This window comes from Acinetobacter sp. NEB149 (assembly GCF_012516415.1).
Taxonomy (GTDB): domain Bacteria; phylum Pseudomonadota; class Gammaproteobacteria; order Pseudomonadales; family Moraxellaceae; genus Acinetobacter; species Acinetobacter lwoffii_V.
Genome location: NZ_CP051208.1, coordinates 1,268,768 through 1,384,110, shown reverse-complemented (window position 1 = coordinate 1,384,110; position 115,343 = coordinate 1,268,768). Strand labels below are relative to the sequence as shown.

Annotated in this window: 109 protein-coding genes, 8 tRNA genes, 3 pseudogenes and 1 other annotated feature (2 of these 121 running past the window's edge); of the genes and pseudogenes, 43 read left to right on the top strand and 77 right to left on the bottom strand. The window is 43.6% G+C overall.

Translation table 11 applies throughout. The features are described 5' to 3' along the window. The 5 genes and pseudogenes from mutS to HGD77_RS06630 all read left to right on the top strand — a co-directional run. A pseudogene (mutS, locus tag HGD77_RS06650) lies at nt 1–2,518 on the top strand (DNA mismatch repair protein MutS); its annotated part reaches 104 nt to the left of the window's first position; the annotation flags it as partial. 55 nt (nt 2,519–2,573) lie between these two features. Continuing rightward, nucleotides 2,574–3,793, top strand: a protein-coding gene (locus HGD77_RS06645) for an IS3 family transposase (RefSeq protein WP_121980446.1) whose coding sequence is annotated in 2 segments (ribosomal slippage) — nt 2,574–2,850 and nt 2,850–3,793 — 1,221 coding nt in all. Because the reading frame shifts where the segments join, the coding sequence is not laid out codon by codon here. Beyond that, nucleotides 2,849–2,965 (top strand) — a sequence feature (AL1L pseudoknot). Its footprint overlaps the gene before it by 117 nt. A gap of 253 nt (nt 3,794–4,046) precedes the next feature. Further along, nucleotides 4,047–4,370 (top strand): ferredoxin FdxA, encoded by a 324-nt coding sequence (gene fdxA, locus HGD77_RS06640; protein WP_004279936.1) that lies wholly within the window; start codon nt 4,047–4,049, stop codon nt 4,368–4,370. Between the two features lie 137 nt (nt 4,371–4,507). Continuing rightward, nucleotides 4,508–5,227 carry a D-Ala-D-Ala carboxypeptidase family metallohydrolase gene (locus tag HGD77_RS06635; protein WP_004279938.1) on the top strand — a complete coding sequence of 240 codons (720 nt, stop codon included), beginning with the start codon at nt 4,508–4,510 and terminating at the stop codon, nt 5,225–5,227. A 132-nt stretch (nt 5,228–5,359) separates the two neighbouring features. After that, nucleotides 5,360–6,025: an O-methyltransferase gene (locus HGD77_RS06630; protein WP_004729865.1), complete on the top strand. Its 666-nt coding sequence runs from the start codon at nt 5,360–5,362 to the stop codon at nt 6,023–6,025. Between the two features lie 168 nt (nt 6,026–6,193). Here HGD77_RS06630 and HGD77_RS06625 read toward each other — a convergent pair whose 3' ends face one another. The 11 genes and pseudogenes from HGD77_RS06625 to HGD77_RS06575 all read right to left on the bottom strand — a co-directional run bounded on the left by HGD77_RS06625 (nt 6,194) and on the right by HGD77_RS06575 (nt 17,011). Further along, the gene (locus HGD77_RS06625; protein WP_004279943.1) at nt 6,194–7,036 is read right to left on the bottom strand and encodes a universal stress protein; all 843 of its coding nucleotides are present in this window, start codon (nt 7,034–7,036) and stop codon (nt 6,194–6,196) included. A gap of 193 nt (nt 7,037–7,229) precedes the next feature. Continuing rightward, the gene (locus HGD77_RS06620; RefSeq protein WP_005263090.1) at nt 7,230–7,847 is read right to left on the bottom strand and encodes an acyltransferase; all 618 of its coding nucleotides are present in this window, start codon (nt 7,845–7,847) and stop codon (nt 7,230–7,232) included. Further along, on the bottom strand, nt 7,840–8,439 hold the full coding sequence (locus HGD77_RS06615) for an IMPACT family protein (protein ID WP_005263092.1): 600 nt from the start codon (nt 8,437–8,439) through the stop codon (nt 7,840–7,842). The genes HGD77_RS06620 and HGD77_RS06615 overlap by 8 nt, the downstream gene beginning before the upstream one ends. Before the next feature lie 119 nt (nt 8,440–8,558). After that, on the bottom strand, nt 8,559–9,746 hold the full coding sequence (locus HGD77_RS06610) for an HlyD family efflux transporter periplasmic adaptor subunit (protein WP_168730759.1): 1,188 nt from the start codon (nt 9,744–9,746) through the stop codon (nt 8,559–8,561). Further along, nucleotides 9,743–11,866 (bottom strand): type I secretion system permease/ATPase, encoded by a 2,124-nt coding sequence (locus HGD77_RS06605; protein ID WP_168730758.1) that lies wholly within the window; start codon nt 11,864–11,866, stop codon nt 9,743–9,745. Before HGD77_RS06605 ends, HGD77_RS06610 begins: the two co-directional genes overlap by 4 nt. After that, nucleotides 11,863–13,329, bottom strand: a pseudogene (locus HGD77_RS06600) (TolC family outer membrane protein). Before HGD77_RS06600 ends, HGD77_RS06605 begins: the two are co-directional and overlap by 4 nt. A 220-nt stretch (nt 13,330–13,549) precedes the next feature. Further along, entirely contained in the window at nt 13,550–14,293 is a 744-nt protein-coding gene (gene lptB, locus HGD77_RS06595; RefSeq protein WP_005104345.1) for an LPS export ABC transporter ATP-binding protein, read from the bottom strand. Continuing rightward, complete coding sequence (lptA, locus tag HGD77_RS06590; RefSeq protein WP_004646679.1) at nt 14,293–14,859, bottom strand: lipopolysaccharide transport periplasmic protein LptA; 567 nt, start codon at nt 14,857–14,859, stop codon at nt 14,293–14,295. Before lptA ends, lptB begins: the two co-directional genes overlap by 1 nt. Further along, nucleotides 14,843–15,391 (bottom strand): LPS export ABC transporter periplasmic protein LptC, encoded by a 549-nt coding sequence (gene lptC, locus HGD77_RS06585; RefSeq protein ID WP_004729873.1) that lies wholly within the window; start codon nt 15,389–15,391, stop codon nt 14,843–14,845. Before lptC ends, lptA begins: the two co-directional genes overlap by 17 nt. Nucleotides 15,392–15,424: 33 nt before the next feature. Further along, nucleotides 15,425–15,964 (bottom strand): KdsC family phosphatase, encoded by a 540-nt coding sequence (locus tag HGD77_RS06580; protein ID WP_004279958.1) that lies wholly within the window; start codon nt 15,962–15,964, stop codon nt 15,425–15,427. A 3-nt stretch (nt 15,965–15,967) separates the two neighbouring features. Further along, on the bottom strand, nt 15,968–17,011 hold the full coding sequence (locus HGD77_RS06575; RefSeq protein ID WP_004279959.1) for a KpsF/GutQ family sugar-phosphate isomerase: 1,044 nt from the start codon (nt 17,009–17,011) through the stop codon (nt 15,968–15,970). Between the two features lie 432 nt (nt 17,012–17,443). Here HGD77_RS06575 and cysS point away from each other — a divergent pair, with 432 nt between their 5' ends. The 4 genes from cysS to HGD77_RS06555 all read left to right on the top strand — a co-directional run bounded on the left by cysS (nt 17,444) and on the right by HGD77_RS06555 (nt 21,054). Continuing rightward, nucleotides 17,444–18,865, top strand: a complete 1,422-nt coding sequence (gene cysS / locus HGD77_RS06570) for a cysteine--tRNA ligase (RefSeq protein ID WP_005263100.1) — start codon at nt 17,444–17,446, stop codon at nt 18,863–18,865. Between the two features lie 62 nt (nt 18,866–18,927). Further along, a tRNA-Gly gene (locus HGD77_RS06565) sits at nt 18,928–19,003 on the top strand. Nucleotides 19,004–19,194: 191 nt separating this feature from the next. Then, nucleotides 19,195–19,983, top strand: a complete 789-nt coding sequence (locus HGD77_RS06560; RefSeq protein WP_005263101.1) for a PaaX family transcriptional regulator C-terminal domain-containing protein — start codon at nt 19,195–19,197, stop codon at nt 19,981–19,983. 93 nt (nt 19,984–20,076) lie between these two features. Beyond that, on the top strand, nt 20,077–21,054 hold the full coding sequence (locus tag HGD77_RS06555) for a fatty acid desaturase family protein (protein WP_005263102.1): 978 nt from the start codon (nt 20,077–20,079) through the stop codon (nt 21,052–21,054). A gap of 31 nt (nt 21,055–21,085) precedes the next feature. Here the strand turns inward: HGD77_RS06555 and HGD77_RS06550 are convergent, their stop codons facing one another. Both HGD77_RS06550 and yfcF read right to left on the bottom strand, forming a co-directional pair. Continuing rightward, the gene (locus HGD77_RS06550; protein WP_005263103.1) at nt 21,086–22,027 is read right to left on the bottom strand and encodes a cation diffusion facilitator family transporter; all 942 of its coding nucleotides are present in this window, start codon (nt 22,025–22,027) and stop codon (nt 21,086–21,088) included. Between the two features lie 130 nt (nt 22,028–22,157). Beyond that, the gene (gene yfcF, locus HGD77_RS06545; protein WP_005263109.1) at nt 22,158–22,799 is read right to left on the bottom strand and encodes a glutathione transferase; all 642 of its coding nucleotides are present in this window, start codon (nt 22,797–22,799) and stop codon (nt 22,158–22,160) included. A 242-nt stretch (nt 22,800–23,041) separates the two neighbouring features. On the opposite strand from yfcF, the gene HGD77_RS06540 reads away from it, so the two are divergent. Together HGD77_RS06540 and HGD77_RS06535 are read left to right on the top strand one after the other, a co-directional pair. Continuing rightward, nucleotides 23,042–23,758 (top strand): glutamine amidotransferase, encoded by a 717-nt coding sequence (locus HGD77_RS06540; RefSeq protein WP_005263112.1) that lies wholly within the window; start codon nt 23,042–23,044, stop codon nt 23,756–23,758. Between the two features lie 123 nt (nt 23,759–23,881). Continuing rightward, nucleotides 23,882–25,033, top strand: a complete 1,152-nt coding sequence (locus tag HGD77_RS06535) for an IS4-like element ISAbe18 family transposase (protein WP_005261588.1) — start codon at nt 23,882–23,884, stop codon at nt 25,031–25,033. 51 nt (nt 25,034–25,084) lie between these two features. On the opposite strand, the gene HGD77_RS06530 is transcribed toward HGD77_RS06535, so the two are convergent. From HGD77_RS06530 to HGD77_RS06510, 5 genes are all read right to left on the bottom strand, one after another. After that, nucleotides 25,085–25,672: a YceI family protein gene (locus HGD77_RS06530; protein WP_004729881.1), complete on the bottom strand. Its 588-nt coding sequence runs from the start codon at nt 25,670–25,672 to the stop codon at nt 25,085–25,087. A 129-nt stretch (nt 25,673–25,801) separates the two neighbouring features. Next, on the bottom strand, nt 25,802–26,257 hold the full coding sequence (locus tag HGD77_RS06525; protein WP_004729882.1) for a GNAT family N-acetyltransferase: 456 nt from the start codon (nt 26,255–26,257) through the stop codon (nt 25,802–25,804). Between the two features lie 175 nt (nt 26,258–26,432). Then, entirely contained in the window at nt 26,433–26,648 is a 216-nt protein-coding gene (locus HGD77_RS06520; RefSeq protein ID WP_004729883.1) for a hypothetical protein, read from the bottom strand. Between the two features lie 134 nt (nt 26,649–26,782). Continuing rightward, entirely contained in the window at nt 26,783–28,771 is a 1,989-nt protein-coding gene (tkt, locus tag HGD77_RS06515; RefSeq protein WP_005263115.1) for a transketolase, read from the bottom strand. Nucleotides 28,772–29,216: 445 nt separating this feature from the next. Continuing rightward, entirely contained in the window at nt 29,217–29,600 is a 384-nt protein-coding gene (locus HGD77_RS06510) for a pilin (protein WP_005263117.1), read from the bottom strand. A gap of 473 nt (nt 29,601–30,073) precedes the next feature. Here HGD77_RS06510 and metK point away from each other — a divergent pair, with 473 nt between their 5' ends. From metK to HGD77_RS06495, 3 genes are all read left to right on the top strand, one after another. Beyond that, the gene (metK, locus tag HGD77_RS06505) at nt 30,074–31,240 is read left to right on the top strand and encodes a methionine adenosyltransferase (RefSeq protein ID WP_004729886.1); all 1,167 of its coding nucleotides are present in this window, start codon (nt 30,074–30,076) and stop codon (nt 31,238–31,240) included. 331 nt (nt 31,241–31,571) lie between these two features. Then, on the top strand, nt 31,572–31,916 hold the full coding sequence (locus HGD77_RS06500; protein WP_005104359.1) for a hypothetical protein: 345 nt from the start codon (nt 31,572–31,574) through the stop codon (nt 31,914–31,916). Between the two features lie 266 nt (nt 31,917–32,182). Further along, nucleotides 32,183–33,394, top strand: a complete 1,212-nt coding sequence (locus HGD77_RS06495; protein ID WP_005263127.1) for a YeeE/YedE family protein — start codon at nt 32,183–32,185, stop codon at nt 33,392–33,394. Nucleotides 33,395–33,447: 53 nt separating this feature from the next. Here HGD77_RS06495 and HGD77_RS06490 read toward each other — a convergent pair whose 3' ends face one another. From HGD77_RS06490 to HGD77_RS06480, 3 genes are all read right to left on the bottom strand, one after another. Beyond that, entirely contained in the window at nt 33,448–33,957 is a 510-nt protein-coding gene (locus HGD77_RS06490) for a hypothetical protein (protein ID WP_004646660.1), read from the bottom strand. Nucleotides 33,958–34,020: 63 nt separating this feature from the next. Next, nucleotides 34,021–34,800 (bottom strand): TIGR03915 family putative DNA repair protein, encoded by a 780-nt coding sequence (locus HGD77_RS06485; RefSeq protein WP_004279976.1) that lies wholly within the window; start codon nt 34,798–34,800, stop codon nt 34,021–34,023. Then, the gene (locus HGD77_RS06480; protein ID WP_005263130.1) at nt 34,800–36,059 is read right to left on the bottom strand and encodes a putative DNA modification/repair radical SAM protein; all 1,260 of its coding nucleotides are present in this window, start codon (nt 36,057–36,059) and stop codon (nt 34,800–34,802) included. Before HGD77_RS06480 ends, HGD77_RS06485 begins: the two co-directional genes overlap by 1 nt. Before the next feature lie 207 nt (nt 36,060–36,266). On the opposite strand from HGD77_RS06480, the gene HGD77_RS06475 reads away from it, so the two are divergent. Continuing rightward, nucleotides 36,267–37,310, top strand: coding sequence for an NAD(P)H-dependent flavin oxidoreductase (locus HGD77_RS06475; protein ID WP_005263131.1), 1,044 nt, complete (start codon nt 36,267–36,269; stop codon nt 37,308–37,310). Between the two features lie 55 nt (nt 37,311–37,365). Here the strand turns inward: HGD77_RS06475 and HGD77_RS06470 are convergent, their stop codons facing one another. Both HGD77_RS06470 and dusB read right to left on the bottom strand, forming a co-directional pair. Continuing rightward, nucleotides 37,366–38,043: a hypothetical protein gene (locus tag HGD77_RS06470; RefSeq protein WP_121979937.1), complete on the bottom strand. Its 678-nt coding sequence runs from the start codon at nt 38,041–38,043 to the stop codon at nt 37,366–37,368. Between the two features lie 249 nt (nt 38,044–38,292). Next, nucleotides 38,293–39,318, bottom strand: coding sequence for a tRNA dihydrouridine synthase DusB (dusB, locus tag HGD77_RS06465; protein ID WP_004279984.1), 1,026 nt, complete (start codon nt 39,316–39,318; stop codon nt 38,293–38,295). Nucleotides 39,319–39,398: 80 nt separating this feature from the next. Between dusB and HGD77_RS06460 the strand changes: the two genes are divergently transcribed. Both HGD77_RS06460 and HGD77_RS06455 read left to right on the top strand, forming a co-directional pair. Continuing rightward, entirely contained in the window at nt 39,399–40,607 is a 1,209-nt protein-coding gene (locus tag HGD77_RS06460) for a DUF1615 family protein (protein ID WP_121979936.1), read from the top strand. After that, the gene (locus HGD77_RS06455; RefSeq protein ID WP_004729896.1) at nt 40,574–41,227 is read left to right on the top strand and encodes an HAD-IB family hydrolase; all 654 of its coding nucleotides are present in this window, start codon (nt 40,574–40,576) and stop codon (nt 41,225–41,227) included. The genes HGD77_RS06460 and HGD77_RS06455 overlap by 34 nt, the downstream gene beginning before the upstream one ends. Before the next feature lie 193 nt (nt 41,228–41,420). Here the strand turns inward: HGD77_RS06455 and HGD77_RS06450 are convergent, their stop codons facing one another. Continuing rightward, complete coding sequence (locus HGD77_RS06450) at nt 41,421–42,515, bottom strand: fatty acid desaturase family protein (RefSeq protein ID WP_004646650.1); 1,095 nt, start codon at nt 42,513–42,515, stop codon at nt 41,421–41,423. A gap of 14 nt (nt 42,516–42,529) precedes the next feature. Beyond that, complete coding sequence (locus tag HGD77_RS06445) at nt 42,530–43,594, bottom strand: flavin reductase family protein (RefSeq protein ID WP_034439545.1); 1,065 nt, start codon at nt 43,592–43,594, stop codon at nt 42,530–42,532. Nucleotides 43,595–43,747: 153 nt separating this feature from the next. Between HGD77_RS06445 and fabR the strand changes: the two genes are divergently transcribed. Further along, nucleotides 43,748–44,428, top strand: a complete 681-nt coding sequence (gene fabR, locus HGD77_RS06440; protein ID WP_004729898.1) for an HTH-type transcriptional repressor FabR — start codon at nt 43,748–43,750, stop codon at nt 44,426–44,428. Nucleotides 44,429–44,490: 62 nt separating this feature from the next. Here the strand turns inward: fabR and HGD77_RS06435 are convergent, their stop codons facing one another. The 10 genes and pseudogenes from HGD77_RS06435 to HGD77_RS06390 form a co-directional block, all read right to left on the bottom strand. Beyond that, nucleotides 44,491–45,291 carry an alpha/beta fold hydrolase gene (locus HGD77_RS06435; RefSeq protein ID WP_004729899.1) on the bottom strand — a complete coding sequence of 267 codons (801 nt, stop codon included), beginning with the start codon at nt 45,289–45,291 and terminating at the stop codon, nt 44,491–44,493. A gap of 136 nt (nt 45,292–45,427) precedes the next feature. Further along, a complete protein-coding gene (locus HGD77_RS06430; protein ID WP_004729900.1) occupies nt 45,428–45,694 on the bottom strand; it encodes a PAAR domain-containing protein in 267 nt (88 codons plus the stop codon). A gap of 144 nt (nt 45,695–45,838) precedes the next feature. Beyond that, nucleotides 45,839–48,676: an RNA polymerase-associated protein RapA gene (rapA, locus tag HGD77_RS06425; RefSeq protein ID WP_121979934.1), complete on the bottom strand. Its 2,838-nt coding sequence runs from the start codon at nt 48,674–48,676 to the stop codon at nt 45,839–45,841. A 143-nt stretch (nt 48,677–48,819) separates the two neighbouring features. Next, a complete protein-coding gene (locus tag HGD77_RS06420; protein WP_004279998.1) occupies nt 48,820–49,464 on the bottom strand; it encodes an RluA family pseudouridine synthase in 645 nt (214 codons plus the stop codon). Between the two features lie 133 nt (nt 49,465–49,597). Beyond that, a complete protein-coding gene (locus HGD77_RS06415) occupies nt 49,598–50,305 on the bottom strand; it encodes a phosphopantetheine-binding protein (RefSeq protein ID WP_034439404.1) in 708 nt (235 codons plus the stop codon). Between the two features lie 123 nt (nt 50,306–50,428). Then, a pseudogene (locus tag HGD77_RS06410) lies at nt 50,429–50,668 on the bottom strand (GlcG/HbpS family heme-binding protein); the annotation flags it as partial. A gap of 122 nt (nt 50,669–50,790) precedes the next feature. Then, a complete protein-coding gene (locus HGD77_RS06405) occupies nt 50,791–52,023 on the bottom strand; it encodes a transposase (RefSeq protein WP_168730757.1) in 1,233 nt (410 codons plus the stop codon). Nucleotides 52,024–52,174: 151 nt separating this feature from the next. Next, a complete protein-coding gene (gene hemL / locus HGD77_RS06400) occupies nt 52,175–53,476 on the bottom strand; it encodes a glutamate-1-semialdehyde 2,1-aminomutase (RefSeq protein ID WP_004729908.1) in 1,302 nt (433 codons plus the stop codon). Between the two features lie 38 nt (nt 53,477–53,514). After that, nucleotides 53,515–54,135 (bottom strand): thiamine phosphate synthase, encoded by a 621-nt coding sequence (thiE, locus tag HGD77_RS06395; protein ID WP_004729909.1) that lies wholly within the window; start codon nt 54,133–54,135, stop codon nt 53,515–53,517. 780 nt (nt 54,136–54,915) lie between these two features. Next, nucleotides 54,916–55,299: a DUF962 domain-containing protein gene (locus HGD77_RS06390; RefSeq protein WP_005104473.1), complete on the bottom strand. Its 384-nt coding sequence runs from the start codon at nt 55,297–55,299 to the stop codon at nt 54,916–54,918. Between the two features lie 329 nt (nt 55,300–55,628). On the opposite strand from HGD77_RS06390, the gene HGD77_RS06385 reads away from it, so the two are divergent. Next, nucleotides 55,629–57,086, top strand: a complete 1,458-nt coding sequence (locus HGD77_RS06385) for a CYTH domain-containing protein (protein ID WP_004729913.1) — start codon at nt 55,629–55,631, stop codon at nt 57,084–57,086. A gap of 140 nt (nt 57,087–57,226) precedes the next feature. Next, the gene (locus HGD77_RS06380; RefSeq protein WP_004729914.1) at nt 57,227–58,681 is read left to right on the top strand and encodes a CYTH and CHAD domain-containing protein; all 1,455 of its coding nucleotides are present in this window, start codon (nt 57,227–57,229) and stop codon (nt 58,679–58,681) included. A 22-nt stretch (nt 58,682–58,703) separates the two neighbouring features. On the opposite strand, the gene HGD77_RS06375 is transcribed toward HGD77_RS06380, so the two are convergent. Continuing rightward, complete coding sequence (locus tag HGD77_RS06375) at nt 58,704–59,336, bottom strand: hypothetical protein (protein ID WP_004729916.1); 633 nt, start codon at nt 59,334–59,336, stop codon at nt 58,704–58,706. Nucleotides 59,337–59,447: 111 nt separating this feature from the next. On the opposite strand from HGD77_RS06375, the gene HGD77_RS06370 reads away from it, so the two are divergent. Then, nucleotides 59,448–59,849, top strand: coding sequence for a DUF3144 domain-containing protein (locus HGD77_RS06370; RefSeq protein WP_004280011.1), 402 nt, complete (start codon nt 59,448–59,450; stop codon nt 59,847–59,849). Nucleotides 59,850–59,966: 117 nt separating this feature from the next. Continuing rightward, nucleotides 59,967–61,031 (top strand): amidohydrolase family protein, encoded by a 1,065-nt coding sequence (locus tag HGD77_RS06365; RefSeq protein WP_004729918.1) that lies wholly within the window; start codon nt 59,967–59,969, stop codon nt 61,029–61,031. 333 nt (nt 61,032–61,364) lie between these two features. On the opposite strand, the gene HGD77_RS06360 is transcribed toward HGD77_RS06365, so the two are convergent. Then, entirely contained in the window at nt 61,365–64,136 is a 2,772-nt protein-coding gene (locus HGD77_RS06360; RefSeq protein ID WP_168730756.1) for a M16 family metallopeptidase, read from the bottom strand. Nucleotides 64,137–64,280: 144 nt separating this feature from the next. Next, the gene (locus HGD77_RS06355) at nt 64,281–65,102 is read right to left on the bottom strand and encodes a PhzF family phenazine biosynthesis protein (protein ID WP_004729921.1); all 822 of its coding nucleotides are present in this window, start codon (nt 65,100–65,102) and stop codon (nt 64,281–64,283) included. 119 nt (nt 65,103–65,221) lie between these two features. Here HGD77_RS06355 and HGD77_RS06350 point away from each other — a divergent pair, with 119 nt between their 5' ends. Next, nucleotides 65,222–65,809, top strand: coding sequence for a flavin reductase family protein (locus HGD77_RS06350; RefSeq protein WP_004729923.1), 588 nt, complete (start codon nt 65,222–65,224; stop codon nt 65,807–65,809). 117 nt (nt 65,810–65,926) lie between these two features. Beyond that, a complete protein-coding gene (gloB, locus tag HGD77_RS06345; RefSeq protein ID WP_168730755.1) occupies nt 65,927–66,661 on the top strand; it encodes a hydroxyacylglutathione hydrolase in 735 nt (244 codons plus the stop codon). A 429-nt stretch (nt 66,662–67,090) separates the two neighbouring features. On the opposite strand, the gene HGD77_RS17220 is transcribed toward gloB, so the two are convergent. The 3 genes from HGD77_RS17220 to HGD77_RS06335 form a co-directional block, all read right to left on the bottom strand. Continuing rightward, nucleotides 67,091–67,336 (bottom strand): hypothetical protein, encoded by a 246-nt coding sequence (locus HGD77_RS17220; protein WP_211100815.1) that lies wholly within the window; start codon nt 67,334–67,336, stop codon nt 67,091–67,093. After that, nucleotides 67,309–67,515 carry a hypothetical protein gene (locus HGD77_RS16900; RefSeq protein WP_211100814.1) on the bottom strand — a complete coding sequence of 69 codons (207 nt, stop codon included), beginning with the start codon at nt 67,513–67,515 and terminating at the stop codon, nt 67,309–67,311. The genes HGD77_RS17220 and HGD77_RS16900 overlap by 28 nt, the downstream gene beginning before the upstream one ends. 388 nt (nt 67,516–67,903) lie before the next feature. Continuing rightward, nucleotides 67,904–68,176, bottom strand: coding sequence for a hypothetical protein (locus tag HGD77_RS06335; RefSeq protein WP_004729928.1), 273 nt, complete (start codon nt 68,174–68,176; stop codon nt 67,904–67,906). 433 nt (nt 68,177–68,609) lie between these two features. On the opposite strand from HGD77_RS06335, the gene HGD77_RS06330 reads away from it, so the two are divergent. Further along, nucleotides 68,610–68,813, top strand: a complete 204-nt coding sequence (locus HGD77_RS06330) for a hypothetical protein (protein WP_004280022.1) — start codon at nt 68,610–68,612, stop codon at nt 68,811–68,813. 152 nt (nt 68,814–68,965) lie between these two features. Here HGD77_RS06330 and HGD77_RS06325 read toward each other — a convergent pair. From HGD77_RS06325 to HGD77_RS06285, 9 genes are all read right to left on the bottom strand, one after another. Further along, a tRNA-Leu gene (locus tag HGD77_RS06325) sits at nt 68,966–69,050 on the bottom strand. Nucleotides 69,051–69,089: 39 nt separating this feature from the next. Next, nucleotides 69,090–69,163 (bottom strand) — tRNA-Trp (locus tag HGD77_RS06320). Nucleotides 69,164–69,198: 35 nt separating this feature from the next. Then, nucleotides 69,199–69,283 (bottom strand) — tRNA-Leu (locus HGD77_RS06315). A gap of 380 nt (nt 69,284–69,663) precedes the next feature. Further along, nucleotides 69,664–69,749 (bottom strand) — tRNA-Leu (locus tag HGD77_RS06310). A 377-nt stretch (nt 69,750–70,126) separates the two neighbouring features. Continuing rightward, nucleotides 70,127–70,211: transfer RNA gene (locus tag HGD77_RS06305), tRNA-Leu, on the bottom strand. Between the two features lie 39 nt (nt 70,212–70,250). Beyond that, a tRNA-Trp gene (locus HGD77_RS06300) sits at nt 70,251–70,324 on the bottom strand. Between the two features lie 35 nt (nt 70,325–70,359). Next, nucleotides 70,360–70,444 (bottom strand) — tRNA-Leu (locus HGD77_RS06295). A 107-nt stretch (nt 70,445–70,551) separates the two neighbouring features. After that, the gene (locus HGD77_RS06290; RefSeq protein WP_004729931.1) at nt 70,552–71,373 is read right to left on the bottom strand and encodes a protein kinase domain-containing protein; all 822 of its coding nucleotides are present in this window, start codon (nt 71,371–71,373) and stop codon (nt 70,552–70,554) included. Then, nucleotides 71,360–72,871: a DUF3336 domain-containing protein gene (locus HGD77_RS06285; RefSeq protein ID WP_005262041.1), complete on the bottom strand. Its 1,512-nt coding sequence runs from the start codon at nt 72,869–72,871 to the stop codon at nt 71,360–71,362. The genes HGD77_RS06290 and HGD77_RS06285 overlap by 14 nt, the downstream gene beginning before the upstream one ends. Nucleotides 72,872–73,059: 188 nt before the next feature. Between HGD77_RS06285 and HGD77_RS06280 the strand changes: the two genes are divergently transcribed. Then, nucleotides 73,060–73,932: an ATP-binding protein gene (locus HGD77_RS06280; protein ID WP_004729934.1), complete on the top strand. Its 873-nt coding sequence runs from the start codon at nt 73,060–73,062 to the stop codon at nt 73,930–73,932. Beyond that, nucleotides 73,922–74,335: a DUF6176 family protein gene (locus HGD77_RS06275; RefSeq protein WP_004729935.1), complete on the top strand. Its 414-nt coding sequence runs from the start codon at nt 73,922–73,924 to the stop codon at nt 74,333–74,335. The genes HGD77_RS06280 and HGD77_RS06275 overlap by 11 nt, the downstream gene beginning before the upstream one ends. 97 nt (nt 74,336–74,432) lie before the next feature. Here the strand turns inward: HGD77_RS06275 and HGD77_RS06270 are convergent, their stop codons facing one another. The 6 genes from HGD77_RS06270 to tsaD all read right to left on the bottom strand — a co-directional run bounded on the left by HGD77_RS06270 (nt 74,433) and on the right by tsaD (nt 80,665). Continuing rightward, the gene (locus HGD77_RS06270; protein WP_034439156.1) at nt 74,433–75,476 is read right to left on the bottom strand and encodes a hypothetical protein; all 1,044 of its coding nucleotides are present in this window, start codon (nt 75,474–75,476) and stop codon (nt 74,433–74,435) included. A 322-nt stretch (nt 75,477–75,798) separates the two neighbouring features. After that, nucleotides 75,799–77,403, bottom strand: a complete 1,605-nt coding sequence (gene tnpC, locus HGD77_RS06265; protein WP_168730754.1) for an IS66 family transposase — start codon at nt 77,401–77,403, stop codon at nt 75,799–75,801. Nucleotides 77,404–77,477: 74 nt separating this feature from the next. Further along, nucleotides 77,478–77,813: an IS66 family insertion sequence element accessory protein TnpB gene (gene tnpB, locus HGD77_RS06260; RefSeq protein ID WP_004733288.1), complete on the bottom strand. Its 336-nt coding sequence runs from the start codon at nt 77,811–77,813 to the stop codon at nt 77,478–77,480. Next, entirely contained in the window at nt 77,810–78,193 is a 384-nt protein-coding gene (tnpA, locus tag HGD77_RS06255) for an IS66-like element accessory protein TnpA (protein WP_004646130.1), read from the bottom strand. The genes tnpB and tnpA overlap by 4 nt, the downstream gene beginning before the upstream one ends. A gap of 291 nt (nt 78,194–78,484) precedes the next feature. After that, a complete protein-coding gene (locus HGD77_RS06250) occupies nt 78,485–79,444 on the bottom strand; it encodes a sensor domain-containing diguanylate cyclase (RefSeq protein WP_004729940.1) in 960 nt (319 codons plus the stop codon). Between the two features lie 204 nt (nt 79,445–79,648). Beyond that, on the bottom strand, nt 79,649–80,665 hold the full coding sequence (tsaD, locus tag HGD77_RS06245; RefSeq protein WP_004729941.1) for a tRNA (adenosine(37)-N6)-threonylcarbamoyltransferase complex transferase subunit TsaD: 1,017 nt from the start codon (nt 80,663–80,665) through the stop codon (nt 79,649–79,651). Between the two features lie 146 nt (nt 80,666–80,811). On the opposite strand from tsaD, the gene rpsU reads away from it, so the two are divergent. Together rpsU and HGD77_RS06235 are read left to right on the top strand one after the other, a co-directional pair. Next, nucleotides 80,812–81,027, top strand: a complete 216-nt coding sequence (gene rpsU, locus HGD77_RS06240) for a 30S ribosomal protein S21 (protein ID WP_001136722.1) — start codon at nt 80,812–80,814, stop codon at nt 81,025–81,027. A 33-nt stretch (nt 81,028–81,060) separates the two neighbouring features. After that, nucleotides 81,061–81,507 carry a GatB/YqeY domain-containing protein gene (locus HGD77_RS06235; protein WP_004729943.1) on the top strand — a complete coding sequence of 149 codons (447 nt, stop codon included), beginning with the start codon at nt 81,061–81,063 and terminating at the stop codon, nt 81,505–81,507. A 70-nt stretch (nt 81,508–81,577) separates the two neighbouring features. On the opposite strand, the gene HGD77_RS06230 is transcribed toward HGD77_RS06235, so the two are convergent. From HGD77_RS06230 to HGD77_RS06170, 13 genes are all read right to left on the bottom strand, one after another. Continuing rightward, the gene (locus tag HGD77_RS06230; RefSeq protein ID WP_004729945.1) at nt 81,578–81,937 is read right to left on the bottom strand and encodes a hypothetical protein; all 360 of its coding nucleotides are present in this window, start codon (nt 81,935–81,937) and stop codon (nt 81,578–81,580) included. A gap of 109 nt (nt 81,938–82,046) precedes the next feature. Then, nucleotides 82,047–83,489 (bottom strand): M48 family metalloprotease, encoded by a 1,443-nt coding sequence (locus HGD77_RS06225; RefSeq protein ID WP_004729947.1) that lies wholly within the window; start codon nt 83,487–83,489, stop codon nt 82,047–82,049. 116 nt (nt 83,490–83,605) lie between these two features. After that, nucleotides 83,606–84,571, bottom strand: coding sequence for a 2-hydroxyacid dehydrogenase (locus tag HGD77_RS06220; RefSeq protein WP_005262046.1), 966 nt, complete (start codon nt 84,569–84,571; stop codon nt 83,606–83,608). Nucleotides 84,572–84,593: 22 nt separating this feature from the next. Next, entirely contained in the window at nt 84,594–85,238 is a 645-nt protein-coding gene (locus HGD77_RS06215) for a hypothetical protein (protein WP_004729953.1), read from the bottom strand. A 204-nt stretch (nt 85,239–85,442) separates the two neighbouring features. Next, a complete protein-coding gene (locus HGD77_RS06210; RefSeq protein ID WP_004729955.1) occupies nt 85,443–87,332 on the bottom strand; it encodes a M48 family metalloprotease in 1,890 nt (629 codons plus the stop codon). Between the two features lie 89 nt (nt 87,333–87,421). Then, complete coding sequence (gene purF / locus HGD77_RS06205; protein WP_004280083.1) at nt 87,422–88,957, bottom strand: amidophosphoribosyltransferase; 1,536 nt, start codon at nt 88,955–88,957, stop codon at nt 87,422–87,424. 24 nt (nt 88,958–88,981) lie between these two features. Then, nucleotides 88,982–89,563, bottom strand: a complete 582-nt coding sequence (locus HGD77_RS06200) for a CvpA family protein (RefSeq protein WP_004280084.1) — start codon at nt 89,561–89,563, stop codon at nt 88,982–88,984. A 5-nt stretch (nt 89,564–89,568) separates the two neighbouring features. Continuing rightward, nucleotides 89,569–90,570 carry a quinone-dependent dihydroorotate dehydrogenase gene (locus HGD77_RS06195; RefSeq protein WP_004280086.1) on the bottom strand — a complete coding sequence of 334 codons (1,002 nt, stop codon included), beginning with the start codon at nt 90,568–90,570 and terminating at the stop codon, nt 89,569–89,571. A 90-nt stretch (nt 90,571–90,660) separates the two neighbouring features. Next, nucleotides 90,661–91,140 carry a type II secretion system protein GspM gene (gene gspM / locus HGD77_RS06190; RefSeq protein ID WP_004280088.1) on the bottom strand — a complete coding sequence of 160 codons (480 nt, stop codon included), beginning with the start codon at nt 91,138–91,140 and terminating at the stop codon, nt 90,661–90,663. Then, nucleotides 91,140–92,279 carry a type II secretion system protein GspL gene (gspL, locus tag HGD77_RS06185; protein ID WP_004280090.1) on the bottom strand — a complete coding sequence of 380 codons (1,140 nt, stop codon included), beginning with the start codon at nt 92,277–92,279 and terminating at the stop codon, nt 91,140–91,142. Before gspL ends, gspM begins: the two co-directional genes overlap by 1 nt. A 30-nt stretch (nt 92,280–92,309) precedes the next feature. Beyond that, nucleotides 92,310–92,765 (bottom strand): phosphoglycerate mutase family protein, encoded by a 456-nt coding sequence (locus tag HGD77_RS06180; RefSeq protein ID WP_004280092.1) that lies wholly within the window; start codon nt 92,763–92,765, stop codon nt 92,310–92,312. Nucleotides 92,766–92,841: 76 nt separating this feature from the next. After that, on the bottom strand, nt 92,842–93,915 hold the full coding sequence (locus HGD77_RS06175; protein ID WP_004280094.1) for an NAD(P)H-dependent glycerol-3-phosphate dehydrogenase: 1,074 nt from the start codon (nt 93,913–93,915) through the stop codon (nt 92,842–92,844). A gap of 33 nt (nt 93,916–93,948) precedes the next feature. Continuing rightward, the gene (locus tag HGD77_RS06170; protein ID WP_004280095.1) at nt 93,949–94,530 is read right to left on the bottom strand and encodes a nitroreductase family protein; all 582 of its coding nucleotides are present in this window, start codon (nt 94,528–94,530) and stop codon (nt 93,949–93,951) included. A gap of 258 nt (nt 94,531–94,788) precedes the next feature. Here HGD77_RS06170 and HGD77_RS06165 point away from each other — a divergent pair, with 258 nt between their 5' ends. After that, on the top strand, nt 94,789–95,169 hold the full coding sequence (locus HGD77_RS06165) for a hypothetical protein (protein ID WP_005246748.1): 381 nt from the start codon (nt 94,789–94,791) through the stop codon (nt 95,167–95,169). Between the two features lie 61 nt (nt 95,170–95,230). Here HGD77_RS06165 and rhlB read toward each other — a convergent pair whose 3' ends face one another. Next, a complete protein-coding gene (gene rhlB / locus HGD77_RS06160) occupies nt 95,231–96,382 on the bottom strand; it encodes an ATP-dependent RNA helicase RhlB (RefSeq protein WP_004280098.1) in 1,152 nt (383 codons plus the stop codon). Between the two features lie 101 nt (nt 96,383–96,483). Beyond that, a complete protein-coding gene (locus tag HGD77_RS06155) occupies nt 96,484–96,699 on the bottom strand; it encodes a cold-shock protein (RefSeq protein WP_004280099.1) in 216 nt (71 codons plus the stop codon). Nucleotides 96,700–97,081: 382 nt separating this feature from the next. On the opposite strand from HGD77_RS06155, the gene HGD77_RS06150 reads away from it, so the two are divergent. The 5 genes from HGD77_RS06150 to HGD77_RS06130 all read left to right on the top strand — a co-directional run bounded on the left by HGD77_RS06150 (nt 97,082) and on the right by HGD77_RS06130 (nt 99,835). After that, complete coding sequence (locus HGD77_RS06150; RefSeq protein ID WP_004280100.1) at nt 97,082–97,315, top strand: sulfurtransferase TusA family protein; 234 nt, start codon at nt 97,082–97,084, stop codon at nt 97,313–97,315. A 135-nt stretch (nt 97,316–97,450) separates the two neighbouring features. Continuing rightward, nucleotides 97,451–98,320 (top strand): RNA polymerase sigma factor RpoH, encoded by an 870-nt coding sequence (gene rpoH / locus HGD77_RS06145; RefSeq protein WP_004280101.1) that lies wholly within the window; start codon nt 97,451–97,453, stop codon nt 98,318–98,320. Nucleotides 98,321–98,439: 119 nt separating this feature from the next. Next, nucleotides 98,440–98,805 carry a DUF423 domain-containing protein gene (locus HGD77_RS06140; protein ID WP_004280103.1) on the top strand — a complete coding sequence of 122 codons (366 nt, stop codon included), beginning with the start codon at nt 98,440–98,442 and terminating at the stop codon, nt 98,803–98,805. Nucleotides 98,806–98,840: 35 nt separating this feature from the next. After that, nucleotides 98,841–99,038, top strand: coding sequence for a sulfur carrier protein ThiS (thiS, locus tag HGD77_RS06135; RefSeq protein WP_004280105.1), 198 nt, complete (start codon nt 98,841–98,843; stop codon nt 99,036–99,038). A gap of 14 nt (nt 99,039–99,052) precedes the next feature. Then, nucleotides 99,053–99,835 carry a thiazole synthase gene (locus HGD77_RS06130; protein ID WP_004280106.1) on the top strand — a complete coding sequence of 261 codons (783 nt, stop codon included), beginning with the start codon at nt 99,053–99,055 and terminating at the stop codon, nt 99,833–99,835. 54 nt (nt 99,836–99,889) lie between these two features. Here the strand turns inward: HGD77_RS06130 and HGD77_RS06125 are convergent, their stop codons facing one another. Continuing rightward, nucleotides 99,890–100,501 carry a glutathione binding-like protein gene (locus tag HGD77_RS06125; RefSeq protein WP_004280108.1) on the bottom strand — a complete coding sequence of 204 codons (612 nt, stop codon included), beginning with the start codon at nt 100,499–100,501 and terminating at the stop codon, nt 99,890–99,892. Nucleotides 100,502–100,718: 217 nt separating this feature from the next. On the opposite strand from HGD77_RS06125, the gene HGD77_RS06120 reads away from it, so the two are divergent. Both HGD77_RS06120 and trmB read left to right on the top strand, forming a co-directional pair. Further along, entirely contained in the window at nt 100,719–102,164 is a 1,446-nt protein-coding gene (locus HGD77_RS06120; protein WP_004280109.1) for a SulP family inorganic anion transporter, read from the top strand. Between the two features lie 151 nt (nt 102,165–102,315). Next, nucleotides 102,316–103,032, top strand: coding sequence for a tRNA (guanosine(46)-N7)-methyltransferase TrmB (gene trmB, locus HGD77_RS06115; RefSeq protein WP_004280110.1), 717 nt, complete (start codon nt 102,316–102,318; stop codon nt 103,030–103,032). A 93-nt stretch (nt 103,033–103,125) separates the two neighbouring features. Here trmB and HGD77_RS06110 read toward each other — a convergent pair whose 3' ends face one another. From HGD77_RS06110 to HGD77_RS06090, 5 genes are all read right to left on the bottom strand, one after another. Beyond that, on the bottom strand, nt 103,126–103,902 hold the full coding sequence (locus HGD77_RS06110; protein ID WP_004280112.1) for a Rossmann-like and DUF2520 domain-containing protein: 777 nt from the start codon (nt 103,900–103,902) through the stop codon (nt 103,126–103,128). Between the two features lie 82 nt (nt 103,903–103,984). Next, nucleotides 103,985–104,782 (bottom strand): thioesterase family protein, encoded by a 798-nt coding sequence (locus HGD77_RS06105; RefSeq protein WP_004280113.1) that lies wholly within the window; start codon nt 104,780–104,782, stop codon nt 103,985–103,987. A gap of 62 nt (nt 104,783–104,844) precedes the next feature. Next, the gene (locus HGD77_RS06100; protein WP_004280114.1) at nt 104,845–105,513 is read right to left on the bottom strand and encodes a class I SAM-dependent methyltransferase; all 669 of its coding nucleotides are present in this window, start codon (nt 105,511–105,513) and stop codon (nt 104,845–104,847) included. A 308-nt stretch (nt 105,514–105,821) separates the two neighbouring features. Beyond that, nucleotides 105,822–107,510, bottom strand: coding sequence for an AMP-binding protein (locus HGD77_RS06095; RefSeq protein ID WP_004280116.1), 1,689 nt, complete (start codon nt 107,508–107,510; stop codon nt 105,822–105,824). Between the two features lie 98 nt (nt 107,511–107,608). Then, nucleotides 107,609–108,244 (bottom strand): TetR/AcrR family transcriptional regulator, encoded by a 636-nt coding sequence (locus HGD77_RS06090; protein ID WP_005251442.1) that lies wholly within the window; start codon nt 108,242–108,244, stop codon nt 107,609–107,611. Nucleotides 108,245–108,392: 148 nt separating this feature from the next. Between HGD77_RS06090 and HGD77_RS06085 the strand changes: the two genes are divergently transcribed. The 6 genes from HGD77_RS06085 to HGD77_RS06060 all read left to right on the top strand — a co-directional run. Next, nucleotides 108,393–109,565: an isovaleryl-CoA dehydrogenase gene (locus HGD77_RS06085; protein WP_004280119.1), complete on the top strand. Its 1,173-nt coding sequence runs from the start codon at nt 108,393–108,395 to the stop codon at nt 109,563–109,565. A gap of 35 nt (nt 109,566–109,600) precedes the next feature. Continuing rightward, nucleotides 109,601–111,202 carry a carboxyl transferase domain-containing protein gene (locus tag HGD77_RS06080; protein ID WP_121979737.1) on the top strand — a complete coding sequence of 534 codons (1,602 nt, stop codon included), beginning with the start codon at nt 109,601–109,603 and terminating at the stop codon, nt 111,200–111,202. A gap of 11 nt (nt 111,203–111,213) precedes the next feature. Next, entirely contained in the window at nt 111,214–112,008 is a 795-nt protein-coding gene (locus tag HGD77_RS06075) for an enoyl-CoA hydratase/isomerase family protein (protein ID WP_004280123.1), read from the top strand. 19 nt (nt 112,009–112,027) lie between these two features. Further along, the gene (locus HGD77_RS06070; RefSeq protein WP_004280124.1) at nt 112,028–114,022 is read left to right on the top strand and encodes an acetyl/propionyl/methylcrotonyl-CoA carboxylase subunit alpha; all 1,995 of its coding nucleotides are present in this window, start codon (nt 112,028–112,030) and stop codon (nt 114,020–114,022) included. After that, nucleotides 114,019–114,921, top strand: coding sequence for a hydroxymethylglutaryl-CoA lyase (locus tag HGD77_RS06065; RefSeq protein WP_005251439.1), 903 nt, complete (start codon nt 114,019–114,021; stop codon nt 114,919–114,921). The genes HGD77_RS06070 and HGD77_RS06065 overlap by 4 nt, the downstream gene beginning before the upstream one ends. Nucleotides 114,922–115,014: 93 nt before the next feature. Then, nucleotides 115,015–115,343, top strand: partial view of a CoA transferase subunit A gene (locus HGD77_RS06060; protein WP_005251436.1) — the beginning only. Its footprint extends 376 nt past the window's final position; only the first 329 of its 705 coding nucleotides appear in the window; its start codon is at nt 115,015–115,017; its stop codon lies beyond the right edge, outside the window.

Sequence of the window (115,343 nt, the reverse complement as noted above, 5' to 3'; positions counted from 1 at the left end):
TATGGGTGATTTTTATGAACTGTTCTTTGAAGATGCACACAAGGCAGCCAAGATTTTAGGCATTACCCTGACCCATCGTGGTAAAGCCAATGGTCAGCCAATTCCTATGGCGGGCGTGCCTTATCATGCAGCCGAGGGCTATCTGGCACGTCTGGTCAAAAAAGGCGAAACCGTGGTGATCTGCGAGCAGATCGGCGAGGTTACTGGCAAAGGACCGGTTGAGCGTGGTGTAGTTCGAATTATTACGCCGGGCACACTGACCGATGATGCCATGCTCGGTGCACATCAGAGCTCGAATCTGGTGGCTTTATGTATTCAGCAGAATCAGATCGGCATTGCACTTCTTGATCTCAGCGCCGGCCTATTTAAAGTCCAGCAGCAGGATTATGATCTTAACCAGCTCATGATTGAACTGGCGCGTTTGATGCCAAGCGAAATTCTGCTGGATGAAAGTATCACTGATCCGACATTGACCGAACAACTCAAACAGCAACTGGATATCTCGGTCACCAAACGTCCCGATGTCGACTTCAACCTGAACAATGCGCAAAAAACCTTATGCGACCAGTTTGCTGTCAGCACGCTTTCAGGTTTCGGCATTGATCATTTACCTTTGGCTAAAGCAGCGGCTGCGGCACTGATTCACTATGCAAAAGAAACCCAGAAAACTGCGTTACCGCATATCCGCACGATTCAGCTAGAACAAAGTTCAGATTTTATTGCTTTGGATCCGGTGACACGCCGTAATCTTGAACTGATTGAGCCTTTATTTGAACATGGGACATCCTTATTTCAACTGATCAATGACTGTCAGACTGCTATGGGTGGACGCTTGCTCAGTCGCACCCTGATGCAACCTTTACGCGATACCGCGCTGCTGGATGAGCGCCTGGATGCCATTCAAGCCTTGCTGCAAGGTTTCCACGAAGCACCTGTACGTCTGGTGCTTAAAGAGATTAGCGATATTGAACGCGTGCTGAGCCGTATTGCGCTTGGCAGTGCCCGCCCACGTGATCTGGTACAACTGCGTCAGGCCTGTGCGCAAATTCCATTTTTACGTCATGCCCTGCAACCGATTGTGAGTCAGCAACAGTCCACGCTCTTGGTGCAGCTCAATGAAGAACTCGGCGACTTCCATGGTTTGCATCAACGCCTGATGTCAGCCATTGTAGAAAATCCACCCGTCCTGCTGCGTGATGGTAATGTCATTGCAGAAGGTTTTGACAGTGAACTGGATGAACTGCGTCAGATTCGTGATCATGCCAGCCAGTTCCTGATTGATCTGGAAATCAAAGAGCGTGAACAAAGCGGCATTCCGGGACTGAAAATCGGCTATAACCGTGTTAGTGGCTATTATATTGAGTTAACCCGAGCACAAGCCGAACAGGCACCCGAGCATTATATCCGCAGGCAAACCCTGAAAAATGCCGAACGCTACATCACGCCTGAACTGAAAGCATTTGAAGACAAAGTCTTATCTAGCGAATCGCGTGCCTTGGCCCGTGAAAAAATGCTGTTTGAAATGCTGCTGGATGAACTGCGTCAGGATATCGGCAGTTTACAGATGATGAGCAGCGCCATTGCCCAGATTGATCTGATTGCTAATTTTGCCCATCAGGCGCGTTTACGCAACTGGTCGCGTCCAAAATTTAGCCCTGAAATCGGTGTAAGTATCACTGCTGGACGACATCCAGTGGTAGAAGCCCTCAGTAAATCGGCCTTTACTCCGAACGATACGCGACTGGATTTTTCCCATCGCATGGCCATCATTACCGGCCCCAACATGGGTGGTAAATCCACCTTTATGCGCCAGACTGCATTGATCGTGTTGCTGGCTTATTGTGGTGCCTATGTTCCAGCGCAAGCTGCAACTTTAGGTCCGGTTGACCGTGTCTTTACCCGTATTGGTTCTGCCGATGATTTATCGACCGGCAAATCAACCTTTATGGTGGAAATGACCGAAACCTCGCAAATCCTGCATCATGCCACCAGCCAGTCTTTGGTACTCATGGATGAAGTTGGCCGTGGAACCAGTACCTATGATGGCTTGTCTTTGGCTTGGGCCTGTGTGCTGGATCTGACCAAACGCATTCAATGTTTATGTCTATTTGCTACCCATTATTTCGAACTGACTGAACTGGATAAGGAAAGTGGCATTAATAACTACCATGTCACGGCCAAAGAGCTGAATGGTAATCTGATTTTATTGCATAAGGTGCAACATGGCCCGGCCAGTCAAAGTCATGGCTTGCAAGTCGCGAAATTGGCAGGCATTCCGGCTGCGGTGATTAAAGAAGCGCAAAACCGCTTAAAGATTCTGGAAAAACAGCATCAGGCCAAGCCACTGAGCCCGCAGCATGATCTGTTTGCAATGCCTGAAGTTATGGAGCCTATAGAACGTATCATCGAAATTGAAAAAGAATCGCCTGCACTGGACTTACTCGAAGATATTGATGTAGATAGTTTAACTCCGCGTGAAGCCTTGCAGCAGTTATATGCGCTCAAAGACCTGATCAAACAGCCTGAACCGTACCGGGTTTGTCGGAGAGTCAATATTCTGAGAGACTACCCCGATGACAAAATTAAAATATACCCCTGAAATCAGAGAAAGAGCGGTTCAATTATTGATTGAATCTGAAAAAGATTATCCTTCTACTTGGGCTGCAATCACAGCAATTGCGCCTAAGATTGGTTGTACTCCTGAAACACTTCGTGCCTGGCATCAAAAGCATTTAGATCAGCAAAATCCTATTAAAGTACAACAGATATCTGATCAAGAAAAAATGAAGCAAATGGAACGTGAAATTAAAGAATTAAAGCGTGCCAATGAAATTCTACGTAAAGCAGCCGCTTTTTTCGCCCAGGCGGAGCTCGACCGCCCACACAAATAATGGTGGATTTCATCCATAACAATAAAGACTTATATGGTGTTGATGCGATTTGTAGGATTTTACCGATCGCAGCTTCAACCTATTACCGGACTCTAGATCTCTGCGAAAATCCAGAACATCGAGCAAAGCGAGATTTACATGATGAGCATCATGCTGAACAAATTAAACGAATTTGGAAGGAAAGTTCAGGTCGATATGGTGTACGTAAAGTCTGGCAAAAACTGAAACGTGAAGGCTATATTATTGCACGCTGTACTGTTGCTCGATTAATGAAAAAGCTAGGTATACAAGGTGTTTGGCGAGGTAAGAACAAACAAACCACCCGTAGCCGAGATGACCAAAAACGAGCAGATGATTTAGTGAAACGTAATTTTAGTGCTGATCGACCTGACCAATTATGGGTCAGTGACTTTACGTATATTCAAACTCATTCAGGCTGGGTCTATACCGCCTTTATTATTGATGTGTTCTCACGAGCAATTGTTGGATGGAAAGTATCGACACGGATGAATACAGATATGGTGCTCGATGCATTAGAGCAAGCCTTGCACGATCGAGGCATGCCAAAGAATGTGATTCATCATTCCGATAGAGGTGTGCAATATCTTTCTATTCGCTATACCAATCGTTTAGAAGCAGCAAATTTACGAGCATCAGTCGGTACAACTGGTGATTCATACGATAATGCTCTGGCTGAAACGGTGAATGGCTTATACAAAACAGAGGTGATTGAATATTTAAAAGCAGATTGGCAAGGTTTAGCAGATGTACAACTTGCGACACTAAACTGGGTAGATTGGTTCAATAAAAAGCGTGTACACAGTGCACTGGGTTATGTATCGCCTTTTGAGTTTGAAGCAATGTACTATGATAAGATTAACCCGTTAGGTCAGGTGGCCTAACTTAAATAAAAAAGTCTCCGACAAACCCGGTACGGTTCAGCCAAGTTAATTCTCGGTCCTAGACCTCATCTGGCATAGGGTCGATGTCCTGAACATACCGATGAATGCTGTAATTCATCGGTATGCGACCTTTTTTCAAATTTAACAGCCCTATATATAACAAATATCAATAAAAGGAATTGTTAGTTCCCCCTGTTTTTGCCTAAAATACAGCATTCGTAATTAGAACCATATTTTTTAGGTAGCTGTCGCCATGACCTTCGTTGTCACTGAAAATTGTATTAAATGTAAATATCAAGACTGTGTTGAAGTTTGCCCTGTAGACTGTTTCTATGAAGGTCCTAACTTCCTTGTGATTAACCCGGACGAATGTATCGACTGTGCGTTATGCGAACCTGAATGCCCGGCAAATGCAATTTTCTCTGAAGACGAATTACCAGAAGGTCAGGAAGTCTTTATTGAACTGAATGCTGACCTGTCACAAAAATGGCCAAATATCACACAAATTGGTGACCAGCCAGCAGACCGTGAAGAATGGAATGGCAAAGCAGACAAATTACAATACCTTGAAAAGTAATTAGTTTAAACTTTAAAAGATCAGCAAATGCTGATCTTTTTTATACTCAACGCACACATTTCATTGCAATATTCTCCAAATTTCTCCCTATATTTAGTCTAAAATAGCGCTATTTTGTAAATATCTGATTTCTATAAATGAAGAACTTGTTAAAGGGATTATTGAGTCTTTGTATAATTCCTCTTGTTTTTGTGGGCTGTACCACGACCACAAAACAACCTGGACAGGCCACCACACCTGCTGGAAAACGGATTTACATTCCACAAGAACGTGTTCAATACGATCGTAAAGCCCACCCAAAAACTGTGCCTTATGTGTATACCCACTGGGTATCGGCACTGGATAATTTGTCACGCGTGCGTGAATATGAGGTTTTTCTGGAACGTCATGGGGTTGGCAATATCATTCCGAGTTTCGAATTGATGCGTACTGCACGTGATTGGGCCAAGTGTGGCCGTTCCCAATACATGATTCCAAGCCGTGAATTATGGGCCAATCAGATCCCAACTTTAAAAGTCTTTAAATATCTGGTTGCAGCCAATGTACTGACTGATTTTGAAGTCACATCAGTCTATCGTGACCTGCCTTTGAACCAGTGTGCCGGTGGTGCCAATTCTTCACGCCATCTTTACAACTCTGCGATCGATTTCCGGATTGGGCCTGAATATCCTCAGGCACAAGATTATAGCTATATTGAAAATACCAAGTTCAAATTGTGTCAGTTCTGGGTCCAGCATGGTCAAAGCCTAAATATGGGACTCGGCATGTATGCTTCTGGCCAAATCCACATCGATACCCAAGGTTATCGTACTTGGGGACCGAGTTTAGGCCGTAATTCTTCGATGTGTAATTACTAAGTCATGACAACCGCTCTACAAAGTTCATCCAGGACTTTTTAGAGCCTAAAAAATCAGCACCTATAGAACAATAAATTGCGCTCTGCCGCGAAAAGTTTAAAATGCACGCATCGCAATCGAGGTGCTAAGACTATGCAACAAATGTGGACAGACATTGATCACTACATTGATTCACATTTAATTCCTGAAGACCCCATTCTGAATCAAACTCTTGAGAATACCGCAGCGCACGGTTTTCCTGATCATCTGGCTGTAGCACCAAATCAAGGCATGTTGTTGCAGATGCTAATCCAGATGAACCAGTGTAAACGTGTACTGGAACTCGGCACATTTGCAGCATATAGCACCATGTGGCTGGCACGTGCCTTGCCTGATGATGGCTATATCCTGACGATTGAAGGACGTGATACCCATGCGGCAATGGGTCAGGAAAATATTGATCGCGCGCAGCTTAAACAGACCGTCGAACTGAAATGCGGCCGTGCAGCAGATGTGCTTAAAGCCCTGCCTGAAGATACGGAAGCTTTCGATTTCATCTTTATTGATGCAGACAAACAGAGTTATCCGGAATATCTGGAACTCAGTTTAAACCTGTCGCACTCAGGTACACTTATTTTTCTGGACAATGTGATTCGTGCTGGCGAAATCATTAACCCGGACAATAATAAACCAAGTATTGAAGGCATTCGTGACATGTTTAAAGCGCTTCAAAATCATCCACGTATCTTGTCATGCACTGCTTTACAAACGGTTGGCAGCAAAGGACATGATGGTTTTGCACTCGCGATTGTGAAATAAAACAAGAAGAACAAAAATCACCCAATGACATATTTACCATAAATAACATTAACTTATAAATATTAACCACAGAGTTATCCACAATATATGAGGATAACTCTGGTCATTTTTAAATCAAGCTGTAACAATTTACGATTAGACTTCGCGCTTGGCTATTATATGCAATTCTCACTTCGCAACCAGTAAAGGCACTTTTGAATTCCGGAAAATCGTGGTCGCAATACTGCCCAAAAAGAACTGGTGAATTTTACTGTGACTAAATGCACCCAACACGATCAGCTGAATTCCGAGTTCCTGCTGATAGGTCAAAATATTTTCTGCGACATCGCCATAGCGGTATTGTGGCACCACATCTAAACCAGCCTGATTTAAATATTGCAAAGGCTCATTCAGAATCTCAGCATGATCACCGATATATAACAAATGGCATTGCAATAAGCGCAGCAGATCACTTTCCGCAATCCGTTTCATCATCTTGATACAGGTCGGTGAATATTCATAGGCGAAAATAAATCGTGTCGGCGGCTTAAACTGTTCTCCGACCGTCATCACGGTACAATTGGCCCCACGAATAAAATTTTCCACATTGGTACCGATCGGTTTGTTTTTTTCAGCCGAGCGTTCACCAAGCAATCCAATCACCGCGATATCATCAGGCTGCAGGATCTGGAAGCTTTGCTCCAGAAAATCACCCTTTTCCTGAATATGTGTGGTTTGAATACCGTGTTCTGCCAGAATCCGCTCGGAAATGTGTTGCAGCAGGTTATTGCTATAATCCAGCGCAATTTCACTTTGTTTTTGTTCAAGCTCAGCCAGTTCTTTCAGTAACATGGCATTACTTTCAAAGCCAATCACTCCGCTGATTTCCCCCAGATGATAACTGGCCGGGTAATAATCCAAAACCTGTAACAGGACCAGTTCACGGCCAGTCTGTTTGGCAATCCATGCCGCCGCGTCAGCCAGCGCGTTTATACATGGTGATGAGTCGATGCAGGCGATGACACGTTTCATGTTTAGCCTCTCTTCTATTTATGATAAAAATTTCTTAGTTATTTTTAACTTAGCATAAGCATTCAAAAATGTGCAGCGAAATCTGTAAGGCTTGACTTGAAATATGTTAACTTTTATGTGAACAAATATAGATCAATATATCGAACCATCTGCTGAGTCAGGCTGTTGCATCAAGCACTTGACTTCCAAAAGCTTATTCACGATAGCGAATGAATTGGGCCGGATTACCGGCGACAATCGCACGCTTCTCGACATCCTTGGTCACCATACTGTTCATTCCCACCACGGCCTGATCTGCGATTTTAATTCCGTCCTTGATACCGACATGCGCACCGAGCCACACATCCCGACCAATCTCGATGCCTTGCGAACGTACTGGCTGCTGATAAATCGGCTGCTCCAAATCCATGCCATGATCAAAGGCATAAAGATGACAATAAGCGGCGATACGCACCTGATCATGCAGTTTAATCCCCACCCGACCGCCATCCAGAATACAGTGATGATTAATCGCCACTTCATTACCAATGTCCAGAGGGCCATGCAAGGTGCAATCTGCGGCAATAAAGGTATTATCACCAATAATGATTTTGCGTCCCGGCTCCGCGAAAATATGTGCAAGAGGTGAAATAAAACAGTTTTCACCAATCTCGACGGTTTCCATCTCCATCAGATAAGCCTGATAGTCCTTTTGCCACGCTTCTGCCCAACCGCGATTTTTAGGCTTTAAGGACCAGTACAGCCAAGGCATATAATTCAGGCGATGTTTATGCTGCTCACGATATTTCAGTAATGGATCTACGTCAGTCATCTGTCGCTTCTTCTATGATTTTGAGCTGTTCCCGGCCACGGGTCACATCTTGAATTTTTAGGGCAAAAGGTTGAATTTGATGTAACTGAAATAAGGCTCTGACCTGTACTCCTTCAGCTGTATATTCTTCCTGATAGTCAATCTGTTGCTGGTTCAACTCATATTGAAAGATGGCCCACTCATTGAATTGACAGGAAAATTGCACCTTTTTCTTTTCAATCAGTTCAATTTTTTCTGCTAACAACAAACATTGTCCAGCACAGCCGCCATAGGCACGTACCAAGCCCCCTGTTCCCAGCTTGATCCCGCCATACCAGCGATTGACCAGCACCAGCACATTGGTCAGCTCATTGCCTTCAATGGTTGCCAGAATCGGGCGTCCTGCAGTACCTGAAGGTTCACCATCATCATTAAAGCGTACCTGATGGCCAATTTTCCAGGCCCAGCATTGATGGGTGGTACTTGGATCGCGATAAGCCTCCAGAAAATCTTTGACGTCCTGCTCATTTTCAACAGGTGTGGCAAAGGCCTGAAAGCGGCTTTTTTTGATGTCTTCCTCAAAACTGACCAGGCTGGCAATGGTAAATGGCATAACTTCAGGCTTTAAACTCTCACTGCTGCAGTATACCCGCTTTGCACAGACAAATAAAAAGCCTCTCCACGGAGAGGCCTGATTTTGATCGATTGTTTTACTCAATTGCTTGGCAAATATTACCGTTCACGCAAGGCTTCTTTGGCTTTATTAAATGGCTTGATCAGATAATCCATCACGGTTTTTGAACCAGTACGAATATCCACGGTGGCCACCATCCCTGGAGTAATATTGAACTCCTGCCCGGCATTATTGCTGAGCTTGTCGCTATCGGTACGGATATACACCCAATAATAAAATTGATCCTGCTTGACTTCATCACGCAAGGTATCCGGTGAAATCATGGTTACTTTACCGCTTAGCCCGCCATAAATTGAATAATCATAGGCGCTAATTTTGACCAGCGCTTCCTGATCAGGGCGAATAAAGGCAATATCACGCGGCGAAATTCGAGCTTCAACCAGTAATTTTTCATCTAGTGGCACGATGGTCATTAACTTGCCATTTTGTGGAATCACGCCGCCCAGCGTCATCACATCAATCTCTTTGACCACACCGCGAACCGGTGATTTAAAAACAGTTCGGCTCAAAGTATCCGACTTGCCACGTACCACCTGTTGCTGAGTTTCCACATCGGTATTGGCTTTGGACAGCTCTTGCCGCGCATTTACATAATATTGATTACGGATATCATTCATCTGATTACGCAGGTCATTGGCTTCACGTTTTAGACGCAACACTTCAACTTCACTGGCTGCCCCTTTGGCGACCAAGGGAGCGGTCATTTCCAGTTCTTGCTGCACCAGTAACAAAGCCTGTTCCAGGCCTGCAACAGATTCTTGCAAATTGGCTCGACGCGACTGATACAGGGCCGTTTCTTCTTTAACCAATTTGGGGTATTTCAACACTTCTTCAGGAAAGACCAACGGTGCGCCGGTGACTTCCGCACGTAAACGGGCTGAAGTGGCACGTGATGACACCAGCAAGGATTCTGATTCACCGACGTTGGATTCAAAGCGGGTCGGATCAAGCTGGGCCAATACTTGCCCACGCTCGACAATCTCACCTTCTTTGACATTAAGTTTAGTCAAAATACCGCCATCCAGAGACTGAATCACCTGCTCTTTGGATGATGGAATTATTTTTCCAGTACCGGTAGATACTTCTTCCAATTTGAATAACCAGGCCCAGCTCAGCAATACCAATAGGCCAATGCCGATAATCCAGATGATGATACTTGATTTCGGTAAGGGCGGCTCCTGAAAGCTGACCTTGCTGGAACGTTTTAGTTGTTGTAGTTCACTCATGCACTTGCTCCCACAACCCGCTTATTACCACCTTGCGACTGATTCAGGATCTGATCCCTTGGTCCATCCATCACAATCCTGCCATCATTGACCACAATAATACGATCCACCAGTTCCAATACCGCACGGCGATGGGTCGCAACGATCATCGTACGATGGGTTAAATAACCTTTAAGATGATCAATCAACTGTTTTTCTGACACATCATCAATGGCAGCGGTCGGTTCATCCAGTAGCAAATTTTTTGGTTGACGGATCAATAACCGTGCCAATAACAAGGCTTGACGCTGCCCACCAGAAAAGCCGACACCACCCTCTAAAAGGATATGATCCAGTCCTTCTTTTTTCTCCTGTACAAATCCCAGTGCACCGGTAATTTGTAAGGCTTCCAGAATTTGCTGATCGGTGGCCAAAGGTGCACCCAAAGTCAGGTTTTCACGAATTGAACCATAAAATAACTGCGAGTTCTGATTTAGCAAACTCATATCACGCCGCACATCTGACGGATCAATCAGGGTCAGATCAATACCATCCAGCTTGACCTTGCCCTGTAACGGTGTCTGCATCCCAGACAAAAGCTGTAACAAGGTCGATTTTCCTGCACCATTACGGCCCAGAATCGCGATTTTCTCCCCCGGCTTGATTTCCAGCTTGGGAATCATCAAACTCGGTTTCGGATCATCATCGCCATATTTAAACACCACCCCGTTGAGCTCATAATGCCCATCCAGTGCCGGACGATGAATCAGGTGCGAATAATCCGGCTGATCCACTGGTTTTTTCATGAGTTCATCCAGACCAGCCTTGGCGACTTTAGCCTGTTGCAAGCGACCCAGTACACCCGTAATTTGTGAAATTGGTGCCAGCATGCGTGAAGATAGAATCGAACAGGCCACCAGTGCGCCTGTGGTCATGTCACCCTCCATCACCGCAAAGGCCCCGACTAAAACCACAATCGCAAAGGTCAGCCCCTGAATTTTTTGAGTCCAGGCGGTCATCAAGCCGACAATTTTACGTTGCTGTATGCTGACATCGGCTGATACTTCATTCATATGATTCCACTGATTCTGGAAACGCGTTTCAGCTCTTAACAGCTTGATGTCTTCAATTCCTTCTACAGCTTCTACCAGCAAGGCATTGCGGATGGCAGATTCGCGCATCCCCAACTGGGCCAGCTGTGCCAGTTTTTTCTGCGCCAGAATCCCTGGAAGAATCATTAAGGGCACAACGAGTAACATGACCCAGAACAGATTGCCACCGATCACCCAGAAGATGCCCAAGAACAGGAAGAAAAATGGCAGATCGGCAATGGCCGTAACTGTGGTTGAAGTCACCAGCTCGCGAATTTGTGAAATGAAGGTTCCTGTTGATTTGGAACGTTCATTGTTTTTAATCCGTAATGAATGACCAAACACCCGGTCAGAAATTTTTAAATCCGCACGTTTACCAATAATGTCTGACAGATAGATCCGCGAGACACGTAAAACAAACTCAAAAATCGCGGCGATCAGCACACCACCGGCCAACACCCATAACGTCGGAATGGACTGTGATGGAATGACACGGTCATAGACATTCATCGAGAAGACTATCGTGGCCAATGCTAGAATATTGGCAATTAAAGACGCAAACATCACATCGATATAACGCTTCCAGTCATTCAGGACAATTGACCAGAACCAGTTTTTCTCAAAGGGTTTGATATATTCATCCACCCGCGCATCTGGCACTGAAGATTCAGGACGCAGCACATAAAGATGCTTTATGCCAGTCTCTAAGTGTTCAACTGTAAAGCTTTGAGATAAACCTTCATCACCACTGAGCTGGATGCTGACATTGCCCTGTGTGTCGATGCGTTCGATCACGCCCACATCACCACTATCGAATTCAACCAGTAAAGGTAAACGCCATGAATTCAGCAGGCTGCGCTCAAATTTATTTTTACGGAGATTTAAACCCATCTGACGACTGACAATCTTGAGCATGTCATCGATGTCATGATGCTGATTCCAGTCCAGTTGCAGACGAATTCGCTCCTCAGAAGGCTCAATACGGTAATGCCGGGCAATATTTAAAACTGCCTGAAGCCAAGGTTGATAATTTATTATTGTAGTACTCATGGCTGAACTTCAAACCCCTGAATAGAAATGCTGTTAAGCGCGTAAATATCCCGTGTACGGCCCGTGACCTGAATGTACTGTACGATCGCCGAATAAATGTCATAGCGCGCCGCTTCAATTTCCTGCGCTGCACTATGAATGGCTTGCTCTGCATTCAGCAAATCCACTACGGTTCGGGTACCCAATTTATATTGTTCTTGATACAGCTCTTTGGTGCGTACCGTGGTTGCTCGGCGTTGGGATAAAACCCCCATTTGCTTTTGTTTATTTTCAATTTGCTCACGGATCAAGCGCACCTGATCCAGTACATCCAGATAGACCGTATTGACCTGTGCGCGTGCAGCTTCTTCGGCATAGCTTGCGGCACGAGTCTGTGAACGTGTTGCACCACCCTGATACAAATTACTGCTGGCTTCAATCATGACTGAATTATAGAAGCCATCATCTTCATTATTATTCGGATTCCGTCCATTCATCGCCTGACTTAGACTGCCTTTAACACTAATAGTCGGATAAGGACTTAATCGCGCCTGATCTTTTTGCAAACGGGCAATATTAACCCCGGCGTGTGCCAGAATCATGTTCGGAATCTGGGTAAATTCCGGATCTTGATAAAGATCGGCCTGTGCCACAATGCGCTCAGGAATATCCCATTCAATAGCTGATACATCAAATCCTAGCAAGGTACGCAAGCGTTGTTGATATTGTCTGAGTTGGGTCTGCTGTACAATCAGATTTTATTGCGCTGCTTCCAGATTGGACTGCGCCTGAATCGGGTCGGCCTGACTGCTGATTCCGGCGCGGGCACGCAAATTGGCAATTTCTGCAATCCGTGCAATGCCCTGAATCTGCTGCTGGGCAATCTTGGTAATCTCCTGATAGCGCTTAATATTCACTATTGCATCAGCCACTTCAAATGCGACCTGGTCCAGACTGACCAGCACCCTGGCCTGTTGTTCTGCCAAGCGGGCTTCTTCCACATTGACATTGGTTTTAATTTTGCCAAAGTCATACAGCATCTGGGTGGCATTCAAAGAAACCATTTGTCGTCCACGTTCACCGGAAGTGAGGTCACCTGTCCCGATACCCCCGGATAACTGCGGATAATAACCCGATCTCGCCACATCAATATTCGCGGCCTGCGCAGATAATGTCGAAATACTCTGGGTGATTTCAGGACGGCGCTGCACCGCCCGATGTACGGCTTCCATCAGATTCATTTTCTGTGGAATGCCAGCTGTGATCGTAGAACTTAAAGCTGGCTGTCCTGACTGTGGCCGGGTAATTTGCGGCAGCTCAGCTACTTTTGATGTATCTAATGAATAATGACCAAGCGAGGTAATATCAATGGTATGCGCTGACCGTGTTGGTTTGGGTGCAATCAACTGGCCCAAGCCATTCTTGAGATTGGCAAAATAATGGGGTGAGCTTTCTGCATGCCCCAAAGACACAGATAAAGGCAAAAGAAGAAATATCAATCCCCTTCTTTTTTGATCTGTTTTCCCCTGATTTTTTTTAAAGTGTTCTGCCCTAAATCGCATAATTATGTAATGTTTCTTGTTTTAGCCTAACAATATATCAAATCCCTTTAAAAGAAATCTTTTTCACTTTGATTTGATCAAAAAAAACCCTGCATTCGACAACTGGCGCCTGATGCAGGGTTTTTATAGAAAGCAGGATTATTTAAACAGTGAAATCATCACCCAGATAAACTTTTCTCACAGTCTCATTCGCCAGGATTTCTTCTGGTGTACCTTCAGCAAGCAATGCACCCTCACTGACAATATAAGCATGCTCACAAATCGCCAGCGTTTCACGCACATTATGATCGGTAATCAGCACCCCAATTCCGCGATCTTTCAAGGTCGTAATAATATCCTTAATATCTCCAACCGAAATCGGATCGACACCGGCAAAAGGCTCATCGAGTAACATAAATTTTGGGTCGGCCGCAAGTGCACGTGCAATCTCGGCACGACGTCGCTCACCTCCCGATACACTCATGCCCAAAGAATCTTTGATATGAGTGATTTTAAAGTCTGCCAGTAACTCCGCCAGACGTTGCTGACGTTGTGCCTTGGTCATATCTTTACGGGTTTCCAGAATTGCCATAATATTTTCTGAAATCGTCAGTTTTCGGAAAATTGAAGCTTCCTGCGGCAAATAACCAATCCCCTTACGTGCCCGTTCATGCATTGCGAGGTCGGAAAGATCCAGATCATCGAGATAGATTTCTCCCTTATCCATCCGCACCAGACCAACCACCATATAAAAACTGGTGGTTTTACCGGCACCATTTGGTCCCAGTAACCCGACAATCTGGCCACTTTCCATGCTGAACGATACATCTTTCACTACCCAGCGTTTATTATAGTTTTTCGCCAGATGTTTAATGGTGAGGGTTTGAACCTGCTGCGATTGCTCCATTAATCACGCGCTCCCGGGAAGGATGTTGAACTAGAGGGTGGAATCACGATTTGTACACGACCAGACGATGAACCGGTTTTGTTTGGTGTTCCGGTGGCTTCGATATCGCCTTTGTTCATGCTGTATTTTAAAGTCGCACCACGAATACTGGCACCGTCCTGTTGCAGGAAGGCATTGCCTGACAAGGTAATAATCCCGGTTTCAGCATTGTAGACAATTTTCTGCGCCTGACCTTTGGCAAGACCTTTGGCCGGATCCACTTTTTGCTGGAACTGTGCCGGGCTGCCAGTAGCCGTAATCAGGCTGATCTGACGCTTATTGTTCAGATTGGCCACAATCGAATTGGCTTGCAGCTTCATGGTGCCCTGTTCAATGATGACATTGCCCGAATACGTCGTCACACCCGTCCGCTCATTGAAAGTCGCCCGGTCAGCCAGCAAGGTGATTGGCTGGTTACGGTCAGATGGCAGTGCAAAAGCAGCGATTGAACCGAGTCCAACCACAGTCGCCAGCGTCATACGCTTCAGGAAAGTGTGCATCATTTTGGCTTTAGGAGTTTGGTTCATACTTTCCTCGAATATTAAAGAATTCGTATTGACCATCATTAAGATTGGCTTTAAGACCCTGGCTGACAAATTCAGCCTGTGGAGATTCCACAATCACTGTCTTGTCTGTTTCAATTTCACGTGTTTTCGGAAAAGCGGTCAGTTCTTCAGTACGAAACTGCATTTTCCCATTTTGCATGATTTTGGTGGCGAACACTTCTTGAGAGAGTACAACTTTTGTATTGTCATCATAACCATGCGCCATTTTGGCAAAGAAAGTTGCATCGACTTTGCCATTGTCATAAGTCGATGCTCGCAGATTTTCTAGCTTTGAAGTTTCTAGCTGCAGGTTCTGCTCAAGTCGGTCCACTTGGGCACGAACCGACACCTGGCCTGTTTCATCCGTCTGGGTTAAGTTAATATTTTGAGCGGAATAGGTCATGCTGCGCGCAGAATCTGCCTGCAGCTTGTTGCCCTTGCCGCTGTAATAGTAATAACCACCACTTATTGCGGCAATAATCACAGCCGTAATATATAAAACTTTAGTATCCATAAGCGGTGTACTTAATCCAAAAGATATGACTTATTAATAAGGCGCACGAGTATATTTTTCAAGTAACTCTTGGTACATGCCTTTGGACATTAACAGCATATCGCAGATTTCACGCACCGCACCACGTCCACCTTGGGCCTGAGTCACCAGATCGGCACGGCGGCGAACTTCAACATGACCATTAGGCACGGTCACTTTCATGCCGGCAATGGCAAAAGCAGACAGATCAGGCCAGTCATCGCCCATGTACAGGCAATCTTCAGGATCAATGTTGAGCTGTGCGCAGGCTTCACGAAGTGCTGTACCTTTGTCTTCACGGCCCTGATAGACCAGATCAACACCCAGATCCGACATACGCTTTTCTACGATATTGCTTTTACGTCCGGTGATAATAATCACCTTGATCCCTGCTTGCTGAACCAGTTTCATGCCCAGACCGTCACGAATATCAAAGGATTTGATCTCATCGCCAGTATTGGTCAGCGTTACAAAGCCATCACTTAAAATACCATCTACATCAAGCACCAGTGCTGCAATATGACGTGCCTGCTCTAATAATACATAAGATGCCATTTATTAATTTACCCCAGCCTGAATCAGGTCATGCATACTAATCACACCAATGACTTTATTGGCATCATCAACAACTACAAATTGATTAATTTTATGCTCATTCATACGTTCCAGTGCCACCACTGCACGTGCTTCCTGAGAAATGGTCAACGGATTTTTGGTCATCACGTCCTGAATAGCCAGATTGACATCAAAACCTTGCTGCTTATCAATCAAGCGACGCAAGTCACCATCGGTAAAAATCCCCAGCAACACATCATTTTCATCGACGACTGTGGTTAAGCCCAAGCGCTTGTTGGAAATTTCGTACAATACTTTATTCATGGCGGTATCTGGCGAGACTTTAGGTAAATCTGCGCCAGTACGCATCAGATGCTTCACATGCAATAACAGACGCTTACCCAGCGCACCTGCAGGATGTGAGCGTGCAAAATCATCCGAGGTAAAGCCGCGAGCATCCAATAAAGCTACCGCCAAAGCATCGCCCAAAGCCAATGTTGCCGTCGTTGACGATGTCGGCGCTAAACCCAGTGGACAAGCCTCCTGAATATTACCCAGCGTCAAAGCTACATCAGCATTTTGTGGCATTGGACCACGATCATCACCACTGATGGTAATCAGCGGAATTTCCAGATGCTTGATCAGCGGCATCAGCATCATGATTTCATCACTCTTGCCCGAGTTTGAAATTGCAATCAGCACATCACCAGCCACCAGCATACCCAAGTCGCCATGACCGGCTTCGCCCGGATGCATAAAGAACGAGGGTGTTCCGGTCGAAGCAAAGGTCGCCGCCATTTTACGGCCAATATGACCTGACTTGCCCATTCCGGTAATCACCAGACGGCCAGTACACTGTAGAATAATTTCACATGCCCGGCTAAAACGGTCATCAATCTGTGTTGCTAAAATCTGTAGTGCATTTTCTTCGATGCGAAGTGTTTCAAGTGCGACTTTCTGGAAATCTAGTTGATTCGCTGTTTTTTGTGGATTCAAAGCCTGTTTACCTACGCTAAGGACAGAGAAAAACTCTGGTTTGATGGGCATAATTTTCGCAATTTTAGCATAGCTATGCAATTGTAAGCTTTCTAAATGTAGAAGATTCGACGGATTTTTAATATATTCAGATTGTATTCAACTTGCGCAATCTGGTATCTCCACCTCTACATTCGCTCCATTTTTAAAACTATAGAATGTACTTATTTTTATTTTTTAGGGGAACACGCTTACGCTATCCAAAATAGGTTTGGTTCAAATCAGACCAGACTCATTCAAATATAATTCAATCATACTGGCAAACACTGCCTCTGAAAATGTAAGCTCAATATCGCCATTTCACTTCCTAAACCTCTTCTTCCTAAATCACTCTTGTCGCCTAACTCCCCTAAATAACTGAGGCTTTTTACGCTTTTATCTTTATGAATAATTATGCTTAGGTTAAGATGATTCATCCTTTTATTTGAAGTCTTTTGAACAGCTATGCAACCATTTGTTCTATATAACTCAGAGCAACGCAAAAAAGTAGAATTCGTACCTCGTGTTGAAGGTCAGATTGACCTGTATGTCTGTGGAATGACGGTTTATGACTACTGTCATATTGGACATGCACGTACAGTGGTTGCATTTGACTATATTATCCGCTTCCTGCGTAGCCAAGGCTGGAAAGTCAAATATGTGCGTAATATTACGGATATTGACGACAAAATTATTAAACGTGCCAATGAAAATGGCGAAAGTATCTCAGAATTAACAGGTCGCTTTATTGATGCGATGAATGAAGACTTTGCCAAACTGGGCTGCCTTGCACCTGATGTTGCACCTAAAGCAACAGATTATATCGATCAGATGCAAGATATGATCGGCAACCTGGTCGACAAAGGTACGGCTTATCCTTCCAATAATGGCGATGTCTACTTTGAGGTCGAGAAGTTTGCCAAATATGGTCGTCTGTCTGGCCGTAAATTAGAAGATATGCAAGCCGGCGCGTCTGAACGTGTCGATGTTGAAGTCGAAAAGAAACACCCGTTTGACTTTGTACTGTGGAAACATGCCAAGGAAAATGAACCGTCATGGGCATCTCCTTGGGGCAATGGCCGTCCAGGCTGGCATATTGAATGTTCCGCAATGTCAACCTGCTGCCTAGGCAATCATTTCGATATTCATGGCGGTGGTGCTGATTTAACCTTCCCGCATCATGAAAATGAAATTGCACAATCTGAAGCAGCAACTGGTGAACAGTATGTCAATTACTGGATGCATGCCGGATTTATTAATGTCGATGGCGAGAAAATGTCGAAGTCTTTAGGCAATTTCTTCACCATTCGCGACGTGATTGAAAAATTCCATCCGGAAGTGGTGCGTTACTTTATTGTCTCTTCCCATTATCGTAGCCCGGTAAATTACTCGGATGTTGCCTTAAAAGAAGCAAAAAATACCTTGTCTCGTTTCTATCACTCGTTTAAAACCTATCAGGCGGTTTATGGTGGTCATCTGGTTGAAACTCTGGATGAGGCTTTGGTTGAACGTTTTAATACCGCTATGCGTGATGATTTCAATACGCCTGAAGCGATTGCGGTATTGTTCGAAATCAATAAAGAGCTGAATCGTGCGGTGAAAGAAGAAAATGCAGAACAGGCAGCGATCTATTATGCAACTTTGCGTCACCTGACCAATATTCTCGGTCTGGTACAGCAAGATGTAGAAGAGTTCCTCAAGTCTGACATTGGTCAGGAAGCATTGGGACTATCACCTGAACAAATTGAAGATTTGATTCAACAGCGTCAGGATGCCAAGAAAGCCAAAGAATTCGCACGCGCAGACGAAATCCGTCAATCTTTACTTGATCAAGGTGTTGTTCTTGAGGATACCCGTCAAGGTACAGTTTGGCGCCGTGTTGATTAATTAATCAAACAGATTTATAGAGAGTTGACACTGCTGTGGAATTCTCTATAATTCACCTCATTGCGGGAATAGCTCAGTTGGTAGAGCATAACCTTGCCAAGGTTGGGGTCGGGAGTTCGAGTCTCCTTTCCCGCTCCAGAATACGAAAAACCCTTATCGAAAGATAAGGGTTTTTTATTGTGTTTGAAAAAAATTTATTAATAAAATGCATATCTCAAATCACTTATTCATCCTCTTTTACCCTGACATTTTTTTTGGGTTATTCATGACAAAGTGCTATTGTGGATAAACTTTAAAACTTTTAATCCCTTTCATAACGATATCGTTTCATGACTTATAAATTAAATGCTCGTCATCTAATTCTAGATCTTTTATATGCCTCTAAAAACTCAACCCTGTCTATTAAGCGGATATTAACTGCTGCTGAATTATTGGGTATATCTGACAATGGTATCCGTGTCGCTGTAGCCCGATTAAATCAGGAAAATGTCATTCAAGCTGTAGAGCGCGGCGTATATCAATTGCTAGAGAAAAAATTCGATACTTCTTTTATCAGCTTAAACAAACATCCTGATATGCAAACGGCGACCACGTGGAACGGAAAATATGTATTGGTCTATACCGGCACTTTGGGACGTGTAGACCGTACCGCCTTATCTAAAAGAGAAAAAGCGCTGCGTTATTATGGTTTTCAGGAACTAGAGCAAAATGTTTTTATTCGCGCCGATAATTTAACGTTGAATCTAAGTCCATTAAAAAAAGCTGTAATCCAGTTTGGATTAGATCCTGACGCACGTTTTTTCCAAGTCAGTCAACTGGAAAATGAAACCGAAGTTCGTGATTTATGGGATATCGAAGAGCTACATCAAACCTATCATGCCGTACAGCATGATATTAACGACTGGTTTGAGAATTACCAAAATCTGACTTTAGCAGAGGCTGCAAAAAGTGCCTTTTATCTAGGTAAGTCTGCCCTATTTAGTTTACGTGCTGATCCTTTGCTTCCTGCAGAATGGATAGACACCGATGCCCGACAACAATTTGAGCTCGCAGTCCGCAAAATAGAAAAACAGGGTCAACTTTTATGGCAACACTATTTTAAAGACCAAGGGGGCTAATTTATTTCTTTTTTACACACAAAAATAAATTGACTGTAATATTCCATCCAAATATATTGAATACAACAATAAGAACTAAATATAGGCAGAAGAATGAACAGCAAGGTCAGTGTCACAGAACTTTTTAGTCGTGATGAAATTAAAGAACTCACCATGACCTCAGACTTGCATGGTGCTTGGGCAGTAGGTTCAACCTGGACCATAATTGTCATGACCTTTGGCACGGTAGCCTATAGCTGGGAATATTTACCTACGTGGGGGAAAGTCCTGATGTGCGCGCTGGCATTGGCCATTTTGGCTGGCCGACAACTTGCGCTGGCTATTTTGATGCATGATGCCTCACATCATAGCCTGTTCAAAACCAAATGGTTGAACACTCATTTGACTGACTGGCTCTGTGCACGCCCGATCTGGAATGATGTCAGCAAGTATCGTCCTTATCATCTGAAACATCATGCTAAAACCTCGCAACCAGATGATCCTGACTTGGGGTTGGTAAAAAACTTTCCCATTACGCAAAGCTCACTATTCAGGAAATTCTTCCGTGACCTGAATGGGCAATCGGGGCTTAAATTTCTCGCTGGTCGAGTATTAATGGATCTGGAATTACTGGAATGGAGTGTTTCCAATGACCCCAAGCCAATTCCGCGTGGTGATCGCAGCAATTTAGAGTTAGCGAAAAACTTGCTTAAAAATAGTTCTGGTATGTTAATTTCAAATGCAGCAATTTTTTCTGCGCTTTGGGCCAGCGGCCATCCTAAACTGTATTTATTATGGCCTCTCGCCTATATCACCCCATTTCCTTTGTTCATCCGCATCCGTGCCATGGCTGAACATGCCGGATTAGAAACCAGTCATTCTGCCCTTAGCAATACCCGAACTACTCGTGCAGGCTGGCTGGCACGTGCTTTGGTTGCCCCGATTCATGTGAACTATCATATTGAACATCATTTAATGGCCTCTGTTCCGCATCAAAAGCTGGGGAGAATGCACCAGATGTTAAGGGAGCGTGAGTATGTCGATGCTCCGCCAAGTTATCTGGATGTGATTCGTTCACTTTTAAAAAAATAATCAACTTTCCCGATGCTTAGATTATTCCACTTCAATGCTGATGGGTTTCAGCATGTGAATGCGGATGTGAGGATTGTCCCCGATGTTCCGGCGGGCAATCTTCCGCTTCAATCTGCAAGGTCATCTCGGTAATATGATGCTCATGGTGAAGCATCTCAAAGGTCTGATGCCGCAGTTTCTGATAATCCACATTCGGTGCAACCAGATGCACGGTCAGCATGACTTTTTTGGAAGTAATCGCCCAGACCTTGAGCTGATGAATATCCTGGACCCCATCAAGCGCCAAAAGATCGTGACGTAATTTTTCAATATCAATTTCCTCCGGCACACCTTCAAGCAGAATATTGATGCTCTGTTTCAGCAAAATCCAGGTTCTTGGCAATACCCAAAATCCGATTAATACTGCAATGATTGTATCTATCCACATCCAGCCGGTGAAATAAATCACTAGTGCTCCAATAATCACGCCTACAGATCCCAGTGCATCACTGAGCACTTCCAGATAAGCACCTTTGACATTGAGACTTTCCTGACTACTAGACACCAGAATTTTCATGGAAATCAGATTAATGATCAGCCCCAAAACAGCAACAATCATCATGCCAAGGCTTTGAATTTCTGGTGGATGACTCAAACGCTGATAAGCTTCAAACAAGATATAAATCGCAACCACAAACAGCATTAAGGCGTTAAACAAAGCAGCCAAAATCTCAAAGCGCTGATAACCAAATGTCCGTTTATTGTCTGCCGGTTTTTGTCCAATTTTGATAGCGACTAAAGCGATAGCCAGTGCAGCAGCATCGGTAAACATATGCGCAGCATCAGAAAGTAAGGCCAAACTTTGAGTTAGAAAACCAGCAATCACTTCCACAATTAAAAAAGTGGTGGTTAATCCCAGCGCTATTGATAATTTTCTGGCATTTTTTGCAGTCACGGTGACATGACTATGCTCATGATGATGTGAATTTCCCACCGGCCACTCCTTCCTTCTTATTCAACGAGGACTGTATCCTCAGCATCTTTCAAGTCTTGTTCTGATTCATATTACGCTTGAATTTTATCTATTTAAGTAGGTTTTTTATGAACTGTTTTATCAGTCGACATTAGATTAAAGTTTTAGCTTTTTCATGCTCTGCCAGCCAAGCCTGTACCGAAGCCCGCTTAAAATTACGCTCGACATATTCTATTATTTTCACAGGAAGTTTCACCTGATGACTCAGCAGACGATGCAACATAAAGGCCAGATCAAAGTCTGCAATGGACCAGTGTTCAGTCAACCATATGTCCTCCAGCATATGTTCTGCCACATTCACCAAGCGCTGAATTTCTTCGGTGATCGGAGCTGTAAGAGATGTAGATATTTTTGGTGGATGAAATACCGAATCGGAAGGCATTTGTTGGCGGATTTGCATAAAATCGGTTTTGACCAAGGCTTGTATGGCGCGACATTTGGCTCTCGCCTGAATTTCCTTTGGATATAGTGCCGGATAACTTGGAGCCGAAAAGACATCTTCCAGATATTCAGTGATCGCCCATGATTCAAACAGGCTAAAGTTATCTACTATTAAAAACGGAACTTTAGCACTTGGACAAATGGCTTGATAAGCCGCAGATTTCTGTTGCTGCTGATCTAAATCAATCACGATTTCCTGAAAATCTAAACCCTTTTCTTTTAAGGCAACATAAACCGACATGGCATAAGGGCTGATTCTATTTTTATCGACATATAAACGTATATTCTGCATATCCTTGTTCCTGATGACCTTGTTGTTTTTATTCAGTACGGCAGCCTTACTCTACTCTCTTTTCTATATAAAAGGAAAAATGAACTGCTTGATGTAGCGATCACACGAAAAATTTTTACACACTTACTGATAGTGCAGAGATGCTTATTATTTTTTATTTTGCACGTGATGTGGGGCATAAAGCCTTTTATTTTGCTTTTGATTCACGTTAAATTAAATCATTCTCTTGATATCAAAAAACTATGTTGAACTTAGCCCACCTCCCCGATACCGTGTATGCCATTCAACATCTGGCCTTTGAAGACTTAGGTGCTTGGGAAGATATTTTTTATCAGCTCGGCTTACGTGTGCGTTATTTCGAAGCTGGTATCGATGATCTCACCAAGGCTTTTGAACATCCCGGATTAACAATCATTCTCGGTGGCCCAATTGCAGTCTATGAAACTGAGGACTATCCTTTCTTACAACAGGAAATAGACTTACTTAAAGTTCGCCTAGAAAAGAACTTACCAACGTTAGGCATCTGTTTAGGTGCGCAGTTAATTGCTGCTGCATTGGATGCCAAAGTCTATCCAGGAGATGTAAAAGAAATTGGCTGGTCTAAACTCAGTCTTACTTCTATTGAAAATAATCCACTAAAAGCTCTGGAAGATATTGACGTCCTGCATTGGCATGGTGATACCTTTGATCTACCTGAACAGGCAGAGTTACTGGCCAGCTCTGACCTTTATCCAAATCAGGCCTTTCAGGTAGGACAGAATATTCTAGCACTACAATTCCATGCTGAAGTGGTCAGTGAAAGTTTAGAGAAATGGCTGATTGGACATACCTGTGAGTTACGCAAAGCCCAGATCAATATCCCTGCACTGCGGGCAGATCATCAAAGCTATGCACCCGCGCTTGAACAGGCCGCCAGTTCGGTATTGCTGCATTATTTAGAAAACTTGCAACTTAAATAACCGTAATAAAAAAGCACCCAGTTGGGCACTGCTGTCCCATAGTTTGCTTTAAATAAAAAAACCTGAGTCCTAACAGTTAAAATATGAGTGCAAACAAACACTTTAACGACTAGGATTCAGGTTTTGTCACATCAGAATACCGTATTTCATGAGCTAATTAAACCTGTTGTGCGACAGGATTTTGAACAACTTGCTAAAGTACACCATGTTGGACAGAAATTTAGAGCGGCTTCCCGGTGGGATCAGTTTATTGCCATATTGATGTCTCAATTCTCTTGTAGGCAAAGTCTGAGAGATATTCAATCCAATTTGGAGTGCCAACAGGAAAAGCTAAGTCATCTCGGAGCAAAGTCTATTCCCCGAAGCACGCTGGCACGAATCAATGAGCAGCAGCCTGCTGCCTTGTATCAACAGCTATTTTACAAGTTGCTTAAATACTATGAACACTCAAAAGTAGCTCATAAATTTCGCTTTAAGAATCCCTTGTATTCCTTGGATGCCAGTCATATTGACCTGTCGCTTTCCTTATGTGAATGGGCCAAAGTTCACAACTCAAAAGCCAGCATGAAACTCAGCATAGGATTGAATCACAGCAATGATATTCCTGAGTTTGTTGCAGTTGAAAATGGCAAAGAAAATGACATGGTACAAGGCCGTAAATTCCAGTTTCCTGCTGGCAGCATTGTAGTTTTTGATAAAGGCTATGTCGATTACCAATGGTATGCAAATCTGACTGCTCAAAACATTGGATTTGTCACACGTTTTAGGCCTAAATCTGTGTATCAGGTGATCCAGCAACATCCAGTGCTTGAATCCAAAGGTATTCTAAAAGATGAAACCATTCAGCTGAATAGCGCACATGCCCTAAAAAGAAAAGCCCCAGTGTTAAGAAGAATTGAATATAGAGATCAGCAAAGTGGCAAGCACTTTAGCTTTCTCAGCAATAACTTTCATTTAGCCGCCTCCACCATTGCGGCGATTTATAAAGATCGTTGGAAAGTTGAGCTGTTCTTTAAGGCGATTAAGCAGAATCTCAAATTAAAAGCGTTTCTAGGCCGCAGCAGGAACGCAATTCAGACACAAATCTGGATTGCGATGATCGCCTATTTATTGGTGAGTTTCGCTCAACATTTAGGAAAAACAGGTTGGACAGTTCAGCGCTTACTCAGAATAATTCAAGTGAATTTGTTTGAAAGAAGAACTTTAAAAGCTTTATTTTCACCCGATAAAATACCCATAAAACAAGAGGAAGCTCAAATGAGCTTCCTCTTGTGAAAAATTGTGGGACAGCAATGCCCAGTTGGGTGCTTTTTTAATTTGTCATGCTTATTTTTTCGGAGCAGGTACAGAAGCCTCGGTAGTAATGTTTACTGTAATTTTATCGCCCACATTTGGAACATAACCGCCTACCCCAAAGGCTGAACGGTTAAATGAAGTGGTTGCATTGAAACCAATCGTTTGTAATTTTGTCATTGGGTGCACGCCTTGTTTATTTAAAACTGCGTCCAGTACCACAGGTTTAGTGACATCTTTTACGGTTAAGTTACCGGTGATTTTGTATTTGTTTTTGCCTAAAGCCTGAACTTTAGTACTTTTAAAAGTGATATTCGGATATTTGGCAGCATCAAAAAATTCTGCTGTCTTAATATGGTCATCCAGCGCTTTCACATTCGTATTAATGCTTGCAACCGGGATATTCACATTGACCGAAGAATTCGCAGGTTTTACATTATCAACATTAATCGTACCCTGGATGTCACTGAAGTTTGCAGATGGTGTAGAGAAACCAAAGTGGCTCCAAGAGAACACCGTTGCTGAATGAGTCGGGTCAATCGTATAGGCCACTGGTTTTGCCATAGAAACTGTTGCTACAGATGCGACCGCCAAGCCTAATGCTAATGTTTTGAAATTCATGTTTTTATCTCACGTTTTGGATGTTATTAAGTGTATAGAATCTGGAACTGTTTACAGCCCTAAAGATAAAACGTTTTGTTGCAGCGATGAAACGATAAAATTGTAAGTTATTTTTTTAATTTTTGAGCTTTAATCCATACGGTACTGGATGAATCCAGTTTTCTTGGCGACTTTGTTATACAACGCTTGTGCCTGATGGTTTAATTCATGAGTCAGCCAGTAAACCCGGTCGCAATTACGCTGCTGCGCGACCTGATAGACATGCTGAATCAGCTTGCGCGCCACGCCCTGTCCGCGATAATCAGGATGGGTAAATAGATCCTGCAAATAGGCATAGGGTCTTACTGTCCAGCTACTGTTATGTTCGATGACATGCACAATCCCTACGACCTTTCCATCAATCAAGGCCGCAAAACCGTACATTGAATCTAACTCATAATTAGTTAATTTATCCCAGGTATTTTTACTTACCTCATCCGAAATTTGGGTCTGATAAAAGCGTTGATAGTCTTGCCATAAAAATAGCCATTCCGGCTGTGATATTTGCTCTAGAGATTTGATCTGGATCTGGCACTGTATATTCATGTTTAACTGCTTCTTTGGCTTATTTCTTTAATTTAAGTCGTTTCAATAGTGGTCGCTGAATTTTTATAGCGGCCTAAACTTAGCTTTATCTCATCTGGTGCTCATAAGCAACCTGTCAGATGAAAATCATCCGGCATAAAAAAAGTCCCAATCAGGGACTTTTCATGCATTATGTTTAAAGTTTTTCAACCAGAATACGATCAACCTGTTTTAGGCCAGTCGTCTTTTCATGATTTTTACGACGCACTTTAATGACCTTTTCTTCGGCTAATTCTTGCAGCATTAAATCAACTGCAACCATCGCTTCAAGAGGTAATTCCTGTCCGATCCACTTGAGTTCGCCTGCATCCATTAAAGTAATTTCATCGTTAATTTGTTCATACAAGCTCATGTTCATCTCACTCTTTCATTTCGACTATGGGAGAACTTTCTAACGATTGCCACATGAAAACAACGCTAAAAAGCGAAAAAATAAAAGACGCCCCAAAAATGGAGCGTCTTTTAATAAACCGCCTAATCAGTTGATTATGCAGTAATCTCTTTTACAGCTGCAACCACTGCTTCAGTAGTAATACCGAAGAACTGGAACAGATCTTTTGCAGGTGCAGATTCGCCATAAGTGGTCATACCGATTACGCGACCATCAAGACCCACAAATTTCCACCAGTAATCAACATGTGCAGCCTCAACAGCAACACGTGCACGAATATTTGATGGAAGAACCGCTTCACGATAAGCTGCATCTTGCTTCATGAATTCTTCAGCACATGGCATAGACACGACACGCACGCCTTCAAGCTGTGCATAAGCTTCCATTGCCAGAGATACTTCAGAACCAGTTGCAATAATGATGGCTTTCAATTCGCCTTTTTCTTCAGCCAGTACATAACCACCTTTCGCAGCGTTCTCAATTTGAGCTTGAGTACGGGTTTGGAATGGCAAATTCTGACGGGAGAAGATCAATGCGGTTGGACCTTCAGCACGCGTTAATGCAGATTTCCAAGAAATTGCCGCTTCAACCGTGTCACATGGACGCCATGTGTTTAGATTTGGCGTACCACGAAGGGATGCGATCTGCTCAACAGGTTGATGCGTTGGACCATCTTCACCCAGACCAATTGAGTCATGCGTATACACATGGATCACGCGCTGTTTCATCAATGCAGACATACGTACGGCATTACGTGCATATTCCATAAACATCAGGAATGTTGCTACGTAAGGGATAAAACCGCCATGCAGTGCAACACCATTCGCGATTGCAGTCATACCGAATTCACGTACGCCATAGTGTACGTAGTTACCTGCCGGATTGTCCTGTACGCCTTGCGCGCCTTTCCAAAGGGTCAGGTTAGAACCTGCAAGATCCGCAGAACCACCTAGAACTTCTGGCAATAATGGAACAAGTGCTTGTAATGCATTTTGGCTCGCTTTACGCGTTGCGATCGTTTCAGCTTTGGCATTCACTTCTGCAATATAAGCATCCGCTTTTGCAACGAAGTCAGCCGGTAATTCACCAGATAAACGACGTTTAAGCTCAGCTGCTTCAGCTGGATATTTTGCAGCATAAGCAGCAAATGTTTCGTTCCAAGCTGCTTCTGATTCAGCACCTTTGGCTTTCGCATCCCAAGCTGCATAAACATCTTCAGGAATTACAAATGCTTCATCAGTCCAGCCTAGTGCTTCACGAGTCAAGACGATTTCGTCATGACCGAGTGGTGCACCATGACTGTCTTCTTTACCTTGCTTGTTTGGTGAACCCAGACCAATCACAGTTTTACAAATAATGATGGTTGGTTTAGCAGTTTCAGCTTTAGCTTCTAAAGTTGCCTGACGGATTGCATCTGCATCGTGGCCATCAACTTTAATCACTTGCCAGCCGTACGCCAGGAAGCGTTGTTCTGTATCGTCAGAGAACCAGCCTTCCACTTCGCCATCAATCGAGATGCCATTGTCGTCATAGTAAGCAATCAATTTGCCCAGACCCAATGTTCCTGCCAAAGAACATGCTTCGTGAGAAACACCTTCCATCAAACAGCCATCGCCAAGGAAGCAGTAAGTGAAGTGATCTACAACTTGGATATCGTCTTTGTTAAATTGTGCAGCTAGGGTTTTTTCAGCCAGTGCAAAACCAACAGCATTCGCGATGCCTTGACCTAAAGGACCAGTCGTCGTTTCAATTCCTGGCGCATAGCCCAATTCCGGGTGACCAGGTGTTTTAGAATGAAGTTGACGGAATGCTTTTAGATCTTCAATCGAAAGATCGTAGCCCGTTAAATGAAGAAGCGCATATTGAAGCATAGAGCCATGGCCATTTGACAATACAAAACGGTCACGGTTTGCCCAATTCGGGTTGGTAGGGTTGTGGTTCATGAATTCACGCCAAACCACATCAGAGATATCTGCCATCCCCATTGGAGCACCTGGATGTCCTGAGTTTGCTTTTTGCACAGCATCCATTGCCAATACACGAATTGCGTTTGCAATACGACGTTCATTAAGCGGGGTTGTCATAAATCAGAGTCCAAAATATTCAGAAATAGGAAATGATGAAAAGACTTTCAAAACTGCTGTCTATTGTCTTAAAAAAACAGCGAGGGGTAAAGACTAACCAACAATATTTATCAGTTTATTGAGTGTCTCTTGCCTTATCGTACAATTATTCCACATTTCTTCTTCGGCTTCGCTTCTCTCTACCGGTTTTCAGATTGAATTATCCCTCATTTCCTAGCTAACTTTATTGTCTGTATCTACAATTTAAGCAGATAGACAGGATTGAATTTATGCTGATTTTGTTTCTATTTCATATGTCTCACATCATTATTTTTGAAGAAAATCTATACAATTAACTAAACTAGTCATAATGTAATTTGTACTAAATTTTATAAAATATGGGTAGGATTTTTTGATATACAGGTGAAACCTAATTTGCTTAGGCTAATTTTCAACTTCGGGAGAGTTATTGCCCTTGGCAGTCTTTAGGCAAATAGCGCTGCTGAATATCAGTGGAATAACATTTGCCACTATGAACATCAAAAGCAACCGATTTCCCGCGAATCGCAGCATCTACTCCCTGCTCTCGTATCTTGAACTCTATCCGGCACGTAGCGTTAATGATCACTTTTTCGATATATTGACCATGCCCACCAATCTCGCGTCCGGCATCACAGTGCTGATCCGAAGCAATAAACTGGGTTCGATATGCTCCAGCTTGCTCAAATACTTCGGCCAATTGATTACGCACGACATAAGCTTGATAACTCATAAAAGCCATCGTTACTAAAATCGCGATGATGATGAGTACGATCAGTACTTCAATCAGGGTAAATGCCTTTTGATACATGATTTCTGATCTCCGTACAGTCTTGCTCCAAGAAGTCCATAGCAAAAGATGTCGCCACTCCTAACCAGCTAATGTGGAAGACTTAGCGCTAATATGAAGACACGCTTGAACATCGACAAGACAGTTGGTCGCAAGGCGCACAGTCTGAATCTGCTTTATTGATGTAATGATCACTTGCTTAAGTAAATTTTGAATTTTGAGCTTTGTATTTTTTCTATCGTCTATTTTTTTAAGATTTAATCGGAAATCTAAGCATTTAATTTTCTGACAGTCTGACAGATTAAAATATTGTTGCTTCATATTCCCCAATCAATAATGCTGCCTAAATAGACATATCAATTTTTTTAATTCTATTAATCAATTAAAAACACAATAATTTGAAACAATTTCGACCAATTTTGTCCTGTTAAGCTAGTCCTAGAGCGCAACTCGATGTAACATATCGGGTCTTTAAAATTAACTGTGATAGGACTATGCGCGAGTACGCTGTATTTACTTCGGAATCTGTAAGCGAAGGCCATCCAGATAAAATGGCTGACCAAATCAGTGACGCTATTTTGGATGCAATCTTAAAAGAAGACCCATATGCACGGGTTGCTTGTGAAACGCTTGTAAAAACAGGTGCGGTTGTACTTGCCGGTGAAATCACAACGACAGCAAATGTTGATTTTGAGGCAATTGTACGTCATACCGTAAACGGAATTGGTTATCACCATTCTGATCTTGGTTTTGATGGCTCAACCTGTGCCGTGATCAACATGATTGGTAAACAGTCACCTGAAATTGCTCAGGGTGTAGACCGCCAGAAACCTGAAGATCAGGGTGCCGGTGACCAGGGCTTGATGTTTGGTTATGCAAGCCGCGAAACTGATGTATTAATGCCTGCGCCGATTTCATATGCGCATCGCTTGATGGAAAAACAGGCTGAATTACGCCGTAATGGCACCTTGCCATGGTTACGCCCAGATGCAAAAAGCCAGGTAACGTTTGCTTATGAAAATGGCGTACCAGTTCGTTTAGATGCAGTCGTTCTTTCGACTCAACATGATCCTGAAATCACTCAAGCAAACCTGAAAGAAGCTGTGATTGAAGAAATCGTGAAGAAAATCATTCCTGCTGACATGTTCCATGCAGAGACCAAATTCCACATCAACCCAACGGGTATGTTTGTGATCGGTGGTCCTGTGGGTGACTGTGGTTTGACTGGACGTAAAATTATCGTAGATACCTACGGTGGTATGGCACGTCACGGCGGTGGTGCTTTCTCTGGTAAAGATCCATCTAAAGTTGACCGCTCTGCTGCATATGCAGGTCGTTATGTAGCGAAAAACATCGTTGCTGCTGGCCTGGCTGACAAGTGTGAAATTCAGGTGTCTTATGCAATTGGTGTTGCTGAGCCAACTTCAATTTCAATCAATACCTTCAATACTGCAAAAGTCTCTGAAGAATTGATTATTGCACTGGTTCGTGAACATTTCGACTTACGTCCATATGGCATTACCCGTATGCTTGACCTGATCCAGCCGATGTATAAGCAAACTGCTGCTTATGGTCACTTCGGTCGTGAAGGTTCTGATACTGCCTTTACCTGGGAAAAAACTGACAAAGTGGAAGCGCTTAAAGCGTCTGCTGGTCTATAAGTTTTTCTTAAAAAAAGCCTGCATCATGCGGGCTTTTTTTATGTCTTTCATTTCTTCATCTTTAGAATTATCTCTAGGTCGTGATGACAAATATTTAAATGCCAAGCTTCATACTATAACCTGCCTATCGAATGATACTATTAAGACTTCCCTCTCTGTGAATATCACTATTCCATGAAACTTAAAACAACTTCCGACTGAGCCATTATAGTATAAGTATCGAAAAAAGTTACAGTTAATCAACAAATGTTGATCTATTTGCTAGCATAAATCTAAATAAATGGCTGCTAAATTAGATTGCAGCTCTACAACAACAAAAGGATATTACTCGATGAATAAATTACTGATTGCTTTAGGTTTGGCGACCACTGTTGCCTTAGTCGGCTGTAGTAAAGAAGAAGCGCCTGAAACCGGCGCAACCACAGGTGAGCATTTAGAAAATGCAGCCAATCAAGCCGGTCATGATATGGAAGATGCCAGCCGTGAGGCTGCGGTAGAAACCGAACGAGCAATGGATAATGCCGCAGAAAATACTGCTCAGGCAGCGGACGAAGCAGCTGCTGCAACGTCTAGAGCAGCAGATGCCACTGCGGAAGCAGCACGTAAAGCAACTGCAGCAACTGCAGCGGCAGTTGAAGAAGGTGCCGGAGAAGTTCGGGAAAAAGCTGAAAACTGATTTTAGCATTCAGTTTGATGTTTAAAAGCCTGCGATTGCAGGCTTTTTTATCAGAGATGATTTTAAATATCGAATGATCTAAATTGAAATTGCATTATTTCTTGAGGGGATCAATTTTTTATCTAAGTGAGTGGATAAAATCAGATAAACTGATAAAACTTATCAAGTATTAGAATGAATTAATTGTGATTCACTACGCAAAACGGGCTGCATTTAAACTGAAATTCAGTAGAATACCAGCCTTTATTTTTAAAATTCAATCTCCCATGTCAGTCATTGTTGCTGCTTCCCAACGGTCGAATATTTCGGTCTGGGCAGCTTTTATCTTGCTTATCATAGGTACAATCGGTGCCTATCAAATCGTAGGCTTAAATCAGGCCTTATTATTTTTGGTTGGTGGTGCACTGGGCATGACCCTGTATCATGCTTCATTTGGTTTTACTTCGAGCTGGCGTGTCTTTATCAAGGAACGTCGCGGTCGTGGTTTACGCGCACAAATGATTATGCTCGCTCTGGCCGTTTTGCTGTTCTTCCCGACTTTAGGTGCAGGTGAATTGTTCGGTAATCCAGTCAAAGGCAACGTTAACCCTGTTTCCATGTCAGTTATGATTGGCGCCTTTATTTTCGGTATTGGTATGCAGCTCGGTGGCGGTTGTGCATCAGGTACGCTATATACCGTGGGTGGCGGTAGTGCACGTATGTTGGTAACGCTACTGTTTTTCTGTATCGGGTCTGTGATTGCGACCTCGCACCTTGACTGGTGGTTTGCCCTGCCACATCTTGAACCGATTTCCATAGTAGAAAGTTTAGGCGTCCTCCCTGGATTGCTGTTGAGCTTTATCGTTTTTGCCATCATTGCTGCGGCGACTGTTTATTTCGAAAAGAAACGTCATGGCAGCCTGGAAATTGAGCCAAGCAGTGAACATCAGGGCTGGAAGCGCTTTGTTCGTGGTCCATGGCCTCTGATTTGGGGCGGTATTATTCTGACCTTGCTCAATTTTGCGACTCTGGCACTCGCAGGTCGTCCTTGGGGCGTGACCTCTGCGCTGGCAGTTTGGGGTGCCAAAGGTGCTACGCTTGTGGGTGTTGATGTAGCTTCTTGGGATTATTGGCAAAAAGCAGGCAATGCCAAAGCACTGGCAGAATCATTATGGTTTGATATTACCTCAATGATGAACTTCGGTATCATGCTGGGTGCTTTATTGGCAGCTAGCTTGGCAGGTAAATTTGCGCCGAATTTTAATATTCCAAAGCGCTCACTGATTGCTGCTGTTGTAGGTGGCTTAATGCTGGGCTATGGCGCAAGACTGGCTTATGGTTGTAATATCGGTGCATATTTCAGTGGAATTGCGTCGGGTAGTCTGCATGGCTGGTTATGGCTGGTGTTTGCCTTTATCGGCAATGGCATTGGGGTAAAACTTCGTCCGATCTTCTTCCCGAATGAAAAACCGCAGCCTGAAAAACTGACCGGTTGCTAATGCTTAAAATCAAAAAAGCCCATCTGTGATGGGCTTTTTTCTGGCTTTAGGATTTACAGCGCAGCTTTTAAATTACAGCCATAACCCATGGTCTGCTGAACCTGACGATAAGTCGTATAACGATCCAGAATAAAGGTATAAAAATGATCAGCATCAGAGAAATTAGCTTTTAAATTTTCATTCTTGGCATTGGGCAATTTAATGTCATCGACCAGTTCCAGATTGTAATGTCCCAAACGGAACATATCGGCAAAATAACTATTCATCATATCGCAATAGGCGATTTTACTAGGTTTTAATGCGGTACTGCTAACGAGATGCTGGTTCAAGCTTTGCAGATTATTGACATCTAAAGGAAACTGGTGTGCGAAAGCAATGCTTTCGACTTTCTTAAATTTCTGAAAGTCTTGGGCTAACTGGACATTGAGTGCATCAAAACGTTGCTGCAGTTCCTGTGCGGTCTGAACCTGATATTTGGCTGGATCTACGACCGGTTTTTGTGGTTGTTCCGAACATGCAGTTAATCCAGTGAGCAGCGCTAATGACGTTAGCCATACCTTCATGTTTATACACTCAATTTAAATATACCAATGCTTATTATGCCTGAAAGCAGCTTGATGTACTGTTTAAAGTAATTTCTCATTCATATAACGCCAGTAGCGCTTTGGCACATATTGAATATGCAATTTCATGTTCTTGCGCGCCTGAATATTCACACTGTTAAAATAGTCTTTCCAGAGCTGATCATATAGCAGCTCTTGATCATCCAGTTCAATACTGAATGATTGACTATGACCAATCCGGATTTGTGGATCGATTATTTCAGCGTTCATCTCGACCTGATGCATCTGCCTTAAATCATAATAAATACCGTAATTACGCTGCTCGTCATAAATCAGCCAGCTTTGATCCTGATAACGCTCCTGAAAATGTCGGGAAATAATCGGCAAGACATTAAAATCCGGTCTGACCAGACTCAGAAACAAACCATCTTTGGCTTTTTTAAAGCGTACAAAAGCCTCCATACGATGCTTTTCCCGCCCCACTTGCTTGGCCCATTGCGACATGCCGATCACCGCAGTATGACCATAATCTTTATCGACTGGACGCTGGTTTTGAAAGACATAGACTGCAAAATCAAAAAGAGTCTGGAACGCTGCTTCCTGCTCTGACAAAAACGTATAGTAAAAAGCACGCAAACTGCTGGAAGATACTTTCTGCTTTAATCCCTGCCACACCCGCTGCCCATGCTGATCATTAGAGGCCACATGGATAAATTCATCAAATAAACCTGTTTGTGCTTGAGGATTGGCCGTCACTATCACGTTAAATTCTTTAAACTCGAAAGCACGAAATACACAACTGAGCAGACCAGTCATGCTGCCATCAAAACAGTAACTTGCCACTAGAAACCCAATCCTAATTGAGGTGAAAGTTGCTGCTGATATTTGGATTGTCCTGACATCAAAATTTGCTGGCGAATCTGATGGGACTGCTGATCTTTCTTAAATTTCGGTGTATCTGCACAGCAGATAAAATGCTGCGCCCGGTTATAAGCCACGCCCATGCGTTTTAGCTGGTCAATATGAATCTGTCCAAAACGGCGGGCCTGTACAATTTTCTGGGCAGAACGTACACCTATACCGGGTACCCGTAGAATCATTTTATAGTCGGCACGGTTAATATCGACTGGAAAGGCTTCAGGATGACGCAAGGCCCAACTGAGTTTGGGATCAATATCCAGCTCCAGATTCGGATGCTGCTCATCGACAATTTCATCAGCAGCAAAGCCATAAAAACGCATCAGCCAGTCAGATTGATACAGACGATTTTCTCTTAATAATGGCGGTGCTGAACCGATGGCGGGTAAGGCTTTATCTTCAGGATTAATCGGGATATAACCAGAGAAATACACCCTTTTCAGCTTGAATTCCTTGTAATGCCGGTCAGCCATCAAAATAATGTCCTGATCGGTTTCACTATGCGCGCCCACCACCATCTGTGTAGTTTGTCCGGCAGGTACAAACTTGGGGACTGACTTGATCAGCTTGCGTTCATCTTTGAGCTGGATCAACCGGTCACGCACAATGCCCAAGTCTTTTTGTACTTCAGCATGGGTTTTCTCAGGCGCAAATTTTTGCAGTCCTGCTTCTGTTGGCATTTCCAGATTAATACTCATACGGTCGACATACAGTCCGGCTTCGGTAATGATCTCCTGTGATGCACCCGGAATAGTTTTCAGATGAATATAGCCATTAAAGTTTTCTTCGAGTCTAAGTTTTTTGACCACTTGCAGCATCCGTTCCATGGTGTGATCCGCCGACTTAAAAATACCCGAACTGAGAAACAGCCCCTCAATATAATTACGCCGATAAAAATTCATGGTCAGATCCACGACTTCCTGCACGGTAAATGCTGCACGCTGGACATCAGCGGAACGGCGCGAAACACAATAGGAACAGTCAAAAATACAGACATTAGAGAACAGAATTTTCAGCAAGGAAACACAGCGGCCATCTTCGGTATAGCTATGACAGATGCCATTGCCGGTATTGCCCACACCCTTTTCTTTATTTTTACGATTGCTACCACTGGATGAGCACGACACATCATATTTGGCAGCATCGGCTAAAATTTGCAGTTTTTCACGGATACGATCAGACATGAGCTCAGAGAATATGTGACCAAAAAGCTATTATAAAGTCTTAATTTCTAGACCTATAAATAATCCGTCTCTTTGACGACATAGCGTGTCGCAAGAAATGTAAATAACACGTAACCCATGCTGCAGTATTTCAAAATAAAATAACCAATATGATTTGCTTAATTTTGTGCTCAAAGGCAAAGTAAAAGCATAACAAGGAGCAAATCTATGTCTTTATTAGAAAATCTCGGAATTAAACACCCTATTTTCTTGGCACCGATGGCAGGTGTCTCTACGCCCGAGCTTGCTGCCGAAGTGTCCAATCAGGGTGGCTTGGGTTCACTGGGTCTGGGGGCCAGCAGTATTGATGCAGCGCGACAACAGATTTTAAAGACCCAGGAATTGACAGATTGCCCTTTTCAGGTCAATTTTTTCTGTCATGACAGTATGCCTCTAGATGAAGCTGTAGCGCAGGCCTGGATTGCCCAGTTTAAAGATAAATTTGCCAAATATGGCGCTCAGGCACCCCAGCATTTGAAGTGTATTTATCCGAGTTTTAAAGACAATGATGACTTCCTGAATCTGGTATTGGAAACCAAACCGCGAGCAGTCAGCTTTCATTTTGGGATTCCGCATCCACATCAAATTCAAGCCCTCAAACAGGCCGGGATTCTGACCATGGTGTCTGCCACCAATTTTGCCGAAGCCAAAGCTATTGAGGCAGCCGGAATTGATATCATTATTGCACAGGGGATTGAAGCTGGCGGCCATCGTGGGATTTTTAGCACCAAGTTTGATGCTTCAGTCAAAACCTCGAATCTGGTGAAACTGATCAAACAGCATTCTTCCTTGCCGATTGTAGCGGCAGGCGGGATTATGACGGGTGAGCAAGCGCGTCAAATGATGGATTTCGGTGCAGATGCCGTGCAACTCGGGACTGCATTTGTGCAATGCAAATCTTCCAATGCCAATGAGGCTTATCGTAAAGCCCTATTTTCCAAGCCACTCACTCAAGTCAGTGCCAGCATTTCCGGTCGTCCTGCACGCGGCATCATTAACCACTGGCATATTGAGGTGGATACACCGGAGCGACTGGATGTTCCGGCCTATCCATATACTTATGATCTGGCCAAGCAATTACATGCTGCTGCTGCCAAACATGGGGATCAAGGTTATGGTGCATTCTGGGCAGGTTCGAACGTAGCACAGATTCGTGAAATGGAAGCTTCCGATCTGATTAACCAGCTCATACTGGAAATGAAGCATCTTTAATACTTGAATCATAAAAAAACCTCTCCACATGGAGAGGTTTTTAATTTATCTAGAATTAGCGTGTGACACGATGCCAGGCATCTTTAACTGCAAATTTCGCTTCTTCCCAGTTGAGGCGGGACTCACCTTTTAACTGTTCCCACTTGGTACGCAGTTCAGGTTCGGCACGGTCAAAATCCGTATCATGCTCATACATCGGACGATTTTCATAACCGACCCGGTAAGCACCGCGATAATCACGATCATAATCTAGATCGCCATATGTGCTACGCGTTTCATTGAAATACGGGCGATTATGATACTCATCTCTCCAGTAATTATCTTCTGCTCTCAAATGATCTGGATGTCGATAGTTATCTGCCTCAGGAAAGTTCTCTGGGTGCTGGTAATTATCTGTCTGCTTCCCATGATCAGGCGTTGCAATGTCATTACCTGCAATACCGCCAACTACTCCACCGATAATACCACCCACCACTGCACCTGGAGGACCACCTACTAGACCTGCAACTGCGCCTACCGCAGCTCCACCCAAAGTACCGGCACTGGTCGCAGCCAGATTATCCTCACCTTCATTCATGTCTGGAACACGAGGATTATCTTTCACGGGTGTATTCAAATCTGGACGAGCGTTAGTATCAGTCGGATTGATATTTATGCCTTCACTGCGTTCTTGTGGCAATTCCGTTGACGTTTTATGGCTAAACTCTGTGACTGGACGATTGGTATTTGTCATTACAGATCTCCCTCAATGATGACGATAAACAAGATGGATCACATCTGGTTTATATCTGGATAGGTTCATCATAGAGGAAGCTTGAGTAAGCAATGTCCAAGTCCTGTCCAGTTTAAGTGAACAAACTGTGCTGCTATGTATTAGACAGGCTGAAGTGTAAACAGAATGCAAAAATCAGCCCGCTCAAGATAAAAAAGGTAGGGATTTCATGCAAAAAATATTAAATGATTCGCTGAATTTTGCCCGTCATTACTTGGTTTCCAGTAAATTCACCTGCTCGACTTGTACATCATTCATGGTTAAACCATGTTCTAGCAATGCATTAAAATAATCTTCTACCACACGATACTGGTCAGCCGTATTTTCCACCTGATACATGTTCTGGCGAAACTCGTTGCTGGAACGCAAACCTTTGGTGTACCAAGCAATATGTTTACGGGAAATCCGGCAGCCGGAATACTCGCCGTAAAATTCGTATAATTCTGTCAAATGTCCCAGCAGTACATCTTTAACTTCTGTAATACTCGGTGCATCAAGATGTTGACCGGTTTTCAAATAATGGGCAATTTCACGAAAAATCCAGGGCCGACCTTGTGCTGCACGACCAATCATAATTGCGTCTGCACCAGTATAATCCAGCACATATTTGGCTTTTTCCGGACTGTCGATATCACCGTTAGCAATCACGGGAATCTTCAACATTTCCTTTACGTCTTTGATTAAAGAATAACGCGCGGTATTCAGGTACATATCTTCACGGGTACGGCCATGTAAAGCCAGTGCCGCAATTCCGGCTTGTTCAGCACGTTTGGCGACCCGTATAATATTTTCCTGGCCGTTCAAATAACCAAGACGGGTTTTTAAGGTCACTGGCACATCAACTGCAGCCACAACTGCATCCAGAATACGCGCAACTAGATCTTCATCCTGCAATAAAGCAGAACCGGCGAGTCGGTTACAGACCTTTTTGGCTGGGCAGCCCATATTAATATCAACAATTTGCGCACCATTGGCCACCTGATAACGTGCCGCTTCAGCCAGATCATGGGGATCTGAACCAGCAATCTGCGCTGAAATCGGTGCCAGCTCTCCATCAAAATTGGCACGATATAAGCTCTTTTTACTCATGCGCAAAGTTTTGTCAGATGTCATCATTTCACTGACCGCATGGCCTGCACCAAAGTATTTGCACAAGGTTCTAAACGGACGATCGGTCACACCTGCCATGGGAGCGACAATCAAATTGTTTGACAGTTGATATGGACCAATATACATATAAATTCATCACTTTTTTGATGGGCATAGTATACTGCATCTGCCTTATTCGCTCATCTTTTCAATTAATTTACGACACCATGAATAAAACTTTCGCTTCTTGTTTTTCTTTTAAGTCATTGTCTGTACTTGCACTTTCTCTGAGTCTTGCCGGCTGTGGCAATGGTTCATGGTGGTCAAAAGAGGATGAACCGACACTTGAAGTTGAACATATTCGTAAAGCTATTCCAAGCCGTGTCAACCAACGTGAGTCTTGGGCACAAGATATTTATGACATCACAGAGCAGCTTGGCATTCCTCAAACCAAGGAAAATGTTTGTACGATTGTGGCAGTGGTTGATCAGGAATCTAACTTTGTTGCAGATCCTACTGTTCCGGGTTTGGGTGAAAAGGCGGTTAAGGAAGTCCAAGGTCGCCTTGATGAAAAATTCAAAGATAAACTCGGTCAAGCGATTGGTGGCACAGTTGCAGGATATTTCCAGGAAGTTCTCAAGAATCACCCAAGTCCTGAAGACAACTACTTGAGCCAGATGCGCCGGGTCAAAACGGAACGTGAACTCGACGAATTATATCGTGAAATATTTGACTATATGTCGAAGCACTATTATGTTAGTGCCCTGACTGGTGCTGCCAAACTGGTCGGCCAGAATATTGGCGAGAAAATGAATCCAATTACCACCTTGGGTTCAATGCAGGTACATATCAGCTATGCGAAAGAACATAAACGCCAAGGCGGCAATATCGCAGAGTTACGTACCGATCTCTACAGTCAATATGGCGGTCTGTATTATGGGATTCATCGCCTGATGATGTATCCGGCGGATTATGACAAGCCAATTTATCGTTTTGCGGACTATAACTCGGGCATGTATTCCAGTCGAAATGCCGCTTTTCAGAGCATGTTAAATGATTTAACTGAAGCCGAACTTGATCTGGATGGCGACTTATTGCTCTATACTAAAGATGGCGCGATCCGTTCGCAGAAGAGTCAATCTGAGCGTGAGTTAATCAGTGTTTTTGCCAAAAATAATTTTATTATCACTGAACGTCAAATCCGAGCTGATTTAAAGAAAGAAAAAGATAAAGACTTTGAAGATACGATGACTTATCGTGGTGTCAGCAAGCTTTATCAGGAAAAAACGGGTAAAGATCCTATCTATGCCATTATGCCTGAAGTGGTCATTTCCGGACCAAAATTAAGTCGTGATTATAATACTAACTGGTTTGCTACCCGCGTCGATGGTCGATATCAAACATGCATGCGCAAAATCAAAAATCTAAAACTCTAGCCTTATTTGATTTTGATGGAACCCTGTATCTACATGATAGCTTTACCGGGTTCATTTTCCATGCCTTAAGAAAACGGCATATTGTAAAACGCGGCATGCAAATTTTGCCATGGATACAGGCCTATTATTTAAATTTCTATCCGGCACACCGCATGCGACCCAAATTGTATGCCAGCATGTTTAAAAACAGTGATGCAGAGGAAATTCTGCAATTAGCTCAGGATTATGCACAACAACTAATATTCAAGTTGAATCCGAAATTATTAGAACAACTTAAACAGCATCAACAATTAGGACATGAAGTCGTGCTGGTATCAGCCTCATTGGATTTGTATCTTAAACCGGTGTGCAGTTATTTAAATATCGATTTAATCTGTAGCGAAGTTGAAATCAAAGCTGGGAAATTGACAGGGTTTTATCAAACTCCTGACTGTAGTAACACACAAAAGAAAATTAGAATTCTAGAAAAATATAATCTGGATAATTATGCTGAAATTTATGCTTATGGGAATAGCAAGGAAGATATAGAAATGCTCAGTCTGGCGCAGCAAAGCTATTTTGAGGGTCAAGATCAACAGCTTCCAAAAATTAATATTTCAGCTCATTCGATGCCATATTAGTCCTTTCCATTCTATCGGGTTAACCTACTAAACACCTTTAGACAACGCTATAAATGGCAGATTAACTTTTTTACTTTATGCCTTGAAATCATCTTAAATAGCTTCGTAATCAGGATTTTTACTTCCTGAAGTATTCGCCTCCTAGCTAAAAAAACCACTTCATTTGAAGTAGTTTTTTTAGCTTTAAGAAAAATTATTTCTTAAACGGAAATGCATATTTCACAATACGTTTGATCACACTACCGTACTGTTTTACCAAGCTGGCATTGTTATAGTTCAAACCATATTTTTCACAAACAGCCTGAACTTTCGGTGCCATTTGACGATAGCGACGTGCAGGTACATCAGGATACAAATGATGTTCAATCTGATGACTTAAATGACCCGTCAAGATATGAAACGCTTCAGAACCAGTCAGATTGGATGAACCACGAATCTGGCGCATATACCAGTGACCACGACTTTCATTTTGCAGTACCGATTTCGGGAATACTTCCACATCTTTGGTAAAGTGACCACAGAAAATGATACTGAATGTCCAGATATTACGCAGACCATTGGCCACCATATTGCCGGTCAAAACCGGTAAAGCCGCAGGACCTGCGATGAGTGGAAAGAATACATAATCCTTAAACAACTGTTTACCAATTTTGCTCTGCATTGGACGCCATTCTTCTTTGGTCTGCTCTTTGCTTTTGCGACCTTTGAAGTATTTACCCAATTCAAGATTCTGAATCGCAACACCCCACTGGAACAATAAACAGAATGGCACTGCATAAATTGGTTGTAGTAAATAACCCGGTTTCCAGCGCTGTTCCGGGAAGAGGCGTAATAAACCATAACCGATATCATCATCCATACCCTTGATATTGGTATAGGTATGATGCTTAAAGTTATGTGTTTGACGCCAGTTGTCTGAAGTCCCTACGATATCCCATTCATAGGTCTGACCATTCAATTTAGGATCATTCATCCAGTCATATTGACCGTGCATGACGTTATGACCCAGTTCCATATTTTCCATGATTTTGGCAAAGCCCAACAGGCCTGTCCCCAACAACCACGCTGGCGGGAACCAGCCTGCAAACAGCAAAGCACGACCGGCAATCGATGAATAGCGAATGGTTGAATAGACACGACGGATATATTTGGCGTCTTTTTCACCCAGATCATCTAGCACTTCTTGTTTAATTGCATCAAGTTCACGTGCAAGTTCATCAAGTTCAAACTGGGTTAATTCACGGTTTTTAGGATTTTTAAAATACTGTAATTTTACTGGCATATTCATAGGATAAAACTCGCTTATAAGTCGATGACAAGGTCAGTCTGCGCTGAGTTAATACAAATTTTGAGCAGGTTACCGGGTTCGGTATTTTGCGCACCGTTGACCAAATTCTTGGTCGAACCTTCTACTTTATTGCAGGCACATTTATTACAAATGCCCATACGGCAACCATGGGTCGGTTTAATATTTTGCTGTTCCAGACTCACCAGAATGGACTGGCCTTTTGGAATGCTGACAATTTTTTTCGACTGGGTCAGGGTGACATTAATAAAGCCGGTATCCGATTGATCCGCCAAGCTCATGCTAAATGCTTCACCTTTAAACTGTTTTGCCTGAGCAAAAAGCTGTTCTGCTTTAGATACAAAACCTGAAGGGCCACAGCAATATACGATGCTATTTTCCAGATTTTGCAGATCGGTCAGATAGGTTTCATCAAGACGTGCAGCAGCTGGCTGTTCTTGAGTGGCATACACATGAAATGAGAAATTTGCATGTTTTTGAGCAAGTTCTTCAAACCGTGCTTTAAATGCGGCATCCTGATCTTTTTTAACCCAGTACCAGAGAGTAACCGGTGCAGATAGTTCACCTTTTTTGCTCAAGCTTTCCAGCATACTGAGCATTGGGGTAATACCACTCCCTGCTGCAAGCAAGATCAATGGACTCGTCTGCACAGGCAAGGTCATATCACCATAAGGCTGACCAAATTCGATCACATCACCTACTTGTGCCTGTTCTGCCAACCAGGTACTGACTTTACCGGCATTGACTTTTTTCACGGTCAATAAAACATGTTGCGCATCTACACGGGTCAAACTATAGCTACGTTCATAACGGATGCCGTTTACCACCACATAGACCGGATGATGCTGCCCTGCTTCACCAAACTTAAATAAGCGATTCACTTGAATTTTCAGACTCAGTATATCCTGTGCGGCATTTTCTTTATGCACGATCTTGCCTAATGGCTGATTCAACGACCATATAGGATTGAGTTTCTGAATCCAGAAATTAATCGCATGCTGATCAACAACACTATCAGACAGTGCATTCAACGGCGTTTTAAGTTTTTGGAGTACATGCATCGTTTGCGACATCACCTTGAGGTTTTGAATTATTATACACATGTATATATATTTGTATATACAACCGTATTGTTTCTATTCATTTCACAAGCTTGACTGGCTCGGTTATAATAAAATGATTCATGCATGAACCTATCGATGAACGAGCCTTCAATGAAAATAAGCAGTGACGCATCTTTATTACAATCGAAAAGCATTGATGAGCCGATTATCGTACGGAGTGTCGGTCGCAAGGCCACCATTACCAAGGAAGAACTGTTTCAGGCTGCGTTGAATCTGATTGGGCCACAAAAAAGTATTTCCTCTTTAAGTCTACGTGAAGTCGCGCGTGAAGCTGGTATTGCACCGAACAGCTTCTATCGTCATTTTAAAGATATTGATGAACTGGCCATTGAGCTGATTGATCGTGCCGGAATTGTATTGCGTCAGATTTTGCATGAAGCACGTCTGCAAGCTTCTCGCCAGAACAGCATCATCCGCAGTTCTGTGGAAGTTTTTATTGCCCAGCTGGATGCCGATGAAGGCAATCTGAGCCTGTTATTACGTGAAGGTTATACCGGTTCCAAATCTTATAAACAGGCAGTAGAACGCCAGTTAAATTATTTTCAGCAGGAACTTCAGGATGATTTGATTCGTCTGGAACGTCTAAACAATAAAAAATTATTTCATCCGGATATTGCCGCCAAAGCGATTACCCAACTGGTGTTCAACATGGGCGCCAATGTGATTGATATGCCTGCTGAAGATCGTAAAGAAATTGCCGAACAGACCATGATCATGATCCGGATGATTCTGGAAGGTGCGCGTCATCTGGAAGATTCTCAGCTGCGTTAATTTCCCGATTTGCACGAAGCTGTATAAAAGAGACGTAATCAACGTCCCTTTTTTTATGATGATTACAAAAGTGCGAGTTGGGTTTTGACCGCCTTTGCAGTGGCTTCCGGATACTCAAGTGGGAACATATGCCCGCCCTCGACCACAGAATAATTAATCCGATAAATCTTCTGCATCCCTTGTGGCAAACCCTGCTGATAAAACTGGCTCTGCTCAGCAGTCATCAGATGAATTGGCACTTCAGGCTGTCGGCGTGGTGTTCTCCACCACCAGGCGGGTACAGTCCGGAAGATTTCCGCTTCTATCTGTTTTGGAATAGTTAACGTCACCCCACCACGTTCAGGTTCTGGCTGAATGCCGCTCTCGATATAATCAGCAAAACACTGCTCATCGAAATTTTTAAATAAGCGGTTAAACCGGAGTGCTTCAATAGCATCCTGTTTCGATGACCAATGATCTTTGCGTTTTAGCGTAATTCCTGCGGGCGTATAGCGGTCAACACTTTTCAGATTCAGCTTTTTAATCAGTTCAAACATGGCGCTATTTTTTCCAATCACAAATGGTGGATCCATAATGACCAGTTTGGAAAATAGTTCGGGACGTCGATACGCCGCCATCAGGGTCACCAGACCACCAAAGGAATGCCCTAAACCAATCACCTGTTGCTGAGGAAACTGCTGCTCGATATCTGCAATGACTTCATCAACCAGATAACGCCAGTCTCGCGTAATTGGATATTGCGAATTCATGCCGATCAAGGGAATCGCTTTGACTTCATAGTCTTGCTGAAAATAGTCCAGAAACTTTTGGTAAGTTGCCGCAGGGATACCATTGGCATGAGTAAAATGTAGGGCTTGCTTCATTATTTTTTAAACGCAGTGCGTATTCATCCTGAAATCATCGAATGAGCTTACTGATCTATTCTTTCATTCGGCAGTGCAAAAATGCTCAAAGCATGACCTCAAAGTCATTTCTCTGTATTTCTTCAGAATTTAAAGTCTATTTCTGAGATACAGTCAAATGTTGCATCGGTAGAAAAGTCGCGCCGCAACTGGCCTTATCCCCCGCGATGACTATCGCTCTTCCTTTGACTGTAATTGATAAGTCGCTAGCAATGGCGGTGACCATGGTCTGGCATTTGGGACAATAATGCTTCATGCCATTTAAATGCACGGTGATACCATTGATCAAAAAAGTGGGTTCACATTCAGTCACCATGCCACCATGACTGGTCTTTGTGCCAAGGGTAATCAGTGCTTTTGACATACTTTGTCATTCTTATTATTCAATAGGCCAATTTTAAACAGGAGAAAAATAACAGGCCAGCATTCTCCGACAAAAAAATAATAAACCCGGATTTTGCCCATAAAAAAAGCAGCCCGAAAGCTGCATTTTTTAATGATTTAAAGCTTAAGGCTTGACCACGACCATCACCTGAATTGCTTCCGGTGTTACCGATAGACCATCCAGCAGGCTTAAACCTTCTTTCTGCAACTTTTGTAAACGTGCAATTTCATCTTCACGGATACTTGGATTGAACTGTTTCAGATAGGTCAGGCGATCAATTTCATATTGCCATTTATTGCCATAGACTTCTTTGGCTTGCTGCTTGAAGCCAGGCAATGCACTGCGTGCCAGTTCAAGTGCCTGCTGATAACGCGCTTCAATCACATCACGACGTGCTTTCACCACCTGACGGCAACTATTGCCATCCAAATGATGTAGATAAGGCTTCAGGATTTCTGGTGCAATCTTCTGGGAAAGATCCTGGCCTTTTTCACTGAGCAAGACACGGATTAACTGTTGCGGCAAGCTAGACGGCAAGTTCAATGCTTTCGGAGCCACCACATCGACCTTGAACCATACTTCAAGTAATACCGAACCCTGTGGCAGTGCTGCAGATTTTAGTACCGCAACGTTAGTGCTACCAAAGCCTTGCGTATTGATCATTTCCATCACACTTTCAGTGAATGGATGTTCCAGTGTCAGGTATTGCGCATCTTCGCGGATTTGTGCCTGATCACGATAGAAAGTCGCTGTAATCCCTTCTTCATCCAACGTCAAACCTTGAACCTGCATTTGATCGGTTGGCTTGATGATCACTGTACCGTTACTTTGCTCGTCAAAGTCGATATTCGTAGACGCCATAAAGCGCTTCATGAAAATCGGCAAAGTGGTATTGTCATCATAGTCTTCAAGCGCGTTGACAATTTCCTGTGCCACCACCGGACGGCAAGAGTTGTACTCAAGCAAACGGTCTCTACCTTCCTGCAATTCAGCTTCCAGCGCTTCACGTTGCACGCTAACTTCTTCCAGCAGGTCTTCAAACTCTTGACCTTTGTCTGCCAATAGACAGTCTTTCAAGCGAACAATAAAATTTTCTTGCAAGGTTTGTGCAGCTGGAGAAATATTACTGAAAATATTCAGCGCTTCGTTATACCAGCGGAACATACGTTCTTGTGCAGTTCCCACCAGATAAGGCACATGAATCTGAATGCGGTTTTCCTGACCGATACGATCCAGACGACCAATACGCTGTTCCAACACGTCCGGGTTCGCAGGTAGGTCAAACAGAATCAGATCAGAGGCAAACTGGAAGTTACGTCCTTCTGAACCGATTTCCGAACAAAGAAGAATCTGCGCGCCATACGAATCTTCAGCAAAATAAGCTGCGGCCTGGTCACGTTCTAACAAGCTCATGCCTTCATGGAACATCGCCGTACGAATACCGGCATGTAAACGCAGTACATTTTCCAGCGCTTCAACCACTGGACCGCTACGTGCAATCAGTAAGACTTTCTTGTGTTTTAAATCGGTACGCAAACGCTCCATCAGCCACATCACGCGTGGATCGGCTTCCATCCACGAGCCGTCTAGCTGAGCTTCTTCAGGCCACATTTGCTCACGCAACTTACCATCTTTCGACCAGTGTTCCGGTGCTGGTAATGGTGCCGGCTGACAGTCACGACCCGGGAAGCCCTGAATGGCTTCACGCGTATTACGAAACAGGATACGACCGGTACCATGACGGTCTAAAAGTTCGTGAATGGCACGGAAACGCTGCTCAGGATGATCTTCAATTGAATGACCCAACAAGGCCTCAATCGCAGTCAAATGTTCTGCTTCAAGTGGCAGATTTGACATCAACACTTCTGCAATTTTAGCGGTGTGCTGATATTGCGCTTCTTCATCCAGGAAACGATCCAGCGAGTTAAAGCGCTGCGGATCGAGTAAACGCAGGCGTGCAAAGTGACTTTCTACCCCGAGCTGTTCCGGTGTTGCCGTCAATAACAATACGCCCGGCGTATGTTCAGCCAGTTCTTCGACCAGATCATAACGGTCATTACCGCCATCTTCTTCGCTCCACATCAAATGATGTGCTTCATCGACCACCAGCAAGTCGAAACCGGCTTCGAGCGCCTGTTCACGCAGATCTTCATGGTCGACCATCAAATCGACAGAGGCAATAATTTTTTGTTCGGTCAGGAATGGGTTTTGTTCAGGATCATGCTCTTTGATTGATGCAGTACGGGTCAAATCAAATAACGAGAACTCAAGATTGAAACGACGGCGCATCTCAATCATCCACTGATATTGCAGCGAATCTGGTACTAAAATCAGGATGCGTTCAGAACGGCCAGTTTTCAGCTGTTGATGGATGATCAAACCGGCTTCGATAGTTTTACCCAGACCGACTTCATCGGCCAGTAATACACGCGGAGCAAAACGCTGACCGACTTCATGCGCAATATACAACTGGTGTGGAATCAGGCCGACACGTGAACCGACCAGACCACGCAGTGGACTGCTTTGCATATTGGCCTGCATCAGCAGCGCTTCAATACGCAGGTCATACCATTCTTTATAATCGACCTGACTGGCCAATAAACGGTCTAGAGGCTTGGACAACTGGATGGTGGCACCAATGCGGGTTTCATTCAGCGATTTACGTTCTTCAGTCCCATCTTCCAGGGTACGAATGACGTGATAACGCACCACGCCATTGCGGTCTTCCACGGATTCTACAATCCATTTGGTCCCTTCCTGATCCTGTAATTCATCTTTCACATTAAATACGATACGAGATAAGGGTGCATTGCTACGTGCATAGACGCGAGTTTCATCGCTTTTCGGGAATAAAATGCTAACCGACCGCTCATCAACATCAATAAGAACGCCTAAACCGAGTTCTGTTTCAGTATCTGATAACCAACGTTGACCAATAGCAAATTGCTGCAATTTTTCCACCTTTATCTTAAGTACAAGATTATGAATATTAGGCTCAATCACGAAACGTCATTGGAGCAAAATTCCATACCTTCAAGCAATGTATTTTGACATAAAGCTCACTAAAAAGTGAGCATAATTCACGCCGATTAAAGAAGTATTTCCTAGAACGGCGCCGGACAATAAAATTCGACCAGCTGCTCTGTTTGAGGATGATAAAAACTCAAACGTTCCGCATGTAAACATAGACGTGAACTGAGCTGTTGCTGTTCGGGTGTCGCATATAAGGTATCGCCAATAATCGGATGTCCGAGATATTGCATATGCACCCGTAGCTGATGTGAACGGCCGGTAATTGGGGTCAGTTTCACCCGGGTCACAGGCTGTCCCTGAATATTAAAATGTTCAATCGCCTGCCAATGCGTGATGGCCGGCTTATGATGTGCGGGATCTGCGATATGTAAGGGCGGACGGCTTGGATCATACACCACTGGCACTTCAATAGTGCCTTCACCTTCGAGTGTACCTGCAACCACAGCCTGATAGGTTTTATCAGTCTGGCGTTCCTGAAACTGGCGGGAAATGGTTTTTTGTCCCCATTTAGTCAGACCAAAGGCCAAAATACCGGATGTATCGCGATCCAGTCGATGAATCAGTAAAGTTTTGGGTTCGAGTTTGACCAGACGGTTGATCAGGCAATCTTGTAAGTCTTCTGTTTTACCGGGAACTGTGAGTAAACCTGCAGGTTTGTGGATGACCATGAAATCGTCATCACGATGTATCAGATGTTCGGTTAGAAAATTACTCAAAGTTCAATCCCAGGCTGATCGCGAAAAACAAGGCGGCAATGATAGAAAGCTTAGCCAAGAATTACAATGCGCATTTATGTAAATGACGATGAAATTTCCGATTTAGCGCATAAAAATGCTCAATCGCAGCACATCAACCTAAGGATTGTAAAATAAAGCTTGCCAATTTATGCAAAGACGGATGCTTTAGCACATCTTCATAACGGATATTGGCACCATGCGCACGCCATACACCAACCAGACTCACCATCGCTACTGAATCCAGACCATAATTTTTTAGGTCGACATAGGGATCAATTTCCAAGGCATCCATATCCAGCTGTTCTGCGATAGCCAACATAATACCTTTGGTCGACAATACATATTCGGAAGGTGCGCTTAACTCCCATAAGCGAGTCAGGCTATAGGTATTTAAGTGATGTATCCCCTGTGCCGAAATATTTTCAATCCACTGAATATGCTGATCTTGATTTGACAATAAAATCGCATCATCAACCACACCGATTTGATCCGTCACACTCATCAGATGCGGCAAAATCTGTTTCAGCATTGGCGTGACCTGACCGGCAAAAATTAGTTGCGGATGCGTTGAGGCATATTCTCCCAATTGCTGCATGCCTTGCATCAGGTCATCACCATATAGATCAACAATGGGAATATCCAGTGCTTTGGCTTTATTGGTTACTTGGATCAAATTTGCCATCAGTGAACTGTCTTGTATCCCCTGCTGCATACGCAAGTTTTGCAATCCGACTAAAACCAAAACGGATTTAGAGGATGACAATTGCCATTTGGCTTGAGATAGGGCAAGTTGGATTTTTTTGGGCATGGGGTAAAGCATGGGAGAGGATTTTTCTAATCTATGCGAATATATACCTATGCTAGCGTAGATCTAGAAAAATGGTAAGTTCTAACCTCTACACTGATCCTAGACAAAATAATGGACAACCAGCCCCTCTAAACTTTTAATAATATCTTCAAACAACTTGGATGGACGGCGACTCATTGCAGAACATTTGGCTTTTTCGACGGCCAGATTTGCAGTCATCGGTGCTGCACCATCCATACGCTTCATCGCAAGCAAATGACCCGTTTCATCCACCACAGCAATACTGACATTAAAACTGTTCTGAATGGCATATTGATGGGCTTGATCTAATAAAAATTCAGCATCGCTTAAAGTCAAATAATGTTTGGTTTTCATTGATCTATCTCATCCTTTAATTTATCAATTTCAAATCTTATGATGTCTAATCCAAAGAATGAAATAAGCCCGATCACTCGGGCTTATATTCCCTCTCCTTTTAGGCATAGGTATCTACACATCTATGAGATACCTAATGCCATTGTGGCTATCTCATTGAGTTCATCTATTGAATATTCCGAGAGCAGTTGAAGAGTGTTCAGTAAAATCGAAAGCCCTGCCAATAAGGCAGGTGCACTTTCCAACCTACCTCTTTTCTGCTGCCGACCTGAAAGACGGGTGAGAAATACACGAATTTTCTGATGGTGTTCATCTTCAGAACGCTGGATTCGCCAAGTTAAAACACAAGCCATACAGCTAATCAGTAACCGCCTTAAAATGGCTTCAGGTCTGGTCTGAAGCCATGCTTCAATATCATGACCTACCTGCTTGAGCAGCTTGAAATAGCATTCAATTGTCCAGCGCCAGTAATACCAGGTCGTCATCTCTACCGTAGTAATCTCTGATGGAACATTGCTGATTAGTGACCATCTTGCGACGGTCTTATCCTGATCATCTTTCACTACGGCAACAATTAATCTGGCTTCAATCGCACTCCCTGGCTGGGGAGCAACCCGTTGGCCTGAATCGTCATTTCTCTTCGGTTTTGCTGCACGTGTTATCCGGATAGCAGTTTCTCCCACATGCAACATATGCCGGTTTCCTTTATAGGCAATCGGCTGGACCTGCTGCGTTTCTACTCGTTCTGCGGCTTCTGCAACTTTGCATGTTTTGCCCTGATGCTCAATTCGATGGCCTTCTTTCGCCCGAATCAGCCATTTAAAACCCTGGCTGCTCATTTCCCTTAGGTGGGCAATGGAGTCACCTTCACGATCAATGATATGAACACATGTTTTCTCAATGGGATATTGTTCAATCACTTTGATTTGTTCGGTAAGTGAATCTAGATGAGATTTGCGCCCAGCAGAGTGTTGACTGAATGTGGAATAGCAGCCTGAGGCATCTGATAGTGTCTGCGCCAGTGGCGCAATAGGTAGTCCCGAGGCTGCATCAACCAGCAGACTGCTTTGCAATTCATAGCCTGAATCATATTGATGGGTTCTTTGCAGGCGCTGAATTTTATGATGGTGTTTCACATACTGTAGCTGAGACCAGTCATGAACAATCAATGCATATTGATGCGGTGATGCCTTGATCTGTTCACATGCAAGATGTTCAATTGGCTGGTTTAACTGACTAAAAGAGATTTTGTCATTATTCAGGAATCGCCAGACCGCTTGTGTGGTTGCGAAACTCGACTTTTGGGCAGAAGCCAGGTCTTTGATTGCCGGAGCAAGTGAAGCAAGAGGGTTCATATTGAGCTTTACAAGGCTGTTATAGCGCTTGACAAGACGCTGATCCAGGCCAGAGATGTTAAATTGAAGAGCATGCTCTTCAATTTAACGCAAAGTTCAGGAATTGTGTAGATACCTATGCCTTTTAGGAGAGGGTCAGGGAGAGGTCGAATTATCCTTTCATCTCAGCAAAAGTTTCTTTAGCCGCTCGAATCGTGTAAGCAATATCTTCATCACTATGCGCAGCTGAAATAAAGCCGGCTTCAAAAGCAGATGGTGCAAGGTTTACGCCACGATTTAACATGCCATGGAAGAATTTACGGAACGCATCGACATCACATTTCAGCATAGAGTCAAAACTGGTGATATCTTCCTGATCGGTAAAGTAAAGACCAAACATACCACCGACTTGTTGCGTCTTAAACGGAATACCGGCTTCATCCGCAGCAGCTTGCAAGCCAACCAGCAGTTTCTCAAGTTGCGCAGACAATTTCTCATAGAAACCTTCAGCACGTAGATGTTTAAACATCTCAATTCCGGCACGCATTGCCAGCGGATTACCTGACAATGTACCTGCTTGGTATACCTTACCCAATGGTGCAATACATTCCATCACTTCACGTTTCCCACCGAATGCACCCACTGGCAGGCCTGCACCGATGATTTTACCCAATGTGGTTAAATCCGGAGTTACGCCGTAATGTGCTTGCGCGCCACCCAGTCCAACACGAAAACCTGTCATCACTTCATCAATAATAAACACTGAACCATGCTCATCACAGACATCACGAATCGCTTGCAGGAAACCGTCAATCGGTTTCACCAGGTTCATGTTGCCTGCGACTGGCTCAACAATCACGCCGGCAATTTCTGAACCAAATTTGGCAAAACATTCTTTTAAAGTCGCAATATCGTTATACGGAAGTGTCAGCGTATGTTTAGCAAAATCTGCCGGCACGCCTGCAGACGTCGCTTCTCCTTCACCACTGGTCAATAAACCAGAACCTGCTTTTACCAATAATGAATCCGAGTGACCGTGGTAACAGCCTTCAAATTTTACAATCTTGTCACGGCCAGTATAACCACGCGCTAAACGAATCGCGGTCATGGTCGCTTCTGTACCTGAGTTGGTCATACGAACCAGCTCAATCGATGGCATGATCTCGCAGATAATGTCTGCCAGTGTGGTTTCATGAACTGTGGGCGCACCAAAGCTCAAACCGTCTACTGCGGCATCCTGAACCGCTTTAATAATCGCTGGATGCGCATGACCCAAAATCATCGGCCCCCATGAACCTACATAGTCCACATAACGTTTGCCATCGACATCATACAGATACGCACCTTGGGCTTTTTCGATAAAGACCGGCGTCCCACCGACACTATTAAATGCGCGTACAGGTGAATTGACGCCACCCGGGATATGTTTATTGGCTTGTTTGAACAATTGTTCTTGCTTTGGAGATAAGCTCATGAAGGCACTCGACTCAAAATTAAATCAATCAAAAAATTTTATGCTGTAGCTTGAAAAAGCGCAGACCATTCATCTAAACGTTCAGGAATGGCATTCATAGGAAGTCCCAATATATCACTAATCACCGCGCAATAATCCGCACCTGACTCAATGACATCCTTGGAATTTTCAACCGTTAAACCACCAATGGCACATAAAGGTACATTCAATTTCTCTTTGGCCAGTTTTAAGGTTTCAAGACCAATATTACCCGCTTCAGGTTTACTATCAGTAGCATAAATTGCTCCAAATGCCACATAATTCGCACCATCGGCAATGGCCTGTTCAGCCAGCTCAAGTGAGTTATTACAGCTACGGCCAATCAACACGCCTTTAGGCAAACGCGCAACAGCGTCGACAATCGAACCATCATCCTGGCCTAAATGCACACCCACGCCGTATTTAACCGCCATTTCCAGATCATCATTAATCACGAAAGGTACAGCATATTCAGCACACATGGCTTTCATATACTCGATTTCGTAAATTTGATCTTCTTTCGCCACTTTTTTACGGCGATATTGCAAGACCGCAACACCACCATTGGCCATTGCACCTTCCAACTTCGCCAATAAAAGCTCTAATGGATCATCATTGGTAATTAAATATAAACCGCGCATCTTGCTCGCCACTTGCTAGGATGGCTCTATTATAGGCATAACTCGGTTTAATTGCCGCCATCTTGCTGTTTCTGAGACCAGGTAGCAACAGATTTGCAGTTTTTTAGCACAATTTATCAATTAAATCGTAAATATCACCATTTTCAGGGATATACGGACTTTCAAATCTGCGTTTTAATGGCCTTATAACAATAATTATAACGTGTTAATGCTTACGCCCTCCGACAAACGCTTTTAGGATTTTGCAGATAACTTGGTGGAGAAGTTGCAAAATTCTAAGAGCGATTTTTTTGTCTTTTTTTCGCCTGGCTCAAGCGTACTCAAATTAATTAATATTAAAAATACCCATTTTCAGGGATAGCCCAATCGGCACGAAGCGTCTTAAATAGCCTTAGACACAGAAAATAAACAGAAAAATAAATACCTGTGTTGGTAATACCCGATCCTTTCTGGTTTTGAGTCATTCGTTTGTGGGGAAACCTTTCAAAGCCAGAAAGGATCTTTTACTTTCAGCACAAATCCACATGAATTCTTCTATGAATATTTACACAATAGCATGAGCAAAATCTTGAACATTTATTGGTAGCAAACAGGCATAAAAAAAGCCCGGAGAAGGTCGCTCCAGGCTTGGAAAACTGATGTATTAATTAAAATATAATGGTTGATCAAAAAACCTAATCTGCAATACCATAATTATTAGAATAATAATTCTAGACTTGCAAGGCTTTTATCGAAATTTCATGCTTTAAGTGGGCACATTCCGATAAAAGTCATTCTGGCTTAACTGGAAATTTTATCGTATTTAAGGTCGATCAGACTGATATTACCACGCAGGACATCGGCAAACATGCGCCAGTCCGAGATAAAGCTATATACAGGCTGTTTGAAGCTGGCTGGTTTATTGCGCTCAAAGATAAAATGACCGACCCAGGCACAGGCATAGCCCGAGAGTAAACCATATGCAAAATATCGCGGCTTGCCTTGACGAATGGCTTTGGCAAAACAGTATAAACCGATGCTACTGCCGGCCACGTGCAGACGGCGGCTAATAATATGCCGATGCTCAGTCAAATAGAAGCGATAAAATTCATGATAGTTCTTAATCGGCATCTGGGGCTGAACCATCACCTCATTCTTACTTTCTGGTTGTACTTGTACATTCATCTGTCATCATCCTGACGTTTTTTGTTTTACCTTAGCGTATATTTTAGCCAAATAACAGCCTTTTGATGCGCGCTTCAATGCATCTTGCACATCCCCATGAAGGCCTGAATCCGATCGTTTTAGCCTAAAATGAACCGATGAAATCTAAGTTTCAAACTTCTGTTTAAGCTTTTTATGCTCAGTCAAGTCTTACATGCATTTTGATTTTGGTTACAATCTGCTGCGCACAAATCTAAAAATATAATTGCGGCTGCTGTCCGCCTCATTTTAAAACCTTATTCAAGTGAAGATTCAGTACTTAATTGCACTGAACAGATAGGATGATCATCATGGTTGAAGTTGAACTCAAGTTCCAAATTCCTGTGGCACGACGCACTGCGCTGCTCAAGGCACTTGATCCGAAAAAGTCTCAACAGATCCAGCTTCAAGCCAAATATTATGATACTACCGACCGTCAACTGGCCCGGCATGGGGTGGCACTGCGTCAGCGTCTGGAAGGTACACGTTGGGTGCAAACACTAAAAGCGGCCGGGAAAAGCCACATCGAACGCTTTGAACATAATCATGATCTAGGGGAATTAACCGCATCTCCTGAACTGGATTTAGATATTTATAAAAAATTTCCAGAAGCCGGGGCAATTCTCAGCAATGCGCTCAGCAATCAGTTCAACCAGCTCCAACTCCAGTTTGAAACCGATATTGCCCGTACGTTAAGAGTGATTGACTATGAAGATACCCAGATCGAAGTCAGCCTGGATATTGGACAGATCCGCACACAGGATGCTGAGCAAGAAGTACATGAAGTCGAGTTCGAACTAAAAAATGGTTCAATTCAACATCTGCTGGCCTTCAGTTTTGAATGGGTCAAGAAATACCAGCTCTGGCTCGATGTACGTAGTAAGGCCGAAATAGGCAATTTATTGGCCACTTCACAGCGCGTCAGTCCTGCGACCCTTAGCAAAGAATTTCAGATCAGCAAAAAAGACAGCGCCAGTAAAACCATGTGCAGTCTGATTGCACAGCAGATGCAGCATTTATTGCCGAATATCGCGGCGATTGCAGCTCAGGTAGCAGAGCAGGAACATATTGATCAGGCACGACTGGCACTGGATCACTTATATCTGACCTTGCTGCTGTTCAAAGACTGGCATCCACAGCTTTCGGACAAATGGGCACATCAACTGGCGGCCTTTAAGCAGCAATTTGAACATTTGCAACATTTACAGCATATGCAAAACAGCTTGGCCGGTTTCCTGCAAAATCCCACCACGGCAGAAAACCTGAGCAAAGATATTCTGTATGCGCAGGAGAAACTCGGTAATCTGGTCAAATCTACCCAGAATGTGCATCATTATCTGGAATTACTGATGTTCAGTTTAAATGAAAATGAGCATGCCTCGCTGGACTTGAAAACTGCTGCTCAAACTACCTTGCAACAGCAATATAAAGCTTTGCAGGAACAAATGAACCAGACCGATATCACTGATTTTGAAAGTCTGGATCAATTGTCGGGCCGGATTCAGGAGCTCAAATTCAGCTTTCCGATTTTAACCACGATCTATGATGTCAAAAATTTGCAGAAATACAGCAAAGCGCTGAACGATGCTCAACTGGCAGCCAGTGAATATCAAACTTTGGCCTCTTCTGCAGTTTATATTCAGCAGACCGAGCTGGAAGCAAGTGACTGGTTTGTGCTGGGCTGGCTGACCGCCAAGCAGGAAGTCTATGCGCAGAAACTGCTTGAAGCGACCGAACAGTTCTTGGTCAGTCGTAAATTCCTGAAATAAAAATATTGAAATAAATATCACAAGAAAAACTCAAAGCACGCCTTCTCTGGCGTGCTTTTTTGTTGCAGAAGCACATCACACCCCTGCCGATCTTTGGGCTATATTAATCTATAAAACCAACATCGCGGAGGAATGACCCGATGGCAGAAATAGAACTCAAATTCCAGATTCCGCCACAGTCTCGTGTGCAATTTGAACAGGACATCCAGAAACTTCAGCCGACTCGGCATCGTCTGTGTGCACGCTACTTTGATACTGAAGCGCAACAATTACAACAACATCAGATTGCCCTGCGGCAACGTCTGGAAGGCCAGCAATGGATTCAAACCCTGAAAGCAGCGACTGAACAACAATTTGAACGTTTTGAACTTGAGCATGAATTAAAAAGTCCTCCGGAACATTGTGATTTTCAGTTATATCGCAAACATAAACCGGCCAAAAAAATCCTGAAACAGGCGCTCGGTGATCTGGAGACACCGCTTATTCTGCAATTTGAAACAGATGTCGTACGGTATGTACTCACAGAAAGTCATCTGGACAGTAAGATTGAAATTGCCTTTGATGTCGGAGAAATTCGACACAATGATCAAGCCATCGATATTTATGAAGTCGAATTTGAGCTTAAATCCGGCCAGCTGAGTGAATTGATTGATTTCATTCAGCCCTGGGTTCAGCGTTATGCTTTGTGGCTGGATACACGGAGTAAATCCGAACGCGGTTATGCCTTATTACATGGTGAAGAGAATCTGCCGGTTCAGCATCAGCTTCCCTTAGTGCTTGAACAGAAAGATCAGATCATTACGATTTTGCAAAAGATTGTCGTCAATTGTTTGGCTCATCTTTTCCCAAATGCGATGGCGATTGCTGCCGAAAATTATAATAGTGATCATGTGCATCAGGCACGTGTCGCGATTCGGCGTTTGCGCAGCGCATTTAAAATTTTCCAGTCCGTGACCGAGCATGTGCAGCCAGAATGGCCGGAACAGCTGCGGGATATTTTTCAGCAACTGGGTTCTACCCGAGATCGCGATGCCTTGGCAGAAAGCCTGATTCCACAACTGGAAAAAGCAGGTTCCCCCTTACTGAAATTACCCCCACACCGACAAAAACAGCCAGATATCAGTGTGCTGTTCAGAAGTCCTGCTACCGTAGAACTAATGCTGCAACTGTTCAGCTTTAGCCAAGAAAAAACGGATAACAAAGCCAAGTCTTCACATAAGATTTTGTGTAAAGGCCTGAGCAAGCTGCACCAGCAAATCTGTCAGGATGCCGAGAACTATCAAGAACTGGATATTGAATCCCGGCATCGGACACGCAAACGGGTCAAACGCTTACGCTATAACGTAGAATTCTTGCAAAGCCTGTTTCCTGAAAAAGAGGTTAAAGCTTATTTAAAAGCCTTAAAACCCTTGCAAGAAAGCCTTGGGCATTATAACGACCTATTTGTTGCAGACGAATTATTTAGACCTTATGTCAAACAACAGGCCAAGGCCTGGTTTGTGCTAGGCTGGATAAGTGCGGAACAGCAGCGTTTGTCGAACGAAGCAGCAGAGCGTTTACAGCAGTTTGCAGAAAATACTAAGCCCTTCTGGTAAGACCGGGCTTGGTCAAACTGTGCTAGCGATATTTGCCGAATACTTTCCAGATATTATTGTCTGCCAGAGGATCGTTATAACTGTCGCTGCGTTGCTTGCGTGGCTTATCGCGTGCATCGACCAGTTCAAAATGTGGCTCAACACTCAGCACAATCCCATTCACATAAAAACGGGTGCGCGTATATTCGCTCTGGCCATGCTGAAACACATAAGTGCGTAAATCCACAAATTCACGGTGTGCCACCAAAGCTGCAGTATCGTCACTATCAAGCCACTGCCGCATGGCTGCAATCTGCTCGGGTTCGAACTGGCCGCATTTTTCGATCAGGCTGGCGACCCCACGAAAAGTTTTGGATTCCTTGGCGCGGGTTTTATTAATGCGAATCCGGTCAACATGAAAATAAAACAGCGGCAAGTTTAAATGACTCGGCAGATGGATCGCATCCAAGATTTCATCTTCCATAAAAGGCTGAAACAGATCCTGTGCCCTTTCAATCAGCCCGAGCCACTGGCTATAGTATTCATCTACCTGTGACTGGCTGCCATAATAAATCGGCAAGCCTTCAACATTGGCTAGATTTGCCGGTGGCCAAATATTCTGGCGCAATAAGGCAATATCACTTTTTAGGCTTTGTACTGCAATCGCATCCTGCATGGCATTCACTTTTATATGCTTAGGCTATTTTTTAGATTAAGGCAAAGGTTTAGTTTCTGCAAGGCTTTGCCTATAATTAACGATTGAGATTTTAGTGTTAGGAACAAATTCATGGTTCAAAAGATTGAAGCAACCGATGTAACCGAAGAAGAAGCGTTAAATGCGGCATTCTTTGAACGTGCTGATGAATTTATTCAACAAGCCAACGAGTTTTGTCGCGTAGAAAAAGGTTCACAGGAAAAACCGAGCGATAAGCGCGGTCAAGTCAGTGCGGCGATGTTATTTGGTACTGCCCGTTTCAATACCTGGGTGGCAGCGAATAACTTTAAAGATGGCAATGAAATGCGTGATGCCAAAGATCAGGTCATGTCTTATATCTTGCAGCAATTTCAAATGATGCTGGAAGATAACTATGATGAATACTGTGAACAGTTCGAAAACTATTTGCGTTTCCGTCACAATGAAGAGTTTCATGCCAACAAGCATAACCATGATCACAAGCACGATCATTGATTAAAATACGAAAAGCCCCGCGGGGCTTTTTTATTTGCCGTGATTTACTATATTGACTTTGAAATGATTTTTATCCTATATAAGTTGAATAATAAATAAACTAAAATAACGTATAGCATGCAGCAACTTCCCTTCCAGATCATTGACCCACATATTCACCAATGGGATCCGTACAACACCCCACACGCGGCAGCGCTCGCGGTCAAGCTGTTTGGCAAACATCCCAGACTGCTGGACAAAATGGAAAGACTGTTAAAACCCAAAGACGTCATTGAGACCATTGGCCTGACTCAGCACCTGACTGCACCTTATCTGCCTGCAAATTACAAGAAAGATGCAGGACATTATGAAATAGAGCAGATTGTGCATGTTGAAGCCAGCTGGCATGACCATAAAGGTACGGGGGTGGTAAATGAAACCCGTTTTATCGCTGGGCTTCCTTTTGATCAGCACATTATCCAATTGGGTGGAATTGTCGCCACGGCGGATCCGCGGCAGAAAAATTTTAAACAGTTGATTCAATTGCATCGCGAAGCTTCTCCCAAGTTTCGGGGCATCCGTAAAATGGCTGCAGTACATCCAGATAAAGGGATTCATGCCTGGACCGATGAACCGCATCTCTATCGCAACACAGATTTCCTGAAGGGCTTTGAAGAACTGGCCAGGCAAGATTTAAGCTTTGATGCCTGGGTGTACTCTACCCAGATTGCGGATGTTACTGCGCTGGCCAAAGCCTTTCCAAACACCCCTATTGTGCTGGATCATCTGGGTACGCCCGCAGGTTTATTTGGCAAAGTGGGCAAAGCTACAGGCAAGACCGAACAAGATCGCACCCAGATATTTGCGGACTGGAAAGATCAGTTGGCAGAACTGGCCGAATGCAAAAATGTATCGACCAAAATGTCTGGTCTGTTTATGCCAGTCTTGGGACATGATTTTCACACGCAGAAACGGCTGGCAAGTAAACAGGAATTAGTGGAACGTGCCGCACCCGTGATCCAGCATACTTTAGACTGTTTTGGTTCTGGGCGCGTGATGTTTGCATCCAACTTTCCAATGGACAGTGTCAGTAGCTCACTCACCAACATTATTGATGCCTTTAGCGATATTGTGCAGGACTACAATGAAAATGCCTTAAAGTCGATTTTTTATGAAAATGCTAAACGTTTTTATCGACTTTGAGTAGATGAGGACATGCTAAGTTGGATAACAGATTCCAGTCTAAATACGCCTTCAGGCAAAGGACTATGTATTTTACTCACTATTATTTCAAGCTGGATAACGTCTTATTATTATCAAATGGTGATCCATCATTCTTTTGATCAAGATATTGCTTTCGTTTCAGCTTTGATTGGCTGTGGAATATTGATTTTTTTTCTTATTGTATCTGTTTGGAGTCTGCCCCTATCTATCCTTGCGGGCATAATCGGAGGGATTATTTTTAGCCATAGAGCAACCTAGAGCATAAAACTAAAATAAAAAAATCCCCTCACTTGAGGGGATTTTTTATCAACACTACGATGTTTTAACTTGCTTACCGTACTGATCAGCCATCACTTCCACCAGCTGGTCCGGCTTGATGTATTTTTTGATCATGGCATCAATATCGGCTTTGCTCAGTTGAGCAATCGCCTGATCACGTTTTTCCCGGTAAACCAGATTACGGTCTTTTTCCAGCTGTGGGATCAACATAGTGTGAATACGACGATCATCCTCGAGTGCAGTTAAACGCTGTTTCAAGATACTGGCTTTTGCCGCTTCCACTTCCTGTTCAGTCACGCCACGTGTCAGCAGTTCATTCAGTACCTTATGCACTGCCTGAGAAACCTGTGCGGATTTTCCAGCCGTATAATTGGCACTAATCATCATTGCACCCACATCTGCCCATTCATCGAGTTGCACATCTGCACTAAAACCATAGACTAGTGCATTTTTCTCGCGTAACTCTTGTGCCAGTCGTGACGACAGCTGTGAATCACCCAGAATATATCGAAATACCTGTAATGCAGGTGCATCGGCATGATCAGCACCGACCAGCATGCTCATAAATGCCTGATAACTCCCGAATTCACGCTGCTCAGACAAAGCATGAATTTTCTGGGCTGGGTAGCTTCGATATTCCGATTTTAGACGCTCATAAGGCTGTGCAGCTTTCCAGTCTGAAAAACTGTTTTTCAGTACATTTTGCATCGATTTCGGATTAAATTCGCCCGTAACCGCTATTTGCGCATGCTGGGTTTTTAAAAACTGCTGATACAGTGCCATAACCTGTTCGCGAGTCGCTTTCTGATACTGTTTTTTGGCCAATTCCGGCTCGAAATGAAAACGCAGATCGCCAGGCTGATAAATCTCGATCGTTCGAGCCATCGTCAAGCTCGACACGGTATCTGGTTCAGTATAAGGACGATCCAGACTGGATAAAGTCTGCCCCTTGATTAAATCAAACTGACTTTGCTCAAATGCCGGCGTTTTCAGCACATCAACCACATACTGGAAAAACTCCTCAAACTTTTCTTTTTTGGCGCTGATCTGCAAGGTCAGGCCATTGCCGGATGCACCGGCAGTTGCCGAACCACCTACTTCAATAATTTTATCGGCAATCTGCTGCAAGCTTTGAGTTTTCGATGAGCGCAACATTAAATAAGCGGTCAGATCCAGAATCTCGCCTTTATTCATCAGGCTTTGTGCAGTACCAAAATCCAGTGAAATTGTGGCATAAACCTTGTCATCGCGGGTAGTCGTCGGAAACAACGCGTATTTAATGCCATTTTTCAACTTGCCACGCTGAATCTGTTTGTCTTTACTGTACAAATACTGTTTGGATTCCTGGACATATTGCTTCACTTCAGCCTGATAAACACTGACATCTTTCAGTGGCTCTTCTGCTTCAGTCTGTTGATCCAGAGTTTTTGCCGGTGCTTCTGTTTGTGCCAGTTCCTGCGCTTTTTTCTGATCTTCCGGGGTAGGTAAAATATTGCCAGAAATCCGGTATTCAGGTTTTAAAAAATTCTTATAGACCTGATTGACCTGATTCACATTCAGGTTTTGAATCGCGCTCAGATCTTTAAAATACTGGCTCCAGTCACCCGAATACGCCACTGCATAATCACTTAAACGTGAACCTAAAGCAGTCGCACTATTTTTAATATTGTCGGCCTGATTTCGGGTCAGATTTTTAGCCCGGTTTAATTCTGCTTCGGTAAATGGCTGGCTCTTTTCTACGCCTTGGATCAGCCCCTTTTCAATATCCTGTGCCTGATGATTCGGAGCATAGATTGCTCCCATAAACACCAGATTAAAGTCTTTATCCAGCCAGGTACTGGATTGCACCGCTGTTGACTTCCCAGTTTCCACCATATTCTGATAGAGATGTCCACTTGGCTGCAAAGTATAGAGCGTTGGCGAAACAGCCAAAGCCGTTTTAATGCTTTCTTCGGATTGATTCAAATAAAGATTAAACTTGGCCAGATCACTGCCTTTCTTTACTGTAAATTCACGCTGTTTGATTTGCTCTGGTTTAAGCGCTGGGACTTTCACTTGCGCTGGTACATTTCGGGATTGAATCGGACTGAAATGCGTATCCAGCTGTTTTAAGACTTCGGCATTATCAAATTTGCCCGAAATGACCACAAAGGCATTATTCGGTGCATACCATTGACGGTAAAAACGGTTCAGCTCCTGCATATTGATGGATTGCAGCTCATTTAGGTCACCAATCGGCAAACGGCCTAAATACTGATTGCCATAAGCAGATTTAAACACCTGATCGATCAATACTGAAAATGGCTGATCCAGACGAATTTCACGCTCGCGTTTTACAATATCAATTTCAGTCGGTACATATTTTTCCTGAAGCACCAGCTTGTCCATGCGTTCGGCTTCGAGAAAAATGACTTCACTCAGCGCAGTTTTTTCAGGACGGATCACATTGGTATATTTGGTCGAGTAATAGTCGGTACTGGCATTAGTCATCAAGGTATATTGATCCAGTCGACGCTGGAATTCATCCCCTTTGACATTTTCTGTGCCTTTAAAGGCCAAATGTTCCAGCAGATGGGCCAGTCCGCCCTTGCCCTGAGGATCATTCAGGGAACCGGTCAGATAGACCGTATTCATAAAAACTTTATTTTCTTTATCATTCGGTGCCAGGATAATGCGCAGTCCATTATCCAGTCGGTATTCTTCAATATTCTGTTCCGTTTTCACCAAAACAGGCTGTGCAAAACTTAGTACACTACAGCCAGACAATACAATAGCCAGACTTAAATTTTTATAACGTAGCAACATTCTTCATCCAAATTATAAATATAAATTTTTATTCGCGCCCATCTTAGAGAATGATTCTTTTTCTGAATAATCTATTCCAAGCCGAACCATCAAAATAACATGCCGCCTCACCTGACGACATGTAGATCTATGTAATTATAAAAATTATAGATAAATTTCAGCCTGCATATATAGCTTGCCGTAACCTGAAATTTCAATTCGTTCCTGATCTTGCAAGGCACAATACAACACCCCACCACGCGCTGATGCCTGATAGGCGACCAGTTCATTTTTACCGAGTTTCTCAGCCCACAGCGGCGCAATTCCGGTATGAATCGAACCGGTTACCGGATCTTCATTGATGCCATTACTCGGTGCAAAATAACGTGAAATACAGTCGTATTGGGTATCTTGTGAAGTGATCGCGACGTCTAGATAGGTATTTTGAGCAGTAATTGCTGTACGCTTGCCATTCAACTGTTTTAACAGTTCAAAATCAGGTGTTTCATCCAGCACATCCTGTACCGATTCATATTCAATAATATAGCCCTGCGCGTTCAGATAAACCTGTTTAAACGGTTTATTCAGGGCCTGTCTTAAAGCTTCAGGATATTCAGCAACGGGCTCTGCACGACGGATTGGAAAATTCATTCTGATCTTGCTATCCGCATCCTGATTGACTACAAAAATGCCTAAATCTTTTACATGAAAATGAATCGTTTTCCCCGTATCAAATTGATTGAATAGTACAAAGCTGCTGGCCAATGTCGCATGACCACAAAAATCCACCTCCTTAGTTGGCGTAAACCAGCGGATCGCATAATTATCGCTATCGATAACTTTAACAAAAGCTGTTTCAGACAGATTATTTTCCAAGGCGATATTTTGCATCAAACCATCTTCGAGCCATTCATCCAGCACAATCACGGCTGCGGGATTGCCTTTAAACAGTTCCGTGGTAAACGCATCGACCTGGTACATTTTCATTGTTTGAATTCCTGAATATAACGATCTCTAGTTTAAAAGCTTTTTTGCAAGAATGAACTTGAATATGTTAATGATCTCATTAATCTAGCCTATTAAATAAATAGACCAAATGGTGCTGCATGATAAACTCCCATATTCAAAGTGTTCCCTTAGAAAAAGCTTATCGTCTGATTACCCATGGCCCTACTGTACTGGTATCTGCTCAAGATCAGCAGGATACAGATGTTATGGCAGCAGCCTGGGCATGCGCATTGGAATTCAGCCCCGCAAAAGTGACTGTGGTTCTGGATAAAAGCACCAAAACCCGAAATATTATTGAAAATTCAGGTTATTTCGCGCTGCAAATTCCAACATTGAAACAACTGAATATGGTCTATCGTCTGGGTACGCAGAGCTTGCATGATGTGCCGGACAAACTGGCACAATCCGGAGTAGAACTATTTCATTTTCCTGATGCTGATATTCCTGTAGTACAAGGCTGTGCGGCCTGGATACTCTGCGAGCTGATTCCTGAGCCGCATAACCAGCAAATGCATGACCTGTTTATAGGCAAGGTGATTGCAGCCTATGCCGATGATCGGGTCTTCCGCGACGGCCACTGGCATTATCATGAAGTGGATGAAGAATGGAAAAGTATTCATCATGTAGCCGGCGGGCATTTTTATACCATCGGCAATGCTGTAAGCATTGATGATCCAGCATCATAAATTTTTCAAATTTAGGATAAATGAAAATAATCGCGGATGATCAGATGATATCAACCAGCCCCAGAGCATGCGAAATTATGCTACTTTATCTTTAATCTTCATTTGATGTGATGCGCTATGATGCCTTTTAAAATTCACTGTATTGATGTCCAGAATTCACTGCAAAATTATATCTGGTTGCTTGAACATACTGCGTCGCATCAAGTGGCCGTGATTGATCCAACCGAAGCAGAATTGGTACAAGACTATTGTGCTGAACACGGTCTAACCATAAGTCAAATCTGGCTGACTCACTGGCATAAAGATCATATTGGCGGTGTGCCGGGGCTGATCCAGGAACAAAATCTGCCCGTGTATGGCCCACGAGCAGAACTAAGCAAAATTCCCTTTATCACCCATCCGCTTGAGCATGAAGAACAGTTTAATTTTCATGGAATAGATATCCAGGTGATTGCTGTACCCGGGCATACACTCGGCCATATCGTTTATTTTATTGATGCAATTGATGTGCTGTTATGCGGGGATACTTTATTTGCCATGGGCTGTGGCCGAGTTTTTGAAGGAACATTTGAACAGATGTATCATTCACTGTCCCGTCTGGCTGCCTTGCCGCCGCGCACACAAGTGTATTGCACCCATGAATACACATTATCGAATGCCCAGTTTGCCAAACACGTCGAACCAGATAATCCTGAAATTCTGGAACGCTTCGAGCAGATCGAGCGTTTACGTATGCTAGGCCAGTGCACGCTGCCAAGTAGTATTGAAGATGAATTGCAAACCAATCCTTTTCTGCGTGCAGAAAGCGTGGAAGAATTTCAGCGTTTAAGAACCCTGAAAGATCAATTTTAAACCGGATTCAAAGCTGAAGATCAATGCTTCAGCCGACTCACTTATTTGTCATTTGCGATGCATAGAATGTCATTGAAAGGAACGTACAACTTTTACACAAATCGGAACACGTTGAACTTCCACTTAAAAATGACTTTCTGTACCATTTTTCCTTTCTTATGATCAACCACGTCTCCTATTTTTTAGGAACTAATTTTAGTTCTAACACATGAAATAATGACTTATAAAAAATAGTAGGATGTTTATTAAAATTGGATAAATTCACGGAATATTGCTCAAATAATTATCGTGGAACCTAACAAATGAATAAAAAAGCCCAATTTACTTGAATTAGGCTTTCACCAATAATATAAGTATATGATTTATATAAAATAAAAAAGTATTCCGTATGAAGTGTATTATGTTAATTTTAGGAAATCTCAATAATTATTAATTAGCTTCAATAGTAAAACTTTGCTTTTCATAATTACCTAAACACCATTTGAATTTTTCTAATACTTTTGCATTTACTTGACTGTCCTCATATTCAAATTCATGAAAATCAAATTTTGCATAAAAATTTCTGAGTTCTTCGAATGGCAGGCAATACACTTCTTTTAGATTTTTCTTTTTAGCTGTTTCTACTAAGTACCCAACTAGCTCATTTGCTAGAGATAGTCCTCTAAACTCATCCAGTATATAAATTCCCCCAATTTCGACTTCATCATCATTGAGGTAAACAACCCTGCCAACTCATCGTTATAAGTAACGATTGCAATAATTTCATTGTCTAAAGAGCTTGGAACAAAATCTATCTTTTGATACTGAGCATTTATCCATTCAAGATCGTTTGCAGTTGCTAATTGTATTGCCAATTTTTATTCCACCAAATTAATTCAACTCTAGATTAGAAATAAGGTAAAAGCCTTTAATAGCTCATATACTTCAAAATCCACAGCTCATCAGTCTAGTTAATTTAGATTGGAGTTACAGACTAAATTTATAAAGCAGCACCTATATGTTTATAAAAAGAACTATCTCTAAATCTACAACTTATTTAACATAATGGGCATTACAAGAAGTAAGGTCTGTAAGCCCCAAATAGAAATGTCTGCTTTCAGAGCATGACATTAGTTCTGTCGTTCAACTTTAAAAGTGACATTGGCTATGTGGATCCCGAATGATGATGTGTAGGATAGCAGTAACCAGGTTCTTAGATTCTATTTACTAGAATTGACAACATATGTGTTGCATGAAGCAATGTTAAAGAATCTGGTTACTTTGTGCATAAGTATCCAGTTCACCTTGAGTCACGACACGCACCGCCTGCATTTCATCAATACGTACCAGTAGTAAGCCACCTAAAGCGGGTTGATAACGACGGGCACAGCCAAAAGGCGTATAGGCCACTTTCGACTGAACACTAAAGTTCAACCAGTCTTCATGTCCCAACATCACAGCAACCGGATCAAGTCCCTGCTGCTGCATCAATTCAATTTGTTGATTCACATAGTGCTCAATGGTCAGTTCAGTCATGGTACGAGTATTCAGTTTTAGAATTACATTTCAGACAGTATAAAGCATGCAAATCAGGTTAAAGATCAGAAAACCAGCAGCTGGTATTCTTTTAATAAATAAGTCGATTGGATTTTAATTTTCTCATTGTAGATCTGAAATTTTCTATTTCATACGGTTGATAAAATTATAAAACAACCTGTTTCACTAATAAATTATTGAATTAGAAAATTAATTATCCAAATTTATAACTTATAAAAACTTAATATTTAGTTACAACCTATTCAATATTATAAAAATCATTTACTTAACGCTTAAATTGATTTTTTCTTAATCAACCAATGTTCACTATATACGCAAATTCATTTAAATTAATTTAAATAAAGGCATTTGCCCTTTAAAAGATAATTTTTCACCCTTATTTAAGATTTAACAATGATGAAGGAGTGATCTCGTGAAAAAAGTGGTTAAAGCGAAAAATTTGATTGCATTTCGACTATGGTTAGAAAAATTGGGATATTCGGTACGCACCCTGGCGGATGATCGTGGTTTCAGTTTCAGCTTCAAGAAAGAATATGGCCTGGTGACCTGTGATCTGGCAGGTAATGCCCTGGCACTACAACTAGGCGAGGAATTTGAAGATCACTTAAAAGCCTGATAGCTTCTATTTAAGAGCAGAAAAATAAATTAATCTTTCCACTGATTCAACAGCGCTATTCTCCAGTTATTCAGCCCATTTCGATGGGCTTTTCTTTGTTCACTAAATTTCAGGCAATAAAAAAGCAAGGCATCAGCCTTGCTTTAATATGATGGTGGGGACGGAGAGACTCGAACTCTCACACCTCGCGGCGCTGGAACCTAAATCCAGTGCGTCTACCAATTTCGCCACGTCCCCATCAGGGTACCAACTTAGCGTTGGATTTCTTTCAAACTTTGGCAGAGGATCAAGGATTCGAACCTTGACGAACGGTTTTGGAGACCGTCATGCTACCATTACACCAATCCTCTACTTCCACCCAATATCCAGTTACCCAAATATCGATTGGTGGGGACGGAGAGACTCGAACTCTCACACCTCGCGGCGCTGGAACCTAAATCCAGTGCGTCTACCAATTTCGCCACGTCCCCAATGGCTGTGTATATTATAGAGATAGACCGGCATTGACAAGCGATTTTACAAGCGATCACAGTCTATTCCGCCATAAAATAAACAGTTAGTTCTATTTTTTAATTTTTTATAAAATTTATGCCGAAAATTTGATTCATTTTAGGATATGACCGCCCATTCGTTATTTTTAATCATTTCGATTCAATTCCAATATTTCAAATTAAAACTCAAATGACCTTCTAATCTTGATCAGCATGGACATTCAGAATGCTGAAACTATTATTGATAAATAATGTCTGAGCCAGTGCATGAACTCAAAATAGAATACAGCATAAATAACAACGGCTTTGCCAAATTTCAGGCAATAAAAAAGCAAGGCACTCGCCTTGCTTTAATATGATGGTGGGGATAGAGAGACTCGAACTCTCACGCCCAGAGGGCGCTGCGACCTGAACACAGTGCGTCTACCAATTCCGCCATATCCCCATGGCTGTGTATATTATAGCGATCAGACCTGATTCACAAGTAGTTCTATAGAAAGCTAAATACTTTTATATCAAAAATTAATCAGTTAATTCACTATTGAGCAAATACTGCTCTATTTAGACCAATAGATAAAATTGATAGACACCATGGGACTGATTCATATAACATTTAAATTATTGAATATACAGATCGCATGAATTATTGCAGCAATACAATGAAATTTACTAAAGCCCTGCCCTTGCAATCATTCGCTAGATAATTTAAGCCCAAAACGCATTGATGTTCATCAACCATGACAGCAAAAATCTGGTACTAAAAAAACCGCCCTCAAATTTCAGGCAATAAAAAAGCAAGGCATTAGCCTTGCTTTAATATGATGGTGGGGACGGAGAGACTCGAACTCTCACACCTCGCGGCGCTGGAACCTAAATCCAGTGCGTCTACCAATTTCGCCACGTCCCCATCAGGGTACCAACTTAGCGTTGGATTTTTTTCAAACTTTGGCAGAGGATCAAGGATTCGAACCTTGACGAACGGTTTTGGAGACCGTCATGCTACCATTACACCAATCCTCTACTTCCACCCAATATCCAGTTACTCAAATATTGATTGGTGGGGACGGAGAGACTCGAACTCTCACACCTCGCGGCGCTGGAACCTAAATCCAGTGCGTCTACCAATTTCGCCACGTCCCCAATGGCTGTGTATATTATAGAGATCATTTCCAGCTGACAAGCCGTTTATCATAAAAAAACACTCGTTTGATTAAATAAGAAACAATTCAAGTTTTATTGTATTTTTCTCATTCAATTTCAGTCATTAAGTAGTCTTTCACAGCTTGAAAATCGGCCAATCTATGCTGCTTCTGCTTACTTAACATTTCTTCTAATAAGCCTTGAAAAGCCTGTAAGTGCTGCGGTAACTCAACTTTCAGACGCTGACAATGCAAAAAGGCCCAATCCAGATAATCTGTCGCCTGTAAACGCTGACCACTCAACCACTCATAAAAAATAACACCCAAAGCATAAACTTCACTTTGTAGGCTCTTGGCTTGGCCTTGGAACAGTTCCGGCGCCATATAACGCGGTGTCGCATTCAGTTCATGCAGGTCATTCTGATGGAGTATTTGGACATGCTCAAAATCAAGCAGGCAGACCCTGCCCTGATTATTTGCAAAATGTTCCTGCTTTAAATCGGCATGCAAATAACCCAATTCTTGCAGGCAGATTAAAGGCTCCACAGCTTGCAGCAAATGTTGCCGAATTTGCGTGATGGATTGCTGATGCGGCATGATCTGAAAATGCGCCGGCGCATCGACCAGAATTAAGGCCTGCTCAAATTGTTCATGATTGATCTTGAAAGGCTGTTGAATAATTTGATGTGGAAGGAAAAAATTTAGATCACCTGAGCTGGCATGAGCCTGATAAAAATCCAGCTCATGTTGCCAGCCTAGTTCAGCATGTGGAGATGATATTAAACTATCAGATCCATGCGATATCTGGGTTTTTAGCCAGAGCGCATTTCCCTTGGCATAATAAAGACGCCGACCAAAACCCAGACTACGGGCTTTGGTTCGTAGTTCAAAATCAGAAATATCGAGATGATCTAAATTAAGTCGTGGCAATGTATTCAGGTATTGGATTAAGTGTATGCTGATAATTTAGCAGCTCCAGACAATGCTGAATAGTTTTCCCGACCCGTTCCTGAGTCTCAATGAGGGAGATTTTTGGCCAAGTAGCCCGCTCCCCTTCACGCTGTAAAATTTTAAACAGATACGGCCGCGGATTTTGCAACATATAGCTATAGTGGCGTAGGCTATATTTACCGACAATATTCACATCACCATAATAACGCTGGTCAACTACACCATAGCCATGATCCAGTAGACGGCGTACAGGAGGCAAGCTACCGGCATGTTCCCGGGCGAAATCCATCATTCCTTTGGTAATCACCGCGCCCTGACGGCGAACAATTCGTTGTGGCCAGCTCAAAGTACCTTTACGGAAACGTGAAATATCATCCTGCATGAATGGCACGATATGCGGGTTGGTCTGACTGGCAATGGTATAATTAATATTATACAGGCGTGCCATTTTCTCCTGCGGAAAATCACTGCGCACGCTGCCATCCACCCAGCGGGTTGAACCCATATAAGGCGTATATTGACCATCATAGCGCTTACTGGTCAAACGAACCGGTGGAAACAGAACCGGCACCGCACAAGACGCCAGTACCGCACTCCAGACCAGCAAATCCGGAGAAGTATAGGCATTTAAAATGCGTGCATCCTGTCCAGCATCATAAGGTGCAACCGCAATATTGATATGCAGACCTGAGGTTTTGAGTGCTTCTTCGAAGGTCAGATCACCCAGATTTTCGACCAGAAATTTTTTTAGATATTTTACATCCGCCAGACCACCATTACCTTTCATCAATTCACTCATGGTGCGGAAATGAAAAGCCTCATGAAAGCAATTATGGCCTTTCAAAATATCAATATATTGCGAAGGTTTGGATACACCTAACATGGCGGTCATGATGGCACCCGCACTTGAACCGGACATTACCTTCGGCAACAAGTCCTGCTCCATTAAGGCTTTGCATACACCAGTATGAAACAGACCCAGCGTCGAACCACCGGAAAACATCAGGGCTGGCTGGCCATAGGCGCGCTGACAATGCTGAAAATATTCGATTTTTTCTTCCATACTGAGACAGGTACAGTCTATTGAAGCAATATAGGCTAAGCCTTGGCTGACTTCTTCGACATAATCTTCAATAATTCTTTTAGTGCCCACATAGGCTTCGGTAAACAGTAGAGGATGGGCAATGTTGGCAATATCGTAGCTCAGGCCTTCGCGCAAAATATACATCAGGTCACGGGTGCGCTTTTGTTGTCGATAGCGTCGTAATTTACCCAGACGATGTGCGATCACTTCTGCATCAAAGTAGGGTGAACTGTTATCAAATTTCCATTCCTGTGCACCTGATTCTTCATCTATTTTCAGGGCAATATATTTCCATTCCTCATAGGACTCAGCCTGTTGCAGCTGCTGCTTGAGCTTTTTAATACGATAGGCCTGATGTGGATTAATATCCTGAGTAAAATCTTTAAACAGCATCTGCCTTTTCCCTATATTTATTCTTGATACAGCTCGTACCCAGAGCCAGAAAATGTGTACAAATTTTCTATCCTCTACAATAACGAAAATTCTCTACTTTAAGCAAATTATCATACTTTTCTGGCTTTGACTGTGAATTTTGCAATGGTACTATCTTAGCCATAATTTTAAATCTGTAATGTTAAATCATGGCGAAAATTGAGTTACCTGACCATATTTTAAATGCCCTTTCGACTGTTCTGCAGCAACTTCAGCAAAGTCTGCCCGAACTAAAACAAATTCCTGATTTTTCTGCTCATGCCTATAAATGGCAACATGGTGAACTCAAACCTATTCATCAGCTTAGACAGATGGAACTGGCCGATTTAAAAGGGATTGAGCGACAAAAAGAAAAAGTCATCCAGAACACGTTGCAGTTTTTAAACGGCTTACCTGCCAATGATGTCTTACTGACCGGTTCACGCGGTACGGGTAAATCCTCCATTGTTCGTGCCCTACTCACCGAGTATGCAGATCAAGGGTTACGATTAATTGAAATCGAACGGGATGACTTATCTGATCTGCCTCAGATTCAGCGACTCATTGCAGAGCGTCCAGAAAAGTTTATTGTCTATTGTGATGATCTGGCTTTTAATGCTGAAGATGAAAATTATCGCAGTTTAAAAAGTGTTTTAGATGGCTCTTTACAATCTGGTTCCAGCAATTTTGTGATTTATGCGACCAGTAACCGTCGTCATTTATTACCCGAATTCATGCATGAAAACACCCCGGTTACCCGGGTTGATGTTCCGCAATATACCGAATTGCATCCGCAAGAAGCGATTGAAGAGAAAATTTCGCTGTCTGACCGCTTTGGTTTATGGCTGTCTTTCTATCCAATGGATCAGAACCTGTATTTAGAAATTGTAGAACATTATCTCAAAAAGGCAGGCATGGAACTCACGCCAGAAACCCGTGCTGAAGCCCTACGCTGGTGTCAGGCACGCGGTCAACGTTCAGGACGTGCTGCCTATCAGTTTTCCAAGCACTGGATTGGTTCAACCCAACTAAATGCCTCTTAACAGCTTAAAAGCGACCGGTTCAGGTCGCTTTTTTCATATAAATCATTTATATAATAATGATACTCAAAAGAAAATTAAAATTATGGATGTCGGCGCAGTTCTCATTCAACTTAAGCCCTTACACATGCAGCAAGTTCATGACTGGCAGCGTACTTTGAAAGCACGTCAAGACGAAGTAATTGAAACGCTTAAGGCTGAACAGATTCATGTCGAGTCCTGGTTTTATCTGCAACTTCATGGTCAGGACTTTTTGATTGCATATATGCGCGCCAACAACATTCAAAAAGCGCAAAATATTGCAAAATTCAGTACCTTCCCGATTGACCAAGTGCACAAACAGCTTAAAGCGTCATGGCAAGCGGTTTATTCCGCTGAATTGTTATTGGATGCTACAGCTATCTGATTTATTAGCACGGCTATTTAAAATAGTTTTGTAATAAAGACTACCTAATAAAAAATAAAAAAGCCCCGGCAATACGGGGCTTTTTTGACATCTCAAATTATTGTTTATCCCCGATAATGGTAGACCACAGCAGGTCATCAATTTCACTGCCATTGAAATAAACAGTAACCTTCAATGATTCAGGCTGGTTCTGTTTGACTTCAATCACCTGATCATAACTGTCATCAATTCTAAGCACACCCTCTTTTGGTAAATGCTTATAGTTATTTAATACGGTTTCATCCATTTTGAATGGTGTCGTAGTATTGAACTTAAAACTGTAACGATAATCTGCCAGGTCAGGCTGACCGATAATCGTGCCACGACTGGTTAAGGTACGAATCCCATTGCTACCACTGCCATAATCATCCACCAAGCTGTAATTATAATTACGCACTTGCAGGTATTCTTTGCTCTTTGTATCAAACGCGATTCCAGAAGTACCCGCCTGACCGGTCTCGGCTATACGCTGGAATTCCAACTGATCGATTTGATAAGACTCGGATTCACCCATTTCATTTTTAGTTTTACGATGCACAATCGTGCCAGAAATCAGGTAGTCGTCCTTGAGATTAAAATCTACATTTGAGCCATAACGGACATTGCTAAAGCTTAAAGTCGTCGTATCACCGTTCATCGTCTGAGTAATGGTTGAGCCTTTACGATAAGTCTTGTCCAGAATAACACAGCTATCTTTATCCGTTTTTAATTTCAGGGTTTTGACCGAACCAGTGGTATTGACTTCCGAACAGATCAGATTTGGATATTTAATACTATTGATGCCCAGATTATAAATTTTGATGATACGTGCAGTACGCCCATAAGGATAATGTGCAAATACTTCACCAATCATGTGACCCAGAGCGACGTTATAGTCGGTATCATTACTGGTATTGCCTGAAATTTTATCGCGAATTTTATCTACAATGTCCTGATCTTCAAGCAGGACAAATTCCTCTGAAAGCTCAGAGGAAATACTTTCCTTCGGAACATTTGGAGGTGTAGTGACAGTAGGACTGTCTGAGCTACTTCCCCCACCACTACAGGCACTCATTAAACCCGAGACAAGAGCGAGTCCAAAGATAGAAATCTGCTTTTTTATAAAATTTATTCCCTAAAATTTCTTTGCATTTTTATTTGGTGATCACTAAAGATTGGCCATCTCGAAACTGAATAGCTCAAATGCTATTTCTGCCGGTAATGTTTTTTCTTGGCAGCCAGCTTTATCCTTCGATAGCGCTTTATCTTTAAACAAAGAATTTTTTGGTTCTGTAATTTTAATGTATATTTCAAACAACAATTATCATAAGAAATGAAGTGCTTATTTGAATCTTGTTCCTTACCAGAGTCACTTTTCAACACACTTAAAGCGCATTTAATTAGATGGATTAACGTAAGCGTCCGCTGAACCCCATGCCTATTTTTTAATTCGGTTCAGGTTTCCAGCAGTGTGGCAGTAACTCTTCAATCTGGGTCACTTTATGTGTCGGCAGCCTTTTCAGCACATCACTTAAATAGGCATACGGATCCAGCCCATTCAGCTTTGCTGACTGGATTAACGTCATGATGTTTGCCGCTCGCTGTCCACTGCGCAGCGAACCTGCAAACAACCAGTTCTTACGGCCCAATGCCCAGGGACGCATTGAGTTCTCTGCCCAGTTATTGTCAATGGGTAGATTGCCATCATCCAGATAGCGGCTTAAGGCTGGCCAACGCTTCAGACTGTAATTGATGGCCTTGGCGGTTGGAGAACTCGATGGCACCGTCAGATAATGTTGGTTGAGCCATTCATACAGTTGTTGCATCACCGGTTGGCTGTGCTGTTGTCGGTATTCGCGGCGGTGTTCTGCTGTACTATCGGTCTTTTTCCTGAGTTCTGCTTCTATCGCATACAGTTTCTGAATCATCAGTAATGCCTGTTCAGCGATCTGACTTTTCCCAGTCACATGTAGCTCATGGAATTTACGACGTGCATGCGCCATGCAGCCCACCTCAATGACATCGCCTGATTTAAAGCGTGCTTTATAACCACTGTAATCATCACAGACCAGATGGCCCTGCCAGCCATTCAGGAACTCTTCTGCATGCTGACCTGAACGGCTATCCTGAAAGTCATAGATCACCGCTTGAACTGGATTGTACTGTGTAGTGGCATAGGCCCAGACATAACCTTTCTTCGGTTTTTTCTCATCATCACCCATCCGCATGATGGTGACCGGTGTTTCATCTGCATGCAGCACCTGCTGTTGTAGTACCACCTCTTTTAAGGCATTGGCCAGAGGCTCCAGTTCTACACCGCAGCGACCTATCCAGTCAGATAAAGTGGATCTGGACAGATCAATGCCAGCCCGCTGATAGATCAGGCGCTGACGGTACAGCGGCAAATGATCGGCATACTTCGATACCAGCACATGGCTGAGCAATTCAGGTGAAGCAATGCCTTTATCAATCACATAGGCGGGCATCGCTTGCTGAGTCAGGGTGTCACACTGATCACAGACCCATTTGCCACGCACATGCTGTTCCTTATAGAACTGTGCCGGTCTGAAATGCAGTTTTTCACTGATATCTTCGCCGATACGACGTAACTGGCAGCCACAACTGCATTGGGTTGATGCAGGTTCATGCTCAATACGGATGGTGTGTAGATGATCCGGCAGCAGTCGACGTTTAGGTTTGTTGACTGTGGCTTTCTCTGTCGCTACATCGGTTTTATCTGCATTCAGCCGCTCCAGTTCCAAATCAACTGCTGCGATATCCTCTTCAACCGCTTCATCCCAGAGATGGATTTGTTTTGCGGTGAGATGTTCGTTTTTACTGCCGAATTTGTGCTTTTTAAACAGCGCCAGTTCATGCTCGTATTTTTGATTGAGAATAGAAAGATGCTGAACTTTGGCATCCAATTGCTGGTTTGATTTTTCTAATTCTTGATTTGATTGTGCCAGAGACTGATGCTGCAGCGCCAACTGCCTGGTAAATTCCAGCAGTTGTTCATGGGTCAGTTGGCTTAAGTCAGGCAGCGTATTCATGACCGCAGTATGCCTGAGGTCATGAGAAGAATGAAATAGAACGTTTGGAGAATAGCAGAATGGAACAGCTTGGTTTAAAGCATCGTCACCACCTGCTGTCGTCCAATGCGCTGCCAGGGCAAACCCTGGATCAGTGCCTGTAACTGTTCCGGGCTGAGAGCTACGCTTTCACCCTGGTGAACTTGAGCCCAGTGAAATTTGCCCTGTTCCAGCCGCCGGGCACACAGCCAGATGCCCAGTCCATCATGCACCAGTACTTTCATGCGATGGCCACGTTTATTACAGAACAGGTAAGCACAATGCGGTTTGATGTAGCCAAAGGCTCTCACCACCTGAGCCATGGTCGTATCCATACCTGCACGCATGTCCATGGGCTGAGTAGACAACCAGATTTCATCAATGCGGATCATGTTGCAAGTGCCTTGAGTAATTCTGCTAAAGCAGATATTTCTGATACTTGCCATTTCAAGCCAATTTCTGCTTTTGAGTGGGGTAAAGTAATTTGAACCTTTAACATGTCAGTAGGAGTAGGATCTAATGGTGCAGAGCAAGATAAGGCAATAAATGCAGGTTTATTCGGTAGTGGTGAGCGATCATTCCCTGGCTTAGCATCAATTAAGCGAATCCATTTGGATACAAGATTTGTATTCAATCCATGTTGCAAAGCGACTGAAGCAATTGAAACGTCTGGTGCTTTACAAGCCTGAACGATCTGCTGTTTAAATTCAGCACTGTATGTTCTTCGTTTTTTCGCAAGAGATGCGATGGATGTCTGGTGATTTGTAGTCATAAATTTTAGTCCCCACTTGTTTTTAAGTGGGGACTAAATTAAGGCTTATAGGATGAATTCATAAGGTGTGTTCAGCGGACGCTTACGGATTAACTTTGTAACAAAGCTTATAAAATTTGTAATGGTTAAGTTAAAGACGGATTGAATTTTCTTTTTATGGAGAATCATGCTCAACTTTCATACATGGCTATGAAAGAGAATATTGAAAGATAGGATAACGTTAGAGCATAGAAAATGATCATTTTTATGATATGAAATACTTAATCATTTAAAGAAGATTTAAAGCGTCAATTATTTTAGATTGGTCATGGATTCACTGGATTTTTTCCGACGTTTATACTCAAACATGTTCTGATCCGCTTGTGCGAGTGCTGCAAATAAGCCCTGACTTGGATGACGCATTGCCATACCAATCGCTGCGCCAATGTTTGCTGCTGCAAAGGCATTAATTAAACGATCCACTAAACTTTCAGTACCCGTTTCATCATTTTCCACGCTAAGAATCACAAACTCATCGCCACCTAAACGAGCAACAATATCATTGATTCGTACGTTATCTCGCAATACCTGCGCCGCATTTTGAATCAGCTTGTCACCTTCATCATGACCCAAACTATCATTCAACTTTTTTAGGTCATTCAGGTCAATAAATAATACAGCGGCGGGATGACCATATTGTTTACAACGCTCTTCTTCAGCTCGCAGCAGTTTTTCCCAGGCCCGACGATTATAGAGCCCGGTCAATTCATCTTTACTGGCTTCTTCCTGCAATAATTCATGTTGACGTACCTGCTCACTTTGACGCAATTCTGCCTGCAAGATCGAACTGAGCAATTGTCCCAATAACTCGACCAATTGCATATCTTGCACAATAGCTTCCGATTTGGTTTCTGGATCAATCGCACAGAGTGTTCCAAACAAACTGCCATCTTCTTTAAGGAGTGGCTGACCAATATAAGATTTTATACAGACCTGCTGATTAATCGGCGCTGTGGCGTATAAAGGAATTTCTTCAGAGCGGGGGGCAATTCTCGGGGCCTTACCTGCGACCATATGAGAACAAAAAGAATCAGCCCACTGAAACACTTGACCGGGTCGTATATCATAACCATGATCTTCACTTTGCAGCACAATCCAGTCTTGGCCTTCTACCCGGGTGATCATCCATAAATTAAAGCCGAAATGCTGATGCAGAAACTTTAATACTGCCTCTCCAGCATCCTGAAAACTTTTGAAATTTATATTTTCCATCCGAGATTGCCTCTGCTACAAACCTGTAAAAATATGCATGATATAAACTTAAGCTATTAAACTATTTTTCCGGTTTCAATAGAATATACAAGCTCTAAATACAGCTATAAAACTATATATTTACAACATACCGTTGCTATAAGTTTTCATTTAAAAATTCACAATAAAAAAGAGGCCTTAGCCTCTTTTTTTCAAGCCTGAAATCTATGCCTCTGTCGGATTAGTCAATTCCGTCATTGGCCAGCGTGGTGTGGTGGTCACCGCCAAGCCATCATGCTGCCCTGCTTTTAAACGCTGATAGCCCGCAAAAGCAATCATTGCACCATTGTCTGTACAGAGTGCAGGTTCAGCATAATAAACAGATGCACGGATCTTGGCTAAATCTGCTTCTAAACGCTCACGTAAACGCTTATTGGCACTGACACCGCCCGCAATCACCAGACGTTTAAGCCCCGTTTGCTTCAGTGCTTTCACCGACTTTTTCACCAAAGTATCAACAATGGCTTCCTGAAAACTGGCAGCGATATCGGCATCGCGATTTTCATCACCGAGTTTTTTCATCTGTACAGAAACAGCCGTTTTTAAACCACTGAATGAAAATTCCAGGCCTTGATGCAGCATTGGACGCGGGAATGCAAAGGCATTCGGGTCACCCTGCTCCGCCAGTTTAGAGATATTCGGACCACCCGGATATGGCAAGCCCATCATTTTCGCGACTTTATCAAAGGCTTCGCCGGCTGCATCATCAATGGATTCACCAAGTAATTCATACTGGCCAATGCCATAAGCAGCCATAAGTTGTGAATGCCCACCTGATACCAATAATGCAACAAATGGAAACTCAGGCGGAGTTTCTGACAACAAAGGTGCAAGCATATGCCCTTCCATATGATGAACACCAATTGCCGGTTTGTTCAGTGCAAAGGCCAAAGTTCGACCAAACAACGCACCTGTCATTAATGCGCCCATTAAACCTGGCCCACGCGTATATGCAATGGCATCAATTTCCGATTTTTTGACGTCAGTTTGCTCCAATAATTCATTCATTAATGGAATTAGTTTACGCACATGATCACGTGACGCCAGCTCTGGAACCACACCGCCATATTCTGCATGCAGTTTAATCTGGCTATAAAGCACCTGCCCGCGTAAACCCAACTCGCTGTCATACAGCGCAAGTCCTGTTTCATCACACGACGTTTCCAAGCCTAAAACGATCATTAAACTGCCTATAACCTGTATCAATTCTATTGCAGTCACTATTATAGGCTTGTGGTATGAGATGTAAATGAGTAAAATACTGACCTTCACTTGTGATCACAGGCATTCGGCCTGCGATCTTATCCATAACTTTATGAGGATTCTTCATGCCACAAGTTAAATTGAAAGAAGGCGAACCAGTAGACGTAGCTATCCGTCGTTTCAAACGTTCATGCGAAAAAGCGGGTGTTCTAGCTGACGTACGTAAGCGTGAATTCTACGAGAAACCAACTCAAGAACGTAAGCGCAAAAAAGCTGCTGCTGTTAAACGCTACCAAAAGAAATTGGCGCGTGAATCAGTACGTACGACTCGCCTTTACTAAGATTAATTTGTGATTGACTGCCTGGATTAAATAATGACGACTTTAAAAGACCAAATCACGGATGTTTTGAAAGCAACAATGCGTGCCAAAGAAATGTCCAAGCTGACGGTCATACGTGGTCTACAGGCGGCAATTAAGCAAATCGAAGTCGATGAGCGCAAAGAACTTGACGACGCTCAAGTTCTTGCGGTCATTGAAAAACAAATTAAACAACGTAAAGAATCGATCAAGGCCTTTGATGGTGCTGGTCGAGAAGATTTAGCTAGTAAGGAACAAGCCGAGGTTGAGGTGTTATCTCAATTTCTACCAGAAGCTATGACTGAGGAAGAACTTGATTCCATCATTGCGCAAACGATTGCAGCGCAAGAAGCTACTAGCATGAAAGATATGGGTAAGGTGATGAATTCTCTGCGTCCGCTCATAGCCGGGCGCGCCGATCCTGCACAAGTTTCAGCTAAAATTAAAGCGAAACTTGCTTAATCCCACTTCTCTAATATTCGATCTTTAACGTTGAACTGACTTTTTATAAAAGACAGTTCTTAACGTATTCTTATTGCAAATAACAGTCAACCTGATAACGTTTCAGCAATTGCATCTCTTTTGAAGATTTCACTTCTATAATCACATCCTGTTTAGTTATCTTCTGAAACTGACGATCCAGATAAGCACGATTTTGGTCAGCCGCCTGATATAAGCGATCGGCATAACGTTGCACAATACTACAAAAATGTGAATTCTGTGCTGCGCTAAAACCTTGTTGCTGCGGATTCAAACCACCCAAGAATTGACGCGATTCCTTTTTATAGTCAGTATTAATACGCTCTACCGCATCTACATACTCAACAGCACTCGCAGCAAATACCGCATAATTCCACCCCAATAGACAGATGCCCAATAATATTTTCTTCATAGCATGCTTCAGATTTAATCGCACTGATCATTAAAAAAAGATTGTAGCCCGATTCAGTATATCCTGACCATATCATCCTGATATAAAAAGCTTAAAACCTGACTAAGGCTTAAATTTTATATTGACGTGCCTGCTGCATCTGTTTCAGGCGTTGGTTAATGGTTGCCGATAAAGATTGATTATTTTTCGCTGTACGCTGTGCATGTAATAATGACTTGATGGCGGTTTCTTCATAACCGGACCAGTATTCTACTTCTGCACGATAACGTAGCACATTGGCGGCCTTGATTGCCGATGCAGGCTCTGCATTGGTCGCCAGTTGCATCAGTCGCCAGCCGCTCACATCGCGGGAATTGGCATTCAAAAACTTTTGTACAATTTGTTTAGCTTGATCAGGTTGCTGGGCACGAATCAAGACTTCTGCATATTTATAATTGAGCGCACGATTTTCCGGCATGATCCGCGCTGCCGAAGCCACACTTTTCAGCGCTGCATTCAACTGGTTCCGACCTAAGTAAATATCAGTCTGAAACAAGACCAATAAAGGATGCATCTGGTTATGCTTTTTCGCCTGATCTAAAGCAGCCTGTGCGGCCTGAAAATCACTTTGCTGTATCTGGTAGGCAGCCAAAGCAAGCTGACCGGCAAAATTATTCTGCCGATTCATCAAACTGAGCTGCTCCTCACTGGTCTGGCGAGACAGCACCCTACTATACCATTTGATAATCTCAAAGTCCTGATCATTCAGCTTAGGTTTGACCGCAGGCAGCTGATTGGCACGCAAACGTGCTTCACTCATACGCTCAGTCGTCAGTGGATGGGTGAACCAGAAATCCGGCAGGAAGCTTAAGCGACTGGTCGAGCGATGCATGACTTCGAAGAAGTCAGCCATACTATGCGGGTTATAGCCGGAACGATACATATATTGCATACCAATCCGGTCTGCCTCACGCTCCTGATTACGGCTATAGGTAAGCTGTTTATCCAGAAGTGCTGCCTGTGAACCCATCATGACCGCTGTGCCGACATCACCATCTGCCTGAGAAGCGACCAAAGCACCGACGAGAATTCCAGCTAGCGCCAGTAAACCTTGCCCTTTAAAGGCATCCTGAGAGCGACTGTAATGACGTTGTGTGACATGTGCAATTTCATGTGCCATGACTCCTGCCACTTCATCCATGTTTCGGGCTGAATTAATCAGACCAGCATTAAGTGCAAAGAGGCCACCCGGTACGGCGAAAGCATTAATTTGCGGATCATTAATGACCAACAAACCGATCGGCTGTTGCAATTGAGTTTGACTCAGAATATGAGAAAATACTGAAAGCAGCTGATCTTCAAGCCATGGATTTTGCATCACTGGCATTTGTTTATGCACTTCACGATAGACTTTTTCACCGATCATTTTTTCTTTTTGTTGATCGAGTAAGCCGACACCTGTACCAATATCAGGCACAGAAAATTGTACATTTACTTGATTAAAATCATGGTTAGAGCTGTGCCCTGCCACCATATACAGACTTAAGCCACACACCAGCGCCAATCGTTTCAATGAAAAATCTCTAATCCTGCCAATCTAATCTGTCTTGAATATAGCATTGAACCATGAGCAGAGACGCAAGAAAATGTTATTTTTTAATACCATTTAAACGACGAATCAGATGCATTTTAAAATTCCGGATTGACCACATAACGGGGCACTCGTCCTTCCAAGGCATCAACAAGATTCTGATAAGCCAGTTCTGCCATTTTTTTACGGGTGGCTGCAGTGGCCGAACCCACATGTGGCAATGTAACCACATTATCCAACTGGAATAATTCCGATTCCTTTAACGGCTCTTTCTGATACACATCCAGACCGGCAGCAAAAACCTGCTTGGCTTTTAAAGCTGAAATTAATGCCTGTTCATCAATGACCGAGCCACGTGAAATATTGACCAATACTGCATGGGATTGCATTTTAGCCAATTCCGCTGTCGCAATCAGCGCCTTAGAATCCGCATTCAAATCTACTGCAACGACCACAAAGTCAGAACGCTGTAACAGTTCCTCAAGCTGGCAATATTTCGCATTCAACCCTTGAGCGAGTTCTGGTTTTTCCCGGCGATTATGATACAGAATATTCATGTTAAAACCGTAAAAACCACGACGTGCGATTGCCGCCCCAATATGACCGAGACCAATAATTCCGAGGGTTTTTCCAAAAATATCCATACCAAATTGTGCTTCGCCCACGGTACGCTGCCATTGTCCCTGCTTGGTCCATTGATCCAGGTAAGCCACTTTGCGTGCTGCTGACATCAGTAAAGTGAAAGCCAGGTCAGCAGTGGTTTCAGTCAGTACATGCGGCGTATGACTGAGATAAATTTTCTTTTCATTTAAATAATCCAGTTCATAGTTGTCATAACCGACACTGACACTGGAGATAATTTTTAACCGGGTGGCACTGGCCAGATTATCGCGATTCAGCAAACGCCCTGCGCCAATCATGCCATCAGCATCCTGAACCTGCTGCAAAAGCTGTTGATTCACATCGCCTAGCTTGGGTTGTATATAACTAACCTGATAATTTTGTTCGAGCTTATTTTGAATATCAGCATCAATTTGACTAAATACAACCACTTTTTGTTTCATCTATTTTTATTCCACAGCAAGATTATTCCAGACTGGCGGTCCTATTTTGCATAAACTGCCATAAACGTTTTTTTAGAATTGGTTGATCCAGCATTTCTTGTAAAGATGCCAACTGGATCATTTTCGTATTTGATATATGCGCTACAGGCCCGAGGAAAATAATATTTTTCTCTACACTCATCCCATCCAGAAAACCCTGAATATAGGATTCTACACCACGTCCATCCTGAACATTGGCCCAGGGAAATGGCCAGTTCAGCTCATGAAACTCTCCCGGGACTGCACGCTGGATATTGCCCCATAAATTCTGGGTGTCTTCGGTCATTGCAGTTGCATCAATCACGATACTGCAATGTGCCAGACTTAAAGCCTGCAAACTGAATGGCGGGATTTGTACGATTTCACGCTGTTCCTGAACAGGTGCAATGTGAGTCGGTGCCGCAGGTGGTGTATCAACCTTAAGCGTAACAATTGGCTCTGGCTCAGGAATCGGTAGATCAGCCAACGCCTCTACGGAAGCAGGCTGTGGTAAGACGATATCGGTGTGAAATTCAGGTGCAGCCTGATCACGCCAGATCGAAACCTGGTGCGGCTGACATGCGCTGTCCCTAGGAATCCAGAGATCGATTCCTAATGTTGCCAGTATGTCACGCTGATGCCCAATCATCTTTTCATCATCACCAATTTCAGGCTGAACATTTTAGCCGGATTGCCTGTGCTTTGCCGAACTTTTTCAGCTTTTCTTTTTTATCCTGATGGATTCTAGTACAAAGTTTAGCTGTCTGCTAAAAACCGTGCTTTTAATACACAATTAAACCATTCCTGCTGTTATAACAGATTCCGGCTAAAGCTGCGCGTTCTCATTTATTTTCTACAGAATGGTTAAACTGTTCTTCTTTAACATTTGCTGAACGACCTGTTCTGCCTCAAAACCCAAGCGCCAATACAACAGCTCCATCACGTCCAACTCATCCTGTGTCACGATACGATCACTCCACAAACAGGCCTCTGCAATACCTAAAATACTGAGGCGATCACGCAATAACAGCCCCGCAATATCATTCAGGATTTCTGCTAGATCAATCGGCTCATCAGAAATTTCATTATATAAGTCCAGTTCCTGAGCGGTCAGAATCCGGTTTAAAATCCGCTCCCGCACCTCAAGCTGGTTGCCGCTATTAATCTGCTGTACATGCAGCAAGGCGTCGATCAAACGCACAATCTGTGGCTTGACCTCATCGAGTGCTGTAGGCGTATGTGCAGGAAGCAAATTCAGTTCGTATTTCACACATTCCAGTAATAATGCATCCAACAGGCCAATTTCGCCATCTTCCTGAATAATCCGTGCCAGCTTCATCAAAAACTGGCGTGCAACAGTTGTCGGCATGCCACCAATATTGTTACAAGCTTGCTGGAAAATCGAGATATGCACCCGCCCGTCCAGATTGAGCAATGAATCTACAATGGCACGGCTAACTTCAGCCTCAGTCGGAATAAATTCACGATATTGACGGATCATTAAAATGGCGACCATCACTTCACGAGAACCAGTTGCGGTTTGTAATGCACGCTCAATCAGTTCCGGACGTGGCATCTTGAGCCGAAGTTCCGGATTCAGTGGTTTGATCGCATCTTTAATCGCAAAACTGATCGGAGACAGCCGCAATAATGGCAAAGGCTGTGGCGAGCTCCAGCTCATTGCAGTTTCAGGCACCACTTCTTCTAAAGAACGGAACAAACTAAACAAAGGCTGATTTTTGAGTTTTTTCAGATTCTCAAGCTGTAAGTCCTGAATCAAGGCAGGATTTAATTCATAAATCCGCTGATTGATATGGGGATGAATATTCAGCCAGTTTTGTGGGCTCAAGGAATTGGCAAAGCACATATGTGAAATGGATTCAGCATATTCACTATAAATCTGGGAGCCGGAATGATGCACATGAATTCTGAGTAAAGTCTGAATATTGGCATCATTTTGAATCAGGCGTCGGGTCTTTCGATCATTTTTATAGGTCCGACCACCGAGTGAAATATATTTAATGAAACGGGAAATCAAAACACCCAAACTACCAATCAGCCAGATCACCGCACCGACTGAAACATAGAAAGTTTCGAACTTGTTTTCACGAGGACTACCCGCTCGATAAAAACCGGACTTGGCAATCTTACTGCCACACTGACTAAACGTGGTTAAACTGCTATACAGAATTTTCAAACGGGTATTTTCCGCAGCTTCACCAGACAGGATTTTATTGAATTCATGGCTGAGCAAGCCATACAGCTCGACTTTATCCAGTGTTTGTATCGCACCCCAAGTCAGGATAATTGCGGTATCCCGCGGACTAAACCCTGCCGTCAATGCATTGACACCAACTTCATCGGGCAGCACATATACCGCCGGAACGTCAATCAGAAAAGTCTCTGACAGTTGCTGGTTAATGTGCAGTGCAGCACTTTCTTCTGGAATACTGTCCATCGGACTCAACCGACGTGCACCCAACTGCTTCGCCAGCGAATAACCGCCATTCCGAAAAATATAGAATTCATAGATGACCGAGATCATCATGGCACATAACAACAAAGCAATCAGATAAGGACTTAGCGCATGCCAGAAGATTGACTGGCTAGGATCAGTATAAAAAACAAAGAGACCAACAACGGTATTAATAATAAAAATAGTCAACAGAATTGCAATCAGGCAAAAACTTACAGGCAGTACTATATTTTTGTTTTTTATAAAATCGTATCCTACGTTTCGCAATGCAGAATCCTAAAATGATGATTTTCAATGGGCTCATCATAAAACAAAAAAGCGGGAAATTCCCGCTTTTTCATGATGATTTTAACTACTTAGACTTCGCGTACGCCAGTCAAATCCACTGAAGCTGCATCAATATTGACATCAATATAATTGCTTTCTTTCATGGCACTGTCACTACGTTTTTGCTGAAGATCATCCAGATATTGCGCATCAATACCGCCCGAAACATAGATGCCATCAAAGACTGAACAATCAAAGTCTTTGACATCCGGTACTTTGGTGGTTCTTACCGCATCTTTCAAATCTTCCAGATCCTGGAAAATCAGACGGTCAGCACCAATAATTTCACGGATTTCTTCCACGCTACGTTCCGATGCAATCAGCTCAGATTTCGCCGGCATATCAATACCGTAAACGTTTGGATATTTCACCATCGGTGCTGCAGAAGCGAAGAATACTTTTTTCGCACCAGAATCACGAGCCATCTGGATAATTTCATTACAGGTCGTACCACGGACAATCGAGTCATCCACCAACAGTACGTTTTTACCTTTAAACTCAAGCTCAACCGGGTTCAGTTTTTGACGTACCGATTTTTTACGCAGCTGCTGACCAGGCATAATGAAGGTCCGGCCGATATAACGGTTTTTCATGAAACCTTCACGGAATTTCACGCCCAACATATTGGCAAGTTCTAGCGCTGAAGTACGTGAAGTATCCGGAATCGGAATCACCACATCAATATCATGCTCTTCACCCCACTCACGCAGAATTTTTTGCGCCAGCTTCTCACCCATTTTCAAACGTGCTTTATACACCGAGATTCCATCAATGATGGCATCTGGACGGGCAAAATAAACATATTCAAAAATACAAGGACGGTATTCAGCATTCGCCGCACATTGCTTGGTAAAAAAATTACCTTCTAAATCAATAAATACCGCTTCACCAGGCAAAATATCACGCTCAACTTTAAAGCCCAGTGCAGTAATCGCAACCGACTCAGAAGCAATGATATATTCCATACCCTGTTCAGTTTCACGTGAACCGTAGATCAGTGGACGAATACCATTTGGATCACGGAAGCCCACCAGCCCTTGACCGGTAATCATCGCCACTACGCCATAAGCACCTTTACAACGCTCATGCACACGTGTTACCGCATGGAAAATATCTTCTGACGTTGGTACCAATTTGCCATGTTTTTGCAATTCATGCGCCAACACGTTTAGCAGGACTTCCGAATCAGAATCAGTGTTCATATGACGCAAGTCAGTTTTGAACAGGTCATCATGAATTTCTTCGGCATTGGTCAGGTTACCATTATGTGCCAAGGTAATCCCGTACGGCGAGTTCACATAAAACGGCTGTGCTTCAGCACTGCTCGATGAACCGGCTGTTGGATAACGCACATGACCAATACCGTAATTTCCTTTCAAAGCACGCATATGACGGGTATGGAATACATCACGTACCATACCATTGTCTTTGCGCAGGAATAAACGTCCTTCATCACATGTCACGATCCCAGCTGCATCTTGTCCACGATGTTGTAACATCGTTAATGCATCAAACAACATTTGGTTAACGGGTGATTTACCAGCTATACCAACTACTCCACACATAGCAACCTCGCAGACAAGCTAGGATTAATAAAAAGGATTATTTGTAGACTCATCTGCAACTCCAGACTTGGACGATGTTTCAGATGATGAAGCTGAAGGTTTCGATGCCCCTTCAGGCTTGATATGTTGTAGTGCGCCATTCGCGGCTTCTTTCGACATTTGAGTCGCCCAAGGCGCATAAGGCAATAAGGCTTGAATAAACTTGGACTGTTTCCAGTGCGGCGAGCTTTCTACCCACGGACCAATCCCCTGCATGGTAATCAGGACAATGAGCAAACCTTTCAGGCTACCAAAGACACCACCAGCCAGACGGTTGAGAGGACCCAGTTTAAGACTCTTTAAAATACGGTTCAACAGTGCAGTAACGATCCAGGTCAGAACTACAATCAGCAGGACGATAAAGGCGAAGGCCGCAATCTTTTGTACAACTGGATCTGTACTCAGAGCAACCATAGACGGCGCAAGTAGCGTTGAATATTTTGCCGCAACAATCAGGGCAAAGATCCATCCCACTAAGTTCGCAAAGGCTTTAATAAATCCTTGACGCAAACCGTTGAGCCCTCCAATGAGCAAGATAATCAGTAGAAAGATATCAATGGCATTCATAGGATTTAAAGTGCGTCTACACAATCTTTTACAAGTTTAGGTCCAGTATAGATGAGGCCACTATAAACCTGTACAAGGCTGGCGCCTGCCTGTTTCTTGGAAACAGCATCTGCACCTGAAAGAATACCACCCACACCAATCAATGGAATTTGTCCTTTTAATACCGCAGCAAATGCAGCCAGACATGCGGTACTTTTCTCAAATACTGGCGCGCCAGACAAACCGCCCGCTTCCTCTGCATGCTCCAGACCCTCTACCCCTTCACGTGACAGTGTGGTATTGGTCACGATCAGACCATCGATCTTGAATTGCAATAACTGTTTGGCAATAAAGGCAATATCGCTGTTATCCAGATCAGGCGCCACTTTGAGTACCAAAGGTACATAATGCTGGTATTCCTGAGCCAATTCAAGCTGACGCTTCTTCAATGTTTCCAGCAGTTCGGTGAGTGCATCACCACTTTGCAGGCTGCGCAGGTTTTTGGTATTGGGAGAAGAAATATTGACGGTAATATAAGAAGCATAATTATAGACTTTTTCTAAACAGATGAGGTAATCATCTACTGCTTTTTCTACCGGAGTATCAGCGTTTTTACCGATATTAATACCGAGAATACCTTTAAATTTGGCCGCTTTGACATTTTCAACCAGCTGATCCACGCCATCATTATTAAAGCCCATACGGTTAATAATGGCTTTGGCCTGTGGCAAACGGAATAAACGCGGATGAGGATTGCCGGCTTGCGGTCGCGGGGTAATGGTACCAATTTCAATAAAACCAAAACCTTGACCGGCAAGGGCGTCAATATAGGCACCATTTTTGTCCAAACCTGCCGCAAGACCTACCGGATTGGGAAATTCGATTCCCATACAGGTCACAGGTTTCGCAGCAACGTTTTGACGCATCAAGCCCATTTTATGGGATGATTTCAATAGTGATAATGTCAGCTCATGTGCACGCTCTGGTGCTAAAGAAAACAACAAAGGGCGGGCTAGAGAATACAACATATCCAGAAAAGTCTACTGCTTTTTAAGTCGGCATATTATAGGCATAGGCTGACAAAAAAACCATGCTTTGCAAATCTTTATTTTTACCGTTTATTGTATGGTCGCCGTTAATTTAATCTGTCCTGCCTCATTATTTAGTTCCATTTTCTCGATACTTAGCCCCATTTGTGCCAGCTGAGTCAGGAAATTTGCCAGTACTGCATAATTTTCATGCATGACCGCCAATTGAATTTTTCCTTCCATTTGCTGGGAAGCCACCGACAATCCTTGCTGCTGTGCGACTCGCTGTACTTTCTCCGCTGCATCCAGTTGGGTGTCCCCAGCCGGTTTCATGGTTACTGCATTACTTTGCATCCAAACAATGGTATCTTTCAGCTGATTTAAGCGTTTTTGCTGGGTATCTGCCGCCTGATGCATATACCAGAGTGCAGAACCGACTGCCGCCACAATCACAAAAACAGTGGTAAAAATCACCATTACCCGTTCACGTACCGACAAGCTGTCCAGATAATCACTCAGTTTTTCAAAAGACTGATCCATACGATTTTGTAGCGCTTCAATGCCTTTCATTATTGAATCCTCACCAGTCCGATCGCAGCTGTTCCGCTGGCCTGAATATTCCCCAGCTCCACCTTAAAGCCTTGCTGGCTTAATTGTGTGGTCAGTGCATTTAACGTTTCTGATGAATTGGCTTTAAGTTCCATACTTAGCACAGAAGCATCATAATTCACCCGTTGTGCCACAATCTGATTTTGCATCAAGACAGGCCCCACCCGACTAATCAGCTGTAATGCATGCGTATCTGCAATCTGGCTTTGACGCAACTGCCCTTCAAACTGACTTTTGATATTCTGCTCAGTGACCGGATAATTTTGTCCAAACCAGTATTTAAACTGGTCAATGGCTTGCGCAGCAGTCTGATTCGCCACTTTCTTATATTGATACCAGCGCATAGCATCATAACTAAACTGCAACACCAAAATACCCAGAAAAACTGCCGCGCAGGCTTTCCAGTAGCCGGAAATAGCACCATCGGATTTTGCTTTAGGCAAGACATTAAACGGATGCTGTTTCGGTTTTTTCAGTACAGGAATTCCATATTGGAAAGACTCCAGTTGCTCCTGAGTGACCAGTGCTTCAAGACTACGCAACTGCTCCTGATTCAGGTTGCTCACCTTATAGCTGAGGTCCTTGGGCTGATAATCCAGATAAAGGCTCAGATCATCTAGCGACTGACCGATATATTCCGACTCGCGCACCAGCAAACGCCCACCAATTTGAGCAATCACACGCTGGTTGGCCTCAGGAATCGGCAGCACCAAAAAGTCCGGCAACAAAGCTGCTAGCTTGACCGGGATCAGGCTTAAAGCATGTTGCAAGGTCTCAAGCGTAGAATTCGCAATTCCTATAATGCTGATCTGATCCGGCTGTTGAAAATGATGCAGCACTTTCATGGCATCTACCGGCAGCACCACATATTCTTCGAGCAAATATTTAATGCCATCATTGCCCATTTTCTTATATTGGCTCTTGGGCAAGGTCTGCTGCAAAATTTGCACATGACGGCTCGGGAAAAATACCACTGCCTCTTCGCCATGATGAGCTTGTATATCCTGAATCAGCTGCTCAAGTGTGTGCGCAGTGTTCCAGAACTCCCCAGTTGACCATTGCCAAACCCCATTGGCTTCTGGCATCCATAAATACAACATTGATTGTGTTCTGCCGTTTTAATTAATTTTTTATAGTGTAGGAATAAAGCTTTTTATCTGTGTGGATAAACCCGGGGCAATCACCGCCTGATCATAAATACGTGTCTCTGCCAATGCATAGGGATGAAAAGATTCAGCCAGCAGAATGGAAGACATATGTGCCACCACATTCATATGACACACCACTGCAATCGACTCATAAGGCAGTTGCGACAACCATTCTACTGCAACTTTGGCATCATCATCCGGTTTGATGGTATTACAGATCACCACCGGCACATCTTTAAAATACTGCTGCAAATGTGCCAGAGTTTCCTGCGCACGCAATAACGGACTGACCACAAAGACTTCAGGCTTAATCAGATCCTTTAAGAACTGTGCAGTTTGCTCAGCCTGTTGATGACCACGCTCCGTTAAAGGTCGCTTGGTGTCATTACCATTGACCGGTGGCGCGGCCTCGCCATGTCGAACTAAAGTCAGTTGCATTTGATTTCCTTATATTCTTTTGCCTGCATGATAAGCAGCGAATATGACAATTCGCAGACAGTCCCTGTGTTATAGATCAGACTTGATGATGTGGCAAGACAAATTCAACATCACTGCGATGACCGTTTTTCATCAATGACAATGCAATATTGAGTGGCGGCGCACCTTCAAAAATCACATCATACAAGGCCGAGGTAATCGGCATATACACATCGAGCTCTTCCGAACGTGCCTTGACCTGTACAATGGTATTAATCCCTTCTGCCGTTTGCCCCAACTCAGTCGTTGCCTGCTCCAAGGTTTTACCTTTACCAAGCGCATAACCCACCTGATAATTACGGCTAAGAGGGCTGCTACAGGTAGCGAACAAATCACCCACACCTGAAAGCCCAAGGAAAGTCAGCGGATTAGCACCGAGTTTTACTGCAAAACGGCTCATTTCGGCCAAAGCACGGGTCAGGATCATACTCTTGGTATTTTCACCCACGTTATACGCAGCAGCCATGCCCATCGCGACAGCATAGATATTTTTTAATGCGCCCCCGAGTTCTACCCCATGCACATCATCACTAGCAAATACGCGGAACAAGGCACTATGTAGGGCTTGTTGTACGGCATAACGCACCAGCTCGGACTGGCTGGCAATCACGGTTCCTGCCGGCTGTCCTGCCACAATTTCCTTGGCCAGATTCGGTCCTGATAACACACCATAAGGCACTTCAGGCAACACTTCACGAATAATATCGCTCATGAAACTAAAGGTTTTGGCTTCAATACCCTTGGTCAGCGAGATCACGGCTTGCGATGTAATAAAAGGTTTGATTTGCTGCAAAACATCCCGGAAAGAATGGCTCGGAATTGCGACTAAAATAATATCGCGATCACGCACAGCCTGTTCCAGGTCTGACACCGCCAGCAGATTTTCTTCTAACTTAAAATCTGGCAAATAGCGTTTATTGATATGGGTGGCATTAATATCTGCCGCAACTGCTTCATCACGAATCCAGATCATGGTATTGCAACCATTACGCACTGCAGTATTGGCCATTGCAGTACCAAAGCTGCCCCCACCCAATACCGTTACTCTTAAAGCTGTCTTATGATCAACTGCAACCGGTTCTACCAGTTTTGAGAAATTTAATTCTGACATCTTATTTTTTAATATCCTGTTATACCGTGCAAACTAGCTGTTCTGGTTCCAGTAACTGACAAAATCACCGGTTCGAATCTCTGTGCGTGCTGGAATTGCTTTTGCGGCAGTGCCAATATAAATAATACCCGAGACCAGATCGTCTTTTGAAATTCCCAATGCCTGCTTAAACAGGCCAGACTCGACTACAGCACCGCTACGCCACATGGTTGAGAAACCCTGAACCTGAAGTGACAGCAGAAAATTCTGAATCGCTGCGCCTGAACTAAGGATTTGCTCAAAATGAGGAACTTTAGGATGATCCTGCAAACGCGTTAAGGCAAGTACCAATAAAGGCGCACGAAATGGATGATTTTTAACACGCTCAATCTGCGCTGTTTCAGTTTCACCCAAATCGACGAGCGCCTGCGACAGCAACTCTCCAAAAGCTTCACGCTGATTATCTGGAACCACCACAAATGTGGTCGGCTTGAGCCGATGATGATCGGGTGCAGTTAATGCCGCCTGAAAGGCTTTTTCCAGTTGTTCTGCATTCGGTGCCGGTGCCAGCAGATGACCAATCGATTGTCGTTGGTGAATATTTTGATGAACGATGTCAATCGCAGATTCCGTCATTGCCTTGTATATCTACACTTAAAAACTATACTCAAGATTAGCATATTCAAAGAAAAATACGCTAGAAACTTCATAGCGATTCAGCCAGCTCATCACCACTTAAAAATAAACTTGCTTGGTTTTTCAATCCCGTACTGCTCTATTTTTCACCTAAGTCACATAGAGCTATACCAAAAATTGCCAAACCTATACAACAGCTACAAAATCTGCGCTGCTTGCTGTGTTGAAATATTCAGCATCGTATTTACTTGAGATTTCATGATGAAAAAAACAATCACTTTCAGCGGATTGGCTATTTCCGCATTACTGCTTACTGCCTGTGCCTCAAACCCGACTGCTTTGGCCGTTCAAAAGGAAAATAACCAGTATGAGGTGACCGGATTAGGTAAAAATCAACTGACCTCGAAAAACAATGCGATTACTGCGGCCAATAAAGCCTGTGGCTCTCGATCAACCCCAATTATTGTGGATGAAAAGACAGCTTATAACGGCGCTTTAAAAGGCGTGGTCGATGAACAAACAGGTCAGATGATCCAGGCAGCAGCTACCGTTCTCGGGAATATCGCAGGTACCAATACCGGTTTAAACCAAAATGATGATTATCAGACGGTTCTTACATTCCGCTGTCAGGCCAAATAAGCTAATAAACCATAGCGCAATAAAAAACCGCTCTTCAAGAGCGGTTTTTCGATGGTCTGGATTAACAATAACCTTCCAGACGGGTCAAAGGCAATTTTTGACCAATGGCTTTTTCAATTTCTGGCAGATAGAACGCATCATCTTCTGCAAGGAAACTGATACTCACACCACTGGTTCCCGCACGACCGGTACGACCAATACGATGCACATAATCATCCGACTGTTCCGGCAAGGTGAAGTTCACCACATGCGATACACCATCAACATGGATGCCACGACCTGCCACATCCGTTGCAATCATGATGTTATGTTTACCATTTTTGAACTGATCCAGCATTTTAAGGCGTTTGTCCTGAGCAATCTCGCCAGACAGCATCACTACTTTATAGCCATCACGTTTTAAATGGTCATAAAGTTTGCGCACCTGATCACGACGGTTGGCAAAAATCATGACTTTTTCAATCGGCTCATCACGCAAGATTTCTTGCAACAATTTATATTTGTCCGCCTTGGCGACCATATAAACCCGTTGCTCGACATCGGCATTGGTTTTCTTTTCCGGTTCAATTTCAACTGTGACCGGTTCAAATAACCATTGTTGTGCAAGATTCAGCACATCGTAGCTGAAAGTTGCAGAGAACATTAAAGTCTGACGTTGTTCTTTACGCGGCGAGAAACGCACAATGCGCTTTACTGAAGGAATAAAGCCCATATCTAGTAAGCGGTCGGCTTCATCAATGACCAAAAATTCAATCTGATCCAGCCAGACTTCTTTTTGTTCTACAAAATCGATCAAACGACCCGGTGTAGCCACCATAATATCGACAGGCGCTTTATTAAGCTGGTTCTTTTGCTTGTCAAAATCCACACCACCCAGCAAGGTCACCACATTGAGACCAGCATATTTCGCCAGATCCTGTGCATCGCTTTCGATCTGTAACGCCAGTTCACGGGTCGGTGCCAAAATCAGCGCACGTGGCTCACCACGATAGCGTTGTTCCTGAATCGGATTATTTAAGAGATCATTCATGATACTAATTAAAAAGGCAGCAGTTTTGCCTGTACCTGTCTGTGCACGGCCAATGGCATCATGTCCTGCCAGCGTGAATTTCAAAACCTTCTGCTGGATAGGCGTCATGGTGGTAAAGCCTAAAGCATCAATCGCTTTTTTTAGATTGGGATGTAAATTTAAGGTTTCAAAACCAGATGACATAAAGCGGTGCTCTAATTGGGTAATCACTAAGATAGGGATAGTATAAACAAAAAACGCCCCAAGTTATATTGGAGCGTTTTCTTTTTAGCTTAATCCGAAGATTAGTCTAATGGTTGAACTTCTTCAGCTTGAAAGCCTTTTTGGCCTTTAACAACACTGAATTCAACACGTTGGCCGTCACGAAGTGAACGGTGACCGTCACCTTGGATAGCACGGAAATGAACAAATACGTCATCACCGCCGTTACGTTGAATAAAGCCGAAGCCTTTAGTATCGTTAAACCACTTAACTACGCCTTGTTCGCGAGCAGCTGTCATAAGTTAATCCTCATTGAAACTAAAAGAAGGACCACCCGGTGTTGCAAACAGCAGAGCAAACAAGTTTGAAAATATTATTTTTAAGCTTGTAATCATTCTGTAAAACTATCAACAAAATCCCGGTTACATCCATTTATGTAATAGGGTGAAAAACAATCACTTTGTTTATTCAAAGTCCCAAATACGCAACGAGCTTAACATGGGTTTATCACAATTAATAGATTTTTTTTAGCATGTTCTGTTTGATTTAGTTATTTTTTTCATGAAAATTGTCAAAAGACTTTATAAAGTCATTTAGATCTTCTTTTTCTGAAACCAGTTTGGTTCTGGCATCATATTTGCTACTATTTATAGCCTTTTCTGCCATCTAAATAAAACCGCAATGTCCGAATATCCAGCGCAATTCAGCCTTATAGACGCTATGGGAAAACCGTGCCCGATGCCGCTATTAATGTTAAAGCGCGCACTAAAGGCCGGAAATCAGAAAACATTCCTGCTGAAATCATCTGATCCGCATAGCCAGACAGATGTCAGCCGCTATTGTCAGCTGCATCAGCTCAAGCTTGAATTTAAAAAAATTTCTGATACAGAGTTTCACTACTTAATTGAATCTTAAAAATTTTCAATTAAACTGTTGATCTTCACTTTCGTATACTTTTTACATTTCTCTACCCAAATATCCATTATTTGCGGAGAGATTGGATTAAGATAAAACCTAGTTTAGGGTTATCCCGCACTTCAAGGAGAACACATGAGTGACAGCCGCAATCAGTTAATGCCCCTGTCATTATCGGCGCCAGGTGTCAACCTCGGTGCTTATATCAGCACTGTCAATCAGATTCCGATTTTAACGGCCGAACAAGAAAAAGAGTTGGCTGAACGCTATTATTATGACCAAGATTTAGATGCAGCGAAAATGCTGGTCATGTCGCATTTGCGTTTTGTAGTACATATTGCGCGTAGTTATGCAGGTTATGGTTTGCCACAAGGCGACCTGATTCAGGAAGGCAACCTGGGCCTGATGAAAGCTGTAAAACGTTTTGACCCGAATATGGGCGTACGTCTGGTGTCATTTGCCGTGCACTGGATCAAGGCGGAAATTCACGAATATGTGATCCGTAACTGGCGTATTGTGAAAATCGCCACCACTAAAGCGCAACGTAAACTGTTCTTTAATCTGCGAAGCCTGAAGAAATCATCGAAAAAGTTGACGCTCGCAGAAGCACAGTCTATTGCCAATGATTTAAATGTCACACCAGAACAAGTACTGGAAATGGAAGGCCGTCTGACGGCGTATGATGCGGCTTTTGATGCATCAAGCGATGACGATGATGAAGGTTCCACCCATGTGGCACCAGCGTTATATCTTGAAGATAATCGTTATGACCCGGCTCGTCTGATTGAAAATGAAGACTATGAGGAGCAAAGCACCTCTGCCCTGCATGAAGCCATGGATCAGCTAGATGATCGTTCACGTAATATCTTGCAGCGTCGCTGGCTAGATGACGAGAAATCGACCCTGCATGAGCTTGCAGCGGAATATAATGTTTCTGCGGAACGTATTCGTCAGCTGGAAAAAAATGCCATGGAAAAAATTAAAGTGGCGATGTCATCCAATTAACACCAAATTCTGTTACTGATTTACCTCGAAAAAGCCTTCTTTGATGAAGGCTTTTTTATGTCCGCATTTTGAATTTATGCTAAGGTTGAGCGCAAACTTTATCAGGAAGATCAATTCAAATGTGGATTGCGATTTCAGCACTTAATTTGGCACTTGCAGTCATGCTCGGTGCTTTTGGTGCACATGGTTTAAAAGCGCGGGCGACTGAAGCACAGCTCGGCTGGTGGCAAACGGCAACGGATTATTTTTTCTATCATGCCTTAGGACTACTGATTCTTTCTTTACTGGCGAAAGTCATCCCTGCATTGCCCATTCAATGGAGCTTCGGTCTGATTCAGGTCGGCATTTTACTGTTTTCTGGCTCACTGTATATCATGGCCTTAGGATTACCCCGCGGTTTAGGTGCTATTACGCCCATCGGCGGGGCTTTAATGATTGCCGGATGGTTAATTCTGGCCTGGAATGCTTTAAAATACGCCAGATAAGTTTGAACAACACTTAATCATGGAGGGTTGCTAGAATGATGATTTACATCAATGGCGAACAACAGGAAACTCACTGCAAGAATCTGCTGGAACTGATTCAGAGTATGGCGCTTGAGGGTAAGCGTTTTGCAGTTGAAGTCAATGAAATGATTATTCCTAAAAGCAGATTGGGCGATACGCCAATTTGCGATACAGACAAAATAGAAATTATTCACGCGGTCGGTGGCGGCTAATACTCGGGACAATTATGCAAGATTTATTACAGATTGGTTCACGCCAATTCCAGTCACGCCTTTTGGTAGGCACGGGCAAATACAAAGATTTAAATGAAACTCAGCAGGCCATTGAAACCAGTGGTGCAGAGATTGTCACTGTCGCTATTCGCCGTGTCAATATTGGCCAAGATCCTGACCAGCCGAACCTGCTGTCAGTCATTCCTCCGGAAAAATATACCATTTTGCCGAATACCGCAGGTTGCTTCGATGCCAATAGTGCCGTCCGCACCTGTATGCTGGCGCGTGAGTTGCTCGATGGCCACAATCTGGTCAAACTTGAAGTTTTGGGTGATGAAAAGACACTTTATCCAAACGTAACCGAAACACTGAAAGCTGCGCGCACCTTGATTGACGATGGCTTTGAGGTCATGGTTTATACCTCGGATGATCCGATCGTGGCGCAAGAGCTGGAAAGCATGGGCTGTGTTGCGATTATGCCATTGGGTAGCCTGATTGGTTCTGGTCTGGGCATTCTGAATCCACATACCCTGTCAATCATCAAGGAAAATGCCAAAGTTCCTGTCCTAGTCGATGCCGGTGTCGGTACAGCGAGTGATGCCGCGATTGCGATGGAACTGGGTTGTGATGGTGTACTCATGAATACAGCGATTGCAGCTGCACAAAATCCGGTATTAATGGCATCTGCGATGAAAAAAGCCGTTGAAGCAGGCCGAGAAGCTTTTCTTGCAGGCCGTATGCCGCGCAAGCGTATGGCCAATGCCAGCTCACCGGAAACCGGCTATTTCTTTAAATAAATTTTCATGAACAAAAATAAAGGACTCAATTGAGTCCTTTATTTTTGTTTTTAGTTAAGGAATCAGACCTTCATCACGCATAGCAATCTGTACAGACTGACGTTCTGCCACTTTATTACGGATATGAATAATATTTTTATATGGACTCAAATCATGCTCAATCTGGTTCGACCAGTTGGTCAAGACAAATAGATAGGCATCCGCAGGCCCAAAGTTATCATCCACCAGATAATCATTGTCCGATTCACCAATCGCTTTATCGATATAACTCAATAGTCGATCAATCTCTGCATAGGCTTTTTTCTTTTCATCTTCGGATAACTTGCCACCGAAGAACACCGCATAGGCATCATGTAGTTCAGAGTTCAGATAACCTAACCATTCCAGCACTTTGGCACGTCCCATGCCCGATGGTGGAATTAGATCTTGTTTTGGATCGTGTTGAGCAAGAAACGGTAGAATTGCAACATTTTCTGTCAGGATCAGACCAGGGTTAATTTCTAACGCTGGTACATAGCCTTTAGGATTAACTTCGTAATAATCCGTACCTTTTTCTGTTTTATGTGTTTTTAAATCAACACGTTCCAAATCAAAATCGACATTAATTTCATTTAAAATAATATGTGCTGCCAGTGAGCAGGCACCTGGTGAATAGTAAAGCTTCATTTCTGATCCTTGTTATACACTTCTCAATGTTTTAAATCGCTTCTGACAAACTTTCAAGTGATCAAACCTGTAAATTGCAAAAAAGCGTAACTGTCACCTCAGGGCAGTTACTCATTCAATATTCAGGATATTCCGGGCTTTTGCAAGTCAATCTTGTGTAGATTTTTATCTCTATCTGTTTAACATACACAGGTTTTCCAAATTTAGATGATATTTCGTGATTAGCCTGAAAAAAGAAGAATGGTTTTCCAATATCCGCACAGATGTATTGGCAGGTCTGGTGGTGGGACTTGCCCTGATTCCTGAATCAATTGCCTTCTCTGCCATTGCCGGTGTCGATCCGCAAGTCGGTTTATATGCCTCTTTCTGCATTGCAGTATCCATTGCCTTTTTTGGTGGCCGTCCTGCCATGATCTCTGCGGCTACAGGCGCAATGGCACTTTTGATGATTACCTTGGTAAAAGAACATGGTTTGCAATATCTGTTGGCTGCCACAATTCTGACCGGCATCATTCAGGTCATTGCGGGTTATTTTAAAGTCGCTAAATTAATGCGCTTTGTATCGCAGGCGGTGGTATACGGATTTTTGAATGCCTTGGCGATCCTGATATTTGTGGCACAAATCCCGGAAATTAACCGGATGGATAGCACCGGTTATCTGTTTATTGCGATTGGTCTGGCAATTATTTATCTGTTTCCGTATATCCCGAAAATTGGCAAAGCCATTCCCTCACCTTTAATCTGTATTATCGTATTAAGCGGGTTGGCGCTGTTGTTAAGTGCAGATATGCGTACCGTGAGCGATCTTGGACAATTCCCGGATACTTTGCCAGTATTCCTGATTCCAGAAATTCCACTCAATCTGGAAACCTTGCAAATTATCCTGCCTTATTCCTTTACCTTGGCGACTGTCGGTTTGCTGGAAAGCATGATGACCACTACGGTCATTGATGAAGTGACCGGAACTGAAGGTGACCGTCATCAGGAATGTCGTGGTCAGGGTATGGCCAATATTGTCAGCGGCTTTATGGGCGGGATGGCCGGTTGTGCCATGATCGGCCAGTCAATTATCAATGTGTCTTCAGGGGCACGTACCCGTTTATCGACTCTGGTCGCTGGCGTGTTTCTGCTGTGTCTCGTGGTTTTTTTGAAAGACTGGCTGGCTTATATCCCAATGGCAGCGCTGGTTGCGATCATGATTATGGTGGCATTTACCACCTTTCAATGGGGAGCAATCAAGCAATTCAGCAAACATCCGCTAGAATTTAATACCGTGATGATTGCCGTGATTATTGTCGTGCTTGCCACTCATAATCTGGCGCTTGGTGTATTTGTCGGCGTATTGCTCTCTGCCCTGTTCTTTATTAATAAACTGGAAAGAACCGTACATGTCTATACGCATTTGAATTCGGCTCATTCACGCAGCTACTTTATTTCTGGACAGATATTCTTTAGCAGTTCAGAGAAGTTCTATCAGTTCTTTGATTTTAAAGAGAAGCTTGAGCATGTCGAACTGGATCTGACCCATGCGCATATTTGGGACGTGACTTCGGTCAATATGCTGAATAACGTGATTCAGAAGTTTAAAGCCCAAGGGATAGATGTAAGGGTGATTGGTTTGAATGAAGCCAGCAGTACATTGATCGACCGGTTTAGTAGCTGATGAACGATGATTAATAAAAGAGCCTCAATTGGCTCTTTTATTTTATCTGGAAGATCTTGCCGATTTTTATGGAGAAATACCGAGAAAAGTTTGACTTGCTCGGCTCAGGACTTAAAATACCGCATTCTGAATTTTTAGATTTGCCAAAGTTATGTCGAACGATCAATTAGACCAGCAAGTCGTGGAGCTGGAAAACTTAAGCGAGCACCGTGAAATCGTGACGTTTATGCGCCGCTCAATGCCGCTGAATACCTCTCAACGTACTGCGCTTGAACAATATGGTCACTTAATTTTGGAATATCCAGTCGGTGATTTGCGTCAGCACTTTGAACATCCTGAACGTCCTTTGACTGTAGAAATTGGTTTTGGTATGGGCCGTTCACTGGTATTGATGGCCAAAGCTAATCCTGAACGTAACTTTGTCGGAATTGAAGTCCATGTACCTGGAATTGCGCAGTGCGTGTATGAAGCAGGTATTGAAGGCCTAACGAACTTACGTGTGCTGGATGCTGATGCAATTCAGGTATTACGTGAAATGCCAGACAATAGTATTAATGCAGTTCAGTTATACTTCCCTGATCCATGGCAGAAAAAACGTCATTTTAAACGCCGCTTTGTTTCGCATGACCGTATGCCGCTGGTGGAGCAAAAGCTGGAGCTTGGCGGAACTTTCCATGCTGCAACGGACTGGGAACCGTATGCGGAATGGATGATAGAAGTATTGGAAGAACGTCCACGTCTGGAAAATCTGGCGGGCAAAGGCAATAGCTATCCTCGTCCGGAATGGCGTCCACAAACCAAGTTTGAACGTCGCGGGATTGAAGCAGGTCACAAGATTAATGATTTTATCTTTAAGAAAATTTCTTAATCTAAGACTCAAAAAAAGCGCTGATTATTCAGCGCTTTTTTATGGGAAAAATTTGGCTTTGAACCCTGCTTCGTAGATAAATTATCAGCTTCTTCATTTCTGATGACGCGTGAGAATCTGCTGGCTCAACAACTGATAGACATTTTGTAAATCTTCTCGCTGCATATTGGCTAACATCTGCTGATGCATATTCAAGATATTCTGATCACCACGCATCGCTGGGCCGGTCTGCATTTGTTTGGGATCATTCTGAGTGGCTTTATTGGCAGTTTCCAGCATTAAGGGATACAACAAACTGAAATCGACCTGTTGTACATCAACCACCTGCTTGGCCATGTCATAACAGTAATTGGCAAAATTACAGGCAAATACCGCTGCAAGATGCAAACTGAGACGTTGACTGGAACTATAAGTATAAACACGATTGCTTAGGCTATTTGCCAGTTCTAATAACAGGATTTGGTCCTGTTCATTCACCGCTTCAATCAACAGTGGCGTCTGCTGCCAATCAATCTGGCGTTCGAGACTAAAGGTCTGTAAAGGATAAAATACGCCTGCACGCGCATGCACATTTTTCAGTAAATTGAGATGGGTGCTGCCAGAGGTATGTACGATCAGATTCTGCTGTAGATACGGATGAATCTGTTCAATGACGTTGGCAATCGACTGATCACTGACCGCGATAATGACCAGATCCACCTCATGATCCAGCTGTTGAGGCTGAGCGATGGCCTGAGCGTTGAATTGCTCAGCCAGATATTGTGCTTTTTCTAGGGTTCGACTGTAGATCTGTACGATCTCATGGTGTGCTGACAATACAAGGGCAAGATGATATGCCACTCGCCCTGCCCCAATCATACTGATCCGCATCTGCTGTTCTTCCTGATAAATTACGCACAGCATGCCAATAAATAAAGATTGAGGCAATTGGCCTTGATGTTTCGAATAGACTTTAGAACTTTCGCAGGGTCAGAATCTGTTCACTTCGACCAAAAGGTCCATGAACATCATGCAGAATCCCGCTGGTCAGACCAATACCATCTTCACCATATTGCTGCACCACTTCCAGTCCCAGCCATTTACCCTGCGGCAGACGGTGCATATGAATCTGCAGGTCCAGATTCGGAAATCCCCAACCGGAATTCGGGTCCTGACGTGGCACAATGCCATTGGCCGTATCGACCATACCGAGCAAACGACTAAAGTCTGTCGTCGGTTGACCTTCTACCATGTCCAGCGAATTTCTTAGCCAGACAATGCCCTTGCCTGCACGATGGTCAGCATGTGCCCGGGTTTCAATACTCTGGATATAACCGCCCGGCCAGCAGCGCATACCCTCCCAAACCGGTAAATATTCTGGACTTTCGATCGGAAAATCTTCCACTCCAGCAATGGCCGTGGTATTTGAAGTTAGCATTCTCCACGCGCGTGCCACGATACAGGTTTTACCATTGGCACACATTTCAGCTTCAACCAGTTCAATGGTTTTACCCGGACGGATCATGCGTGTGGTAATCGAAAATTCACCAAAGGCTATCAGGCCAAAAATATCCAGCCCGACCCGACCAATACGCATGTCAGCACGTGGCTGAAACTGTTCCAGTTCGACGCATAGAATACCGGTGGCTGGCGCCATGTGCTGCTCATGCGGATTCCACGCACCTTGTGCATGAATATTAGAACGGTAATAAGCCGTAGTACTGCCATCTGCATGCTGTTCGCGCTGAATAAAACTGTAATATGCCGACATTGTTTTAATACTTCCCTGAATATTCACTTAAACTTTAGAGTTTACAAAAAGTGCTTTTATCTTTATTTTCTGAGCAAAAAGCCATGATAATCCATGATTTGACAATAAATTTTGCACTGTTTAAATCCGACTTTGGTTAAAAGCGCTTTAAAATTATGCGCAGATAACAAGTAAAAATCCTGCTCCAAGCGTTCAATCATCTTGGTACTTTGCGTTACACTCAACCCTGTCTGTTGTGCCATCTTCTGCATAGTTTTAATGTCTTGCTGATCTTCAGGTTGCATCAGATCATAGGTCAATGCAAGACCATTGGTTTTAAGACACTGATAAATAGCCTGAAAAAATCCGTTTTTTTCGGAATTTGGAATGAAATGTGCCACTAGAATGGCCAACGCAGCATCAAACGTATCCGGCTGATTCAAATCTTGGATTGTGCTTTGGATAAGTTGTACCCTTTGTTGATCTATGGAATTCAGATTTTTACTAACCTGTTCCAGCATAGCTGCTGATGGATCAATTGCAGTAAAGGTCCAGTCTGGATGTTGCTCTAATAAATACGACAATTCATAACCTGTTCCGCAACCCACTATTAATATATGTGCGGTTTCTGGGAGTTCAGTGCTGAGAATTGCTTCAATCTGCTGATGCACCAGTTCATAACCGGGAATCAGTTTACGGATATGATCGTCATAACTGGCGACCACGACTTCACTGTGAAAGTTTTTTGCCATATTTTACTCTGATTTTAGATGTTCAGTACATTCATGTATTTCTATTACCAGACCGTCGTGATCAGTAAATTCATTTACAGACATTTTAGAATCTTGCTAAATGTACAACCTCAAACTGCTAGATATATTGAACGTCCATTGCGCAGGTTTTTCGTTACTTTGACGGGGCAAAGTAACCAAACCCTTTTGTTTCACTGATATGGCATCCCTGCCATACAGTGAAACGGCGACATCCATGTCGCCGGGCTCTCTGATGAGTTGCTATTAATTGTTAGCTTTAGGATTAGTTCTAACGTAAAAAATAAAGTTTAAGCAATCTCTTTCAAGTTCAGCTCTTCACGCATAAATTCACGCAATTTGAACTTCTGCGCCTTCCCTGAAGCCGTCATTGGAAATTCCTGGAAGAAACGCACATAGCGCGGCACTTTATTGTGAGAAATATGCTCCTTACAATACTGACGGATGGTTTCTTCAGTACAAGGATCATTTTCATGCAGGATGATGCAGGCACAAAGTTCCTCACCATATTTATGGTCTGGCACCCCAATCACCTGTACATCTGAAACAGCCGGATGGGTATAAAGGAAATCTTCAATTTCTTTCGGGAACAGGTTTTCCCCTCCACGAATCACCACGTCCTTGATTCGGCCCTTGATTTTGACAAAGCCTTCATCATCCATTTCAGCGATATCACCGGTATGCATCCAGCGCGCCGCATCAATCACTTCCTGGGTTTTATCCTGATCTTCCCAATAACCGAGCATCACTGAATAACCACGTACACACAGCTCACCCAATTGGCCGCGTGGAACCACCTTGCCATTTTCATCGACAATTTTAACTTCCAGATGCGGATGTACCCGGCCAACCGTACTGACACGTTGCTCGACACTGTCTGCCGTTGAGCTTTGTGCACTGACGGGTGCGGTTTCAGTCATGCCATAACAAATCGTGATTTCAGACATATGCATCCGTTCAATCACGCGCTGCATAATTTCCTGCGGACATGGACTACCCGCCATAATCCCGGTACGCAGACTGGACAGATCAAACTCGTCAAACTGTTCATGTTCCAGCACCGCAATAAACATAGTCGGCACACCATAAGCCGCGGTACATCTTTCCTGCTGGATGGCTTTTAAGGTTTCCAGCGGATTAAACACGGCAGACGGATAGATCATGGCAGAGCCATGCGTAATACAGGCCAGATTGCCCATGACCATACCAAAACAGTGGAATAAAGGCACTGAAATACAGACACGGTCTTCTGGCCCTAAATGAATGGCTTCACCGACAAAATAACCATTATTTAAAATATTATTATGGGTCAACATGGTGCCTTTCGGATTGCCCGTAGTGCCCGAGGTAAACTGGATATTAATCGTTTCATCAAACTGCAATTCACTGGAGATCTGTTGCAGTTGTTCCAACTCTTGCGCACTAGGCGAGCTTAGTAAATCCTGAAAACGGTGGATGCCGGTATGCTGCTGATCATCAATTTTAATCACATGCTTTAAATGTGGCAGTCGCTCTGCATTAAGGAATTTACCTTCGGTTTCCTGCAATTCCGGTGCAATTTTAGTCAGAATTTCCTGATAGTCCGTCGTCTTAAACTGCGCTGCAATCACCAGTCCCTTACAGGAGACCTTGTTTAGCACATATTCAAGCTCGTTGCTTTTATAAGCTGGATTTAAATTCACCAGAATAATGCCTGCCTTGAAGGCTGCAAACTGGGTAATGGTCCATTCCACACAGTTCGGCGACCAGATCGCCAGACGATCACCTTTTTGCATACCCATTTTCAGCAGCTGACAGGCAAAGGCATTGACTTGTTCCTGTAGCTGCCGGTAACTGAGGCGTATGTTCTGATGCAAACTCACTACCGCATCACGTTCTGCATACCGCTCGCAAGCCTGATCAAATTTTTCACCAATCGTCATGCCCAATAAAGGCTGGCTGCTGGTTCCATAGGCATAGCTTAACCGTACTTGTGTCATTGAATCGATCTCCTTGATTCTTTGTAATTCTGATTTTCAACTTTACTAATTGTTTTATGACCACGACGACCTTGTCTGTGTACCGGTTTTTTGTGTGTTTATGCTTGTAAATTTTCCTCCTGTCCACGTACTGCGTTGACACAAAAATCGGCAATCTGTTTGACAAAGTGATCCTTATACTTCTGATCAAACATGACATTTCGGGACGGATTTAAAGGTTCAATCACGACAAAGGTCATGGCACCAACTACGCCCAACGCTGCCGTATTCAAATCTTCAAATTCGAATTCTCCATTGACCTTTCCTTCGGCCAGAATTTCCTTAATGCTCTGCTTGAGCAGCTGCTTACTGCGAAAACGCTCATGTTCCATTTCCGGATCAACCGGTTCGAACATCAGTGAATACGCCAGTTGGGGGCTATTCATGGCACGCTTGACAAAAGTTGTAACAGATTTTTGCAATTTCAGTTTTGGCGACAAATCTGACTCGGCAATATGGTTCAGGATCCCGACTTCATGCTGAATCGCGGCCGACAAAACCTCGATCAAAATCTGGCTTTTGCTTTCGAAATATCGATAGACCAGCCCTGTAGAAACGCCTGCGCGCTCTGCAATCGCCTGAATCGATGCCTCCTTCAAGCCCCCTTGAATAATCAGTTCACGAGCAGATTCCAAAATCGACAGGCGATTTTGTTCCATTCGTTCCTGCATCAATGATGATCTTTTATAACTCATAAAATTATTCTCAACAAGATAAAATGAATTGTAAATCATTTTGTGAATATAGATTCACTTTTTTATTTTTTCATTGTATGTTAAAACCACAAGCACAACAAAAATGCTTTTTTGGACACAACAAATATAACCTCAGGATGGATGAAGAATGAATTTACAAAGCTTGGATTTCGGTTTGGATGAAACTCTAATAGCGCTTCGTGATTCAGTGGCCGCTTTTTGCGCCAAAGAAATTACCCCGATTGCTCAACAGGTTGACCGTGACAACAAGTTCCCTGCCCACCTTTGGAAAAAGTTTGGCGAGATGGGCCTGCTCGGGCTGACAGTCAGTGAGGAATATGGCGGTTCAAATTTTGGTTATCTGGCGCACATCATTGCCATGCAGGAAATTTCCCGTGCTTCTGCATCCATTGGGCTGTCCTATGGCGCACATTCTAACCTATGTGTAAACCAAATTAAGCGAAATGGTACTGAAGAACAGAAACAGCGTTATCTGCCTAAACTGATTTCAGGTGAATATGTCGGTGCCTTGGCAATGTCTGAACCGAATGCAGGCTCGGATGTGGTGAGCATGAAACTGAAAGCAGAAGACAAAGGCGATCACTACCTGTTGAATGGTTCAAAAATGTGGATCACCAATGGTGGCGATGCCGATGTCCTGGTGGTCTATGCAAAAACCGATTTGCAGGCCGGCGCCAAAGGCATGACCGCCTTTCTGGTTGAAAAAAATATGCCAGGTTTCAGTCATGGCACACATTTGGACAAACTGGGTATGCGCGGTTCAAACACTTATCCGCTGTTTTTTGACAATGTCGAAGTACCCAAAGAAAACGTCATGGGCGGCGTCGGTAATGGCACCAAGGTCTTGATGAGTGGTCTGGACTATGAGCGTGCTGTATTGAGTGCTGGCCCACTGGGGATTATGGATGCCTGTATGGATACCGTGATTCCATATATTCATGACCGTAAACAGTTTGGTCAGGCGCTGGGCGAATTCCAGTTAATGCAAGGCAAAATTGCCGACATGTATTCGACCTGGCTAGCCTGTAAGGCACTGGTTTATGCGGTCGGTGCTGAATGTGACAAAGCTGAGCATAGCCGTAGCCTGCGTAAAGATGCTGCCAGTGCCATTTTATATGCTGCTGAAAAAGCGACCTGGATGGCAGGAGAAACCATTCAGACTTTAGGTGGTAACGGTTATATCAACGAATTTGCTGCCGGCCGTTTATGGCGTGATGCCAAACTGTATGAAATTGGCGCCGGTACTTCAGAAATCCGCCGCATGCTGATTGGCCGTGAACTTTTCAACGAAACAGCCTAAACCTTAACACTTAGAATAAAACAAGGATGTTGGTCATGAATCAGTTATCGAGCAAAATCAATATACGTAGTGAAGAGTTTAAAACCAACCAGACTGCCATGCTGCAACTGGTGGATGACCTAAAACAGAAAATTGAAAAAATTGCTTTGGGTGGTGGCGAAACTGCCCGTCAAAAACATCTGGACCGTGGCAAATTACTCCCCCGTGAACGGATTAATCACCTGATCGATCCAGGAACCGCTTTTCTGGAAATTGGTCAGCTGGCTGCCTATCAGGTGTATCAGGATGATGTTCCTGCCGCAGGTGTGGTCGCTGGTGTTGGTCAGGTCAACGGTGTGACCTGCATGATCATCGCCAATGATGCTACGGTGAAAGGCGGTACTTATTATCCATTAACAGTGAAAAAGCATTTACGTGCCCAGGAAATTGCCGAACAGAACCATCTGACTTGTATTTATCTGGTGGATTCAGGCGGTGCATATTTGCCTTTACAGGATGAAGTATTTCCAGACCGCGATCACTTCGGCCGTATTTTCTACAATCAGGCACGTATGTCGAGCCAAGGTATCGCCCAAATTGCAGTGGTGATGGGCAGCTGTACTGCAGGCGGTGCTTATGTGCCTGCCATGTCAGATGAAACCATTATTGTCCGCAATCAGGGCACCATTTTCCTAGGCGGCCCTCCTCTAGTTAAGGCAGCTACTGGTGAAGTGGTGTCCAGTGAGGATCTCGGTGGTGGTGATGTGCATACCCGTTTGTCTGGCGTGGCTGATCATCTGGCTGAAAACGATGAACATGCACTTGCGATTGCCCGCAACATCGTGGCCAACCTGAACAAAAAGCCAAACAAGACCGCAGATGAAATCGAAGCGCCGCTGTTTGACAGTTCGGAACTGTACGGCATTGTGCCGAGTGACGCGCGCAAGCCTTTTGATATCCGTGAAGTGATAGCGCGTATTGTCGATGGCTCACGTTTTGACGAGTTCAAGGCACGTTTCGGCACTACCCTGGTGACCGGTTTTGCCAAGCTCTATGGCATGCCGGTCGGGATTATTGCCAATAATGGCATTCTATTTTCCGAGTCTGCCCAAAAAGGCGCACATTTTATTGAACTGTGTACCCAGCGCAATATTCCGCTGATTTTCCTGCAAAACATTACCGGCTTTATGGTCGGTCGCCAGTATGAAAATGAAGGCATTGCCAAAAATGGTGCCAAGCTGGTGATGGCCGTCGCCAACGCCAATGTGCCTAAGTTGACTCTAGTGATTGGCGGTTCTTTTGGTGCTGGCAACTACGGTATGTGTGGCCGCGCCTACTCGCCGCGCTTTATGTGGACCTGGCCAAACTCGCGTATTTCAGTGATGGGCGGTGAACAGGCCTCTAGCGTTTTGTCGACCTTAAAACGTGACCAGATTGAACAGAAAGGCGGCAGCTGGTCAGCTGAAGAAGAAGACCAGTTTAAACAACCAATTCGTGATCAATACGAACGCCAAGGCCATCCTTATTATGCGTCTTCGCGTTTATGGGATGACGGTGTGATTGATCCGGCGCAATCACGTGAGGTTCTGGCTTTAAGTCTAGCTGCAGCCCTGAATGCGCCCATCCAGCCAACCAAATTCGGCGTGTTCCGCATGTAAGAGGTGACAAAATGACATATCAATTTTTACAGCTCGAACAGCAGAATCAGGTGGCAACGGTTTGGATTAACCGTGCTGAACTGCACAATGCCTTTAATACTCAAGTCATTGAAGAACTGCATGCTTGCTTCCAGTCTTTAAATAACCGTGATGATGTACGCGTGGTGATTCTGGCGGGTCGTGGCAAAAGCTTCTCTGCGGGTGCGGATCTGAACTGGATGAAACAGGCCGGTCAGGCATCACAGGCAGACAATGAGGCGGATGCGCTCAAACTGGCAAAAATGCTGCAAAGTCTGGCGACCTTAAAACAGCCAACCATTGCCCGGGTACACGGCATTGCCTTTGGTGGCGGCATGGGGCTGGCCTCAGCCTGTGATATTTGTGTGGCCAGTACAGATGCCAAGTTTGCCACTTCCGAGGTTCGCTTAGGTCTGGCACCTTCGACCATCAGCCCGTATGTAATTCGTGCAATTGGTACACGTCAAGCTTCACGTTATTTCCTGACTGCCGAGCGGATTACTGCTGAACAGGCCAAAAGCATTGGTCTTGCGCATGAAGTCACTCCACCAGAACAGCTCGACAGCAAAATTGATGAAATTGTGGAAGCACTTTTACTTGGTGGTCCTGCCGCACAGAGCGCATCGAAACAGTTGATTCAACTGGTTGACCAACAGGTATTGACCGAAGATTTACTGCTTAAAACAGCACAGCATATTGCCCATATTCGCCAGGGAGATGAGGCGAAAAATGGACTGAATGCATTTTTGAACAAACAAAGCCCGGCTTGGATCAAGACCACGGCATAACAACGAGAAGGATCCTACAATGTTTGAGAAGATTTTAATTGCCAACCGTGGTGAAATTGCCTGCCGTGTGATTCGTACAGCGAAGAAATTAGGAATTGCCACCGTTGCCGTCTATTCCGATGCTGATGCGCAGGCACAACATGTGAAACTGGCCGATGAAGCGATCTATATTGGTGAATCGCCAGCAGCTCAAAGTTATTTGCAAATTGATCGCATTATTCAGGCAGCCAAAAACACTGGTGCCCAGGCGATTCACCCCGGTTATGGTTTCCTGTCCGAAAATGACCAGTTTGCCTTGGCCTGTCAGGACAACAATATTGTCTTTATTGGCCCGCCAGTCGATGCCATTCTGGCAATGGGTCTAAAGGCCACCTCTAAAGCGCTGATGGAAAAAGCCGGTGTGCCTCTAACCCCCGGCTATCATGGGACCAATCAGGATGCCGACTTCCTGAAACAGCAGGCAGACAATATTGGCTATCCGGTACTGATCAAGGCCAGTGCCGGTGGTGGCGGTAAAGGCATGCGTCTGGTGGAACGCAGCGAAGATTTTCTTAGCTCGCTTGCTTCATGTAAGAGTGAAGCACGTTCAAGTTTTGGCAATGAAGACGTTCTGATTGAACGTTATGTGATTCAGCCACGTCATATTGAAGTGCAAGTTTTTGGCGATACACATGGCAACTATGTACATCTGTTTGAGCGTGATTGTTCGGTACAACGTCGCCACCAGAAAGTGCTAGAAGAAGCGCCTGCACCAAAAATGCCAGAAGATAAACTGGAAGCGATGCGTCAGGCTGCGATTGATGCCGCTCGTGCAGTGAATTACGTTGGCGCCGGTACGGTAGAGTTTATTGTCGAGCAAGACGGTACGGCCTATTTCATGGAAATGAACACCCGCCTACAGGTTGAACATCCGGTGACTGAAATGATTACCGGACAGGATCTGGTAGAATGGCAACTGCGCGTAGCTTTTGGTGAACCTTTACCGAAGCAGCAGCATGAATTGCAGATTCACGGTCATGCGCTTGAAGCCCGTGTCTATGCTGAAGAGCCGGAAAAAGGTTTTATCCCGGCGATCGGTCAGATCAGCTACCTGCATTATCCGGAGCAAAGTGACTGTGTACGTGTCGATAGCGGTATTGTCGAAGGCGACGAGATCAGCACTTATTATGATCCGATGATTGCCAAACTGATTGTCTGGGGTAAAAATCGTGAAGCAGCCCTAACCCAGATGCACCATGCGCTGGGTCAGTTCCATGTCGATGGTCTGGGTAACAATATTGCTTTTCTAGATCGCCTGGTGCTGTGTGACTCGTTTAAAAATGCACATTTAGATACTGGCCTGATTCAGCGTGAAGAAGAATTTCTGCTCAAACCTTCTGCGGATATCCGTGCCGAACTGGTAGTTAGTGCCGCACTGATTGAACTTCTGTCACATCAGGCACAGAATCCCGTTCCAAGCAACCCGGTATGGCAGCAGCAAGCATTCTGGCGCTTAAACCAACAGAATAGTCATACAGTGCAATTACAACGCAATGGCATTAACCTGAAAATTCAGTTCAGCACCCAAGATCAAGGCTTTGTTGCCAGCTATAACGGTCAGCAAATTCAGATTCAGGGTCAACTCGTCGATGCCCATACTTTAGCCTTGCAACTGGCGGGTAAACAGCAAAAACTGGCTTTTAGCCAGAGTGAGCAAGGCATTACCCTGTTCCAGAATGGTCAAAGCTATAAGTTTAATTACTTGAAGTCTGATTTTAATAATCAGGATGAACAAGGCACGGAAAATAACCTGATCGCACCAATGCCAGGTGTCATTACCCAGGTGCTCGTGGCAGCCAATGACAAAGTCAAAAAAGATGATGTGCTGATGACGCTGGAAGCCATGAAGATCGAATACTCGATTCGCGCACCGCATGACGGCATCATCGCAAGCTCATATTTTCAGAAGGGTGATCAGGTTAAAGCCGGTGATGAACTGGTCGAGTTCCAGCCTCTGGCGGAGGAAGTGGCATGACGGATTTTGTCAAAATCGTAGAGGTCGGGCCACGCGATGGCCTGCAAAATGAAAAAATACCTTTGACATTGGATGACCGGAAAAACCTGATTCTGGACCTAATGAAAACCGGTCTGCAGTCCATCGAAGTCGGCTCCTGCGTTTCAGCCAAATGGGTACCGCGAATGGCAGACAGTGATGTGCTCTTTGCCAGCCTACCCCAAGATCCGAATATTCAGTTCAGTTTATTAACCCCAAACATGAAAGGTTTTGAATCGGCACTGGCTGTGGGTTGCAAGGAAGTGGCGGTATTTACTGCAGCTTCTGAAAGCTTTACCCGCAAAAACATCAACTGCTCGATTGATGAAAGCTTCGAGAAGTTTGCCGATGTCATGGCAGCAGCCAAAGCCAATGATATTAAGGTACGTGGCTATGTTTCCTGCATGGCGGACTGTCCTTATGAAGGTGCCATTGATCCGAAGCAGGTGGTCAAAGTCACCCAGCGTTTGCTGGAGATGGGCTGCTATGAAGTGTCATTGGGTGAAACCATTGGTACAGCAACACCGGATCGGGTGAAAAATGTCTGGGAGGCCTGTCTGGCTGAACTTGATACTAAAGTTTTGGCAGGCCATTTTCATAATACTTACGGCATGGCCATTGCCAATATTTACCAGTCTTTACTGCAAGGCATTCGGGTCTTTGATTCATCCATTGCCGGCCTAGGTGGTTGCCCTTATGCCAAAGGCGCTTCCGGCAATGTCTCAACTGAAGACCTGTATTACCTGCTCTCGAATATGGGCTTTCAAACCGGTATTCAGCTGGATGCCCTGATGCAGGCCAGCCGTAATATCAGTGAAGTCTTGCAGCGCAATAATCCATCCAATTATGCCAATGCCTATTGGCAAAAAGCCTGTGCTTGAAAATAAACTTGCTTGAGCAAAATGCTTTCAAGCAAGCCATAAGGATATAAGCAGCAGATTGAAGTCTGCTACAACAATAATAGAGGTGACAAGATGTCAAACAAGGTTTATGACAGCGCTCAATCCGCCTTAAAGGATGTGGTGCAAGATGGTCATACTCTGGCCGTTGGTGGTTTCGGCCTATGTGGTATTCCAGAAGCCCTGATTACAGCACTAAAAGAAACAGGTGCTAAGCAACTCACCTGTATTTCCAACAATGCCGGCGTAGACGGCTTCGGTCTCGGACTTCTGCTGGAAACCAAACAAATTAAAAAAATGATCTCCTCTTATGTGGGTGAGAATAAAGAGTTTGAACGTCAATATTTAAATGGCGAACTGGAAGTTGAGCTGACCCCACAGGGTACACTGGCAGAAAAATTACG

What these genes read in the sequence shown, in the direction of transcription:
- HGD77_RS06365 (WP_004729918.1), top strand. Translation starts at nt 59,967, where the DNA reads ATGCAGCAACTTCCCTTCCAGATCATTGACCCACATATTCACCAATGG.
- HGD77_RS06165 (WP_005246748.1), top strand. Translation starts at nt 94,789, where the DNA reads ATGATGAAAAAAACAATCACTTTCAGCGGATTGGCTATTTCCGCATTA.
- rhlB (WP_004280098.1), bottom strand. Translation starts at nt 96,382, where the DNA reads ATGTCATCTGGTTTTGAAACCTTAAATTTACATCCCAATCTAAAAAAA.
- HGD77_RS06580 (WP_004279958.1), bottom strand. Translation starts at nt 15,964, where the DNA reads ATGGCATCTTATGTATTATTAGAGCAGGCACGTCATATTGCAGCACTG.
- HGD77_RS06085 (WP_004280119.1), top strand. Translation starts at nt 108,393, where the DNA reads ATGAATTTACAAAGCTTGGATTTCGGTTTGGATGAAACTCTAATAGCG.
- cysS (WP_005263100.1), top strand. Translation starts at nt 17,444, where the DNA reads ATGCAACCATTTGTTCTATATAACTCAGAGCAACGCAAAAAAGTAGAA.
- tsaD (WP_004729941.1), bottom strand. Translation starts at nt 80,665, where the DNA reads ATGATCGTTTTAGGCTTGGAAACGTCGTGTGATGAAACAGGACTTGCG.
- metK (WP_004729886.1), top strand. Translation starts at nt 30,074, where the DNA reads ATGCGCGAGTACGCTGTATTTACTTCGGAATCTGTAAGCGAAGGCCAT.
- tkt (WP_005263115.1), bottom strand. Translation starts at nt 28,771, where the DNA reads ATGACAACCCCGCTTAATGAACGTCGTATTGCAAACGCAATTCGTGTA.
- HGD77_RS06110 (WP_004280112.1), bottom strand. Translation starts at nt 103,902, where the DNA reads ATGCGGATCAGTATGATTGGGGCAGGGCGAGTGGCATATCATCTTGCC.
- HGD77_RS06090 (WP_005251442.1), bottom strand. Translation starts at nt 108,244, where the DNA reads ATGAGTTATAAAAGATCATCATTGATGCAGGAACGAATGGAACAAAAT.
- thiS (WP_004280105.1), top strand. Translation starts at nt 98,841, where the DNA reads ATGATGATTTACATCAATGGCGAACAACAGGAAACTCACTGCAAGAAT.
- HGD77_RS06475 (WP_005263131.1), top strand. Translation starts at nt 36,267, where the DNA reads ATGTCTTTATTAGAAAATCTCGGAATTAAACACCCTATTTTCTTGGCA.
- HGD77_RS06520 (WP_004729883.1), bottom strand. Translation starts at nt 26,648, where the DNA reads ATGAGCTTGTATGAACAAATTAACGATGAAATTACTTTAATGGATGCA.
- HGD77_RS06125 (WP_004280108.1), bottom strand. Translation starts at nt 100,501, where the DNA reads ATGAAGCTTTACTATTCACCAGGTGCCTGCTCACTGGCAGCACATATT.
- rpoH (WP_004280101.1), top strand. Translation starts at nt 97,451, where the DNA reads ATGAGTGACAGCCGCAATCAGTTAATGCCCCTGTCATTATCGGCGCCA.
- HGD77_RS06200 (WP_004280084.1), bottom strand. Translation starts at nt 89,563, where the DNA reads ATGAATGCCATTGATATCTTTCTACTGATTATCTTGCTCATTGGAGGG.
- HGD77_RS06460 (WP_121979936.1), top strand. Translation starts at nt 39,399, where the DNA reads ATGAATAAAACTTTCGCTTCTTGTTTTTCTTTTAAGTCATTGTCTGTA.
- HGD77_RS06605 (WP_168730758.1), bottom strand. Translation starts at nt 11,866, where the DNA reads ATGAGTACTACAATAATAAATTATCAACCTTGGCTTCAGGCAGTTTTA.
- HGD77_RS06130 (WP_004280106.1), top strand. Translation starts at nt 99,053, where the DNA reads ATGCAAGATTTATTACAGATTGGTTCACGCCAATTCCAGTCACGCCTT.
- HGD77_RS06450 (WP_004646650.1), bottom strand. Translation starts at nt 42,515, where the DNA reads ATGAATATGCCAGTAAAATTACAGTATTTTAAAAATCCTAAAAACCGT.
- HGD77_RS06525 (WP_004729882.1), bottom strand. Translation starts at nt 26,257, where the DNA reads ATGAATATACAGTGCCAGATCCAGATCAAATCTCTAGAGCAAATATCA.
- HGD77_RS06560 (WP_005263101.1), top strand. Translation starts at nt 19,195, where the DNA reads ATGACTTATAAATTAAATGCTCGTCATCTAATTCTAGATCTTTTATAT.
- HGD77_RS06235 (WP_004729943.1), top strand. Translation starts at nt 81,061, where the DNA reads ATGACGACTTTAAAAGACCAAATCACGGATGTTTTGAAAGCAACAATG.
- HGD77_RS06180 (WP_004280092.1), bottom strand. Translation starts at nt 92,765, where the DNA reads ATGCAACTGACTTTAGTTCGACATGGCGAGGCCGCGCCACCGGTCAAT.
- lptA (WP_004646679.1), bottom strand. Translation starts at nt 14,859, where the DNA reads ATGAACCAAACTCCTAAAGCCAAAATGATGCACACTTTCCTGAAGCGT.
- hemL (WP_004729908.1), bottom strand. Translation starts at nt 53,476, where the DNA reads ATGAGCTTATCTCCAAAGCAAGAACAATTGTTCAAACAAGCCAATAAA.
- HGD77_RS06080 (WP_121979737.1), top strand. Translation starts at nt 109,601, where the DNA reads ATGAATCAGTTATCGAGCAAAATCAATATACGTAGTGAAGAGTTTAAA.
- fabR (WP_004729898.1), top strand. Translation starts at nt 43,748, where the DNA reads ATGAAAATAAGCAGTGACGCATCTTTATTACAATCGAAAAGCATTGAT.
- HGD77_RS06375 (WP_004729916.1), bottom strand. Translation starts at nt 59,336, where the DNA reads ATGCAGGATGCGATTGCAGTACAAAGCCTAAAAAGTGATATTGCCTTA.
- HGD77_RS06635 (WP_004279938.1), top strand. Translation starts at nt 4,508, where the DNA reads ATGAAGAACTTGTTAAAGGGATTATTGAGTCTTTGTATAATTCCTCTT.
- HGD77_RS06455 (WP_004729896.1), top strand. Translation starts at nt 40,574, where the DNA reads ATGCATGCGCAAAATCAAAAATCTAAAACTCTAGCCTTATTTGATTTT.
- HGD77_RS06195 (WP_004280086.1), bottom strand. Translation starts at nt 90,570, where the DNA reads ATGTTGTATTCTCTAGCCCGCCCTTTGTTGTTTTCTTTAGCACCAGAG.
- HGD77_RS06390 (WP_005104473.1), bottom strand. Translation starts at nt 55,299, where the DNA reads ATGAATGTACAAGTACAACCAGAAAGTAAGAATGAGGTGATGGTTCAG.
- HGD77_RS06350 (WP_004729923.1), top strand. Translation starts at nt 65,222, where the DNA reads ATGATAAACTCCCATATTCAAAGTGTTCCCTTAGAAAAAGCTTATCGT.
- HGD77_RS06480 (WP_005263130.1), bottom strand. Translation starts at nt 36,059, where the DNA reads ATGTCTGATCGTATCCGTGAAAAACTGCAAATTTTAGCCGATGCTGCC.
- yfcF (WP_005263109.1), bottom strand. Translation starts at nt 22,799, where the DNA reads ATGCAGAATATACGTTTATATGTCGATAAAAATAGAATCAGCCCTTAT.
- gspL (WP_004280090.1), bottom strand. Translation starts at nt 92,279, where the DNA reads ATGTTGTATTTATGGATGCCAGAAGCCAATGGGGTTTGGCAATGGTCA.
- HGD77_RS06335 (WP_004729928.1), bottom strand. Translation starts at nt 68,176, where the DNA reads ATGACTGAACTGACCATTGAGCACTATGTGAATCAACAAATTGAATTG.
- fdxA (WP_004279936.1), top strand. Translation starts at nt 4,047, where the DNA reads ATGACCTTCGTTGTCACTGAAAATTGTATTAAATGTAAATATCAAGAC.
- lptC (WP_004729873.1), bottom strand. Translation starts at nt 15,391, where the DNA reads ATGGATACTAAAGTTTTATATATTACGGCTGTGATTATTGCCGCAATA.
- tnpA (WP_004646130.1), bottom strand. Translation starts at nt 78,193, where the DNA reads ATGACTACAAATCACCAGACATCCATCGCATCTCTTGCGAAAAAACGA.
- gloB (WP_168730755.1), top strand. Translation starts at nt 65,927, where the DNA reads ATGATGCCTTTTAAAATTCACTGTATTGATGTCCAGAATTCACTGCAA.
- HGD77_RS06575 (WP_004279959.1), bottom strand. Translation starts at nt 17,011, where the DNA reads ATGCCCATCAAACCAGAGTTTTTCTCTGTCCTTAGCGTAGGTAAACAG.
- trmB (WP_004280110.1), top strand. Translation starts at nt 102,316, where the DNA reads ATGTCGAACGATCAATTAGACCAGCAAGTCGTGGAGCTGGAAAACTTA.
- HGD77_RS06540 (WP_005263112.1), top strand. Translation starts at nt 23,042, where the DNA reads ATGTTGAACTTAGCCCACCTCCCCGATACCGTGTATGCCATTCAACAT.
- HGD77_RS06405 (WP_168730757.1), bottom strand. Translation starts at nt 52,023, where the DNA reads ATGAACCCTCTTGCTTCACTTGCTCCGGCAATCAAAGACCTGGCTTCT.
- HGD77_RS06150 (WP_004280100.1), top strand. Translation starts at nt 97,082, where the DNA reads ATGTCCGAATATCCAGCGCAATTCAGCCTTATAGACGCTATGGGAAAA.
- HGD77_RS06070 (WP_004280124.1), top strand. Translation starts at nt 112,028, where the DNA reads ATGTTTGAGAAGATTTTAATTGCCAACCGTGGTGAAATTGCCTGCCGT.
- HGD77_RS06620 (WP_005263090.1), bottom strand. Translation starts at nt 7,847, where the DNA reads ATGACTGACGTAGATCCATTACTGAAATATCGTGAGCAGCATAAACAT.
- HGD77_RS06435 (WP_004729899.1), bottom strand. Translation starts at nt 45,291, where the DNA reads ATGAAGCAAGCCCTACATTTTACTCATGCCAATGGTATCCCTGCGGCA.
- HGD77_RS06250 (WP_004729940.1), bottom strand. Translation starts at nt 79,444, where the DNA reads ATGGAAAATATAAATTTCAAAAGTTTTCAGGATGCTGGAGAGGCAGTA.
- HGD77_RS06430 (WP_004729900.1), bottom strand. Translation starts at nt 45,694, where the DNA reads ATGTCAAAAGCACTGATTACCCTTGGCACAAAGACCAGTCATGGTGGC.
- HGD77_RS06380 (WP_004729914.1), top strand. Translation starts at nt 57,227, where the DNA reads ATGGCAGAAATAGAACTCAAATTCCAGATTCCGCCACAGTCTCGTGTG.
- HGD77_RS06075 (WP_004280123.1), top strand. Translation starts at nt 111,214, where the DNA reads ATGACATATCAATTTTTACAGCTCGAACAGCAGAATCAGGTGGCAACG.
- purF (WP_004280083.1), bottom strand. Translation starts at nt 88,957, where the DNA reads ATGTGTGGAGTAGTTGGTATAGCTGGTAAATCACCCGTTAACCAAATG.
- HGD77_RS06215 (WP_004729953.1), bottom strand. Translation starts at nt 85,238, where the DNA reads ATGATTGGGCATCAGCGTGACATACTGGCAACATTAGGAATCGATCTC.
- HGD77_RS06415 (WP_034439404.1), bottom strand. Translation starts at nt 50,305, where the DNA reads ATGCTTTACCCCATGCCCAAAAAAATCCAACTTGCCCTATCTCAAGCC.
- HGD77_RS06495 (WP_005263127.1), top strand. Translation starts at nt 32,183, where the DNA reads ATGTCAGTCATTGTTGCTGCTTCCCAACGGTCGAATATTTCGGTCTGG.
- thiE (WP_004729909.1), bottom strand. Translation starts at nt 54,135, where the DNA reads ATGCGCGGTTTATATTTAATTACCAATGATGATCCATTAGAGCTTTTA.
- HGD77_RS06285 (WP_005262041.1), bottom strand. Translation starts at nt 72,871, where the DNA reads ATGCTGTTTAAAGATTTTACTCAGGATATTAATCCACATCAGGCCTAT.
- gspM (WP_004280088.1), bottom strand. Translation starts at nt 91,140, where the DNA reads ATGAAAGGCATTGAAGCGCTACAAAATCGTATGGATCAGTCTTTTGAA.
- HGD77_RS06095 (WP_004280116.1), bottom strand. Translation starts at nt 107,510, where the DNA reads ATGACACAAGTACGGTTAAGCTATGCCTATGGAACCAGCAGCCAGCCT.
- HGD77_RS06630 (WP_004729865.1), top strand. Translation starts at nt 5,360, where the DNA reads ATGCAACAAATGTGGACAGACATTGATCACTACATTGATTCACATTTA.
- HGD77_RS06355 (WP_004729921.1), bottom strand. Translation starts at nt 65,102, where the DNA reads ATGAAAATGTACCAGGTCGATGCGTTTACCACGGAACTGTTTAAAGGC.
- HGD77_RS06140 (WP_004280103.1), top strand. Translation starts at nt 98,440, where the DNA reads ATGTGGATTGCGATTTCAGCACTTAATTTGGCACTTGCAGTCATGCTC.
- HGD77_RS06370 (WP_004280011.1), top strand. Translation starts at nt 59,448, where the DNA reads ATGGTTCAAAAGATTGAAGCAACCGATGTAACCGAAGAAGAAGCGTTA.
- HGD77_RS06170 (WP_004280095.1), bottom strand. Translation starts at nt 94,530, where the DNA reads ATGACGGAATCTGCGATTGACATCGTTCATCAAAATATTCACCAACGA.
- HGD77_RS06385 (WP_004729913.1), top strand. Translation starts at nt 55,629, where the DNA reads ATGGTTGAAGTTGAACTCAAGTTCCAAATTCCTGTGGCACGACGCACT.
- HGD77_RS06530 (WP_004729881.1), bottom strand. Translation starts at nt 25,672, where the DNA reads ATGAATTTCAAAACATTAGCATTAGGCTTGGCGGTCGCATCTGTAGCA.
- dusB (WP_004279984.1), bottom strand. Translation starts at nt 39,318, where the DNA reads ATGTATATTGGTCCATATCAACTGTCAAACAATTTGATTGTCGCTCCC.
- HGD77_RS06275 (WP_004729935.1), top strand. Translation starts at nt 73,922, where the DNA reads ATGCCTCTTAACAGCTTAAAAGCGACCGGTTCAGGTCGCTTTTTTCAT.
- tnpB (WP_004733288.1), bottom strand. Translation starts at nt 77,813, where the DNA reads ATGATCCGCATTGATGAAATCTGGTTGTCTACTCAGCCCATGGACATG.
- HGD77_RS06230 (WP_004729945.1), bottom strand. Translation starts at nt 81,937, where the DNA reads ATGAAGAAAATATTATTGGGCATCTGTCTATTGGGGTGGAATTATGCG.
- rpsU (WP_001136722.1), top strand. Translation starts at nt 80,812, where the DNA reads ATGCCACAAGTTAAATTGAAAGAAGGCGAACCAGTAGACGTAGCTATC.
- HGD77_RS06555 (WP_005263102.1), top strand. Translation starts at nt 20,077, where the DNA reads ATGAACAGCAAGGTCAGTGTCACAGAACTTTTTAGTCGTGATGAAATT.
- HGD77_RS06445 (WP_034439545.1), bottom strand. Translation starts at nt 43,594, where the DNA reads ATGCATGTACTCCAAAAACTTAAAACGCCGTTGAATGCACTGTCTGAT.
- HGD77_RS06065 (WP_005251439.1), top strand. Translation starts at nt 114,019, where the DNA reads ATGACGGATTTTGTCAAAATCGTAGAGGTCGGGCCACGCGATGGCCTG.
- HGD77_RS06175 (WP_004280094.1), bottom strand. Translation starts at nt 93,915, where the DNA reads ATGTCAGAATTAAATTTCTCAAAACTGGTAGAACCGGTTGCAGTTGAT.
- tnpC (WP_168730754.1), bottom strand. Translation starts at nt 77,403, where the DNA reads ATGAATACGCTGCCTGACTTAAGCCAACTGACCCATGAACAACTGCTG.
- HGD77_RS06100 (WP_004280114.1), bottom strand. Translation starts at nt 105,513, where the DNA reads ATGGCAAAAAACTTTCACAGTGAAGTCGTGGTCGCCAGTTATGACGAT.
- HGD77_RS06615 (WP_005263092.1), bottom strand. Translation starts at nt 8,439, where the DNA reads ATGCCATTTACCATTGCCAGCCTGGTCAGTTTTGAGGAAGACATCAAA.
- HGD77_RS06470 (WP_121979937.1), bottom strand. Translation starts at nt 38,043, where the DNA reads ATGACAAATACCAATCGTCCAGTCACAGAGTTTAGCCATAAAACGTCA.
- HGD77_RS06105 (WP_004280113.1), bottom strand. Translation starts at nt 104,782, where the DNA reads ATGTCGGCATATTACAGTTTTATTCAGCGCGAACAGCATGCAGATGGC.
- HGD77_RS06155 (WP_004280099.1), bottom strand. Translation starts at nt 96,699, where the DNA reads ATGACAGCTGCTCGCGAACAAGGCGTAGTTAAGTGGTTTAACGATACT.
- lptB (WP_005104345.1), bottom strand. Translation starts at nt 14,293, where the DNA reads ATGGAGCAATCGCAGCAGGTTCAAACCCTCACCATTAAACATCTGGCG.
- HGD77_RS06220 (WP_005262046.1), bottom strand. Translation starts at nt 84,571, where the DNA reads ATGAAACAAAAAGTGGTTGTATTTAGTCAAATTGATGCTGATATTCAA.
- HGD77_RS06625 (WP_004279943.1), bottom strand. Translation starts at nt 7,036, where the DNA reads ATGAAACGTGTCATCGCCTGCATCGACTCATCACCATGTATAAACGCG.
- HGD77_RS06490 (WP_004646660.1), bottom strand. Translation starts at nt 33,957, where the DNA reads ATGAAGGTATGGCTAACGTCATTAGCGCTGCTCACTGGATTAACTGCA.
- HGD77_RS06510 (WP_005263117.1), bottom strand. Translation starts at nt 29,600, where the DNA reads ATGTATCAAAAGGCATTTACCCTGATTGAAGTACTGATCGTACTCATC.
- HGD77_RS06360 (WP_168730756.1), bottom strand. Translation starts at nt 64,136, where the DNA reads ATGTTGCTACGTTATAAAAATTTAAGTCTGGCTATTGTATTGTCTGGC.
- HGD77_RS06500 (WP_005104359.1), top strand. Translation starts at nt 31,572, where the DNA reads ATGAATAAATTACTGATTGCTTTAGGTTTGGCGACCACTGTTGCCTTA.
- HGD77_RS06280 (WP_004729934.1), top strand. Translation starts at nt 73,060, where the DNA reads ATGGCGAAAATTGAGTTACCTGACCATATTTTAAATGCCCTTTCGACT.
- HGD77_RS06610 (WP_168730759.1), bottom strand. Translation starts at nt 9,746, where the DNA reads ATGAGTGAACTACAACAACTAAAACGTTCCAGCAAGGTCAGCTTTCAG.